Source organism: Brevibacillus formosus (genome assembly GCF_003013405.1).
Taxonomy (GTDB): Bacteria; Bacillota; Bacilli; order Brevibacillales; family Brevibacillaceae; genus Brevibacillus; species Brevibacillus formosus.
In genome coordinates this window covers 170,569-283,709 of the sequence record NZ_PXZL01000001.1, presented here as the reverse complement: position 1 = coordinate 283,709, position 113,141 = coordinate 170,569, and the positions used below count along the sequence as shown (strand labels likewise).

Annotated in this window: 116 protein-coding genes, 5 tRNA genes and 3 riboswitches (2 of these 124 only partly in view); of the genes, 41 read left to right on the top strand and 80 right to left on the bottom strand. The window is 47.1% G+C overall.

The window, feature by feature from the left end:
• Positions 1-1,268, bottom strand: the 5' portion of a protein-coding gene (locus C7R91_RS01285) for an acetyl-CoA carboxylase biotin carboxylase subunit (RefSeq protein ID WP_047068384.1). It extends 88 nt beyond the left edge of the window; only the first 1,268 of its 1,356 coding nucleotides appear in the window; it begins with the start codon at positions 1,266-1,268; its stop codon lies beyond the left edge, outside the window.
• A 276-nt stretch (positions 1,269-1,544) separates the two neighbouring features.
• Between C7R91_RS01285 and C7R91_RS01280 the strand changes: the two genes are divergently transcribed.
• Positions 1,545-2,012: an N-acetyltransferase gene (locus C7R91_RS01280; RefSeq protein ID WP_047068385.1), complete on the top strand. Its 468-nt coding sequence runs from the start codon at positions 1,545-1,547 to the stop codon at positions 2,010-2,012.
• A 64-nt stretch (positions 2,013-2,076) separates the two neighbouring features.
• Here C7R91_RS01280 and C7R91_RS01275 read toward each other — a convergent pair whose 3' ends face one another.
• The 3 genes from C7R91_RS01275 to C7R91_RS01265 all read right to left on the bottom strand — a co-directional run bounded on the left by C7R91_RS01275 (position 2,077) and on the right by C7R91_RS01265 (position 4,086).
• Positions 2,077-2,718 (bottom strand): RsfA family transcriptional regulator, encoded by a 642-nt coding sequence (locus tag C7R91_RS01275; RefSeq protein WP_047068386.1) that lies wholly within the window; start codon positions 2,716-2,718, stop codon positions 2,077-2,079.
• A gap of 134 nt (positions 2,719-2,852) precedes the next feature.
• Positions 2,853-3,620 carry an enoyl-CoA hydratase/isomerase family protein gene (locus tag C7R91_RS01270; protein WP_047068387.1) on the bottom strand — a complete coding sequence of 256 codons (768 nt, stop codon included), beginning with the start codon at positions 3,618-3,620 and terminating at the stop codon, positions 2,853-2,855.
• 88 nt (positions 3,621-3,708) lie between these two features.
• Positions 3,709-4,086, bottom strand: a complete 378-nt coding sequence (locus tag C7R91_RS01265) for a Spx/MgsR family RNA polymerase-binding regulatory protein (protein WP_016740704.1) — start codon at positions 4,084-4,086, stop codon at positions 3,709-3,711.
• Positions 4,087-4,549: 463 nt separating this feature from the next.
• Between C7R91_RS01265 and C7R91_RS01255 the strand changes: the two genes are divergently transcribed.
• Positions 4,550-5,248: a helix-turn-helix transcriptional regulator gene (locus C7R91_RS01255; protein ID WP_047068388.1), complete on the top strand. Its 699-nt coding sequence runs from the start codon at positions 4,550-4,552 to the stop codon at positions 5,246-5,248.
• Positions 5,249-5,385: 137 nt separating this feature from the next.
• Positions 5,386-5,652 (top strand): DUF2626 domain-containing protein, encoded by a 267-nt coding sequence (locus C7R91_RS01250; RefSeq protein WP_015892123.1) that lies wholly within the window; start codon positions 5,386-5,388, stop codon positions 5,650-5,652.
• A 48-nt stretch (positions 5,653-5,700) separates the two neighbouring features.
• On the opposite strand, the gene C7R91_RS01245 is transcribed toward C7R91_RS01250, so the two are convergent.
• Complete coding sequence (locus C7R91_RS01245) at positions 5,701-6,798, bottom strand: class I SAM-dependent methyltransferase (protein ID WP_047068389.1); 1,098 nt, start codon at positions 6,796-6,798, stop codon at positions 5,701-5,703.
• Between the two features lie 93 nt (positions 6,799-6,891).
• Here C7R91_RS01245 and C7R91_RS01240 point away from each other — a divergent pair, with 93 nt between their 5' ends.
• Positions 6,892-7,965: a hypothetical protein gene (locus tag C7R91_RS01240; protein WP_047068390.1), complete on the top strand. Its 1,074-nt coding sequence runs from the start codon at positions 6,892-6,894 to the stop codon at positions 7,963-7,965.
• 13 nt (positions 7,966-7,978) lie between these two features.
• Here the strand turns inward: C7R91_RS01240 and C7R91_RS01235 are convergent, their stop codons facing one another.
• Both C7R91_RS01235 and C7R91_RS01230 read right to left on the bottom strand, forming a co-directional pair.
• Positions 7,979-9,235 carry a CapA family protein gene (locus tag C7R91_RS01235; RefSeq protein WP_047068391.1) on the bottom strand — a complete coding sequence of 419 codons (1,257 nt, stop codon included), beginning with the start codon at positions 9,233-9,235 and terminating at the stop codon, positions 7,979-7,981.
• A gap of 93 nt (positions 9,236-9,328) precedes the next feature.
• On the bottom strand, positions 9,329-9,976 hold the full coding sequence (locus C7R91_RS01230) for an MBL fold metallo-hydrolase (RefSeq protein WP_047068392.1): 648 nt from the start codon (positions 9,974-9,976) through the stop codon (positions 9,329-9,331).
• A gap of 63 nt (positions 9,977-10,039) precedes the next feature.
• On the opposite strand from C7R91_RS01230, the gene C7R91_RS01225 reads away from it, so the two are divergent.
• The gene (locus C7R91_RS01225) at positions 10,040-10,540 is read left to right on the top strand and encodes a hypothetical protein (protein WP_047068393.1); all 501 of its coding nucleotides are present in this window, start codon (positions 10,040-10,042) and stop codon (positions 10,538-10,540) included.
• Positions 10,541-10,593: 53 nt separating this feature from the next.
• Here C7R91_RS01225 and C7R91_RS01220 read toward each other — a convergent pair whose 3' ends face one another.
• Both C7R91_RS01220 and C7R91_RS01215 read right to left on the bottom strand, forming a co-directional pair.
• Positions 10,594-11,133 (bottom strand): hypothetical protein, encoded by a 540-nt coding sequence (locus tag C7R91_RS01220; RefSeq protein WP_047068394.1) that lies wholly within the window; start codon positions 11,131-11,133, stop codon positions 10,594-10,596.
• A gap of 82 nt (positions 11,134-11,215) precedes the next feature.
• A complete protein-coding gene (locus tag C7R91_RS01215) occupies positions 11,216-11,662 on the bottom strand; it encodes a hypothetical protein (RefSeq protein ID WP_047068395.1) in 447 nt (148 codons plus the stop codon).
• A gap of 139 nt (positions 11,663-11,801) precedes the next feature.
• Here C7R91_RS01215 and C7R91_RS01210 point away from each other — a divergent pair, with 139 nt between their 5' ends.
• Positions 11,802-12,278 carry a DinB family protein gene (locus C7R91_RS01210; RefSeq protein ID WP_047068396.1) on the top strand — a complete coding sequence of 159 codons (477 nt, stop codon included), beginning with the start codon at positions 11,802-11,804 and terminating at the stop codon, positions 12,276-12,278.
• Between the two features lie 336 nt (positions 12,279-12,614).
• Here C7R91_RS01210 and C7R91_RS01205 read toward each other — a convergent pair whose 3' ends face one another.
• Entirely contained in the window at positions 12,615-13,949 is a 1,335-nt protein-coding gene (locus C7R91_RS01205) for a PhoH family protein (RefSeq protein WP_047068397.1), read from the bottom strand.
• Between the two features lie 202 nt (positions 13,950-14,151).
• On the opposite strand from C7R91_RS01205, the gene C7R91_RS01200 reads away from it, so the two are divergent.
• Positions 14,152-14,757, top strand: a complete 606-nt coding sequence (locus tag C7R91_RS01200; RefSeq protein WP_047068398.1) for a YhcN/YlaJ family sporulation lipoprotein — start codon at positions 14,152-14,154, stop codon at positions 14,755-14,757.
• A gap of 21 nt (positions 14,758-14,778) precedes the next feature.
• Here the strand turns inward: C7R91_RS01200 and C7R91_RS01195 are convergent, their stop codons facing one another.
• From C7R91_RS01195 to C7R91_RS01185, 3 genes are all read right to left on the bottom strand, one after another.
• A complete protein-coding gene (locus tag C7R91_RS01195) occupies positions 14,779-15,966 on the bottom strand; it encodes a trans-sulfuration enzyme family protein (protein ID WP_047068399.1) in 1,188 nt (395 codons plus the stop codon).
• Positions 15,963-17,126, bottom strand: coding sequence for an aminotransferase class I/II-fold pyridoxal phosphate-dependent enzyme (locus C7R91_RS01190; protein WP_047068400.1), 1,164 nt, complete (start codon positions 17,124-17,126; stop codon positions 15,963-15,965). Before C7R91_RS01190 ends, C7R91_RS01195 begins: the two co-directional genes overlap by 4 nt.
• A 94-nt stretch (positions 17,127-17,220) precedes the next feature.
• Positions 17,221-17,341, bottom strand: a riboswitch (SAM riboswitch).
• A 75-nt stretch (positions 17,342-17,416) separates the two neighbouring features.
• Complete coding sequence (locus tag C7R91_RS01185) at positions 17,417-17,875, bottom strand: pyridoxamine 5'-phosphate oxidase family protein (protein WP_047068401.1); 459 nt, start codon at positions 17,873-17,875, stop codon at positions 17,417-17,419.
• 168 nt (positions 17,876-18,043) lie between these two features.
• Between C7R91_RS01185 and C7R91_RS01180 the strand changes: the two genes are divergently transcribed.
• Positions 18,044-18,355 carry a DUF5665 domain-containing protein gene (locus C7R91_RS01180; protein WP_047068624.1) on the top strand — a complete coding sequence of 104 codons (312 nt, stop codon included), beginning with the start codon at positions 18,044-18,046 and terminating at the stop codon, positions 18,353-18,355.
• A gap of 9 nt (positions 18,356-18,364) precedes the next feature.
• On the opposite strand, the gene C7R91_RS01175 is transcribed toward C7R91_RS01180, so the two are convergent.
• The 3 genes from C7R91_RS01175 to C7R91_RS01165 form a co-directional block, all read right to left on the bottom strand.
• Positions 18,365-19,759, bottom strand: a complete 1,395-nt coding sequence (locus C7R91_RS01175) for a hypothetical protein (RefSeq protein ID WP_047068402.1) — start codon at positions 19,757-19,759, stop codon at positions 18,365-18,367.
• Between the two features lie 190 nt (positions 19,760-19,949).
• Positions 19,950-20,225: a hypothetical protein gene (locus C7R91_RS01170; protein WP_047068403.1), complete on the bottom strand. Its 276-nt coding sequence runs from the start codon at positions 20,223-20,225 to the stop codon at positions 19,950-19,952.
• A 10-nt stretch (positions 20,226-20,235) separates the two neighbouring features.
• A complete protein-coding gene (locus C7R91_RS01165) occupies positions 20,236-20,562 on the bottom strand; it encodes a YlaH-like family protein (protein WP_047068404.1) in 327 nt (108 codons plus the stop codon).
• A 230-nt stretch (positions 20,563-20,792) separates the two neighbouring features.
• Between C7R91_RS01165 and C7R91_RS01160 the strand changes: the two genes are divergently transcribed.
• Positions 20,793-21,266: a glutathione peroxidase gene (locus C7R91_RS01160; RefSeq protein WP_047068405.1), complete on the top strand. Its 474-nt coding sequence runs from the start codon at positions 20,793-20,795 to the stop codon at positions 21,264-21,266.
• A 68-nt stretch (positions 21,267-21,334) separates the two neighbouring features.
• On the opposite strand, the gene typA is transcribed toward C7R91_RS01160, so the two are convergent.
• Positions 21,335-23,176 (bottom strand): translational GTPase TypA, encoded by a 1,842-nt coding sequence (typA, locus tag C7R91_RS01155; RefSeq protein ID WP_047068406.1) that lies wholly within the window; start codon positions 23,174-23,176, stop codon positions 21,335-21,337.
• Between the two features lie 139 nt (positions 23,177-23,315).
• On the opposite strand from typA, the gene C7R91_RS01150 reads away from it, so the two are divergent.
• Positions 23,316-23,894, top strand: coding sequence for a YhcN/YlaJ family sporulation lipoprotein (locus C7R91_RS01150; protein WP_047068407.1), 579 nt, complete (start codon positions 23,316-23,318; stop codon positions 23,892-23,894).
• 79 nt (positions 23,895-23,973) lie between these two features.
• Here C7R91_RS01150 and speD read toward each other — a convergent pair whose 3' ends face one another.
• Positions 23,974-24,375 carry an adenosylmethionine decarboxylase gene (speD, locus tag C7R91_RS01145; RefSeq protein ID WP_007723244.1) on the bottom strand — a complete coding sequence of 134 codons (402 nt, stop codon included), beginning with the start codon at positions 24,373-24,375 and terminating at the stop codon, positions 23,974-23,976.
• A gap of 325 nt (positions 24,376-24,700) precedes the next feature.
• Here speD and C7R91_RS01140 point away from each other — a divergent pair, with 325 nt between their 5' ends.
• Positions 24,701-25,195: a GNAT family N-acetyltransferase gene (locus tag C7R91_RS01140; protein WP_047068408.1), complete on the top strand. Its 495-nt coding sequence runs from the start codon at positions 24,701-24,703 to the stop codon at positions 25,193-25,195.
• Positions 25,196-25,307: 112 nt separating this feature from the next.
• On the opposite strand, the gene C7R91_RS01135 is transcribed toward C7R91_RS01140, so the two are convergent.
• From C7R91_RS01135 to C7R91_RS01120, 3 genes are all read right to left on the bottom strand, one after another.
• A complete protein-coding gene (locus tag C7R91_RS01135; RefSeq protein ID WP_047068409.1) occupies positions 25,308-25,904 on the bottom strand; it encodes a hypothetical protein in 597 nt (198 codons plus the stop codon).
• A 346-nt stretch (positions 25,905-26,250) separates the two neighbouring features.
• Positions 26,251-26,757, bottom strand: a complete 507-nt coding sequence (locus tag C7R91_RS01125) for a DUF4446 family protein (RefSeq protein ID WP_047068411.1) — start codon at positions 26,755-26,757, stop codon at positions 26,251-26,253.
• A 228-nt stretch (positions 26,758-26,985) separates the two neighbouring features.
• Positions 26,986-27,585, bottom strand: coding sequence for a YkzI domain-containing protein (locus C7R91_RS01120; RefSeq protein ID WP_047068412.1), 600 nt, complete (start codon positions 27,583-27,585; stop codon positions 26,986-26,988).
• A gap of 231 nt (positions 27,586-27,816) precedes the next feature.
• Between C7R91_RS01120 and C7R91_RS01115 the strand changes: the two genes are divergently transcribed.
• Complete coding sequence (locus tag C7R91_RS01115; protein WP_047068413.1) at positions 27,817-28,452, top strand: YktB family protein; 636 nt, start codon at positions 27,817-27,819, stop codon at positions 28,450-28,452.
• Positions 28,453-28,536: 84 nt separating this feature from the next.
• Here the strand turns inward: C7R91_RS01115 and C7R91_RS01110 are convergent, their stop codons facing one another.
• Positions 28,537-29,541 carry an NAD(P)H-dependent flavin oxidoreductase gene (locus C7R91_RS01110; RefSeq protein ID WP_327957175.1) on the bottom strand — a complete coding sequence of 335 codons (1,005 nt, stop codon included), beginning with the start codon at positions 29,539-29,541 and terminating at the stop codon, positions 28,537-28,539.
• Positions 29,542-29,662: 121 nt separating this feature from the next.
• Between C7R91_RS01110 and C7R91_RS01105 the strand changes: the two genes are divergently transcribed.
• Together C7R91_RS01105 and C7R91_RS01100 are read left to right on the top strand one after the other, a co-directional pair.
• On the top strand, positions 29,663-31,135 hold the full coding sequence (locus tag C7R91_RS01105; protein WP_047068415.1) for an aminotransferase class I/II-fold pyridoxal phosphate-dependent enzyme: 1,473 nt from the start codon (positions 29,663-29,665) through the stop codon (positions 31,133-31,135).
• 119 nt (positions 31,136-31,254) lie between these two features.
• A complete protein-coding gene (locus tag C7R91_RS01100) occupies positions 31,255-33,192 on the top strand; it encodes a beta/alpha barrel domain-containing protein (protein ID WP_047068416.1) in 1,938 nt (645 codons plus the stop codon).
• Between the two features lie 69 nt (positions 33,193-33,261).
• Here C7R91_RS01100 and C7R91_RS01095 read toward each other — a convergent pair whose 3' ends face one another.
• The 5 genes from C7R91_RS01095 to C7R91_RS01075 all read right to left on the bottom strand — a co-directional run bounded on the left by C7R91_RS01095 (position 33,262) and on the right by C7R91_RS01075 (position 37,352).
• On the bottom strand, positions 33,262-35,166 hold the full coding sequence (locus C7R91_RS01095) for a hypothetical protein (protein WP_047068417.1): 1,905 nt from the start codon (positions 35,164-35,166) through the stop codon (positions 33,262-33,264).
• Between the two features lie 107 nt (positions 35,167-35,273).
• Positions 35,274-35,399 carry a GapA-binding peptide SR1P gene (locus C7R91_RS01090; protein WP_015892158.1) on the bottom strand — a complete coding sequence of 42 codons (126 nt, stop codon included), beginning with the start codon at positions 35,397-35,399 and terminating at the stop codon, positions 35,274-35,276.
• Between the two features lie 118 nt (positions 35,400-35,517).
• A complete protein-coding gene (locus C7R91_RS01085; protein WP_047068418.1) occupies positions 35,518-36,315 on the bottom strand; it encodes an alpha/beta hydrolase in 798 nt (265 codons plus the stop codon).
• A gap of 110 nt (positions 36,316-36,425) precedes the next feature.
• A complete protein-coding gene (locus C7R91_RS01080) occupies positions 36,426-36,725 on the bottom strand; it encodes a DUF3055 domain-containing protein (RefSeq protein WP_015892160.1) in 300 nt (99 codons plus the stop codon).
• A gap of 78 nt (positions 36,726-36,803) precedes the next feature.
• Complete coding sequence (locus C7R91_RS01075) at positions 36,804-37,352, bottom strand: MarR family winged helix-turn-helix transcriptional regulator (protein ID WP_007723208.1); 549 nt, start codon at positions 37,350-37,352, stop codon at positions 36,804-36,806.
• A gap of 181 nt (positions 37,353-37,533) precedes the next feature.
• On the opposite strand from C7R91_RS01075, the gene C7R91_RS01070 reads away from it, so the two are divergent.
• Together C7R91_RS01070 and C7R91_RS01065 are read left to right on the top strand one after the other, a co-directional pair.
• Positions 37,534-37,962, top strand: a complete 429-nt coding sequence (locus C7R91_RS01070) for a DUF1885 family protein (protein ID WP_047068419.1) — start codon at positions 37,534-37,536, stop codon at positions 37,960-37,962.
• 111 nt (positions 37,963-38,073) lie between these two features.
• On the top strand, positions 38,074-38,712 hold the full coding sequence (locus C7R91_RS01065) for a glycoside hydrolase family 73 protein (protein ID WP_047068420.1): 639 nt from the start codon (positions 38,074-38,076) through the stop codon (positions 38,710-38,712).
• 112 nt (positions 38,713-38,824) lie between these two features.
• On the opposite strand, the gene C7R91_RS01060 is transcribed toward C7R91_RS01065, so the two are convergent.
• The 5 genes from C7R91_RS01060 to dapD form a co-directional block, all read right to left on the bottom strand.
• On the bottom strand, positions 38,825-39,187 hold the full coding sequence (locus C7R91_RS01060) for a DUF4912 domain-containing protein (protein ID WP_007723202.1): 363 nt from the start codon (positions 39,185-39,187) through the stop codon (positions 38,825-38,827).
• A 112-nt stretch (positions 39,188-39,299) separates the two neighbouring features.
• Positions 39,300-39,899, bottom strand: a complete 600-nt coding sequence (locus C7R91_RS01055) for a hypothetical protein (protein ID WP_047068421.1) — start codon at positions 39,897-39,899, stop codon at positions 39,300-39,302.
• Between the two features lie 270 nt (positions 39,900-40,169).
• Positions 40,170-41,303, bottom strand: a complete 1,134-nt coding sequence (locus tag C7R91_RS01050) for an N-acetyldiaminopimelate deacetylase (protein WP_047068422.1) — start codon at positions 41,301-41,303, stop codon at positions 40,170-40,172.
• Positions 41,304-41,306: 3 nt separating this feature from the next.
• Positions 41,307-42,521, bottom strand: a complete 1,215-nt coding sequence (locus C7R91_RS01045) for an aspartate aminotransferase family protein (protein WP_047068423.1) — start codon at positions 42,519-42,521, stop codon at positions 41,307-41,309.
• A 14-nt stretch (positions 42,522-42,535) separates the two neighbouring features.
• Entirely contained in the window at positions 42,536-43,246 is a 711-nt protein-coding gene (dapD, locus tag C7R91_RS01040; RefSeq protein WP_007723196.1) for a 2,3,4,5-tetrahydropyridine-2,6-dicarboxylate N-acetyltransferase, read from the bottom strand.
• Positions 43,247-43,337: 91 nt separating this feature from the next.
• Positions 43,338-43,527, bottom strand: a riboswitch (Lysine riboswitch).
• A gap of 139 nt (positions 43,528-43,666) precedes the next feature.
• Between dapD and C7R91_RS01035 the strand changes: the two genes are divergently transcribed.
• A complete protein-coding gene (locus C7R91_RS01035; RefSeq protein WP_047068424.1) occupies positions 43,667-44,107 on the top strand; it encodes a flavodoxin in 441 nt (146 codons plus the stop codon).
• Between the two features lie 68 nt (positions 44,108-44,175).
• The gene (locus tag C7R91_RS01030; protein WP_047068425.1) at positions 44,176-44,724 is read left to right on the top strand and encodes a GNAT family N-acetyltransferase; all 549 of its coding nucleotides are present in this window, start codon (positions 44,176-44,178) and stop codon (positions 44,722-44,724) included.
• Here C7R91_RS01030 and C7R91_RS01025 read toward each other — a convergent pair.
• Genes C7R91_RS01025 through C7R91_RS01015 form a run of 3 tightly spaced genes read right to left on the bottom strand, consistent with a single transcriptional unit; the run spans position 44,699 to position 47,865 of the window.
• Positions 44,699-45,553, bottom strand: a complete 855-nt coding sequence (locus C7R91_RS01025) for an EcsC family protein (protein ID WP_047068625.1) — start codon at positions 45,551-45,553, stop codon at positions 44,699-44,701. The genes C7R91_RS01030 and C7R91_RS01025 overlap by 26 nt on opposite strands.
• A 14-nt stretch (positions 45,554-45,567) precedes the next feature.
• A complete protein-coding gene (locus C7R91_RS01020; protein ID WP_236697804.1) occupies positions 45,568-45,762 on the bottom strand; it encodes a hypothetical protein in 195 nt (64 codons plus the stop codon).
• A gap of 60 nt (positions 45,763-45,822) precedes the next feature.
• Positions 45,823-47,865: a hypothetical protein gene (locus C7R91_RS01015; RefSeq protein WP_047068427.1), complete on the bottom strand. Its 2,043-nt coding sequence runs from the start codon at positions 47,863-47,865 to the stop codon at positions 45,823-45,825.
• A 190-nt stretch (positions 47,866-48,055) separates the two neighbouring features.
• Here C7R91_RS01015 and C7R91_RS01010 point away from each other — a divergent pair, with 190 nt between their 5' ends.
• Both C7R91_RS01010 and C7R91_RS01005 read left to right on the top strand, forming a co-directional pair.
• Positions 48,056-48,856, top strand: coding sequence for a class I SAM-dependent methyltransferase (locus tag C7R91_RS01010; RefSeq protein ID WP_047068428.1), 801 nt, complete (start codon positions 48,056-48,058; stop codon positions 48,854-48,856).
• Positions 48,853-49,518: a hypothetical protein gene (locus tag C7R91_RS01005; protein WP_047068429.1), complete on the top strand. Its 666-nt coding sequence runs from the start codon at positions 48,853-48,855 to the stop codon at positions 49,516-49,518. Before C7R91_RS01010 ends, C7R91_RS01005 begins: the two co-directional genes overlap by 4 nt.
• A 95-nt stretch (positions 49,519-49,613) precedes the next feature.
• Here C7R91_RS01005 and C7R91_RS01000 read toward each other — a convergent pair whose 3' ends face one another.
• The 3 genes from C7R91_RS01000 to C7R91_RS00990 are packed head-to-tail and all read right to left on the bottom strand — an operon-like array spanning position 49,614 to position 53,342.
• Positions 49,614-51,131, bottom strand: a complete 1,518-nt coding sequence (locus tag C7R91_RS01000; RefSeq protein ID WP_047068430.1) for an efflux RND transporter periplasmic adaptor subunit — start codon at positions 51,129-51,131, stop codon at positions 49,614-49,616.
• A gap of 24 nt (positions 51,132-51,155) precedes the next feature.
• Positions 51,156-52,616 carry an ABC transporter permease gene (locus C7R91_RS00995; protein ID WP_047068431.1) on the bottom strand — a complete coding sequence of 487 codons (1,461 nt, stop codon included), beginning with the start codon at positions 52,614-52,616 and terminating at the stop codon, positions 51,156-51,158.
• 24 nt (positions 52,617-52,640) lie between these two features.
• The gene (locus C7R91_RS00990) at positions 52,641-53,342 is read right to left on the bottom strand and encodes an ABC transporter ATP-binding protein (RefSeq protein WP_047068432.1); all 702 of its coding nucleotides are present in this window, start codon (positions 53,340-53,342) and stop codon (positions 52,641-52,643) included.
• Between the two features lie 220 nt (positions 53,343-53,562).
• On the opposite strand from C7R91_RS00990, the gene C7R91_RS29210 reads away from it, so the two are divergent.
• Together C7R91_RS29210 and pdxK are read left to right on the top strand one after the other, a co-directional pair.
• Positions 53,563-53,736 (top strand): hypothetical protein, encoded by a 174-nt coding sequence (locus C7R91_RS29210; RefSeq protein WP_007723176.1) that lies wholly within the window; start codon positions 53,563-53,565, stop codon positions 53,734-53,736.
• Between the two features lie 170 nt (positions 53,737-53,906).
• On the top strand, positions 53,907-54,734 hold the full coding sequence (gene pdxK, locus C7R91_RS00985) for a pyridoxine/pyridoxal/pyridoxamine kinase (RefSeq protein WP_047068433.1): 828 nt from the start codon (positions 53,907-53,909) through the stop codon (positions 54,732-54,734).
• Between the two features lie 71 nt (positions 54,735-54,805).
• Here pdxK and rarD read toward each other — a convergent pair whose 3' ends face one another.
• Positions 54,806-55,714, bottom strand: coding sequence for an EamA family transporter RarD (gene rarD / locus C7R91_RS00980; protein ID WP_047068434.1), 909 nt, complete (start codon positions 55,712-55,714; stop codon positions 54,806-54,808).
• Positions 55,715-56,001: 287 nt separating this feature from the next.
• Here rarD and C7R91_RS00975 point away from each other — a divergent pair, with 287 nt between their 5' ends.
• The 3 genes from C7R91_RS00975 to C7R91_RS00965 all read left to right on the top strand — a co-directional run bounded on the left by C7R91_RS00975 (position 56,002) and on the right by C7R91_RS00965 (position 57,886).
• Positions 56,002-56,910, top strand: coding sequence for an EamA family transporter (locus C7R91_RS00975; protein ID WP_047068435.1), 909 nt, complete (start codon positions 56,002-56,004; stop codon positions 56,908-56,910).
• Positions 56,911-57,056: 146 nt separating this feature from the next.
• A complete protein-coding gene (locus tag C7R91_RS00970) occupies positions 57,057-57,521 on the top strand; it encodes a DinB family protein (RefSeq protein WP_047068436.1) in 465 nt (154 codons plus the stop codon).
• A complete protein-coding gene (locus C7R91_RS00965) occupies positions 57,518-57,886 on the top strand; it encodes a glyoxalase superfamily protein (RefSeq protein ID WP_047068437.1) in 369 nt (122 codons plus the stop codon). Before C7R91_RS00970 ends, C7R91_RS00965 begins: the two co-directional genes overlap by 4 nt.
• 84 nt (positions 57,887-57,970) lie before the next feature.
• On the opposite strand, the gene C7R91_RS00960 is transcribed toward C7R91_RS00965, so the two are convergent.
• From C7R91_RS00960 to C7R91_RS00915, 8 genes are all read right to left on the bottom strand, one after another.
• A tRNA-His gene (locus C7R91_RS00960) sits at positions 57,971-58,046 on the bottom strand.
• A 17-nt stretch (positions 58,047-58,063) separates the two neighbouring features.
• Positions 58,064-58,150 (bottom strand) — tRNA-Leu (locus C7R91_RS00955).
• Between the two features lie 9 nt (positions 58,151-58,159).
• Positions 58,160-58,235: transfer RNA gene (locus tag C7R91_RS00950), tRNA-Val, on the bottom strand.
• 87 nt (positions 58,236-58,322) lie between these two features.
• Positions 58,323-58,396 (bottom strand) — tRNA-Glu (locus C7R91_RS00945).
• Positions 58,397-58,404: 8 nt separating this feature from the next.
• Positions 58,405-58,497, bottom strand: a tRNA-Ser gene (locus C7R91_RS00940).
• 846 nt (positions 58,498-59,343) lie between these two features.
• Positions 59,344-60,153, bottom strand: a complete 810-nt coding sequence (gene thiM / locus C7R91_RS00925; RefSeq protein ID WP_047068626.1) for a hydroxyethylthiazole kinase — start codon at positions 60,151-60,153, stop codon at positions 59,344-59,346.
• Positions 60,119-60,661, bottom strand: a complete 543-nt coding sequence (locus C7R91_RS00920; RefSeq protein WP_236697805.1) for a hypothetical protein — start codon at positions 60,659-60,661, stop codon at positions 60,119-60,121. The genes thiM and C7R91_RS00920 overlap by 35 nt, the downstream gene beginning before the upstream one ends.
• Positions 60,662-60,941: 280 nt before the next feature.
• Positions 60,942-62,378 (bottom strand): RtcB family protein, encoded by a 1,437-nt coding sequence (locus C7R91_RS00915; RefSeq protein WP_047068439.1) that lies wholly within the window; start codon positions 62,376-62,378, stop codon positions 60,942-60,944.
• Positions 62,379-62,561: 183 nt separating this feature from the next.
• On the opposite strand from C7R91_RS00915, the gene C7R91_RS00910 reads away from it, so the two are divergent.
• The 3 genes from C7R91_RS00910 to C7R91_RS00900 all read left to right on the top strand — a co-directional run bounded on the left by C7R91_RS00910 (position 62,562) and on the right by C7R91_RS00900 (position 65,862).
• The gene (locus C7R91_RS00910) at positions 62,562-63,857 is read left to right on the top strand and encodes a helix-turn-helix transcriptional regulator (RefSeq protein ID WP_047068440.1); all 1,296 of its coding nucleotides are present in this window, start codon (positions 62,562-62,564) and stop codon (positions 63,855-63,857) included.
• Complete coding sequence (locus C7R91_RS00905; protein WP_047068441.1) at positions 63,844-64,653, top strand: WYL domain-containing protein; 810 nt, start codon at positions 63,844-63,846, stop codon at positions 64,651-64,653. Before C7R91_RS00910 ends, C7R91_RS00905 begins: the two co-directional genes overlap by 14 nt.
• Before the next feature lie 102 nt (positions 64,654-64,755).
• Positions 64,756-65,862, top strand: a complete 1,107-nt coding sequence (locus tag C7R91_RS00900; RefSeq protein WP_047068442.1) for an N-acetylmuramoyl-L-alanine amidase family protein — start codon at positions 64,756-64,758, stop codon at positions 65,860-65,862.
• On the opposite strand, the gene C7R91_RS00895 is transcribed toward C7R91_RS00900, so the two are convergent.
• The 7 genes from C7R91_RS00895 to C7R91_RS00865 all read right to left on the bottom strand — a co-directional run bounded on the left by C7R91_RS00895 (position 65,847) and on the right by C7R91_RS00865 (position 72,223).
• Positions 65,847-66,323: a hypothetical protein gene (locus C7R91_RS00895; RefSeq protein WP_047068443.1), complete on the bottom strand. Its 477-nt coding sequence runs from the start codon at positions 66,321-66,323 to the stop codon at positions 65,847-65,849. The genes C7R91_RS00900 and C7R91_RS00895 overlap by 16 nt on opposite strands.
• A gap of 170 nt (positions 66,324-66,493) precedes the next feature.
• The gene (locus C7R91_RS00890) at positions 66,494-67,150 is read right to left on the bottom strand and encodes a YitT family protein (protein WP_015892187.1); all 657 of its coding nucleotides are present in this window, start codon (positions 67,148-67,150) and stop codon (positions 66,494-66,496) included.
• 278 nt (positions 67,151-67,428) lie between these two features.
• Positions 67,429-67,995, bottom strand: a complete 567-nt coding sequence (gene cobU / locus C7R91_RS00885; protein WP_047068444.1) for a bifunctional adenosylcobinamide kinase/adenosylcobinamide-phosphate guanylyltransferase — start codon at positions 67,993-67,995, stop codon at positions 67,429-67,431.
• A gap of 12 nt (positions 67,996-68,007) precedes the next feature.
• The gene (locus tag C7R91_RS00880; protein ID WP_047068445.1) at positions 68,008-68,784 is read right to left on the bottom strand and encodes an ABC transporter ATP-binding protein; all 777 of its coding nucleotides are present in this window, start codon (positions 68,782-68,784) and stop codon (positions 68,008-68,010) included.
• Positions 68,785-68,792: 8 nt separating this feature from the next.
• Positions 68,793-69,830 (bottom strand): FecCD family ABC transporter permease, encoded by a 1,038-nt coding sequence (locus C7R91_RS00875; RefSeq protein WP_047068446.1) that lies wholly within the window; start codon positions 69,828-69,830, stop codon positions 68,793-68,795.
• A 1-nt stretch (position 69,831) separates the two neighbouring features.
• Positions 69,832-70,827 (bottom strand): ABC transporter substrate-binding protein, encoded by a 996-nt coding sequence (locus C7R91_RS00870; protein ID WP_047068447.1) that lies wholly within the window; start codon positions 70,825-70,827, stop codon positions 69,832-69,834.
• 155 nt (positions 70,828-70,982) lie between these two features.
• A riboswitch (cobalamin riboswitch) is annotated at positions 70,983-71,132 on the bottom strand.
• Between the two features lie 146 nt (positions 71,133-71,278).
• A complete protein-coding gene (locus tag C7R91_RS00865) occupies positions 71,279-72,223 on the bottom strand; it encodes an MBL fold metallo-hydrolase (protein WP_047068448.1) in 945 nt (314 codons plus the stop codon).
• Between the two features lie 155 nt (positions 72,224-72,378).
• Between C7R91_RS00865 and C7R91_RS00860 the strand changes: the two genes are divergently transcribed.
• Positions 72,379-72,942: a pyridoxamine 5'-phosphate oxidase family protein gene (locus C7R91_RS00860; protein ID WP_047068449.1), complete on the top strand. Its 564-nt coding sequence runs from the start codon at positions 72,379-72,381 to the stop codon at positions 72,940-72,942.
• A 68-nt stretch (positions 72,943-73,010) separates the two neighbouring features.
• Here C7R91_RS00860 and C7R91_RS00855 read toward each other — a convergent pair whose 3' ends face one another.
• Positions 73,011-73,769: a MerR family transcriptional regulator gene (locus tag C7R91_RS00855; RefSeq protein ID WP_047068450.1), complete on the bottom strand. Its 759-nt coding sequence runs from the start codon at positions 73,767-73,769 to the stop codon at positions 73,011-73,013.
• A 136-nt stretch (positions 73,770-73,905) separates the two neighbouring features.
• Here C7R91_RS00855 and C7R91_RS29205 point away from each other — a divergent pair, with 136 nt between their 5' ends.
• Positions 73,906-74,076: a hypothetical protein gene (locus tag C7R91_RS29205; protein ID WP_162837741.1), complete on the top strand. Its 171-nt coding sequence runs from the start codon at positions 73,906-73,908 to the stop codon at positions 74,074-74,076.
• A 50-nt stretch (positions 74,077-74,126) separates the two neighbouring features.
• On the opposite strand, the gene C7R91_RS00850 is transcribed toward C7R91_RS29205, so the two are convergent.
• Complete coding sequence (locus tag C7R91_RS00850; RefSeq protein ID WP_047068451.1) at positions 74,127-75,059, bottom strand: manganese-dependent inorganic pyrophosphatase; 933 nt, start codon at positions 75,057-75,059, stop codon at positions 74,127-74,129.
• 143 nt (positions 75,060-75,202) lie between these two features.
• Between C7R91_RS00850 and C7R91_RS00845 the strand changes: the two genes are divergently transcribed.
• Positions 75,203-75,976 (top strand): metallophosphoesterase family protein, encoded by a 774-nt coding sequence (locus C7R91_RS00845; protein ID WP_047068452.1) that lies wholly within the window; start codon positions 75,203-75,205, stop codon positions 75,974-75,976.
• 30 nt (positions 75,977-76,006) lie between these two features.
• On the opposite strand, the gene C7R91_RS00840 is transcribed toward C7R91_RS00845, so the two are convergent.
• Positions 76,007-76,603 carry a PepSY domain-containing protein gene (locus C7R91_RS00840; protein WP_047068453.1) on the bottom strand — a complete coding sequence of 199 codons (597 nt, stop codon included), beginning with the start codon at positions 76,601-76,603 and terminating at the stop codon, positions 76,007-76,009.
• A 652-nt stretch (positions 76,604-77,255) separates the two neighbouring features.
• On the opposite strand from C7R91_RS00840, the gene C7R91_RS00835 reads away from it, so the two are divergent.
• Positions 77,256-77,780 carry a GrpB family protein gene (locus C7R91_RS00835; RefSeq protein ID WP_047068454.1) on the top strand — a complete coding sequence of 175 codons (525 nt, stop codon included), beginning with the start codon at positions 77,256-77,258 and terminating at the stop codon, positions 77,778-77,780.
• Between the two features lie 7 nt (positions 77,781-77,787).
• Here C7R91_RS00835 and C7R91_RS00830 read toward each other — a convergent pair whose 3' ends face one another.
• The 5 genes from C7R91_RS00830 to C7R91_RS00810 are packed head-to-tail and all read right to left on the bottom strand — an operon-like array spanning position 77,788 to position 83,116.
• Entirely contained in the window at positions 77,788-78,789 is a 1,002-nt protein-coding gene (locus C7R91_RS00830) for an ABC transporter substrate-binding protein (protein ID WP_047068455.1), read from the bottom strand.
• A 44-nt stretch (positions 78,790-78,833) separates the two neighbouring features.
• Entirely contained in the window at positions 78,834-79,859 is a 1,026-nt protein-coding gene (locus tag C7R91_RS00825) for a FecCD family ABC transporter permease (protein ID WP_047068456.1), read from the bottom strand.
• The gene (locus C7R91_RS00820) at positions 79,859-80,896 is read right to left on the bottom strand and encodes a FecCD family ABC transporter permease (RefSeq protein WP_047068457.1); all 1,038 of its coding nucleotides are present in this window, start codon (positions 80,894-80,896) and stop codon (positions 79,859-79,861) included. Before C7R91_RS00820 ends, C7R91_RS00825 begins: the two co-directional genes overlap by 1 nt.
• Positions 80,871-81,464, bottom strand: coding sequence for a nitroreductase family protein (locus tag C7R91_RS00815; RefSeq protein ID WP_047068458.1), 594 nt, complete (start codon positions 81,462-81,464; stop codon positions 80,871-80,873). Before C7R91_RS00815 ends, C7R91_RS00820 begins: the two co-directional genes overlap by 26 nt.
• 32 nt (positions 81,465-81,496) lie before the next feature.
• Positions 81,497-83,116: an AraC family transcriptional regulator gene (locus C7R91_RS00810; RefSeq protein WP_047068459.1), complete on the bottom strand. Its 1,620-nt coding sequence runs from the start codon at positions 83,114-83,116 to the stop codon at positions 81,497-81,499.
• Positions 83,117-83,391: 275 nt separating this feature from the next.
• Between C7R91_RS00810 and C7R91_RS00805 the strand changes: the two genes are divergently transcribed.
• Positions 83,392-84,126 carry an SDR family NAD(P)-dependent oxidoreductase gene (locus tag C7R91_RS00805; protein ID WP_047068460.1) on the top strand — a complete coding sequence of 245 codons (735 nt, stop codon included), beginning with the start codon at positions 83,392-83,394 and terminating at the stop codon, positions 84,124-84,126.
• Between the two features lie 63 nt (positions 84,127-84,189).
• Here the strand turns inward: C7R91_RS00805 and C7R91_RS00800 are convergent, their stop codons facing one another.
• Entirely contained in the window at positions 84,190-84,501 is a 312-nt protein-coding gene (locus tag C7R91_RS00800) for an FmdB family zinc ribbon protein (RefSeq protein ID WP_047068461.1), read from the bottom strand.
• Between the two features lie 35 nt (positions 84,502-84,536).
• The gene (fmdA, locus tag C7R91_RS00795; RefSeq protein WP_047068462.1) at positions 84,537-85,718 is read right to left on the bottom strand and encodes a formamidase; all 1,182 of its coding nucleotides are present in this window, start codon (positions 85,716-85,718) and stop codon (positions 84,537-84,539) included.
• Positions 85,719-86,042: 324 nt separating this feature from the next.
• Between fmdA and C7R91_RS00785 the strand changes: the two genes are divergently transcribed.
• The gene (locus tag C7R91_RS00785; protein WP_236697806.1) at positions 86,043-87,521 is read left to right on the top strand and encodes a sigma-54 interaction domain-containing protein; all 1,479 of its coding nucleotides are present in this window, start codon (positions 86,043-86,045) and stop codon (positions 87,519-87,521) included.
• A gap of 54 nt (positions 87,522-87,575) precedes the next feature.
• On the opposite strand, the gene C7R91_RS00780 is transcribed toward C7R91_RS00785, so the two are convergent.
• Both C7R91_RS00780 and C7R91_RS00775 read right to left on the bottom strand, forming a co-directional pair.
• Entirely contained in the window at positions 87,576-88,493 is a 918-nt protein-coding gene (locus C7R91_RS00780; RefSeq protein WP_047068464.1) for a phosphotransferase, read from the bottom strand.
• 52 nt (positions 88,494-88,545) lie between these two features.
• Positions 88,546-89,181 carry a helix-turn-helix transcriptional regulator gene (locus C7R91_RS00775; protein ID WP_047068465.1) on the bottom strand — a complete coding sequence of 212 codons (636 nt, stop codon included), beginning with the start codon at positions 89,179-89,181 and terminating at the stop codon, positions 88,546-88,548.
• Between the two features lie 221 nt (positions 89,182-89,402).
• On the opposite strand from C7R91_RS00775, the gene murB reads away from it, so the two are divergent.
• The 3 genes from murB to C7R91_RS00760 all read left to right on the top strand — a co-directional run bounded on the left by murB (position 89,403) and on the right by C7R91_RS00760 (position 92,060).
• Entirely contained in the window at positions 89,403-90,305 is a 903-nt protein-coding gene (murB, locus tag C7R91_RS00770; protein ID WP_047068466.1) for a UDP-N-acetylmuramate dehydrogenase, read from the top strand.
• Between the two features lie 23 nt (positions 90,306-90,328).
• Positions 90,329-90,682: a HesB/IscA family protein gene (locus tag C7R91_RS00765; protein ID WP_047068467.1), complete on the top strand. Its 354-nt coding sequence runs from the start codon at positions 90,329-90,331 to the stop codon at positions 90,680-90,682.
• A 187-nt stretch (positions 90,683-90,869) separates the two neighbouring features.
• Positions 90,870-92,060: a multidrug effflux MFS transporter gene (locus tag C7R91_RS00760; protein ID WP_047068468.1), complete on the top strand. Its 1,191-nt coding sequence runs from the start codon at positions 90,870-90,872 to the stop codon at positions 92,058-92,060.
• A gap of 65 nt (positions 92,061-92,125) precedes the next feature.
• Here the strand turns inward: C7R91_RS00760 and C7R91_RS00755 are convergent, their stop codons facing one another.
• The 4 genes from C7R91_RS00755 to C7R91_RS00740 all read right to left on the bottom strand — a co-directional run bounded on the left by C7R91_RS00755 (position 92,126) and on the right by C7R91_RS00740 (position 95,971).
• Positions 92,126-94,147, bottom strand: a complete 2,022-nt coding sequence (locus C7R91_RS00755) for an endonuclease MutS2 (protein ID WP_047068469.1) — start codon at positions 94,145-94,147, stop codon at positions 92,126-92,128.
• Positions 94,148-94,508: 361 nt separating this feature from the next.
• Positions 94,509-94,979: a macro domain-containing protein gene (locus C7R91_RS00750; protein WP_047068470.1), complete on the bottom strand. Its 471-nt coding sequence runs from the start codon at positions 94,977-94,979 to the stop codon at positions 94,509-94,511.
• Between the two features lie 18 nt (positions 94,980-94,997).
• Positions 94,998-95,384, bottom strand: coding sequence for a hypothetical protein (locus C7R91_RS00745; RefSeq protein WP_047068471.1), 387 nt, complete (start codon positions 95,382-95,384; stop codon positions 94,998-95,000).
• 23 nt (positions 95,385-95,407) lie between these two features.
• Positions 95,408-95,971 carry a putative glycolipid-binding domain-containing protein gene (locus tag C7R91_RS00740; RefSeq protein ID WP_047068628.1) on the bottom strand — a complete coding sequence of 188 codons (564 nt, stop codon included), beginning with the start codon at positions 95,969-95,971 and terminating at the stop codon, positions 95,408-95,410.
• Between the two features lie 155 nt (positions 95,972-96,126).
• Between C7R91_RS00740 and C7R91_RS00735 the strand changes: the two genes are divergently transcribed.
• Complete coding sequence (locus tag C7R91_RS00735; RefSeq protein WP_047068472.1) at positions 96,127-97,587, top strand: flavin monoamine oxidase family protein; 1,461 nt, start codon at positions 96,127-96,129, stop codon at positions 97,585-97,587.
• Between the two features lie 62 nt (positions 97,588-97,649).
• Here C7R91_RS00735 and C7R91_RS00730 read toward each other — a convergent pair whose 3' ends face one another.
• A complete protein-coding gene (locus tag C7R91_RS00730; protein WP_047068473.1) occupies positions 97,650-98,219 on the bottom strand; it encodes a GNAT family N-acetyltransferase in 570 nt (189 codons plus the stop codon).
• A gap of 47 nt (positions 98,220-98,266) precedes the next feature.
• On the bottom strand, positions 98,267-98,854 hold the full coding sequence (locus tag C7R91_RS00725) for a DUF3238 domain-containing protein (RefSeq protein WP_047068474.1): 588 nt from the start codon (positions 98,852-98,854) through the stop codon (positions 98,267-98,269).
• A gap of 340 nt (positions 98,855-99,194) precedes the next feature.
• Between C7R91_RS00725 and C7R91_RS00715 the strand changes: the two genes are divergently transcribed.
• On the top strand, positions 99,195-99,788 hold the full coding sequence (locus C7R91_RS00715; protein WP_047068475.1) for an AAA family ATPase: 594 nt from the start codon (positions 99,195-99,197) through the stop codon (positions 99,786-99,788).
• Positions 99,789-99,792: 4 nt separating this feature from the next.
• On the opposite strand, the gene C7R91_RS00710 is transcribed toward C7R91_RS00715, so the two are convergent.
• The 3 genes from C7R91_RS00710 to hutG form a co-directional block, all read right to left on the bottom strand.
• Entirely contained in the window at positions 99,793-101,367 is a 1,575-nt protein-coding gene (locus C7R91_RS00710; RefSeq protein ID WP_047068476.1) for an FAD-dependent oxidoreductase, read from the bottom strand.
• Between the two features lie 458 nt (positions 101,368-101,825).
• The gene (gene gltS / locus C7R91_RS00700; protein ID WP_047068478.1) at positions 101,826-103,013 is read right to left on the bottom strand and encodes a sodium/glutamate symporter; all 1,188 of its coding nucleotides are present in this window, start codon (positions 103,011-103,013) and stop codon (positions 101,826-101,828) included.
• Positions 103,014-103,025: 12 nt separating this feature from the next.
• Positions 103,026-103,991: a formimidoylglutamase gene (gene hutG / locus C7R91_RS00695; RefSeq protein WP_047068479.1), complete on the bottom strand. Its 966-nt coding sequence runs from the start codon at positions 103,989-103,991 to the stop codon at positions 103,026-103,028.
• 110 nt (positions 103,992-104,101) lie between these two features.
• Here hutG and C7R91_RS00690 point away from each other — a divergent pair, with 110 nt between their 5' ends.
• A complete protein-coding gene (locus C7R91_RS00690) occupies positions 104,102-104,992 on the top strand; it encodes a LysR family transcriptional regulator (protein ID WP_047068480.1) in 891 nt (296 codons plus the stop codon).
• Positions 104,993-105,029: 37 nt separating this feature from the next.
• Here the strand turns inward: C7R91_RS00690 and C7R91_RS00685 are convergent, their stop codons facing one another.
• Positions 105,030-106,148, bottom strand: a complete 1,119-nt coding sequence (locus C7R91_RS00685; protein ID WP_047068481.1) for a hypothetical protein — start codon at positions 106,146-106,148, stop codon at positions 105,030-105,032.
• Positions 106,149-106,279: 131 nt separating this feature from the next.
• On the opposite strand from C7R91_RS00685, the gene C7R91_RS00680 reads away from it, so the two are divergent.
• Positions 106,280-106,504 (top strand): PLDc N-terminal domain-containing protein, encoded by a 225-nt coding sequence (locus C7R91_RS00680; RefSeq protein ID WP_047068482.1) that lies wholly within the window; start codon positions 106,280-106,282, stop codon positions 106,502-106,504.
• A gap of 116 nt (positions 106,505-106,620) precedes the next feature.
• Here the strand turns inward: C7R91_RS00680 and C7R91_RS00675 are convergent, their stop codons facing one another.
• The 4 genes in view from C7R91_RS00675 to C7R91_RS00660 are tightly spaced (at most 51 nt apart) and all read right to left on the bottom strand, a layout consistent with a single transcriptional unit that may run on beyond the window.
• Positions 106,621-107,787 carry a cytochrome P450 gene (locus C7R91_RS00675; protein WP_047068483.1) on the bottom strand — a complete coding sequence of 389 codons (1,167 nt, stop codon included), beginning with the start codon at positions 107,785-107,787 and terminating at the stop codon, positions 106,621-106,623.
• 45 nt (positions 107,788-107,832) lie between these two features.
• Positions 107,833-109,149, bottom strand: a complete 1,317-nt coding sequence (locus tag C7R91_RS00670; RefSeq protein ID WP_047068484.1) for a condensation domain-containing protein — start codon at positions 109,147-109,149, stop codon at positions 107,833-107,835.
• 51 nt (positions 109,150-109,200) lie between these two features.
• A complete protein-coding gene (gene asnB, locus C7R91_RS00665) occupies positions 109,201-111,018 on the bottom strand; it encodes an asparagine synthase (glutamine-hydrolyzing) (RefSeq protein ID WP_047068485.1) in 1,818 nt (605 codons plus the stop codon).
• A 26-nt stretch (positions 111,019-111,044) separates the two neighbouring features.
• Positions 111,045-113,141, bottom strand: the 3' portion of a protein-coding gene (locus C7R91_RS00660; protein WP_047068486.1) for a non-ribosomal peptide synthetase. Its footprint extends 3,921 nt past the window's final position; only the last 2,097 of its 6,018 coding nucleotides appear in the window; the start codon falls outside the window, past its right edge; it ends in the stop codon at positions 111,045-111,047.

Below are 113,141 nucleotides of genomic sequence, written 5' to 3'. Positions count from 1 at the left end.
ACTTCTTGCAAAAACGGAATGTTCGTTTTAATGCCAGTAATCAGAAAATGATCTATAGCCTTCTGTGCCTGTTGCACAGCCTCTTCTCTTGTCGCTCCAGAGACAATGACCTTTGCAATCATCGGGTCGTAAAAAGGAGTCACTTGTGTACCTGTCTCTACCCCATCGTCAATTCGTACATCTTCGAACGCAGGTGGCTGGTACAACGTAATCGTCCCTGGCGATGGCAGGAAGGTGACAGGGTCTTCCGCATAGACACGCAGCTCAATCGCGTGACGCAGAGCCTTGACGTCCTCTTGCTTGATTGAAAGCGGGTGATTATCGGCAATGTCCAGTTGGAGCGACACGAGGTCAATGCCCGTCATTTCTTCCGTCACAGGATGCTCTACTTGCAAGCGTGTATTCATTTCCAAGAAGTAAAAGTTTTTCTGCTCATCTACGATAAATTCAACCGTTCCTACACCCGAGTAGCCCACTGCTTTCGCTGCTGTAACCGCTGCATCGCACAAAAGTTCTCTCGTTGCTGTGTCCAAAAAGGGCGAAGGGCTTTCCTCGAGCACCTTTTGATGTCTGCGCTGTATGGAGCATTCCCGTTCTAATAAGTGGATGACGTTTCCATGCTGATCGGCGACGACCTGCACTTCGATGTGGTGCGGACGTTCTACGTATTTCTCCATGTACATCGCATCGTTTCCAAAATACGCTTTTGCACGGCCTTTTGCCGATTGATAGGCTTGACGCAGCTCGGCCTCGTCTCGGCAAATGTGCATCCCGATGCCTCCGCCGCCAGCACTTGCCTTGAGCATCACGGGATATCCGATAGACATCGCGATGACAGCTGCTTCATCTGGAGAATCGATAGCCTGTTCGCATCCTGGAACGACTGGCACTCCCGCAGCCTCCATCATACGGCGGGCAGTCAGCTTGTCACCCATTTGACCGATGACCTCGGGGGTAGGCCCAATGAATAGAAGACCTTCCTCCAGAACGCGGCGGGCAAAAGCTTCGTTTTCTGACAAAAGACCGTAGCCTGGATGAATAGCGTCGGCACCGGTGCTTTTCGCTGCTGCAAGTATGGCCTCTACGTTCAGGTAGCTGTGTGGAACGGGCGGTGGACCAATATGGACTGACTCATCTGCTTCACGTACAAACGGCAGATCCTTGTCTGCATCTGAATAGACAGCAACCGTAGCCACTCCTCTTGCCTTGCATGTACGGATAATTCGTCTGGCAATTTCACCACGGTTTGCGATTAATACCTTGTTCATGGCAACGCTCCCCTCTTTGACAAACCGACTACAACTGTAAGCGCTTCCGAATTGTTTGCCTGGTTTGTATCATGTGATGCTACTTTCTATTTTGCCACGAGAATGATCATAGTTCTAGGATGAAATTTTAAATTTTTCCAAGGAAGCGAAATCATTTCCTGACAATCCCTCCATATAAAAAAGAAAAACACTTCGGAAAAGCCAATCATCGTGTATAATAAAAGGGCGGGGCCAAAAGGTGGCCAAGGCAAAGAGCTGTGAGAGGAGTGGCTAACCATGTTTGAAGTAAGACGTTTGCAAATCAACTATAAGACACTGGAGGAATTCCAGAAGTTTCGCGAATTTGGCCTGGAGGAGCTTTCTATGAAGGAAGACCTGGAGGCGAACATCGTGGAAAACGATTCGGAATCTCCATTTTACGGTATTTATGACAACGATCTTCTGGTAGCACGTATGAGCCTCTATAAAATTGACGGGAAATACGACCGTTACTTCCAACCTGCGCAAGACTATTACGAGCTGTGGAAGCTCGAAGTCCTGCCTGACTACCGCGGCAAAGATTACGGAACTGCTTTGGTTAACCATGCGAAGAGCTTTGGAGCTCCTATTAAAACCAACTCACGCTGTCGTGCAGACGATTTTTGGTTGAAAATGGGCTTCACGCCTGTGAAGTACAACCTCATGCGTGATCGTGGTGAAAACCCGTACGTCTGGTTGCCAGAGAGCGTAGAGCTGCAAGACTAGCTCCTTCTGGATGCTCAAACAAAAGAAGCGGATCAATCTCCGCTTCTTTTTTCATGCCTTGCACTTATTTTTCCACGCGCTCTAAATTTCCATTTTCATCCATTTTGAAGATCGCTTTGTTGGAATCCTCTTCCTGTAAAAAAGCAAGCTTGCGTGCACGTTCCATGATCTGTACCAATGCACGGTAGTCATCATTGACACCCTGAACCTGATCCAGCTCTTTTCTAGCGCGTTCGTGAGCTTCTTTCAATTCTTTTAACTCCAACTCTTTTCCTTCCAACTCTTGTTCCAATTGTCGCAAGCGACGAGTCATTTCTTTTTGATTGACGAGCATGCGAATAACTGCTTCAATCTGCTGTTCCTCTACATCCGCGTACTTTTGCACCTCTGCTACTGGTGTCTCAGAACGCTTTGTATGCAACGTGACGACCTCTACCTCAGCCACCACAGGGGGCGGTGCTTGAATCCTCCCGAGCTTTTTCAACTGCTGCCTTTGGCTTTTCGCAATCGAAATGGCCGCGTCGTACCGTTTGCGTACGCAACTGTTCCAGCGGAAGCCGCACGCAGCTGCTGTCCTTCCCAACCTTTGACCCACTTCTTCAAATGCAGCAAGCTGTGTGCCGCCTTCGCGTATGTGGCGCAAGGTGACTTCCGCCAGCACTAGATCGTCATCTTCGGTCCATGCGTCTTGTCTGGAAGCTACCATATGAGTCCCTCCCGTTACCTTTAAAAAGGATGATGTAATTCATCCTATGCTTTTCCCTACTCTTGTAGAATCGCTTTCTACTAGAAAAAGTATGTCCAAGCAAATAAATGTTTAAACGGAAGAAACCCCATTGATCAGGATGTTGGGCGCTTTGTCAGGAAGCTTTCCACCACGGCGACGTGTTCAGGGCTACCCCATAGATGCGCACATTGACTCACTTCGCGCCGGATTCGTTCTTCTTGCGGAAGACCCATTCGCTTCCACTGCAAAACCTTCATGTACGCCTCAATGCCAGCTAGCGGCTGGCCAGCGATTTTTCGAGCGAAACGATATACTTCCTCATGCAGCTTCTCTTCTGTATATACCTCGTCAACAAAACCGTAGGACTTGGCTTCCTCTGCACGCAATCTGTCACCAGTCAGCAGGAGAGCGAGGGCTTTTGACTCTGGCAGCAAGTCCAACAGCCGACTTCCTCCACCCCACCCTGTCGTAATATGCATGCTGATTTGTACAAACCCGAAGGTCGCCCTGTCACTGGCAAAACGAAAATGACACGCACCCGCAAACTCACAGCCACCTCCGACCGCCGCACCGTTTATCATGGCAATCACCGGTTTGGAAAACTGATCAATGGCCGACAAAAGCCCCGTCACTTTGCTGAGCAAAGGATGCGCCTGTTCAAAGCCGCGCGCTGCAATAAACTGATTCAAATCGCCGCCAGAAACAAAGCTTCTGCCCGTCCCCGTCACAATCAGAACCTTCACCTCAGGATCGGCTTGGCAGTCTTGCAAGACCTGATTCAGTTCTTCAACCAGCTCCACACTGATGGCATTATGTACATGCGGCCGATTTAATGTGATTGTGGCAATACCGTCCTGTTTTTGTAAAAGCAAGGTCTCCATAAGAACTCACACCTTTTTATCAGCTTGTGGCTTTATTTTACCTTTCGATAGACAAACAAAAAAGAGGAGGTATTTCCCCCCCTCTTCATTAGGACAACAAATTTTTCATGGCGGAAGAATTGAACCCGACGATCAGGTTTTCACCATCAGTCAGGATCGGACGCTTCAAAAGCTGAGGCTCTTCGCTAAGCATTTCGAGCAGTTCCTTCACCGACATATCATTAATATCAACATCCAGGTTTTTAAAGCGCTGACTTCTCGTTGACAAGATTTCATCCAAGCCATTTGAAGTCATTTTGATAATATCCAGCAGTTCTTCTGCTGTCGGTGGATTTTTGAACAAGTGACGCTCTTCGTAATTTACTCCGTTTTCTGCCAGCCATGCCTTCGCTTTGCGACAGGATGTGCAGCTCGGATAAGTGAAAAACGTTAATTTTTGTGTTTGTGTACGTTCAGCAACGGCCATTGGTTACCCCTCCATCTCAACTATCACGAATAATTTCATCTATAAAAGTCTTGCCATTTGCAGTTCTTGATGTTTCGTTCAAGCTCTTACGAAAAGTTAGCTGATAAAATTTCTTTCCTTACTTTGGATTTTACTGCTTCATTAACACTATGTCAATAGTAGTTAATTTAAAAACTAGATGAAAATTCGTATGATCTGCTGTTGTAGCACACTGCTACCTTAACAAGTAACACAAAATGGGATACACTTATGAAGATTGTTCAAAAAGTCGTCTTTTGATCACGACGAAGTCCTGAAGGCTTGAGCAACATTGAAAGAGGCGTTCACCTTCAAAGTCCGGTGCTCATGTAGGTCCCCTACACTCCGCTCCTCCTTTTTCAGGTTCTCACCACTTTCTCGGTGCTGAAAAGACGACTTTTTGAATTTGATCTTATGGAGATTGTTTTGAGAAAGGGGTATCGGCATGGACCACGATGCGCAAAAGTTAACCAGTGCTTTAGCTGACCCCACCCGTTTTTCCATTTACCAATTTGTCGCCTACAGTAAAGATCCCATCACGGTTCAGGATATAGCTGATCACTTCTCTATCCACCCTAATGTGGCACGCTTGCACTTGACGAAGTTGGAGGACGTGAATTTACTCACTGCTGTTACAGACAAAAGCGGTAAGGGAGGACGTCCCAGTCGGTTGTACTCACTGTCTGAACAGGTTGTGAGTCTGCAATTCCCACCTCGTGACTATCAGCTGTTGGCCGATATCGCGATTGAAAGCCTGCTCTCGCTCGGCGAAGCTGGCGAAGCCGCTCTCATTAAAATGGGACATCGCATTGGAACAGAGATGGCAAAACGGGCGGTTGTCCAAAGCGGAATCAATTTAGAAACAGCCTCTATGGAAGAAAAATTGGACCTGGTCCATCGGATTGTCGTGGCTCAGGGATTGAAACCAGACATCGAAGCAATGGATGAAGGGAAGCTGCGTTTTCGCGTGAATAATTGCACCTTCTCTGACAGCGCAAAAAAATATCCGAATGCCGTATGCCAGATGCACAACGCTCTGTTGATGGGAATATTCGAAACGTACTTGGGGAACATTGAGTTACGTGAGGATGATTCCAAAATTCGCGGTTGCCAATCCTGCAACTATACGGTGATTCAGTATTAGCACCGAAGTCCAGTCTCTCCTTTTAGGGTGACAATAATCCGTCATACCTTTATCGTTTACACGTGTTCGCCTGTCCTATATAATGGGGGAGGAATCTTGTAAATCTTACCGTTCGAGGCAAAAAGGGGGGACAAAAAATGGATCGTATGTATCGCGTTCTTGGTTTCTGGACCATTGTGATCGCGTTGATGGCGTTTTGGGGAGAATTGTACCCGATGGCGCTCATCTTCTTCAGTTTGACTGCTTTCTTCGTAGCGTTGAGCTACATGAACCTGACTGAACGAGTATACCTAAACATTTTCTTCGGCTTCATGTTCCTGTCTTTTGTTGGATTTACGTATTACACGTTCTTCGTGATGCCAGTAGGCCCACAAGAACACGCTTTGCTACAATTGATTATGTAAGAAAAAAGATGCTCGCCATGAGCATCTTTTTTGTGTTCACTTCTTCTTTTACTCCCGGATGCCTTTTCCTTGGATCATGACCCAAAAACGCCCACCCAAGCCAGCAGGATCAATCAGCTGCTGAATAGCCCGATTACGTTTCATCGCAACGCTTGTGAAAGGGTCTGTATCCATATGCGCGACCGCTTTATGAAGCAAGCCATTCCGCATCAAAAACCGATCCTGCCTCATATAGTCCCTTTCCCATAGACCAGCTTTTTCTCCATACTGCTTCCACGCAGAAAAATTCACATGTGTCGTCAAGTCTTGTTCGCCTATGTGGATATACGGATTGGTATGAGCCTGATGACGATGATAGCACATCAGTGTTCCGTTTTTTCGACTGGGATGGTAGAGCTCCTCTTGCAGGTCTCCATAATCAATCGTGATGACAAATCCTTTTTTCAATAGGCAGGAAACTTCTTGTGCGGCTTGCTCCATCGCCAAATTTATCTCGATCCGCATGCCGATTGGCAGCTTCAGGTTCAGCCCGCGCACATATTCTCCTAGGGCTGGTGTCATCTCCCCCAAGAACTCTTCCAACCCCTCCTCGCCAACACGTACCCACACTTCCTGCCAGCCGGATTTGGTTTTTTCCACCATATGTACCGGAGATGCGTCCAGCCATTCATTCGAGAAAATAACTCCTTCTATTTTTTCGTGCTTGGCAGCTTCATTCACGGAAGAATACCAGCGCTTCGGACCCTCATGCCACTGGAGTGTCTCCTGCTGCATTTTCCGGTGATACGGACTCGCCTCTATCAAAATGACCGTCAACTCTTTATATACCTCTGGGTTGCACTCACGGATGCGCTCCAGCATGTGACGGCAGACAGCCCCGGTTCCACCACCAATCTCCACGAGAACAGGCGAAGTGATATCCGCCTCCTCCCATAATGCCATAACAGCATCTGCGATTGTTTCCGCAAAGACGGGATGCACCGATGCGCTCGTATAAAAATCTCCCGCTTTGCCTACTTTGGGTCGCTCGACCATATAATATCCATACGTGTCATGATAGAGGGCCAACTCCATAAAGCGCGCGAACGTGATGGCTTTCCCAGGTTGGCTTTCTATTTCCTCGCGAATCAATTCGATCATCGTCATAAGCTCTTCTCCTGCTATCCAAATTCAACTAGATAAGGCTATAATACGAAAAGAAGCATACAATATGGAAAGGCAAAAGCAAAAGGTGAAATCATGCGCAAATTTCTTCTCGTCTTGTTCCTGCTTGTATGTCCACTGACGGTATTCGCCCAGGAAGAGCCCGCTACTCCTTTGGAGCAGCTCATCCTGCAACAGCATTTTACACAAAAAGAGCTGGAGCGAACCCTCACCTTACTCAAGGAAGAAGAGACGCGGACATACGGGGAAATCGCTCAAATGGATCTCGATTTGCAACGGCAAAAGCTAGTGATGGAAGCGACACAACGTCGTGCCGGTGAAGTAGCGCGAGCCTATTACATGGGCGAGCGTACTAATCTTCTGACGTTACTATTAAATGCGGAAAATTTCAATCAGTTCTTATTGATGTACGACTTCTACGAGATCTTGTACGAGCGTGACATGTCTCGATTAGAGTCCTATCATACTGAGCGCACCAAGCTCACCGCGATGCAAACCGACAAAAAGAATCGATTGGAACAACTTCAAACGCTGCGAAAAAAATACGAGCTTCAATTGGCAGAGATGCTCGCTGTTGCCGCTGAAAAAGAAAAGAATGTACAAAAACTGGATGACCCGACCGTTGTGGAATCCATGATGAATCACTTGATTTTAGACTGGGAAAAACGTGGTTTGCCCGCTTTCCAGACCTTCTTCGGAATGCTCGCGCAGGTCATGGTTCAAGTTCCCGAGTTGGCGACGCCGGATCGAATTCAGTCGGAAGGTCTCCTCAAGCACACGCTAACCATCAACCAGACTGACTTCAACAATTTTTTGATAGAGAAAGACGCCTTGTTTAAACAATCCCATTTCTCCTTTGAGGATAACAAGCTGACCGTGGAAGGCACCTATGATCAGATGGAACTCAAGCTCGTTGGTAACTATGAGCTCGTCTCTCCTACGCATCTTAAATTCCACATTACCGAGCTGTACTTTGACGGCTTTGCCTTGCCTCAATCGACCGTGGAGGAAATGGAGGAAGCGTACGATCTCGGTTTTTATCCGGAGCTGATCTCCCCCAATATTCAAGTGCAGGGCATCACGCTGATGGACGAAGAATTAAAGCTCCAGCTACAATTTAATCTGCCATTTGGATTCGGAAAGAAGTAAAGCCAGCTATTCGTTAGCTGGCTTTTTTCTTAGAGACAACCTTATTGATATGAGCCGGCATTTCCTGCTGCAATTGTGTCATGTACTGGATCGCTTCTTTCGTCAGCGTAGGGTATTTATGCCCTTGCTTCAGCTTCTCCAATGTTTCTGACACCGGGTAAATGACATAGTTGCGCTTGTTGTTTTTCCGATAAAAATGAACGTAGGTCGGAATCATTTCAGCACTTTCGATGCTGGCCTCTCCTGACTCATTCTTGTACAGCACGAGCTTCAGGATTGCGCCAACATCCTTGTAGTCCCATCGCTGCGCAGAGATGAAATTGCCTAACGAATAAGTGATCAATCCTTTGTGTTGACGTCCATCTTCGAGGGTAACCGTCTTCCATTCATAAGGTTGTACCACATGTGGATGCGCACCCAAAATCAAATCCGCTCCAAATGTTAGAGCTTGTTCCGCGGTCTTGATTTGTTCAGGACTTGGCATACGCTGATACTCATTTCCGAAATGAAGCGCCACTGCAACCAGATCGGCTCCCTTTTCTCTCGCCCGTGCGATGTCTTTTTTCATCAGCGCAGGCGAGATCAAATTGACCAAATACGGCTTGCCCTCTGGAATGGCGATTCCATTCGTTCCGTACGTATACGATAGCAAGGCTAGTGTGAATCCGTCCTTACTCAACAACAAGGGCTCATCTCGATCTTCGGGACTTGCAAAGGTTCCCGTGTGCGGTAGACCGGCTTCATCGAGATATTTGATAGTTTGCAGAACCCCTTGTTCTTTGCGGTCCATCGAATGGTTATTCGCTGTCGATACCGCAGTAAATCCAATTTCCTTCAACGTGTGCGCAAGCGACTCAGGAGAATTAAACATCGGATAGCCTGAGTATTTTGCCTTGCTGCCGCTCATCGTTGTCTCAAGATTGCCGATGACCCAGTCTGCCTCGCGGAACATCGGGATGACATTCGGGAAGAAACGTTTAAAATCATAGCTCTTCGTCGCTGGGTCCCAGACGGCATCCAACTGCTCTTGATGCATCATGATATCCCCAACGGCAAGAAGAGAGATACGCTGTTCCGGAAATCTTGATGGCAGAGTCGGAGGTTGTGTCTCCTGATGATTGGGCGCTGTCTGCGGTGGTGTTTCGGGATCAGGCACTTTCACGTTGGGAGCTTGGTTCGTCTTATCTGCTTGGGCGATGGGTGCCGCACACCCAACCAGACTCGTGCAGGCGATAACGAGAATGAGTGCCCATTTCCATGTTCGCTTCATAATGAATAGCTCCTTTGGTAAATGGTAACCCCTTCCTATTCTCTATCACCTGACAAAATCCTCTCCCAACCTTTATAAAGAATGATGAAGTGACTAACGAAGCATGCCTGTTACAAACGGATTGTACGTTTTCTCGTAGTCGATCGTCGTCTTCGGTCCATGTCCTGGATAAACAATCGTTTCATCATCGAGCTCAAACAGTTTGTCCTGGATGCTGATCATCAGTGTCTCATAATCTCCTCCGAAGAGATCCGTACGCCCGATGCTCTGGTTAAACAGAACGTCGCCACCGAAGCAGTGCTGACCAATTACGAATGAACAACTGCCTGGTGAATGACCTGGCGTATGCAACACCTGAATGTGAAATCCTGCCAGTTCCAGAGTCTGACCATCCTCCAGTTCGTGTTCAGCCCGCTCACATACGATGAGTTCAGGCAGATTCCAGCGTCTAGATCCGTTGAGATCAGGGTTGGTGAGCCATTCCTGCTCCAGTGGATGAATGTAAACCGGTGCTTTTGTCAATTCTCGTACTTGGTTGAGACCACCAATATGATCCAAGTGGGCATGTGTCAAAAGAATAGCAACGACGTTTTTATTCGCGAGGGCGCGGAGCAACTGATCTGGCTCCATTCCCGGGTCAATCACAATGGTTTGGTTAGTAGCAGTGTTTGTCACCACATACGCATTGGTTTGAAATGCTCCCAACGCATAGGATTCGATGGCAAGATTTTGATTCGTCATAGGAAACCTCCTTGATTTTTTGATACGATAGAAAAAACACGATTGTAAACATGGGGGTATGACATGCGCCATATGTACGGAATTGAACTGAATGTACCAGCCGGGAAGCTCCCTGGCTTCTATGCTCAAGTCATACATAAAATCGGAGATCATGTCAATGTCTTTGATCGAGACAAACTGCTTTTTATTGTAGAGAATCAAGCCGAACAGGAGAAGCTGGAGTCCATTTTGGAGAAGTCCAACATGTTAGGCGATGCCTTTTCTCTATTGCCGCTCCCGTCAGCAACCACAATCGATCAACTCGATGATATCGGTTTTGTCTCCCAAAATGAACATTTGTATGTATATGCAGATCAAATTGCCATCGTAACGCTCGGAGCTCCATCGCAATCTGAAGATCAGTGGGCTGCCATGGAGCAACTCCGTGAGCATGTTCTAGGCGTGATACCCGAAAATACGCAACAACCCGAAGCCTACCTGATCGATCAGAGCTTGATTCCACTCGCAGAAGGAATCGCGAAGGCTTATCAAGTAAAGCTCGTTTGGCTCCACCCGACGAACTGAAGCCTTTCTATACAAAAAAGGGAGTTCATGATAAGCGAACTCCCTTCTCCTTATTACGATGATTTACGATCAAATCGGAACCACGCCACTTGATTGTCCACAAGACCAAAATTGGCGATGTAGTTGCTGCCTTCATACACCACTTCTTGTTCGCCTTTTCCTTTGCCGTACAGCTTCTCTAGCTGCCGAGCACTGTCAAACATGGCGAGGCCTCGATATGTTTTGAATTTTTGCGCGTCCTCACTGGGAACTCCTCCCAGCATAATCGATGTCAATTCACCTTTATGGACTTTAATCATCATCTGGGTCTGATCAACCAGCAGCATCCCCATCACTGCATCTCCCGCACCCTGCGCCATCTGCTCCACCGTGTAGCTTTGTCTTGTCACCATATCCATAAAATCAGCTTTTGTCGGCTTCAAAATATCCATTGCTTCTTTTATGTTCTGCCCGAGATAAATGCCATTTACTCCGTATTCCTTTTGATTTTCGGGGTCAAATGTAGCCGTTGGTTCCGACTGGGCCGAACACGCCACCAAGACAACGACTGTCAACACCCAAAACGCAGTCATTCGCAAGCATCTCCACATCATTCACCTGTGCCCACCTTTGCTACCGCTCTTTTGGTTATCTTAGCCTATTCGGCAAGCATCGGGCAACTCTAGGGAGAAGTGCTTATTCTCGCGTTCCGCTGACTTTGCGGCGCGGTCGATTAGGAGGCAGATTGCTGTCCACCGATTGTTTGAAGCTCTCTAGTATTTTGAGGAGTGATGCGAAAAAAGGCGAGCCAAACACCGCAACAATTCCCCACATCCATGTTCCTAGCTGCCATGAATTTTTTACATAAGCGGATTCAGCACCCGTTAAAATAAGTGCCGGGTCTAAACCAAGCATGCCAAAAATGACACCAGCAGCCAGTACGGAAATTAGCAAATTGAAAAAACGCTTGTAGTGCATCAATCGAGCAGCGCGATACTGATCCTCCCAGCAATTCTCTTTTGCCTCATAGTCCGTAGCCAAAAAGGGAATGACTGATTTAAAAGCTTCCGTAACACCTGATGCCGCGCTGGACACCGCTGTTATATAGATCAAAAAAGAAATAGATGAATCCAACGTAACCATCATGCTTCCCTCCTTTGTACATATGTATGGAGTTGGAGGGACAACTTGCAGATTTTTTTGCAGTTTGGATATTTCCCCTTTGTTGTTTATACGGTAAGATGTGAAGTGCATGTAAATATGAGGAAGGGCAGGGATTGCTATGCAGGACTTTTCTTTTGTATGGAATCAGTACGACTTGATTCGCGGAATGTTTTTGGCGAGATTGACGGAAATAACCGAGGAAGAAGCAGAGGTGGTTCCAGTTGGCTTTAAAAACAACATTCGCTGGAATATTGGTCATATTCTTCTGACACAAGATTTCTTGCTCTTCGGACCAGAAGGAATGAAATGTCCTCCGCATTACGCAGCCATGTTCGCTCCAGGAACCAAACCTGCTGATTGGCAAAAAGAAGGACCTTCCCTCGAAACCTTAGCTGCCGAGCTAAAAGAACAGCATGTGCGTATCAAAGAAGAATTGCATTCCCGCTTGAATGATCCATTGCCAAAACCGTTTGAGCTAGGAGACAAAGGTACTATGCATACTTATGGGGAAATGATGGTCTTCACTCTTTTCCATGAAGGAATGCACATTGGATGTATTTCGTCATTGCGAAAAGCGATCGCGGCTGCTAAATAAGGAAAATTGGACAAAAACGCGGGATCGTTTATCCGCGTTTTTCTTTTTGCTTGCCAAATCCTCTAAAAAATGAAAACCGCTCCAATGAGGAGCGGTTCTTGTCGAGCCCGAATTGCTTATGGGGTTCTACCGGTTATTCTCTTTGGCTCTTCAACCTCCATCGTAGAGAAAAGTAGCTAAAGGAATCGGTGTATCTCCATACGACTTTCGTCGATTGCGTGATCATGATTATCCACGGATCTTCGCCTCCTGCAAGGCATTTCGCCGTTTACTTACATGAATCATCGGGCTCGACAAAAATAGTATGACCTCCTCGCAGTTTTTCATACATCCTCTTTACAATAAATCTGCAGCCAGCTGTGCGAGCACACTCCGTTCGCCTTTTTCCAAGCGGATATGTCCAGCCAGCTTTTGGTCTTTAAATACTTCTACCACGTAGGTTAAACCGTTGTTGCTTTCATCCAAATACGGATGATCAATCTGCTCAGGATCACCCATGAGCACAATTTTCGAGCCGTCCCCCACCCTCGTCAGGATCGTTTTCACTTCATGCTTTGTCAAGTTTTGGGCTTCATCAATGATAATAAATTGTTCTGGGATGGAACGCCCCCGAATATATGTCAAAGCTTCCACCTGCAAACTGCCCATGCCTGCCAAAATTTTATCCAGATCACCTGGGCGCTTTGTGTTGAATAAATATTCCAAATTATCATAAATCGGTTGCATCCACGGTCGAAGCTTTTCTTCCTTTTCGCCGGGCAAATAACCGATGTCTTTTCCAAGCGGAACGATAGGTCTTGCCACTAACAGTTTTTTATATTTTTGCTGGTCCTCAATTTGCAGCAGGCCCGCTGCTAATGCCAGCAAGGTTTTTCCTGTACCGGCCTTACCGGTCATGGTTACTAAAGGGATATCATCTCGCAGCAGCAATTCGGTTGCCATCCGTTGCTGCACGTTACGGGCTCGGATGCCCCAAATCGGATCATCATCTGACACAAGCATTTCTAACATTTTTCCGTCCGGGTCGACTTTTCCAATCGCTGAAATAGATGGGTTGCATTCGTCCTTCAGCACTAAAAATTGATGAGGGTAAAAGCGATAGCGTGGAAAACAGGAGGCTAGCTGCAACTTTCTTGTCGCATAGTAATTCTTGATGATGTCGGACGCTACCATCATCTTCTGATACCCCGGGTAAATACTGGAGAACTCTCCCACAACTCGATCCGAAAGAAAATCCTCTGCGGAAATATTTAATGCATCAGCCTTGACTCTCATGAGAGCATCCTTACTTACCAAAATGACTGGTCTTGGCTGTGGTTTTCCATTTTCCTCCTCTTGTAAGTTTAGTGCAACCGCCAAAATGCGGTTGTCATTACTCATTTCCGTGAATTGTTTTTGAAGGCGGTGGAAAGAGGAATGATTCAGTTCTACCCGAAACAACCCACCCGTTTCAAGGGTAATGCCAGTGTGCAATTGCCCGAGCTCACGAAAACTGTCAAAGAGCCGAGATACGTACCGAGCATTGCGGCCAATTTCATCCATGTACCGCTTTTTGGAATCGATTTCTTCCAATACGACAGCTGGTATGACGATTTCGTTGTCAGCGAAAGAAAACATCGCCCTAGGATCTTGCAGGAGTACGTTGGTGTCCAGTACGTAGATTTTCTTCAAAATCTCGCCTCCTATTACCCTTCTTATATACCCTATGCAATTTTTGGAGGGATGCTCAAGTGCGGCGACGTGATGTACTACAGTCTATGTTCAGGTTGACAGAGATAGACGACCCATTGGCAGAATGAAAATGGGCAGCCCAGAACAAAATACTTGTAGCCCTGCCCTCCTCATGAAGGAAGGCAATACTGGGAAAGGGAGAATGCCTGTGAAACGGATCATGATCTACTGCCTCGGTTTTAGCTTGTTGCTTACAGCATGTATGTCGGGCAATAATCCACCGGCGAATCAGGCTGGACAACAGCCCAAGCATGCCACTCATACTCAGCGCGTTCAGCAAACAGCTCCTGAGCCTGCTTATAATCAATCTTCTCAAGCCACTGCCGATCGTCTCGTTCAATTGGCAACACGTGTGAAAAGGGTACAGAACGCGACTGCTGTGGTCTTAGGCAAATATGCTGTTGTCGGTATTACAGTAGACCCGAATCTGGATCGCCCAGAGGTTGGCGTCATTAAGTATACAGTTGCGGAAGCACTGAAGGAAGATCCTCAAGGAGCGAATGCCGTCGTAACCGCTGACCCTGCCATCGTACAGCGATTACGGGAAATGGGAGATGATATTCGTCGCGGTCATCCTGTCTTAGGAATTACCGAAGAGCTCGCGGATATCGTAGGCCGGATCATACCGCAGCTGCCACGCAGTGTGCAGCCTCCCGAAGAAACACCTGCTCAAGTAAAAGAAAAACGCATGCACAAAGAGCCGCAAGGACAAAACAAAATCAACGCAAATCGTGCAGGAACACCTTAAAAAAAGAGGTATTCCCCGGATTTAAGCCCGGGAGAATACCTCCTTTTCTTTATGGACTGGTACCTCAGATGGCAATTGATCCAGTGCTTGCTTCAAATCTGCCACCAAGTCATCGAAATCCTCTAAACCAGCTGACAATCTGATCAAACCATCTGTGATTCCCCTTGCAGCTCTTTCCTCAGCAGGCATCGCAGCATGTGACATCGTAGCCGGGTACGAGAGAATTGTTTCTACTGCCCCGAGACTGACAGCCACAATCGGCAATTTCACGCGATCAAACAGCGCTTTTGCTCGCTCGCGGCTTCCTACATCAAAGGAAAGAACAGCCCCATGACCAGTCGCTTGTTGTGTTTGAATCAGGTGACCGGGGTGATCCGTCAGTCCCGTATAGTAAACTCGGCTTACTTGTGGATGCGCAGACAACCAGTCAGCCAAGCTCGCGGCTGTCTTCGTGCTCACATCCAGCCGGGCTTTCAATGTTTTAAGCCCACGCATCACGAGCCAGCAGTCCTGCACACCCAAAATCGCTCCCATGCCGTTCTGGATAAAGTAGAGCTGCTCCCCTAACGCAGCCTCTCTGGTCACGGCCAGACCAGCCACGACATCGCTATGCCCTCCGATAAACTTCGTTGCACTATGAATGACCACATCTGCGCCAAGTTCCAATGGACGCTGGTAATACGGGGTAAGGAACGTATTATCGACAATGACGAGCAAGCCGTGTTTCTTCGCGATACGAGAAACCGCCGCAATATCTGTCACCTTTAAGGTGGGATTGGAGGGGGTCTCTAGGTAAACCCCTTTCGTTACCGGTGTAATGGCTGCACGAACAGCTTCTGTATCTGTTGCATCCACGAACGTAACGGATATGCCCATTCTCGACAATACCTTGGTCAAAAACCGAAACGTGCCACCGTAGACATCTTCTGCCACCACAACATGGTCTCCGGCTGAAAACAGCATGAACACGCTGGAAATGGCAGCCATGCCAGATGAGAACGCGAAACCGCGTGCGCCTCCTTCCAGAGACGCAATGGCTTCCTCCAAAGCCTGCCTGGTCGGATTGCCTGATCTGGCATAATCAAAAGTACCTGGCTGATCGATATCAGCCTGATGAAACGTGGAAGCTTGATAAATCGGAACCGACGACGCACCTGTGAACGGGTCAATGCAAGTGGAGCCGTGGAGGATCTTGGTTGCAAAATTCATCGTACACTCCCTCCTACGACCAAACTAGCATTCAAGGCTTGAAACAAATCGGCTACGACATCATCTGGATGCTCGATGCCAACCGACAGTCGCAACAATCGATCACAAACACCGACATGCTCTCTCACTTCTTGGGGGATATCGGCGTGAGTCTGCGTCGCCGGATACGTACACAATGACTCGACACCCCCCAGACTTTCCGCAAAGGACACGATTTGCAGATTTTGCAGGAACAATCCCACCTGCTCCACATCGCGTACGCGGAACGATACCATCCCACTATGACCAGTCGCTTGATTCACCTGGATCTCATGTCCCGGATGCTCTGCCAGACCTGGATAAAATACCTCCGCTACTGCCGGATGCTCACGCAGCTTTTCCGCTACAATCAAGGCATTGGATTGATGGCGCTCCATCCGCAATGCCAATGTTTTCATCCCGCGAATGAGAAGCCAGCAATCCTGCGGTCCGAGCACAGCACCGATTGAATTGTGCAAAAACCGGATTTTTTCCGACAACTCTTCCCCTTTTGTTACGATGAGTCCAGCCAGCACATCGTTATGTCCTGCCAAATACTTGGTTGCACTATGTAAGACGATATCTGCACCAAGCTCCAGCGGGCGTTGACAATATGGGGTTAAGAATGTGTTGTCTACAATCGTCAGTAGCCCGTGCTGTTTTGCCAATTGCGTTACTGCTCGAATATCGGTAATCTGCATGAGCGGATTGGTTGGTGTCTCGACGAAGATGGCCTTTGTATCTGGGCGAATCGCATCTTGGAGTGCACCTATGTTACGCAAATCCACGTACGAAAACGTCAGACCATAGCGAGAGAGTACTTGCTCGAACAATCGATAGGTTCCCCCGTACAGATCGAGTGAAACGATTAAATGATCCCCTTGGGAAAACAAGCCCATTACGGTATGAACAGCAGCCATTCCAGAGGCGCAAGCGAATCCTGCATCTCCTGTTTCCGCTTCAGCGATGGTCTCCTCCAAAATGGTGCGAGTAGGATTAGCTGTGCGCGTATAATCATATCCAGTGCTCTGGCCCAAGGCAGGATGACGATAAGCCGTTGCATAGTAAACAGGAAAGCTCACCGCCCCTGTTTTTTCGTCTCTGCCTACTCCCGCCTGAATCAATTTCGTTTCCAATTTCATGTCTATTTCTCTCCCTCCAATAGTGTACGAGGGCATCAAAAAAGCCCTCTTTCCTCTGAAAGAAGGCTTTGTTTACGTCACCGTAAGCAAATCCTTCTCATCTTTCAGAGTTTGATAACTCTGCAGGAATTAGCACCATTATCTCCCTGTTAAAAATACAGGTGATTGGTTGCCGGGCATCATCGGGCCAGTCCCTCCGCCGCTCTGGATAAGAAGATTGCTATTCAATTCGATTGACCCTAATACTAAAGGATCGGCAGGATTCCTGTCAACAATTTATTTCCACCCGATTAATTTGCATCTTTCAAGGCGGTCATAACTTGATTGTCCAGCTTCGCTGCTGCGTTTTTGTCATACGTCTTTTCATACTGAGGTTCTACGGAAATACGGGAACCGTAAAACATAATATCACGAACAGCCTCAATTTTGATCTCTGCCATGGCCAGCTTGAGTGGAACACCTTCCAGGCGGTCAGTTTTGACAACAGCACGACCATTAATGGCGAAAGACGAGCCGGCACCGATCAAATGCAGGACAACCTGCGGTTCCTTCTCAATATTTGCCAAAATACGTGAGCGATTATCCACGGCAAAACGAATCGTATCGGCGCTGACAGCATACGTCCAGGACAAGGAGCTGAGCGATGGTGCCCCTGACTCATGGTCTACTGTGCCCAAGGTAACAAAACGCTCCTTTTGCAAGAGCTTAAATAAATCTTCGGAAAGAGATTGGGAAACAGTTTCAGCCATTTCAAAGCCTCCTAACAAACGTTTTGTACGTTCATTGTACCCTTCGCCTAGCTGATAGGCAAACGTTTCCTCTCCACCTTGATTCTGGTTGTCTTTTTCCCTAGACTGGTAGGTAATCATACCGAATTATGAAAGGGGTTGAACAGCTTGTCGCCTACAGACCGCCTCATGCAGCAAATTGATCAAGTTCTTGAAGAGCTTCAGGAAGTTCGGAAGGTAAATGAGCGAATGCATAAAATTGCGATGTTCTTAGAAGATATCCGACTAGCAGATGTGATCCAAAATTACACAGCCCCGCGCAAGCTGCTCTGGATCAATTTCCTAGCAGGTCTTGCCCGGGGTCTGGGATTGACGATTGGTACTGCTATCGTTTTGGCTTTCCTCGGCTCTCTTTTGACGCAATTTCTTTCGATCCCCATTTTGGGGGATTACATCAGACAATTGGTGGAGTACGTCGAGACTTACAAGCAGCAGCCTTAATGATAGAGACTAGTCTCTGTCCTCGTCACGATCGTCATCGTCGTCATTGTCATCGTCGTGATCGTCATTCCATTCCTTACCGTGCTTTTTCCAATAACCGTACGCGTTGCCGTTGGGATGCTTATCTTTCTGCTTCCCTTTTTCTTTTTTCTTTTTGTCATCATTGTCTTCATCGTCGTCTGTTGGCTTCACAGGCTCGACAATGACTTTAGTGCTTAATGCAACGTCAGCTTTCTTAACCAGCTTATCGTCTTCATATAGTGCGAATTGAATGGATTTGGCGCTAAAGGAACGATCCTTGTAAGACAACGTCAAAGAAAACTCACCTTTGTCATTCGGTTCAATCTCTTTTTTCTTCCCGTCAGGAGCGATCACAAACAGCTCAGTATCGTCCTCTTTGTTCCAGCCGCTTACTGTCCCCTTCACCTGAATGGACTTGGCGGCAGGATTGTTTACAGCAGTCGCCTTGATGGCATATTCGGTCGCTTGATCCTTGTCAGGAGCGTTAACAATTTCTACCTGAACGGATTCGGAATCAACTTTCTTGCCATCCTCGTAAACCTCGATCAAGGCTTTTTGATCTTTTGCTGCTTGTACATCCTTTACTGAAACAGTAAAGCTGCCTACGCCATCCCACAGCTTCTTCACGTTCGCGTCTTTTTTCACACCATTATAGGTGACAGTTACTTTGTCTGCCCCCTGCTTGACAATTCCTTTTACTTTTAATTCCTTCTTCTTCGCATCCAATACAGACATCGTATGGATGATCATTTCTTTATCTTCTTCTACTTTTGGAACGATCTTTACCTTTTCGCTATCGACCAGCTTGCTGCCTTCGTAGGCACTCACGGTTACATATGGCTCATAGGATGCATCCGGAGCTTCAAAGCTGACCGTAAAAGAGTGCTCGTTGGTTGGAACGACTTCAATGATGTCAGAATTCGGCTTTTTCACAACCACCTTGGTGACATCCGAAGTCACAATCCCCTTTATGTACACCTTGTTATTTTCCGTCTTGGCATTTACGCTCACGATTTCTTCAGCGTTCTCTGTCAGGCGCACTTCCAGCCAAATATCGCTGTAGTACTCGTTGTAGATACGCTCCCACTCCGTTTTGTTTTCTTCCATATACGTTTGGAGCTTTGTATTCAAGTTGATTTCTTCTACAATGATGTACAAGTGATCCGCTTGATTTTTCAAGAGCATGTTCAGTGTGGTTGGATCATTTTGGGCAAGTTCTTTTAGATTGTAGCGTGTGACCTGCTTCCCCTCGTCATTCATGACAACCTTTGTGGCACTTGGGCTAGCAATCGAGCTTGCATTGGCAAAAATCGGCGTCAAACACCCAAGAATACCTGCCGCTGTCACCACTGCTAATACGGGCTTGGTCATGTACTTTTTCAATGGTAGTTCCCCCTTCTCGTCTGTCAAAATCCCCCTGTTTGCTTGGGGCAAGAATATTGACGGGAAATCATTATCAAAAGTTGCATCATCCAAGAAACCACGTCTTATTACCTACGAAAAGCACTTGAAACAAAAAAACTCCACCCAACTTCCGAATCATTTCGGCAAGTGGAGGGGAGTCTTTGTCCCGTTAGTTGCAGTTGTACTTGGGTTCGCTTTCAATCGCGACCAACAAAGCTTCGACTGATTCAGCAGGATATCGCACTTCCACGGACTGTGAATCAGCGCTCCCAAATAGCACGTACCAGCTACCTTCCTGACGATAGCCGATATCGCTCATTTGATGATCCTCATGCAGCAATTGCAAGAAAAAAGCAGCAGTATCCAAAGCAGAGCGGTCCTCTGGTCTCGCATCGGCAACCACTTGAATTTGGAGCCAATTAAAAAGTGCATCTTCACGCTTCACGCGGTTCTCCTCACTTTCGCCCAGTTTGCTCCGGTTTGATCCGTACCTTTACAATCACGAGAATCGCGATCGCCACCAGCATTGCACTTTTCACAGGTAGCTGCACATCCAAAATAGCGAAAATGAGAGCCCCAACAAATAAAAGGATGTACAAGAGCACGTTTTTCAAAATAGGCATACGGATACGGGTAGCAAAACCAAGGTAATAGACAATAATTAATTCCACAAACAAAATCCAAGCCCGATATTTATCAGCCCATATGCGAAAGCTGTCATATGCTGTGAGCTGATCTGGATTCGTTGCCACATAGGTTGATGCGATTTGTATCCAGTCCATCACTTATCTCTCCTGTCTTCAAGCGGTGAAACTCCTAGTGCCTCACATGCCACCTCATAGGCGGAATGAAACGAATAGTCACTCTTTTTTCTTAGGAAAACGCTATCTTTCTTACTTTATCAGGTGGTGGATTCTGTGTCAAAAAACGGTAGGCCCTTCCATGTTGCTGGCATGATTTTCGCCGTACATGCTATGATGAGGATATGTCAGTAGAAAAAGGTGGGAATAAGATGAGCTTGTATGATATTGCTGTCAAAACGATTTCCGGTGAAGAAAAGACATTAGCCGCCTTCAAAGGGCATGTCCTGCTAATCGTGAACGTCGCCAGCCAATGCGGCCTTACCCCTCAATACAAAGGTCTACAGGAGCTGTATGAGCGTTATCAAGATAAGGGTTTGGTCGTTCTCGGCTTTCCTTGCAACCAGTTCGCTGGGCAAGAGCCAGGAACAGAAGAAGAAATCGCAACGTTCTGCGATCGTAATTACGGCGTGACGTTCCCTCTATTTGCGAAGATCGATGTCAATGGTCCTGGTACTCACCCATTGTACCAGTACTTGAAGGAACATGCTCCTAGCGAAGAAAATCCAGATATCGAATGGAACTTCGCCAAATTCCTCGTGGATAAAGACGGTCATGTCGTAAAACGCATCAGTGCTCGTACTCAACCTGAGGAGCTCATCTCAGATATCGAGAGTCTGTTGTAAGGACAAGTCCAAACAAAAACGCCACTTCATCCCCAAACAGGATCAAGTGGCGTTCTTTACTTTTAATCTTACGCTTGCGGTTGTGCTTCCCAGCGTTTTTGCTTCTCATAGCGCTCACGATCTGATTTGTTCAGATATTTTTTGCGCAAACGAACGGATTGAGGTGTTACTTCGCACAGCTCATCGTCGTTCAGATATTCCAGTGCCTCTTCCAACGACAACATGCGAGGAGCCTTCATTTTGACAGTCTCATCCTTGGTCGCAGAACGTACGTTGGTCGCATGCTTTTCTTTACATACGTTAACAGTCAGATCGTTGTCGCGGTTATGCTCACCCACGATCATTCCTTCGTAAACTTCTGTACCTGGTTGAATGAACATCGTTCCGCGATCTTCTACGGACATCAAGCCGTACGTGGTAGCTGTTCCTGTCTCGTGGGAAATGAGTACCCCTGCGTGACGTCCTCCTACCGCTCCTTGTACAAGCGGACGATAGCTGTCAAAGGAGTGGTTAAGAATACCGTAACCGCGTGTAATCGTCAAGAACTCTGTACGATATCCGATCAAACCGCGGGATGGAATAATGAATTCCAGACGAACTTGTCCGAAGCCGTTGTTGATCATGTTAACCATCTCGGCCTTACGTTGACCCAATGTCTCCATAACCGCCCCTGTGTATTCCTCAGGCACATCAATGATCAGCAGCTCAGCCGGTTCCATTTTTTGTCCATCGATCATACGAATAATAACCTCAGGCTTGGACACACCCAGCTCAAAGCCTTCACGACGCATGTTCTCTACCAAGATGGACAGGTGCAATTCCCCGCGTCCAGAAACTACATACGCATCTGGCGAATCTGTTTCATCTACACGCAGAGATACATCTGTCTCCAGCTCCGCCATCAGACGATCACGCAGCTTGCGGGAAGTCACGTGCTTACCTTCGCGACCAGCAAACGGGCTGTTATTCACGAGGAACGTCATTTGCAGAGTAGGCTCGTCAATTTTCAAGAGTGGCAATGCCTCTGGATGATCAACGTGGCAAACCGTTTCCCCTACGTTGATATCGTCAATACCAGAAATCGCTACGATATCTCCCGCTCTTGCTGTTTTTTGCTCAACACGTTGCAGACCGGAGAAACCGAACAGCTTTTGAATCCGCGCTTTTTTCACTTCGCCTTCGCGAGTAGTAACGGATACCATTTCATTCACACTCATAGTTCCGCGATAGATGCGGCCAATCCCGATACGACCCAAAAAGTCGTTGTAGTCCAGCATGGTTACTTGCATTTGGAGCGGAGCAGATTCGTCTGCGTCAGGAGCAGGCATATGCTCTATGATGGTGTCAAACAGTGGGCGAAGGTCGCCTTCCAGCTTATCTGGCTCAAGTCCTGCAATCCCTTGCAGACCGGAAGCATATACGATTGGGAATTCCAGTTGGTCTTCCGTCGCATCCAGATCAATGAACAGGTCGTACACTTCGTTGATAACTTCTTGAGGACGTGCATTGTCGCGGTCTACTTTGTTCACGACAACGATAGGGGTAACTTTTGCTTCCAGCGCTTTTTTCAATACAAAGCGCGTTTGTGGCATACAGCCTTCGAAGGCGTCGACGATCAACAGAACGCCATCCACCATGCTCATGATACGCTCAACCTCGCCACCAAAGTCAGCATGGCCTGGTGTATCCAAGATGTTAATCGTGAAATCTTTGTATGTGACAGATGTGGTTTTCGCCAGGATCGTAATTCCACGCTCGCGCTCCAGGTCGTTAGAGTCCATCATTCTCTCTTCTACCTGTTGGTTCGAGCGGAATGTGCCCGATTGGATCAAAAGTTTGTCAACCAGCGTGGTTTTTCCGTGGTCAACGTGGGCAATAATTGCAATGTTGCGTATGTCAAGACGCTTCATGTGAACCTCCTCTATTATGCATACCTTCCATATTAACAGGTAGTGAAACGCGGCACAATGGGCAGTTTTTTACGGGAGCCACTTCCTGAGTAAGGGACTTTATTTTCGTCATACTAAGGAAAATGGAGGTGGCAGATGTATGAAACGGTACGGCCCGAAGTGTTTGGCTGGCTTGCTTATGCTAGCAACCATGATGACCGGATGTGCAAGCTCGAGCAGCCATCCAAAAAATCAAGCACACACACAAAGTACCACCTATCAGCAGGCCCCAGGTGCCAGGACAAGCCTCGCTCATGATTATCATGCCTACACTGGCGGAATCAATGCCCGCAATTATCACAAAGGCTATACGGTCAATGGTTTCAATCAGGATTTGGCTGAACAGCTCACCTTGGCCGCAGATGAGGTGCCAGGTGTGGAACGTGCTACTGTTCTCGTAAGTGGTACAGATGCTGTCATCGGAATTCGTGTTCGGAAAAATTTTGGCCCAGAGGAAACGCGCATAATCGAACAGCAAGTCCACTCAGCCGTTCGTTCACGTGTTCCGAACTTCTCGATCCAAGTAGCCTCCGACGCAGCCACCTTTGACCGGATTCGTGCCATCCATGCAGATATTTACGAAGAAGGGACGCATCGGACGAATCAAGTTAATACATCTACGGAATTTCGTTCTCTGCTCCAAGATATTGGCCGCAGAATTCCTACTGTCACTCCATGATGACAAATATGAATCGACGCTCCATATAAAAGAGGTGCGGAATCAGCCCGCACCTCTTGAAAACTTTTCCATTTGTTACTTACTTTGCCGCTTCAACCAGTTTCATTTCTGGCTCAACAACTTGCAGTTCACCCAAACCACGAACTAATTTCTTCGCGTAAGTTTTTTCCGGCTTCAGCACGGATACCAAGTAGTCGATGGCGATTTGCGGATCAACGGTTTCCCCACACGTGTAGCAATCCAGAGCAGCAAAGCCACGCTCAGGATACGTATGAATGGACAGGTGGCTTTCCGAGAGAAGAACCAGTACGGTAGCACCCTGAGGAGAAAACTGCTTCGCTTGCACACTCAGTACCGTAGCACCGCATGCCTCAGCAGCCTCAATCATTTCCTTTTTCAAAAATTCTGCGTCGTTCAACAAATCAAACTGAACTCCCCATGTGTCAACAGCAACGTGTCTTCCGAAAGTCGAATATTCCATCTTTCGGTTCCCCCTTCCTAACGAGTGTAATGTTAAACATCGCTAGGACCTGCGTCATTCACTAACGGGGGCGGTTTCCGTTGTTATCCACCCTTTAAAGTGAATCCTGGTTCCTAATCCTGTTTCCAACGAAAACAACAATACCATGCATCGGCCTAGTTTGACAATACCCTTTTTCAATAATCCATAATAACATTACAAATAGGCTGCCGGCTGTCTCTACAAAAATGGCGAGCAGACGTTGCTGTAAGTGGCTTTCACCTATTATGAAATATGCTAAACTTTTAGAAATGCACCAGAATGGAGAGGGAGAGGATCGCCACACATGATTACTATCCGTAATGCCAAAGCAGAAGATTTGCCAGAACTAATTGCCATCGAGCGTCTTTGCTTCTCACCAGAAGAGGCTGCAACACAGGAAGCATTTGAGAAGCGTATCCGCTTGATTCCTGATAGTTTTTTTGTAGCGGAAGCCGATGGGGTCATTGCGGGTTTGATCAATGGACCCGTCATCGAATCCCCCTTCATTACCGATGATCTTTTTCAAACGATTAAAGAAAACCCGGCATCTGGCGGACATCAAACCATTTTAGGCTTAGCGGTTTCTCCTGCTTTTCAAAATCGCGGCATCGCCTCCATGCTCCTAGCACACTTGGAGGCATCCGCAGAAGAGGCCGGTCGTGAGACGATCACGCTTACGTGTAAGGAAAATTTGATTGGCTACTATAAAAGTCATGGATACCTGAACAACGGTGTTTCCAGCTCAGATCATGCTGGAGCAATTTGGTACAATATGAGCAAGCCTTTACAACTGCGCTAAGTGAAGGGTACAAAGTAAAAGCGGGCACCTCTTGATTGAAGGAAACCCGCTTTTTGTTTTTTGCTGCCTGATCATATAAATAAAAAAGGGCGCCCCAGGCACCCTTCTTTCACTAAACTTCTAATTCAAATAGACGTCGCGATAACGTTACTAATCGAACATCAATTGCTGGAAGTTTTTCTGGGGCAGTTCTCTTTGCCCAATTACGCAAATCCAGCCATCTGTCCGTTTCTTGACGTAAGGACTCAATCTCCTGCTCGCTGCCATCCTGCTGGAACAAAGCCTCCAGCTCATTGACCATGTGCAGAGAGTTATTTTCAAAGATGGACACTTCTTCGTTTCCGGTTAGCTCCTGAATGCTCACAACCGATCCTTGATCGTAGTGATACACCATTGTGAAGCCGTCGTAAATCCGGTGGACAATTCCATAGCCTCGGAACGCTTTCATTGCTTTTCTCATAGCATTTGCCAGCTGCCGATCTCGGATCAGATATGAGCTGTCGCATGAGTAGCGGCTGCCAACCCGACAGAAATTCAATTGAATTTCGCCGTTCTTGTCATTCAAAATTACGTCACGATCGCCATTGTCACACACTTTGACTTGGACTGAAATGTGTTCATTGGTGAAAAGCGAAACGAACTGGTTCAGCTCTTCTTCATTCACCGTAAAATAGGCCTTGGCGTAATTAGTTGCTAAACGCTGTGCCATAAATATCTCCTCAATTCTTTTGGTTTGCATGGGCCGAGTACGACCGAACAGTTATCCAAATCAGAGGAGATACGCTAAGTGTCAACAAAAGAACGCTGTAGAACCTGGCCTTGCCCCGCGAATCGAAAATCGATTTGGGTAATGAAGGCGGATCACCTACTTTTTGTTTTTCGCAAAAAAGCCATTTTTGACATCTTTATTATACCTCAGATGCCCTCAAAAGTCTTGAGCAAAATAACGATGAATTTTAGCAAAAAACAGGAATATCCGCAATCAGCCGCAGGGAAATGAAAAGAACTCCCTGATTCATTCAAATTCTTGCTGTTTCATTGAAATTCAGAGGGACTTATATCCCTGTGGTTGAGGTCATCGCTTTTTTGATCGCAGCCTGTTCTTCTTCAGACAAATGGTAGCTCGATGTCCCTTGCTCAAGCGGCTTGGCGTACACGCGAGATTCTTCTCGTCCAAAAATGCTGGTGATCACGACGCCGTTCCCAGCGTCATCTGTTACCGCCAACGAAAAGCTAAGATCACTGCCGACATCCCCGAAGGCATTGTAACGGATAATCGCTACTTTGCCGCATTGCGCTGCCATTCGTTGTGACAGACGATTGATGGCAAACTGCTGATCGCTATGCTGCTTTTTCATTTCCTCTACCTGATCCAGCAGTCTGTGCAAGCCTTCCTCGAGATTGGCTCCTCCCGTCCCTGTCATAATCCGGTTGATCGATTTCCTCAATCGACTGATCCGGACAGACTGCATAATCACGATCCATAACAGGATCAGTGTCAATGCGATGACGGCTAAAAGCAGGATCGCTACATTGGGGATTTGTGATAGGAATGCTTCCAAAACTTTTCTTCCTTTCCGGCGCGTGCGTAAATATGCTGTCAAAAACCTTCTTTATTGTACAACCGTCGGGCCTCCCATTCAAACAAGTCTTTTCACAAAAACAACAAATACGAAATAAACGACTTTCCCACCAAAAAAAGCGACACCCTCATTTGTTTGAGATGTCGCTTTTTCATTCCGTATTGGTTTGTGTCAAACTCATCGTCCTTTGGCTATCCTCCAGTCTGCCTACGCTTCCAAAAGCAACATTTCCCGACGGAGCTGTTTTAATCGCTCTGTGGACTGCTTCATTTGACTTTGGTCTTTGGCTTGCATCGCGTCATACAACGTCGCCAGTTCATAATCCAGCTCCAGACGCAGCACCGGGATGCGTTCTTCCGAGTCACGTCGCTTCATCGCAGCAATTACCTGATCCATCGTTACGTTGCAAAATTTTTCATAGATCACTTTTTTCTCAGCTCCTTTTAATTCCACTATTCTGACAACTTCTCCGTACTGGATTTGCTTCAGCAAGACGCACTCTTCAAAAGTGACCTTGATCATGGCATGCCCTTTAGCCCGCTCTACGAAGTGGTACAGTACGAGTGCCACCCGAGAATCATTGACAGGAATGCCTGCAATGTGCAGCTTATAGGACCCGTTTAAACGCCGCATTTTCCAGTCGGATCGGCCATCTGTGGTGTTCACGAGGAGGTGAAACTGCTCGGGAGATTCTTTCCACGTGACGCTCACCCCTGCTTCCACCAGGGCCTGCACCATCGCGTGCAATGTTTTGCGGTCAAACCAAACTGCCAAATGAAAATACTCCAACTCCATGCCGAGATTCATCTTCTACAGGCCCCTCCCGTTGACAGAATACTCAGATATCATTTTCGCCTCAAGGGAGTGAGTGGTATATCATATTATTCAGGCTTTGGTTTTGCTATTCATAAATCTCGGCATGTATTTTTTTCCTGGATGGTATGATATCATATGGAGGATTCCAAGCTCCCTTGACAGGGACGATCGCCCTTTTCTTTCCTGTGGGGTTCGATGATGCTTAAAAGAGGTGTTTGTTACATGCCAACGTTTCCAGGCTTTCGTCAAGAAGATTTTGATGTTTTTGCCATTGATGGACTGGATGCTCGGATGGACGCGATCAAAACGAATATCCGTCCCAAATTCGAAGTACTCAGCCAACACTTTGCGCCTTTTCTCTCCGTAGCAACCGGGGATGAAATGTTTACGCACATAGCAAAACATGCACGCCGCACAGTGAACCCACCAGCTGATACGTGGGTTGCCTGGGCTAATGATAAACGCGGTTACAAAAAACATCCGCACTTTCAAATCGGCTTGTGGGGAACACATCTGTTCGTTTGGTACGCGGTAATCTACGAGTCTCCTTCCAAAGAGATCATCAGCCATGCATTTAACAAGCGTCTAGATGAGGTTATCGCGATGGTTCCGGAGCATTTTCACTGGTCCCCAGATCATATGCAACCAGCAAGCACGTCTCAAAAAGAGCTGGGCACCGCTGGCGTGAAAAAGCTGGTGGACAGGCTTGCACAGGTAAAAAAAGCGGAGTTGCTCTGTGGAATTACCATTGACCGTCATGATCCCATCCTGGCAGACGGAGAAGCATTGGTGGGTCGTCTCGAAGAAACATTTGGCGTGTTGAGCAAGCTCTATGCATTAGGAAATTCCCGTGCATAGAACGCCTATCGCTTTCTTTAGTTAAGTTATATGCAAAAGAACAGGTCCGCTTTCATTTGAAAAACGCAGGCCTGTTCTTTTGTTTTAGGAAAAAGACCGCAGTCGATTCAACGATTTGTTCACATCGGCAAACATGCGGTCAAACAATTGCTGGACACTTGGTACATCTTCAATCAATCCGATAACCTGACCAGCCCAACCAAAGCCACGTTGGCTGTCGCCCTCATAAATAAATGTGCAATTGTTCTCTCCACTGATGAAGCTCTTTAACTGCTCGTAGCCTGCCCCTTCTTTTTCCAATTGGAGAATATGATCAGAGCCTGGTGTGCGAACGACCCTCGCAGGTGCCCCCAGTGTGCGCTTGATAACTGCGGTATCGTGTTCGGTTCCAGCAACCAACGCCTCTTTGTAGGCAGAATGCGCATGGACACATTCTTGCGTAGCAATAAATCGCGTCCCCATCTCCACACCTTCTGCACCAAGTGCAAGCGCTGCCAAAATTCCCCGACCATCACCTATCCCACCACTAGCCAATACCGGAATTTTCACGGAATCCACCACACGCGGAATCAAAACAAACGTCCCGATATCATCTCGTCCCAAGTGACCCCCGCCTTCTTGGCCAACAGCCATTACAGCATCCGCGCCAATCGATTCGGCTTTTTGTGCTTGGCGGGCAGATGCAACCAAGACGAGCTTTTTGATGGGATGACCATCGAGTCTGCGCAGCAGCGGCTCTGGATTGCCTCCTGTTACCGATACAGCTGCCACTCCTTCTTCAATCGCCACATCCAGCATTTCTTCATACGGCCGACCATGTTGACCAATCGCATAATTCACACCAAATGGTTTATCCGTCAATGTACGAACCTTGCGAATCTCCTCCCGCAGTGCATCCGCCGATGGCAAGGACATAGCCGTAATTTGACCGAGTCCCCCCGCATTTGACACAGCCGCAGCCAAGTCTGCGTAAGCCAAATAAGCCAAGCCACCTTGAACGACTGGGTATACTATTTCAAGTAGCTCCGTTACTCTCGTTTTCATCCTTTTATCACCCCGTGTAAATGACCTTCTCGGCTTACAGGCCAATCTCCTGCCACCACGCGTAAACCTGAATAAAAATTCGCTTGCTTTCCCCCCCTATTTTGCTATACTCAATTTGTTTGTTTTTCCCCTTATTATTCTTGATTAGTAAAGTGAGGCGATCGTAGTGAGACAAATGAAAACTCCTTTGTTCAGCGGGTTGTTGGAGCACGCCAACCGGAACCCGATTCAATTTCACATTCCGGGCCATAAGAAGGGGATGGGTATGCATCCGGCATTTCGCGAGTTCATCGGGGACAACGCTCTTTCGATAGACCTCATCAACATTGCGCCATTGGATGATTTGCATCACCCGAAGGCAATGATTAAAGAAGCACAAGATTTGGCAGCCGAGGCATTCGGCGCTGACCATACATTCTTTTCCGTGCAAGGTACAAGCGGTGCCATCATGGCAATGATTATGGCGACCTGCAGTCCTGGCGACAAAATTATCGTACCGCGTAACGTACACAAATCGATTATGTCGGCGATTATTTTCGCTGGAGCAATCCCAATCTTTATTCACCCTGCCATGGACGAGCGTCTGGGTATTTCTCACGGAATCACAGTGAAGGCCGTGCAAAAAGCACTGGATGCTCATCCTGATGCTGCTGCCCTGTTGGTGATTAACCCAACGTACTTCGGTATTGCAGGTGACCTGCGCGAGATCGTGCGGGCTGCCCATAACTATGAAATTCCTGTATTGGTCGACGAAGCTCATGGTGTGCATATTCATTTTCACGAGGAACTGCCTATTTCGGCCATGCAAGCGGGTGCCGACATGGCAGCGACCAGCGTACACAAGCTGGGTGGCTCTTTGACCCAAACGTCGATCCTGAATGTACGGGAAGGACTTGTTGATGTCGATCGAGTGAAAACGGTCATGAGTATGCTTACGACGACCTCGACTTCTTACATCTTACTCGCGTCATTGGACATGGCGCGCCAGCATCTTGCCCTCAACGGGAAAATGCTCGCGGATCAAGCAATGGAACTGGCAGCAAAAGCACGCGATATGATTAACGAAATCCCGCGCATCTACTGCGTTGGCAAGGAGATCCTTGGAAAGCCTGCGACTTTTGCGATGGACCCAACCAAGCTCCTCATCCATGTACGCGATCTCGGAATCACTGGATGGGAAGTCGAAAACTGGTTGCGTGACAAGTACAACATTGAGGTAGAGATGAGCGATCTGTACAACATCCTCTGCTTCGTTACTGCCGGAGATACGGAAGAATCCATCCGTGCGCTGGTAAATGGCTTGCGTGATTTGTCCGTTGAATTTTCGCACGTACAAGCAGAAGACAAGCCGACGATCTCACTGCCGAATATCCCTGTGCTGTCCACCACCCCTCGAGAAGCTTTCTATGCAGAAACAGAGACGATTCCATTGGCGGAAGCAGCAGGTCGAGTCATCACTGAGTTCATCATGGTTTATCCTCCAGGCATCCCGATCTTCCTTCCTGGTGAGGTAATCACAGAGGAAAATATCGCATACATCCAGGAAAACATTCGAGTCGGGTTACCCGTACAAGGTCCTGAAGATGAGACACTGAAAACGATTAAAGTCGTAAAAAGACAAACGGCCATTTCTGGCTAAGCGACCGAACCGAAAAACGGCTGCCTCTTTCACGAGAGAGCAGCTTTTTTTATTTTTTATGCAAACATTTTGAGATAAGATGGAATTGGGAAAAATCAGGAAAGGTAGGCGATCCTGCCATGCCAGACTGGTCGTATCAAACGATGTTTCGGCCACTTCTCTTTCTCATGCCACCCGAACGGGCCAGGTCGATTACCTTGCAGTCAATCGGCACTTTGGCAAAAATTCCGGGTGGTCCGTTGATCATCGAATGGATGGGACATATGGAGCCTCCCTCGCAGCTCTCCAAAACCATTGGCCCAGTCACGTTCCCTACTCCAGTCGGTTTGGGTGCCGGATTGGACCCGGAATGCATCGCCATTCAGGCGCTGTCCAAATTCGGCTTCGGGTTTCTAGAACTGGGACCGGTGTCCAAAGAACCGATCGATTCGCACGGCACTGTCCAACGTGACATTGCCGCGATGAATATCCACTACTCCAGTCCACTGGTAAATAATGGTATTCATACCCTTCAGAGGCGCCTGGAGGGGGCTTCTGGCATCAAAATTCCTGTCGGAGTCAGATTGGCCCCCCAACCAAAAGCCAGCCTGAGAGAAGCCACAGAAGAGCTTCAGGAGCTGATCGGCAAATTGGAGCGTTTTTGTTCGTTTTTCACTATTGATACGCGGGCGAATATTGGACTGCCAGAATGGAACCATACAACGTGGGCAGAACATTTTTCCTGTTTGCGTCACCAAACGGATCTACCACTCATGCTGGCGATCCCTCCGAGCCTTGCAGAAGCGGAAGCACTCCCGATTCTTACCTCGGCAAAAGAAGCAGGACTCAACGGTCTCGTTGTCGCTGGAGGCATCATTCAGGAAGATTCACCAAGCATGAACAACACTGTTTATATCACGGGGAGAAGTACACACGAGCAAGCGGTCAAATTTGTCTCCTGGGCACGGGAACAGTGGCCAGAGGCCCTTATCATTGGATCAGGCGGGATTCTGGAGCCACAAGAAGCTCTGTCCTTTCTTGCAGCGGGTGCCAATCTTGTGCAGTTGCACAGTGGCTTGGTCTATTCTGGCCCCGGCTTGCCAAAACGAATTAACGAAGCCATCTTGCAAACACAACCAGCCACTGACCCTCCTCAAGAAAAGCGATCTGCTTTTTTATTTCCTTCATGGGTATGGGGAATCTTGTTGGGCGTGGGCATGATGATCGGTGGGGCACTTGCATGGCTGATCGCCGCAACAACCGTCGTCCTTCCCTACGACGAACGCTTTCTCGGGATGTCAGCCGACCAGCTTGCGCTCTTCAATGTGCAAATCCTCTCTTTTATGTCTCACGATCGGATTAGCCTGGCGGGAACGATGATCTCGATAGGAATTTTGTATAGCCAACTGGCTTACCATGGCCTGCGCAAAGACATTCACTGGACACGGACCATCTTGCTCGTCTCCGGTGCTGTTGGATTTTCCAGCTTCTTTTTATTTATTGGATACGGGTACTTCGATTACTTACACGCGATTTTAGCACTCGTGTTGTTTCCCTTGTTTCTGCTCGCATTTCAAACGCCTGCAAAGGTTCATTTGACTCGCTTACCACCTCAGCTTCACAACGATCGGGATTGGCAAATGGCTCTATGGGGACAATTGCTCTTTGTCATCATCGGATTTGGTTTGACAGGGGCTGGTCTTATTATTTCGATCATCGGCGTCACTGGTGTCTTCGTTCCATCTGACCTCGTCTTTCTCTGTGTGTCTGCCGATACCTTGCAGTCTTACAATGAGCGATTAATTCCGGTCATTGCTCATGACCGTGCTGGCTTTGGCGGGGCATTAGTTTCGAATGGGCTGGCAGTCTTGCTGATTAGCCTTTGGGGGATCAGGCGAGGAGAAGCGTGGATTTGGTGGACCTTGTTTTTAGCAGGCATTCCAGGCTTTGTTTCTGGCATCGGCATACATTTTACTGTAGGCTACGTTGATTTTATTCATCTCTTGCCTGCTTATGTCGCCGTCATTTTATTTCTCGTAGCACTCGTACTTTTGAAGCCGTATTTATGCCGGACGTAAAAGAAAACAGACGAAAGAAATCCTTTCGTCTGTTTTTCTGTTAGGGAGCCTGACTCGATTTATTCAGAATCAGTCCTCGTCTTTTTCATCATCTTCATCATCGTCTTCGTCGTCATCACCCGGAGCGAATGCCAACGTGTAAACGTAAGGATCTTTGTCGCGATCGTCTACCCAAACAATGCGATTTCCACCCATACGCGGGCTTTCTATCTCCGCATCATCATCCCACTCGATATCGCTAAATGATCCCTCTTCGAAATCATACAGCTCGAAGTAGAACTGCTTGGCTTTCCCGGACAGACGATTGTCTTCGAATAAAATCATGTTTCGTGAAGCCTGTGGATTTTTCTGGTCACCTTCTGTATAGCGCAGCAGCGGATTGACTTTTTGACGGTCGATGTTGTAATAATACAAATCCCAACCCGTTTTGGAATTGCCAGTATCTTCGCTCCAAACCACGAAATCATCGCCAATCTCTGCTTTCTCTACTTTTACGTTTTTACGAATTTCTCTTTCTCTCTCTCCCTCGATATCGTAGAGAACGATCGTTGCATTCTTTTTGCCCTCTTCGACTACCCAGGCTGCATAGTCCTGATAAATATCAACGCTTAACGGTTCACTTTTCAGCCTTGCTACCTCAGTATGCTTTCCAGTGGACAGATTTGTGATGAACACTTCTGCTCTGCGATCGACATTGACCCACAATAGACGCTCTCCGTCGATTTCATAGAACTTCTCACTTGGCTGTTGATCATCATCTTCGTTTGTAATCTGCGTTTGGACGCCTTTACGAATATCGTAGGAGAAGAGTGCGTCTTCACGCTGATCATACCAAACAACATAGCGAGAACTTACGACAGGGCGAGTAGCATCGTGATCTGGGTCACTGATGGCTTTGCTCGTTCCGTTTACCATATCATAAAGTACGATGGCATTGTTTTTCTTAGACTTGGATACATAAGCGACATAACGATCGTGACCAGCTGGATCACTAGGATCGCCGCCTACATTGCCCAGCGGAACTTGCTCTTTTTCGTCCAGATCATACAGGTGAAGCTGGAGCTTTTTATTACTGTCCTTTTTGGCATACAAAACATAGTCACCATAAATTCTCGGTCCTACATTTCCATAAAGGTTGGAGTCAATCTTCTTTTTGGACGATTTATCGACGGTACGGTAGATCAGATCATTGCCGTCAGCATACACATAATCGTCTTTGTACGTATGTACAAATTCTTTGTCGTTTGAACCGTTCGTCAATTCTTTGTTTCTGCCGTTGCTAATGGTATGCACGTAGATTTGATTATAGGAGCGATTCTCATACAAAATTTTATTTGTGGAAAGAGTAGGACGCCCCTGCTCGCCTTTTTGGACGACAGCCGCCTTTTCTTCTTTGGCTTTGATATCGTAATAGTAAATATCGCCGTTGCCATCACGTTCATCTTCCCATGCGACATACGCATCGCTTACCACTGGGTTGCTTGCTTTTCCGCTCGCAGATACGACCTCGGTATCTCCTGTAGAAATTTTGTACAGATAAACATCCCCGTTATCTGTCCAGACAACGTTTTTATCCCCGATCTCTACTCCATCGACAGAAGCCGCCCCGTCTGACAAGCGGGTTTCTTTTTGTTTTGCAATGTCATACAAGTAGACGTCCGAACCTCCGTCACGGGAGTCGATCCACACGACATACTCACCATCTACTTTTGGATTCGTCTTTTCAGATCCCTTGTCGCCAATTTGCGTTTGCGTACCTTTATCGAGATTGTAAAGGGTTACGGTTTCTTCCCCTTCCACCATCCACACGGCATATTTTTTGGAAATGTCATAACCGGCTCCCGAAATTTCAGGCTTGCTTGCGTCAATTTTTTCTTCATCACCAATACTGTAAGCAAGCGCCGGTGTCCCGCTCCACAGAGATGTGACCAAAAGTGCAGCGGCCAGCATTCCCTGTATCGGTCTTCGCTTCATGAAACAATTCCTCCTTTTACAACGATTTTCACACTTCTCCATTATCCTCCATACGGAAAAGGTTGTCAAAAAAAACAGGCCTCAACATAGGCCTGTCGACTATTATTTTATTCTTTTTCCTGTCTTTCACCAGGTCGGCAGTCACAGTTGCACACCGCATAAAGCGTTTTCACTGAGTTACTTTCAAAATGCTCGATGATGGTTCCGCAAGTCTGACATACGATAGTTCCCATCTATGTCCCCTCCGCATTCAATTGATTCACATATTCCTATAAATATTATGTTACATTCATATTAATATGCTACATCATTCGGAGTCAAGATGCATTTGTTGATAATTAGTATGTCACATTAAATCGAAGGATTGTCATTTAACCAGGTCACGATTTTTTGCAAGACTTCTTCCTTTTCAGGCTCATTTAAAATTTCGTGCCGCAAGCCTGCGTATCGTTCGAACGTTTGTCTGCCTGAAAGGCCCGCTGTAAACTGCTCCACAGCATCCGCATCAACCAAAGAATCAGCACCAGCCTGCAAAACAAGGACAGGATGCTTGATTCGATTTCTTTCTTCCCACGCTTTCTCCATAGAGCGGTTCAATTCCGTGAACCATCTGACACTTACCTTGGAATAATTGAGCGGATCGTTCTGATAAGCAGCCTGAACAGCTTCGTCACGCGAAACCATGTCGGGAGTGATTCCATTCGGCATGACAAGTGTTGGCCAGACCCGATCGAGAAATTGTGCCAATTGCTCCTTCCATGCCGGTACAGTCAGTTTCAATTTTAAGCATGGAGATGTGAGAATGACCCCTGCTAACTCTTTACTCCGCTCATCCGTTTGAATAAAGCGAGTCGCAATGAGCCCCCCCAGGCTATGCCCCATTAAAAATACGGGCTTCTCTCCGGACGCATCGGCAAGAGCGGTACTCGTCCACTCACGTACGCGGGACAAATAATCTTCGAATGATTGAATGTGCCCCCGTCTCCCAGGAGAACGCCCCCATCCCGGCAAATCTTCCGCATATACGTCCCAGCCTGCCTGATTGAAATAAGCCGCTACATGCTCATAACGCCCATGATGCTCTCCCGTTCCATGGACGAGAACAATCGCTCCCCGTGAATCTTTGACCGACCATTTATGTATACCCATTCTCCTTTGTTCCTCCTACTGCCTGATTTCTTTCGATTATACTAAAAAACGGCAGACCCTATTTTACAAAAAAAACCAAAACGAGCAGAAGATAAACTTCTGCTCGTTACTTAATACTGATTTTCTTCAAATGGAATGGATGGTAAATGCTCCTGGAAAAACTCAGCAAGCGCGACTGCCTCGTTCTCTGAATCCAGCCTGAAAATTTTTTGCAGGTATCCTGGATTCACCGCATCTTCAGAACTGAGAAGAGTCGATTGCCCTGTCTGCATACAGATCACCAACGGCTTTCCATAAAACTTGTGTGTAAATACCATGCCAAAGTCGTATCGTGTTCCCTCAGAAATAAAACCGAGGAAACGTACATTAGCATTCTCCGAAACGTCGTATAAGTGGTCGTAGTGCTCCATCAGCAATCCCTCCTCAACAGTGTTTTGGCCTCCGAATTTCATGAAATATTCGGATTATTCATTAGTATAAGCGAAAAATCACGTTTTTGCCACCCAAACAGCATCATTTACCAAACGTGTTGGGTTAATGACCCTGTCTTCCCCTTCTTGAATCCATCTTACTTTTTCTGCACCATGCAGCGATTGCGCGACAAAGGAGAGACATTCAAAGAACAGTTCGACTACTGCTGTACTGTATCGTTCCTCCATTTTCTCCAATGCATACGTCAATCTAAAAATATCTGGTACACTTCTTCGACTGGCTTCCAATACTTCTTTTCCTTTTTCAGTCGGGTATACGTGAACCACCCGCCCATCCAACTCCGACTTTTCGATCGTCACCATGCCTTTCTCCATTAATTTCTTGATATGAATGACAATCGATGAGGGATGCCAGAAGGTCCAATCTGCAATTTGCGTGACGCGTACACCTTCATAACAATAGATGATCCAGAGAATGTTTAACTGTACGGAGGAATCCAATTCGGCTTCCTTCGCTGCCCGCTCCCAGTCTTCTTTGTTCACCACATCGATGGCGCGCATGGTGTTTAAAGCTTCGAATACGTGTCTAATTGAGGCCTCCTGCATGCGTATATTCCTCCATGATCCTTTATCGTTCATCTAACGGCTATATAAATATGATATATATTTTACACTTTTCAGAAAAAACGCGCAATTGTTTTCGGTCGCCAACTGCTCCATTGCCAAAGAGTGGAAGACAATGCTACACTTAACGCACAGAATACCGGTACTAGGAGTGAGTGCAGTCGTGAAACTTCAATCGGCCTACATCTATTTCGTTGATGGTTCTACCGCAGCATCTGCAAGTATTGACGACGTGAAAGCCAAGTTTACGCGATACGTTGACATGACCTCAAAAACAGGAAAGCAGTTGGGCTGGACCTATGCTGACGCCGCTTTCCCTTACACCCTAGAAGAACGCCCTGAAGGAAAGGACTCGTGGTTCCTTCTCAAAGGAAAAGACCCAAACATGTACAAAGCCATCGTTGTTGGAGTCGGGAGCAAAAATGAAAACGGTTCCGAAAAGCACTACATACAAGTGTCCCTCCCTGAATCAGCGACACACGGCGATAAAAACAAGGCAAATGAGTACTGTCGATACTTGGCACGAGATTATAAAGCGGAGCTCCACCTCTTCAACAAGCGCATTCAATATTTCCAACCTCGAAAGCCATAAAGAAAAAATAGGAAAACAGTCGAGAAAATCGACTGTTTTTTCATGTTCAGGCCTATTTCCCCCGACCTCTTTTTTTCATACGCATAACAAAGAGAAAAAAGGGGTGTGCTTATGGATGCGCAAGCTTTTATTCAGTTGATTGCTGACCACGCCAGAAAGTCTTATCCGAACCATCGTATATTCCCCTCCATCATCATAGCGCAGGCGATACTTGAGTCAGGTTGGGGTAATAAAGTACCTGTTCACCCTGCCACTGGGACATCCTCTTACAACCTCTTTGGAATAAAGGGAACGGGACCTGCCGGCTCTGTCACCATCGAAAGCAAAGAGGTGGAAAACGGAAAGACAGTCACGCGTACTTCCCAGTTCCGCGCTTATGAAAGTTACCAGCAATCCATGGAAGACCATGCCCAATTTTTACGCAAGCCCGCTTACAAAAACGTGCTGGCAGCCACTACTCCCGCACAGGCCGCTCAGGCTTTAGAAGAAGCCGGGTACGCTACCGATCCTGCGTACGCTGAAAAGCTAACGCGCCTCATTCAGGCGTACAACTTGACCCAGTACGATCAATTCGTCCCAGAAGATCCACAATCGATTCCTCCCTGGAAATTGGAGCTGGGCAATCGTGCGTTACAGGAGGGTTTGCTGACCTCGCCTGAATGGCTAAATAAGTTAGATGAGCCAATGCCAGTATGGGCTGTTTTAGCGGTGGCCCTGCGACTGTTGGACAAACAACGAGAGAAGCCATGAGCCATCAATAAAAATCAAAAGCCCCATTGCCACAAGCAGATCTCGTGGGTAATGGGGCTGTTTCGTATAAAAATTGCAGTTGCCTCAGTCGTACGTTGCTTGAGCACGTTGATCAAATCATTTGAGACCTGGACAGCGAATAAAACCTTCCGTCCACCATCCGAATTCCCAGATCGACGCAATATTCCAATCCTTGCGTCACTCCGTACAAAATCCATTCGGAAGAACGGTGGTTGATATCAAAATCAGTGTAAAGGTCAGTGCCATCATTTCGGATCTCTTTGCGGTACGTCACATCAAAAAGGCGTAGGACAAAAGGCAATTCAGCAAATGGAATAGCAAACTTTCGCTCTATTTCTTGCTCGAACTCCTTCGTCATGCTCCACTCTGCCTGAATGGATTGCTCATCTTTCCAGGCAATGCGTATACTCGGGCCTTCTACATCCGTGGACGATCGCGGGGGATTTGTCTCCATTCGCTCCCATCGTTCCTTTCTTTCATGTACTTGCTATTACCAAGTATATTGGCTTTTCCGTATATTATAGCATGAGGACATGCAAAGTGGAAACGCATCCAAGCCATAATTTTTAACGCCCAACTGTAAATGTATTTTCACCGACGGTTACATAAGAAGTGAATTTCTCTGATTTCATTTGAACTTGAACTTTATAAGTGCCGTATGCTTCGAGTTTCGTAGATACAAAAGGCTCAGAAAAATAGAAGCTGTTTGCATTTTGTGTAGAGTATTTCCATTCTTTCCCTTTAGATACTTCTTTGCCGTCCGGTCCGATCAACACGAGTTGCATGCGCAAGTCTTTGGCTACAGGCGCGTCATCAACCTCTACGAATACGTTAAACGTACGAGGTACATTTTTATCGCTGTATCCTTTGACAGGGTTGCTGAAAACGACATTTTTATTGCGGGTCTGCTGAATCCCTTCGACCACAATAATATTTACATTTGGCTTAATCACTTGCAATTTGCCAGATTGCTGATCGTAATCGGCGAAACCGCCGAGCTTGTTCACTATTGATTCTACCGATTCAGCCTTGGATGCTGGCATTTCACTCGCTACGGTTTCCGCACCGAAAAATACGCGCATCGCACCCTCTCCCAGCGCAGTAGTGCTCCCCACCCCTGCTGCTACAGTCAACGCCAACAAGGCCGATAACCATGCTTTTTTCATGTCAATAATCCTCCTGTATGTGTGCGCGGCAGCGCTTGTTTTTCCGGAATTTCTTCTCTCTAGTTTATACGTTTGGAAAAGGAAATAGTTGTGCTGCCCTGATAAGTTTTTTCAACACTATCCACATTATCCACAAGCACAAATACCTTAGGAAGAAAGACTTATGCACAGAGATGTTAGTAACTACTTCTTACTCTTGACGAGAATATTGTGAATGACACAGAAAAAAGAGCGGCTATCCAGCCACTCTCTTTTTGCTCCTGACACCTGCTACTCCTGTTGCGAAAGCCATGTAAAATACCGGGAGACCAGTCGAATGGCAACCTCTATCGCGTCTTCGTTCGGTTCAATTTTGGAATGGTGCAAGCCGTATGGCGTTTGCACACCCAGCCAGAACAAAAAGCCGGGAATTTCTTTCAAAAAGTAACCGAAGTCTTCTCCGGTCATGGCTTCCTTGCAGGTGATGAGAGTTACCTCTTCACATTGTTCCTGTACCCATTGCATGAAATCTGTCGTTAGCTGCTCCTCGTTGTAAACCTGGCAGTAGCCAACCCCGTAGTCAATTGTTGCCTGGCAATCAAAGCCTATTTCCACTCCCTTTACGAGAGATTCAATGCGGCTCTTGACGAGTGCCATCGATTCCATCGAAAAAGTTCGGATGGTCCCTTCTAGCCTGGATTTCTCCGCGATGATGTTCTGCTTCGTCCCGCTCTCCAGCTTGCCAATCGTTACGACGGCTGAATCCAATGGATCCATATTGCGTGAAATAATCGATTGAAGCTGTGTCACAAGATGGCTTCCTGCAACCACCATGTCATTCGCCTTGTGGGGGAAGGCTGCATGCCCCCCTTTGCCAACCAAATCAATGTACAACTCAGAAGTATTGGCGAACAAAATTCCTGGCTTCGTCGCAATATGACCAACTGGATATTCGGGCGCGATATGCAAGGCAAAAATGCAGTCCGGTCGCCACCCTGCAAACTCTTCACTTTCCATCATCGGCTCAGCACCGCCAGGACCTTCTTCTGCCGGCTGGAAGAGGAACAGCAAATCATCTGCAATTGGATGCTCGGTAAAATGCGTCAGGAGGCCAAGAGCGATTGCCATATGCATGTCATGCCCGCAAGCATGCATGTATCCTTCATGAAGCGAGCGAAACGGATAGGACGTTTCCTCTACGATCGGCAGGCCATCCATATCCGTCCGCCAGGCAATTAATCGTTTTGGCTTTGTTCCTGTCAGCTTGACCAAAATGCCTGTCCGCCACGTTTTGATCTCAATTCGCTCCTGAGGCAGCTTTTTCAAATAATCGAGCAAGTATTGCTGCGTTTTAACTTCAGCGAAGCCTGGCTCCGGTATTTGGTGCAGGTCTCGGCGAATTTGGGTAAACAAGGAAGTCGTCATGGTCTACGCCTCCTTTATCGTACCTGTTCTTGCTGTTAATTGCTCCTCAAACACAGCAAGGAAACGGTCCACATCGTCTTTTGTCAACGTTAGTGGCGGAAGCAGACGAACAATCGTTTTCTGCGTCACGTCAACGAGAATTCCTTCGTCAAGCAATGCTTGCTGCAAGCGGCTAACCTCTTCCGGGGTGGAAGAGAGCGGAATTCCAACCATCAAGCCTTTTCCGCGAAGGGATTGCAGCTGATCTGGGAGATGCGTTCGCAACGCTTCCAAGCCCGACCAGAGGTACGCAATCACTTCTTCTACGTGAGCGATGAAGGCTGGATCAAGCAGTTCGTCTAACACGACATTCCCCAGGGCAGCAGACAGTGGCGATGGTGCGAATGTCGTTCCGTGATCCCCTGGCTTGAACTGGTTCATCAGCTTTGGACCAGCGATGACACCGCCGAGTGGAAGCCCTCCCCCTATGCCTTTTGCGAAAAGGATAAGGTCTGGCGTTACGCCTGCATGCTCATAAGCAAACAGCTTTCCTGTTCTGCCCATTCCTGTCTGGATCTCGTCCATGACAAAGAGCATGCCTTCTTGTTCACAGATCGCAGCTACCTCTCGCAAGAACGCTTCCGTTAGCGGCACGACACCGCCGGAACCCAGGACTGGCTCCATCAGGACCGCAGCAGGTCTTGCTTCCTGGCAAATCGCTCGCAATCCTTCCGTATCCTCCACATCCAGTTCATAAACAGGAAAAGCCGGCTGAGGAAAGTCCTGATAGACGTGAGCCTGCCTCGTCAGACGCACTGCTCCGAGTGTTCGCCCATGAAAGCTGTTGCGTAATACAACGATGCCTTCACGACCTGCTCCCTCGTTTTTCGTCCATTTGTGAATCAGCTTGATCGCAGACTCAGTGGCCTCAGCACCAGAGTTAGTGAAAAACACCTTACCATTAATGCTGTTCGCAACCAAACGCTCGGCTAAACGAATAGCCGGCTTGTTTAAAAATACATTGGAAATATGCAAGAAGCGCTCTCCCTGCTCACGAAGAGCCTGTACAATGCGCGGATGAGAATGCCCCAGAACGTTTACCGCTAGTCCAGTAAACAAGTCGAGATAACTCTTCCCGTTCGTATCGTACAAGTAATTTCCTTCGCCTTTTTCTATGGCAATTGGAAGTCTTTTGTAAGAGGAGACGATATATTGTTCATCGAGCGAACGCCAGTCCATTTGCACTCTCTCCCTTACAGCTGACGTAGCTCCTGCTTGATCTCTGTCTTGGAACGAGTTTTTTCATCAATTTGCTTGATTACGCGTGCAGGCGTTCCCGCAACTACCACGTAAGGAGGCACATCTTCAATGACGACAGCACCTGCTGCAACGACAGCACCTTTTCCTACACGTACACCTTCCAGAATGACAGCATTTGCTCCGATGACAACATCGTCCTCAACAACAACTGGCTGTGCAGATGGCGGCTCGATAACGCCCGCGATAACTGATCCCGCGCCGATGTGGCAGTTTTTCCCGATGGTTCCACGTCCACCTACGACAACATTCATATCGATCATCGTACCTTCACCGATAACTGCACCAATGTTAATGGAAGCACCCATCATGATGACCGCGTTGTTACCGATTGTCACTTGGTCACGAATAATTGCGCCTGGCTCAATACGGGCTTGAATCCCTTTTGTATCCAGCAATGGAATGGCAGAGTTGCGGCGGTCGCTTTCTACTACATAATCTTCAATTTTGTCTGCGTTAGCAGCGAGCACTGGCTCAATCTCTTTCCACTCACCAAAAACAACACCAGTAGGACCCGTAATGAAGGCTTTGGAGCTCGCACCGAAGTCGATTCCCTCCAGGTTCCCTTTCACATATACCTTCACCGGTGTTTTCTTTTCGCTTTTTTGAATAAACGCGATAATTTCGTTAGCATCCATCATGTTCACAGTTACATCCTCCTCAAAATAACAGCATGGTAAATCAAAAAAAGCAATGAGTGCATTCGCTATCTCATTGCTCTTGATACTACGTAAGCAAATCATAAATAGCGCTCCACAAAAAGACGTACGGTCCATTGTGACAGGATGTTCATTTTTCATGAGACACCCCAGCTTGTGCTACGTAGGGGCATAGCATAAGCTTCGGCGCTTTAGCCTTTCTTCCTTCTCCTGCCCCCTGGCAGATTGCGAAAAGACTTACTCTTCTTCGGCGCACCTCTATTTAGTGTACATTATTATAATTTTATTTAACTCTACCAAAATCAATGAAACGTGGCAATAAGAAAAAAGTTATTGACAACGATTCTCATTTTCATTATTTTATTATTGAGAATGATACTCATTATCTAATTGGAGGGTTTACGTTTTATGAGCATTTTGATGGTTTACGCGAGCATGACAGGGAATACACAGGAAATTGCTGAAGCAATTGCAGAAGGTATTCGTTCTACTGGTGCTGAGCTGGAGATAAAAGAAGTGATGGATGCAAGCGCAAAAGAACTCGAAGCTTACGACGGAATCTTGCTTGGCGCCTACACATGGGGCGATGGCGAACTGCCAGACGAATGCCTGGATTTTTATGAGGAAATGGACGATATTGACCTCAGCGGGAAAAAGGTCGTTGCTTTTGGCTCTTGCGACTCCGCTTACGAGCATGTCGGTGCAGCTGTTGATATTTTGCTGAAAAAGGCGAGCGAGCGCGGCGCGGAAACTCCTCTGGAAGGCTTGAAAATCGAGCTTTCTCCTACTGCAAAAGAAGTGGAAACTTGCAAAGCATTTGGAGTATCGTTTGCTGAATTGCTCGGCTAATTGATGTTTCCCAAATACTCTGGCACATGCTATACTATCAATCCAGCTTTTTAAGGAGGATTGATCTCATGGCACTACATACGGACGAGATTCTCTTACGGCCTCTCCACCAACAAGACGCAGCCGAGCTCCTAGAGCTTCGGCTGCGTAATCATGACTTTCTCCAACCCTTTGAACCGATACGCCCCGCTTCATTTCTGACCCTCCCAGCACAGCAAGAGCAGATTTTGCAAGCGCAGAATGATTTTGAACGTGGCACCGCCTATGCTTTCGGCGTATTCTCCCGAGAATCCGGAAAGATGGTTGGACGTGTAGCGTTGTCGAATGTCGCACGCGGCGCATGGCAAAATGCAACGATTGGCTACTTCATGGATCAGGCCTGCAATGGCAAAGGCTATACGACATCAGCCGTAAATCTTGCCCTTCGCTTTGCTTTAACGGAGGCTGGACTGCATAGGGTGCAAGCTGCTGTTATGCCTCGCAACCAAGCTTCCATTCGCGTCTTGGAAAAAAACCGTTTTCGCCAGGAAGGGCTTTCGTTACGCTATTTGCAAATTAACGGTGTATGGGAGGACCATCTCATTTATGCTCTTACGGCTGAGGAGTGGTCTTTGTAATCTCCTCGCTCTTTTCGCACTCGCGAAGCCGCTCCAGGATGCGTCGTTTGCGGTACAGCATCATCCCCGCTTCGGCGACATCCTGTACGGTTGAGCGGTTCAAATACGCCCCGAACAAAATACCTGCAATCGGCACCATTTGAAATAATTTTTTCCACCCATAGTTTTCTGTGTACGTTACCACAACTTCACGCCATCCCTGCAATTGCGCCATGACTTCTCGCTGCGCACTTGGATCATCAAAGCGGGAGAGTTCCGCGAGTATCGCTTTTTTCCCTACAATGTCTGATGAAGCAAACTGCAAGCATTTGACGACAAACAGCCGCTCCCTCTTCTCTTCAGGTCGATAGCCATAGGCAAGTGCCATCTCTTGTAATACTTTTAGGGATGTCCCCATCAAAAGCGGAATATCGATCGCGAGGGTAAAAATCCCTCCGAAGCCAGTCGTCGCACCCTGGACCGTGGCAAAATTTGCACGTGAATCCTTTAACTCCATTGCGACATCATTCATGATCGTAAGCGGTACAGCAGTAATCTCCTCTTTCCCAACATCAGAAGTGCCCTGTCCCTCTAACCGTTTGCCAAACCGCTTGTATATCGGTTCATCCTGCACCAAATAGGTTCCACCTGTCTCAAGAAAGGCTGCCATTTCATCTACGGCTTTTCCCAGCTTCTCCTGAACGAATGCAGGCGTAATCCGATCCAGCAGAACAAAAGGAAGTCTGCCAAGCTTTTCCCAGAACCATAAATCGTTCTGGTCCTTCTCCCAAGCCTCCACTTCACGTAATGCCGTAACCAATGTCTCCCTAGACTCCCTCAAACCCAACAACCTCCCTGGTGCTCTCACTCAGATTCTCCTCGCTTCCACTGACATTGGTTGCGTAACATGGACTTGATATAGTCCTGCAACTCTTCTGACGTGGCATGACAGACGAATTCTTTTTTATTTCTTACGATTCCCAGCTTCAAATGTTTCACTTGCTCTCCTTCGATCCGAAAGCCGAACTTTTCCAAGATCGCCTTCTGCTCATTAGTCACAGGACTTCCTCCCCTTGTAGTCGAAAACCCCCATGCCAAAATGCAAGGGGGTTTTCCTATCTACTTCACTTCAATTGTAAGCGTCAATGTTTCATTGCGCTCATTTACATCGGTTTTCTTCGTGGACTTTCTTTTGGAGTTGATAACCGTGCAGGTCTTATTGCTGAGCGTATTCGTTACCTTGATCTTGTATTCCCCAGGCTTATCCGTATCGATGTACCTTTTCAGATCCAGTGATTCAAGCCCCTCGCCATCGTCGCCATCATCTTTGCTAGGCTTGATGCTGGCTATCTCTTCTTCCCCGAAAAAGATCTCGATCCGATTTTCTGAGGAAATGGTACCGTTACTGTGCTTCCGACTGGCACCCATACCAATTTCTCCATGTTTCCATTCAAATTTCGGCATATAATAGGATTTCTTTTCGCTCTTATCCCTGATCTTTTTGGAACCGACAAGCTCAGCATGAGTAGCGATCAGCCTTAAGTCTTCCCATTCTTCGAGATCATCGCCTGCGTTCACGGTAATCTTTTGTCCGTCCCGGTATTCCTTGCCGCTCTCGCTTCGAAGAAGAAGTGGCGAGCTTGGCGGAGCTACACCTGTATCATCCGGCTCACATGTCGGATACGTCTTGATTGGAGACGAATCTTCTATCACCTGAACGTAGCCGCACCATACTTGCGCCGGGTCTCTTTTGCTATAGTAGTTGACTTTGTAGCGACCTGGCTTGTAGCCGGACAACAGCAATGCCGTGTGATCCCAACTCAATTTGCTCTCGTCGGCAATGACGTTATCGATTGCCCATACACCCGGCCCCTCATCATCATCCACTTCACTTCCATATTTGATGTGATCGGCAGCAGTTGCCAGCCAGATCACATGAACAGGATTCTGATACAGCTTGATTGTATTATCAGAGGAATACAGGTTCATCTTTTCTACCATCGGTGTTGATTGTTCGTTCTGCTTCATCAACACATCCATCGTGACATTTCCATTAGCAGGGCCGCAGGCATTTGGTGCACCTGGTATTTGTATTTGAACCGTTGTCGCCGAAGTATCGCCCCACAAAGACGATGTCTCTTTTTGCCCCGAAACAGGCTCAAAGGTAACAGCGATTGTGATTCCGGCCAGTCTCTCAGGAATGTCCACCTCAAAATGTTGCGCGTCTGTCAAGGTTTGTCCTGTTCCGTTCACCGACCATCTTCCTGGGATTGGCGAAAACAATGGAACCTTCCCTGGTGCTGATGGAGCGGTTATTTTCTGATCTTGCGTCAGCTTTTGACCGCTTGCATCCGTTCCCATATACAGCTCTGCAACGCCTACTTGAATCGTCGTCATCCAAGATGACATGGCTGAATCGTCTGGAACAAAGAGGAGCTCATACTGCCCCGTCAACAATGTCCCCGTCGAAAATACGGTTGCAGGAACAGACCTCATCTCTGCACTCGTGGACTTATTTGTTAATTTCCATGTGCCCGGTACAGAACTGGCAAAGTCGTGTGAACCCATCATTCCAAAAATCGCGGTTTGCCCGCCACTTGGCACTGGTTCTCCCTCTGCCTTTTCCCCATTGAATATGCTCGGGTAATTTTTGGCCTCTACGATAAATCGGACATGCAATGTGCTGCTTTTTCCTATGGCATCCGTCACAATAAAGGTCAAGGTATGCGAGCCAGCAGACAGCTTTTGTGCTGGAATGGTAAACCGAGGTACCTGCCATTTGAAAGAAGTCTGTGACGAGGTATTTTCGGCTTGATACTCCGATAACTCTACGCCATCCAATAAAACTTGCTTCCGATTGAGGTTAGTGCCAGTTCCATAAGTGGTCTGTATCATATCAATATCAAGTGGTGTCTCGGGAGGAAGAATAAACTCATCGTTCTTCACCCAGTTCCAACCATTTGAATCCAGTCCGGCAACCTGATAATCGTTAAAGATAACCATATCGTGAACAGGCTGCTGCCGGAGTGGCTTAGATACTTGGCTGTTTTTTTTCATGGATGCTGTTGCCCCGGCCCCCATGGCTGGCGGTACTGAAACACCTGATAAAAAGGTGCCCGTTGCCAAACACACTAGAAGTGCTTTTACAACCCATTTTTTCACGAATTGTCCTCCTATTTCTTCCTTACAATTTTTCAACTGTGATCATTCGACAAAAACAGCGAAATATCCTTTGCGATCGTAAAGCTTTTTCACACCCTGAATATAGTTAAAAACTATCCGGTTTATAATTTATATAGATTTGACTTATATCTCCCCAGTCGGTAAAAATGGACAAAGGGAGGCGATTCAAATGGTTCAAACCAATCAATGGAATGCCGGGCTATACGACGCCAAAATGAATTTCGTTTCTGAATACGGCAAAGGGTTAGTGGACTGGCTACAGCCGGCTCCTGGAGAAAGCATTCTTGACTTAGGCTGTGGAACAGGTGACCTGTGTGCTCAACTATCTCATTCAGGAGCAAATGTGACAGGAATCGACTTTTCTGCCGCCATGATTGAAGCTGCTCGCCAAAAATATCCGCAGTTTGCCTTTGAAGTAGCCGATGCACATACGTATCGTACAGATGTCAGATACGACGCTGTCTTTTCCAATGCCGCACTCCACTGGATGAATCGTCCTGCGGAAGTCATTGAAACCATTTGGCTGGCTCTTGCGCCTGGAGGACGCTTTGTCGCAGAATTTGGAGGACAAGGCAATTGCGGACAAATCACAAAGGCATTACAGACTGTATTGGCACGAAAAGGAATATCTGCTGATGAACGCTCGCCTTGGTATTTTCCCAGCATTGGAGAGTACACGATTCTTTTGGAAAAGCAAGGCTTCCACGTCGTCCTTGCCTCCCATTTTGATCGCCCGACCGTCATGGCTGATGGGGATCTGGGGCTTTCGCATTGGCTGAATTCTTTTTGCAGTCCATTTTTTGCGGGACTGTCCTCAGATGAAATTCAGCAAGTATGTAGGGAAGTCGCTGACATACTGCGTCCTGCTCTGTATCAAGAGGGGCACTGGGTGCTCGATTACAAGCGTATTCGCGTCCTTGCCCATAAGAAATCAGAAAAGGATACTCTGCATGGGGGAGCTGCACGATGACCCGTATTGCCTGTCTCCATGGACATCATTCGAATATTCCCCTTTTTTCAGATGCGTTCGCAGCCTTTGACGTAGAGCTCATACATTTTGTGGACCCAGGTTTACTCCTGCAAAACGCGGGAGCCTCTGTCCATACCAAGGAACATTCGCATGCCAAATTACGTGAGCAACTAAGCTGGATGCAGAGCTGCGCGGTCGATGCAATCGTGATCACTTGCACGCAGTATGCCGCACTGGTAACACCAGAGGATGAGGCAACTGCCACTGTCCCACTCTTTACAATCGATGGACCTTTTTTTCAAGAGCTAGCACGGCATACTAAGCCACAAGTTCTGCTGTTCTCCAATCCCGCTACTGTCCAACCTACGATGGAGCGTCTCGTGAAATACGCCCATTCCCACAACCTTCATCCAGAGATACAAGTATCTCTCGTCGAAAATGCTTTTGACCTGCTCATGGAAAACAAGCAAGAAGCCTACAGAGAAGCGATAAAAGAAGCCCTGTATCAGCTCCACCAAACGTTTCCAGACCAACCTATTGCAGTAGCCCAGCTCTCTATGGCACCTGTTGCTGATCAGTTTGCAAAAGAAAACGGCTGTACAATTTCCCATCCTTTACATAGTTTGACGTCGCAAATATCCGTAACGTTACCATTGCTTTGAAACTGTTGAAAAGCGTATGAAAAAACAGCCCCGTTTGCTCAGGTCTTTGGCCAGTGGCAACGGGGCTGTCGCTATAAAACGAATTCGATTGGCTGTTACATGCCTTCGGAGTTGGTCACCAGAACCTCTTCTCCCTCATTCAAGCCGCCTTTGATTTCAATAAAATCATATCCTTCAATCCCGATTTCTACGTCTTTCGGCATTGGATCTCCGGTGCTCGGATCTTTCACCATTACCGTTCCCTGACCCGGTCCCAGAATTTCAACCGCATTGCTTGGCAAGCGCAGGACATTCTGTGCTTGGGCGACGATAATATCGCTGTCTCCCGTCATCCCATGCTTAAACTCAGCCTTGTCCAGCAGTTCCACTTTTACCGCGAAACGAACTTCCTTGTCTTCTTTTTTCCCTTCTTTCGGGAGCTCTACGACTTTGCCTTTAAACGGCTCGGTACCGAATGCATACACGTAAACATCGACATTTTGTCCGATTTTAATCGCGGGAATATCAAGCTCTCCGACGGCTGCCACAAAGTAAACAGAAGTCGTGTCCATAATAATGGCTGCAGGCTCTGATCCTGGCGCTTCGCCTTCTTTTACGCCTAGCTTGGTGATTACACCGCTAATGGGCGCTGTTACTTGATTTTTTGCAATTTCACGCTTTTTCTGCTCCATGTTCAATAAGGAACTTTTTAGCGCTAGCTCTTTTTCCATCAGCTCCATACCGGATGCTTCCATATCCATTTTGAACAGTTGCTGCCCTACTTTGACTACATCGTCCTTTTTCACGTCGACCTTGCCGATTTTCCCGTACGTACCGGCCAAGATTTCCATTTCATCCGGCAGCTGGAATTCTTGCTGATTTCGGCTTACATATAAGAGGCCCTTATCATCCGTGAACTGAACCTCACCCATGTCCCCAACATAAATGGCCCCAGGCTTCTTGACCAAAACCTCAACATCGTGAATTCCGCCAATACCTTCTACTTTTTGACCTATTCTATCCACTTTCGTGACAACACCATCCACAAAATACATGGAAGTTGGAATGAATACCTTCACTTTTTGACCTACACTGAACCGTTCAGACTCGTAGGCGGTAAACTGCCCGACAATTTTCAAATAGTCGGTGTTAGCCAGCTTGACTACTACCTGGTCCGGTCTTACATCTTGCCCTTCTTCCACAAGGACCTCAACCACTTTTCCTTCTTTTGTAGACGTGATCTTGTCTTTCTTTTGTTTAATTTCACTTAGCTCTTTTTTCGCCTTAACAATGTCCAACTCCAGCTTTTGAATTTCCAGCTGCGCATCCGAGCTGTCTATCGTGAACAAGACATCGCCTTTTTTTACAGACTGGCCTTCCTTAACTAGCACACGTTGCACCTTGCCGCTGAGCTCTGGCTTGACCTCCTCACGCGCCTTTGCTTCCACTGTACCTGCTGAGTTGATCGTCTTCTTAACGTCACCACGTTCCACGATCGCTGTCGGGAAGGTCGGTTTTTCTTCTGGCTTTTCTTCTGTAACCTCTTCGCCCTTGAAGTACGAGTAGCCGTAATAGCTGCCCCCTCCAAGTACGGCCACAACCGTGGCGATAATGATCCATTTTTTCTTGTTCATCTTACGTTCCTCACATTTCATCACTTATTCAGATCGAATCGCTTGCAGCGCACTTAAACGAGACGCGCGGATCGCCGGGAAGATTCCCGCCAATACCCCAATAATAAAGGAGAAGCCAATCGCAAACAGTGCCAGCCAGCTCGGAATGACCGCTAGCTTTGTCGGCTCAGCCTCAGGATCTCCTCCACCCCCATAGCCCATGTTCAGACTATCCAATAGACCGCCAGACGCTCCGAAGTAATTCACGAGCTCAACCGCTCCCCACGCCATGCCGAGACCAGCTAGTCCACCAATTAAGCCAATAAAGCCTGACTCCATTAAGAACAGCCAACGAATATTCAGCACAGTCGCTCCGATTACTTTCATGATGCCAATCTCTTTGGTTCGCTCTAAAATCGACATGATCATCGTATTGACGATTCCAATGGTTGCGACGAGCAAGGAGATTGCTGCAATTCCTCCGAGGACCATCTGAATCACGAAGAAGAAGTTATTGATGGTTTCCAGCTCACGTGCAGGCGACCATACTTCAAAGCCTTTTTCCTTCAACGCTTGGACTACACCCTCGACTTTTTCACGAGATTCTACCTTGACTGTAATTCTGTCAAATTCAAATGTTTCCTTTTTGGCTTTATCGCGTGAGCGGCGCGATGCACCCTCTTCGACTTCGTCACCTCGACTGCGCGTAACCCACTCGTTCAGCTCTTTCACAACGTTAATCGGTACATAAACCGCGGCTGACGAGTTACGTTCTTCAGATTTCTTTAATTGACCAACAACCTTCACACGCAGTTCTTTTTTCTCGTATTTAGGTTCATCGTCGATGCGATATTCGCGTGACAAGATGAGAGTCCCTGCTCTGTCTACGAGATTGAAGGCCAGTGCTTCTCCCCCCCCTATATCAGGAGGAGGCATCTGAGACATTTCGTGCCGTCCAGCTCCGGCTTTTCTTCGCCGTTCCTCGCGCTTTTCCTTTTCTACATCTCGCAATTCTCTGGATACATCGAAAGCAACGACTATCTCTTGTGGCGCCCCTGTCAGGTAGTTTCCTTTTTCAATGTCATTTTTGCGATAGGCAGCCGACTCATTCACATCCACCCCAATAAGCTGTACGTAACCTTCTCGTCTACCTACCTTAAGCTTCGCTTGCTCTCGTAATTCTTTTATCGGCATAACTGCCTGAATGCCAGGAATCTTTTTTAATTCCTGTACCGCTTGCATATTCAGCTTCTTGACTTTATCCTCTGGAACATCAATCCATTCGCCATTTTCCTCGTACCAACGCAATGGCTCGACGTCCATCTCTGTCAAGTTCCCGAAGTTCTCCAAGCTTTTTACTGCACTTTCTTTAAGTCCTAAACTAAGCGCCATCATCGCGACGATTGCAGCCGTCCCGATCATGACACCAACCGACGTGAGGGCTGTCCGCAGCTTCATTCGCCACAGGTTCCTCCAGACTATGCGAAAAGAATCCATTACCTTCACTGTTTGTTCACCTCATACCCTCGCCTACGCTGGTCTTGTCCTTTTTTGTACAACCCGTCCGTCCTGGAGATAAATGACGCGGTCGGACTGTTCCGCTACTTCCTGCTCATGGGTAACGATGATGAACGTAGTCCCATTTTCCTTGTTCATTTCTCTCATTAATAGGAGAATCTCTTGTTCTGTCTTCGAGTCCAGGTTCCCCGTCGGCTCATCCGCCAAGATGATGCCAGGCTGATTGACGAGCGCTCTCGCGATACTGACACGCTGCTGCTGTCCACCACTAAGCTCATTGGGTCTGTGATCGATACGACCTTCCAGCCCTACGCGGTGTAGGATTTCCGTTGCTTTAGCCCTACGTTTTTTCTTGCTTTCGCCTGCAAAAATCAAGGGAAGCTCTACGTTTTCCAACGCTGTCAGATTTGGGAGCAGATTGTATGACTGGAAGATAAAGCCCATGTTTTTCCGGCGAAACATGCATAGTTCGTTTTCGTTGTAGCTGGAAATCTCCGCTCCGCTGACCATGACACTCCCTTCCTCTGGCTTGGTCAAACCTGCAAGCAAATTCAAGAGCGTAGACTTGCCAGAACCCGACGAGCCGCACAGAGCGACGAATTCTCCCTTGTTGATATGAAGGTTGATATCATACAGTACGGGCACTTTGATTTTTCCCGTTCCGTAGCTGTGATTGACCCCTGTCACCGTCAGCTCTCCTGTTGAATTGACCATCTTTTGTCGCACCTCATTCGTTCTTTCAAAATGGAAGCTTTCGTAAACATCACATACTAAAGACGTAACATTTCGCAAAACGTAACGCTTCTTTCGGAAACAATTTACGTTTTACAAAGTAACCATATTTTCTTCAAAAATATGTAACAGCTATGTAACCTTTTGCAGCCCGCTGCGTATTACAATGTAGATGTCAACAAACCATGGAGGGGCGAAGAAGATGACTATCTATCGCTTTTTATTTGAAACAGCAACACGCAGATGGGTTGAAATCATCAAGGCACCTAGTATGTTTGAGGCAGCAAAGCAAGCGAAGCAGCTTGCAACCAAGCGTTCCAAGTCTATGTCCACTACCATCAGCTTCTCTTTTCACCACGCTGCTTCTCAAGCATAAATGCACACATACATAAACCGCTTGCCCGCTAAGGGAGGCGGTTTTTATATTTTGGGGATATTATTGACAGCACTGATTTCTTCCTCTTTAATATAGAGAGAGGCATTACAGCGCATGACAGTATAGATCCGCTTCGATTGTGCAGCGGTATACAAAGGGAGATAATCACAATGACCATGAAGAAAGCACTCACCATTGCAGGTTCCGACACCAGCGGCGGAGCTGGTCAGCAAGCAGACCTCAAAACGTTTCAGGAGCTTGGTGTTTTCGGGATGACCGCCCTCACCGTTATCGTAGCCCAAGATCCACATAACGAATGGTTTCACGAAGTGTTTCCGATCGATGTTTCGATCCTGGAAAAACAAATCGAAACCGTACTCGCAGGAATTGGCGTAGATGCTGTAAAAACAGGGATGCTCGGAACCACTGAACTGGTCGACCTCGCTACCCGTAAAATAAAACAATACGATTTGAAAAATGTTGTCGTTGACCCAGTGATGATCTGTAAGGGTGCAGACGAAGCACTCCATCCAGAAATTGCAGTCAGCCTGCGCGAGGTATTGCTCCCACATGCGACAGTTGCGACTCCTAACCTGTTCGAAGCTGGTATTCTTAGCCAAATGGGCGCACTGAAAAGTGTTGATGACATGAAGGAAGCGGCGAAGCGCATCCATGACTTCGGCACCTCTTATGTCGTTGTAAAAGGTGGCAGCAAGCTTCAAAGCGGCAATGCCGTAGATGTCTTCTATGACGGGAACACGATTGAGGTATTGGAATCAGAACGCTTTGAGACCAGCTTTACTCACGGTGCCGGCTGCACATTCTCAGCTGCAATCTGTGCTGAATTGGCAAAAGGAAGCTCTGTACACAACGCAGTAGCTGTTGCCAAAGAATTTATTACCGAAGCGATTCGCCACTCGTTTGCGCTCAATAAATATGTGGGCCCTACTAATCACGGCGCATACCGCATGAAAAAGCACGGCGAAGCGATTTGCTAATTACGTCCTTGTAAGCAAAAACTCCTGACCATATCCGAGTCTTTCTCGGAGGATCAGGAGTTTTCTTATGTTTACGCTTGTTTTTTGATAGCGACCTCAGGATTGATTGGGGCAGCTCTTCGTTTCATCCGTACAGAAGACACCGTAAATACGATGAGCGCAGACCAGATGAATCCAAAGCTGATGAGATGCGTTTGGGTGAAAGGCTCTCCAAACAAGAAAACAGCTGATAAGAGCGATATCGTAGGCGCCAAGTATTGAATGAAGCCCACAACGGAAAGTGGGAGTCTAGTCGTTGCTTGGGCAAACCAGTAGAGCGGCATGGCAGTAGCCACCCCCGCCAGCGTCAGCAATACAAGCTGCCACCACGTTAAGGATGACATCGTCTCCGTCCCATTGACCTGTAGCATCAACAGATAACCGAAAGCAATAGGGGCCACAAACAGCGTCTCCCACGCCAGTCCGATCATCGCTTCCATTCGGACGATTTTTTTCGCCAGGCTATAAAAAGCAAAGGTCAGGGCAAGTGATAGAGAAACCCATGGAATCTCACCGTACTGAAAGGTGATAAACATGACTCCGAAAGCCGCGAGTATAAGCGCGAGCCATTGCCCAGCATGCATTTTTTCTTTTAAGAAAAGGACTCCGAGCAGTACGGTGATGAGAGGATTCATGTAGTAACCAAGACTCGTTTGCATGACTTGATCGTTATTCACTGCCCAGATAAAAATGAGCCAGTTTGCGCTGATTAGCAGTGAACACATCGCTAATGCTCCGAACATTTTAAAACCAGTAACTGCTTTCCACATACTGCGCCAACGTTTCGTTACCTGGATAATGATTGCGACAAAAATAATCGACCAAACGATTCGATGCGCGAGTATCTCCCATGCCCCCATTGTCTGAAACAGCTTCCAATAGAGCGGGAGTAACCCCCAAGCCAAATACGCCACACTTGCATAAATAATCCCCTGTCTCATCCTTGCTCCTCCGTGTGTTTCGCCTTCTCTTTTTCTATAGACGACTTTTAAACTTCTTCTCTATGAAGTAGTGTAACGGAAATACGAAAAAACAGCTATGTATTCTCACGTAAAATAAGGTGTCCCCTACACTTTCATCCGTTACCATATTACCAATGCATGCAGCTAGCTAATCACCTCAGTAGCACAATAAAGCATGTACAAAAAATTTATTGTACCACTTTTAGACCTGTAGTACAATAGTCATTATTCTTCCGAGTTTAGTCATACGAAAGGAACTTTTACTTATGACATACTGGCGATCTATCTTTTTAGTTTTACTCGGCGCGTGCAGCTACGGTGTTCTCTCGATCTTCATGAAGCATGCTTTTCAACTCGGCTTTACGCCATTTGAAATGAGCGGAAGCCAATTGATTTTTGGCGGCTTGATCATGACGGTCATGGCCATCTTTTTCTCCAAGCAACGGTTTTCCTTCAAGTATTTGTTGCTTTTGGCACCAGCCAGCCTCATGATGGCGTCAACCAGTCTTTTTTACCACCAGGCTGTTAGTCGGGTCTCTGCTTCGCTCGCAATCGTTCTCCTCTTTCAGTTTACTTGGATCGGTGTCTTGCTGGAGACGATTGTGGATCGCAAATGGCCGAGCGCTGAAAAATGGGTATCTCTGGTTATGCTTGGCGCAGGGACCGTTCTTGCAAGTGGACTTGGCGAAAGCGGCATTCAGAGCGTAGACATGGTCGGATTGATCTTCGGTTTGATGTCTGGCGCGACCTTTGCCCTGGTCATTTTCTTCAGCGGGCGAATTCTCCCTGGAATGGATCCATACTTGCGAAGCGCGATTTCGATTAGTATGGCAGCCCTGATGCTCTCGATTGTTTATCCACCGACCTTCTTGGTAAATGGTCAGCTTCTGCAAGGTTTGCTGCCGCTCGGTCTTTTGGTTGCGATCTTTGGTTCGGTCATCCCGATCTTCTGTTTGGCTGTCGGTGTGCCGCGGATCGGCAATGGACTGGCTACCATTTTAAGTGCAGTCGAGCTGCCCACAGTCGTGCTTCTGTCGAGTTTTGTGCTTCAAGAGACTGTCTCTCTCCCTCAATGGGGTGGCGTATTCATGATCCTCGCTGCCATTTGTGTACCGCAAGTAAACTGGCGAAGACTATTCTCTCCTTCTCACGCCCTCGAGCAGGAAAGAATGTAGCGCCGTTTCCTATACCCAGCATAGAAGAAGCGTGCAGACGAGTTGTTCTGCACGCTTTTTTGGTGGTACCCCCCTTCCAACTAGAAGGAAGGTAGATTCTCTCCCTCGAATTTATTTGCGAAGACTTCCACTAAAGGGGGAAAAGCATGGAAAAACGGCATAAGGTGTTATTCCAGCAGCTAGAGGATTATCGACAGGAGACGTTAAAAGCAATCGATGGCTTGACGGATGAAGATGCGAACATCATTCCCGAAGGTTTCTCCAACAATATCTTGTGGAATCTGGGGCACATCTATCTCGATCAGTATTTATGGATCGCTCACCTTACAAAAGAAACGATCCCAATCCCCCCTGGCTTCAACGAATGGTTTAACTTCGGGACAAAGCCTGCTGACTGGGATACACCGCCACCAAATCTCGAAGTGCTCGTCACCTTATTACGAGAACAACCTCAGAAGATACAAGCCGCTTACAAGGATCGTTTAGAAGAAGAGTTTCCCGCAACGGAATCCGGCATGCATACGATTGCACAAGTGCTTGTCCGAACGATTTTTCACGAAGGGGTGCACCTCGCCTCCCTCAATACAATCAGGAGGTTTCTGGGCAAATGAATCAGATCATAACGCCGATTTTTCGAATGTTTGATGTTGAGAAGGCAAGAGAGTTTTATGTGGAGTTTCTAGGTTTTCGGATTGATTGGGAGCATCGTTACGAGGATCATTTTCCTTTGTACATGCAAATTTCCTCTCCATCGTGTACGCTTCATCTGTCTGAGCATCACGGGGATGCTTGCCCTGGCTCAGCGATTCGCGTACAGGTAGAGAACATTGAGCTTTTTCATCAGTCCCTGTTGCGTCAAGGATACAAGTATGCTTGCCCTGATATAGAGGAGACGCCGTGGGAAACGCGTGAAGTGAGCGTGACCGATCCTTTTGGCAATCGCCTTCACTTTTATCAACCTGTCGATCACTCGTAAACAAATACAAAGAAAGCCCAGCGACAGTTCCTTTACAGGAGCCACCGCTGGGCTATTTCATTTTACATTTTGAACAAAAATAGATGGGGCGATCGATGGGACTTGAACCCACGAGTGCCGGAGCCACAATCCGGTGCGTTAACCCCTTCGCCACGACCGCCATATATAGGGTTTGCTTGGTGCGGTCGAGAGGACTTGAACCTCCACGGTGTTGCCACCACTAGAACCTGAATCTAGCGCGTCTGCCAATTCCGCCACGACCGCATATAAATATGGTGGAGGCTGACGGGATCGAACCGCCGACCCTCTGCTTGTAAGGCAGATGCTCTCCCAGCTGAGCTAAGCCTCCAAATTTCCCCACAAAGTGACGTCCATGCAATGAAGCATATTTTCGAGTGCTTTGCGGGGGCCCCGGATTACTATACGGGGGTGTAAGTGACCCGTAGGGGATTCGAACCCCTGTATGACAGCGTGAAAGGCTGCTGTGTTAAACCGCTTCACCAACGGGCCAAGTATGATGGCGGATGGAGTGGGATTTGAACCCACGAGACGGTTCGACACCGCCTACACGATTTCCAATCGTGCTCCTTCGGCCGCTCGGACATCCATCCATCGAGCCTGCAAGCGTTCGCTTCGGCAAGAATTAATCTATCATATTCATAGCATGATTTCAAGTGATATTTTGAAAGTTTTTCCCTCGTTCGTCCGAAAAAAGGGAGATTGCCTAAAGCAACCTCACTTCCTCTTCAATATGATACAAGTAGTATTCCTTTACAAGACGGAGTGATTCAGTTGTCAAAAAGAAAACGCCGTGCAGTTGGCTTCCCCTGTTTGTACGGAAACTGGTGTGGGCCTGGATGCTCCGGGCCGGGTGCGCCAATTGATGGTGTCGACAGATGCTGCAAGAGGCATGATTATTGCTATCAAAAGCACGGCTATTTTTCTTGTCACTGCGATCAGGAGCTCGTACGCTGCCTTCGAAATAAAGTAAACAACTCAACGGAAAAAGGGAGAATGGCCGGACTCATCTCGAATTTTTTCTCTCGGACAGGGTGCTTTCCCAGCAATCCCCGCTAGCTTTTTCTGAATCGTTCTCCTTGTCAGTTTTCATCCAAAAAACGGTAACAACTTGGACATGAATCAGACATAATTCCCTTGTTTTTCCTTGTATTTTTTTGGTACTCTATTGAATGTCCAAGGAGGGTACGAGCGTGGAATTGCACATACGAACAGACGCCAGTGTGGCGCTGACGTTAAAGAGAGAAATTATTTGTCATGGTATTTCCCGTTTTTATGTCCGTCCATCCGATGATGATCACGTAGAATTTATATTCCTATCACTCTCAGAGCACCAGAAGAAGCTGCTGTCTTATTCACTACGAAATTACAGCTATTGTCTAACATATCTAGCTTAATCGTTCTACGGCCATTTTCTCCCCTTTTTTAAAGGGGAATTTTTATTCCTTTTTTTCGATGTATCCAAAACGGCGAACATCGTCTGCGGTTACGTTATGCAAGGCATTCAAAAATTCGATTTGGAAACTGCCTGGACCTACTCCCGCTGCTTTCTCTGCTGCCAGCTGAGCAGCAACACCGTAGCATACCAATGCCGCAGCTCCTGCGATCAGCTTGTCATTTGCAATGGCTGCAAACGCTCCCATAACAGACGTTAACAAACAGCCTGTTCCGGTCACCTTCGTTAAGATTGGATGACCATTATGGATCGAGTAAGTCGTTTCTCCGTCCGAAATCACGTCGACCTTGCCCGTAATCGCAACGATTGTCCTTAGCTTTTTCGCTGCTGCTCTCGCCAGGTCCTCTACATCTCCGCCTGCTTCCTTCGCATCTACACCTTTAATCTCCCAGCGCTCCCCGATGACATTGGCGATCTCGGCAGCATTTCCTCTAATGAAGGCAAGGTCGAGTTCCTGCGCAAGACGTTGACTTGTCTCGGTTCGATACGATGTCGCTCCCGCTCCCACCGGATCAAACAAAACAGGCACGCCATGCTGGTTCGCGGATTTTCCTGCGATCAACATCGCTTCGATCTCATGCTCATTCAATGTCCCTATATTCAATACAAGAGCTCCGGCGATTTTTGCCATGTCTGCCACCTCTTGTTTGGCGTACGCCATGACAGGTGATGCACCAAGAGCTAACAAGCCGTTCGCTGTAAAGTTCGTAACAACTACGTTCGTTATGTTATGAACGAGTGGATTTTCCTCGCGCACTTTAATTAGTAATTGCCCGATTGTCTCCAGAATCATGATCATTGCCCCTTTCCTCTTGAACAGCGACTCGTGGAATCATCTTGTACACCTCGATGACTTCTCCTAATGTAGAATGCTCTTGCATGACGCCAATGATGATATACGCCTGTTTTAAGATGGGTAATTCGCCCATATTAGCTACGATTTTCCACACTTTCCCATCATCATCCGTCACGCTAGCACTGAAGGAGACTCTTCCCGCCCCTTCTTTCAAGATGTCCACGGAATCAAGCACTCCGCATATTTTCATCCGATCATCTGGATGCATGATCCGGTTTTCCTCGACCCATTTTAACTTCATTTCTTCTACTTTTAGTGTTTTCCATCGATCAAGGAACTCCCAATCCTTGGAATGCGGAAATATATGCTTCGTTTGCTCAAGGAAGGTGTTGTATTCTCCGTGCAGCTGATCTACATAATCATCTACATCCTCAGAAATCACGCGAATCGAATCTTCTCCGCATGTACGGATGTGGTGAGCCAGGTATTTGAAGGACTCGATCATGTCAAAATTTCCCCAGCCCCAGGCCTGTTCGCCGAAAACTCCCCCCCGGGTTCGGCATTTTAGGCAGGTGAAGTAATAGTATGTAGGCATATCTGTTCCCCTATCTCCCCTATTTTGTCTCTCTTTTGGTATCGGTTGAGGAAGCGAAGCAATTTATGTTACATTCGAACCTATTTTTTGAAACTTCTCACGCATTTTGTTCACAATTTAACTTCTGTAATTTAGTGTAAGTTAAATCGCAAAAGGTGGCTCCCCAAAATTTTCAGGAAGCCACTCTTCATTATACTCCTTTTATGGCAATAAGAGGGTTACATTTTGCTACGACAGAGGCTAGATTTGCTCCCACAACTGAATCGATGATTTGATCCACATCTTTATAGGCTTGCGGGCATTCATCAAGGATGGAAGCGAGCGAACGGTGATTCACCATGATTTCATCTTCCTGCCCCACGCGCATTGCCTGCTCGAATTGATCAATAGTTACGAGCTCCTTGGTTGCTTTGCGGGAACGAACACGCCCAGCACCATGACAGATCGAATAAAAGTTTTTGGCCCCGGCCTCCGATCCAACCATGATATAGGACGATGTTCCCATAGAACCTGGAATCAATGCTGGATGTCCCGTTTCACGGTAAGCCTTCGGATTTTGGAAATGGCCTGCTGGCAGCGCCTTCGTCGCTCCTTTGCGGTGGACGAGCATCGGTGTGTTGCGATGGAATTCCTTCAAGGCGTAATTATGCATCAGATCATACAGGACTGGTGTACGCATCTCACTACCAAAAATATCCCGAAACGCCTGCTCTACTGAAAATCCAATCATATGCCGATTCGTTACCGCAAAGTTCAGCGCGGAGTACATCAAATTCAAATACTGTTGCCCTTCCTCGCTTTGGATCGGGGCATATACCAAGCTCGGCTCGGGATTATGAATCCCCCATTTGTACATGGCTTCCTTGAAGCTTTTCGTATAATCCCGTCCTAGCATAGCCCCCCACGCACGAGAACCGGAATGAATCATGATGACAACCTGACCGTCGAACAGTCCCCACGCTTTCGCAATCTCCCTGTTTCCCTCCGCGATGTCGAGATGCTGGATTTCAATAAAGTGGTTACCGCCTCCCAATGTTCCCAACTGGCCCCATGCACGGCTCCAAGATTTTTGCGGTATTTGCTCGAGGAAGGAATGGTCGAACTCAAATGTGTACTTTTCCACATGCGAGAAAGAGCGACGCAAGGTGTCAGGCGCTTCTTCTGTTTCCGGAATGTAGTTGCCAGGCAGTCCTTTTAAGCCATGCTTCACAACTTCCTCCAAGCGAATATCCGTAAAATGCGTATTTCCTCGTTCGTTTGTTGGAACGTACGCTTCGATCGCTTCGATCAATGCACGTTTTAGGCTCTTGTCTTTAAGGTCGTCTCGATGCAACGGAGTCAGATGCACACGCATTCCACATCCAATGTCTGAGCCGACAATGGAAGGTGAGACAAATCCATCAGCAAGATTCCAAACCGCTGTCGTCCCAATACAAGTTCCAACGCCCACATGCGCATCAGGGGTATACGAAAAATACACATTTCGCGGAATACGCAAATTATTGTCTGCCATTTGATATACGCGTTCACCGAAGCTCGCAAAAACTTCGTCATTCGCAAAAACGTGCACATCTCCATGCTCCAGCTTCACTTCACGATGGTTGTTTCCGTGCAAAATTGTTTTCATGATCCATTTCTCCTGTCTCCCACAGCCTGTGCTGTTTCTCATACCCTTATTTTCCATCCGCGCATCTGATTTGAACATGGTAAAAGTATTACGAACCTCTTTTTCTCATTGACTTCTCTTCAGCCTCTTCGTAATATGAGGACTAATTTGGAAATAAATGACGAATGAATAAGGATGAATGTAATGGCACGCGAAAGCTTTGATAAGGAGCTGCAATTGCTCCGTCTCCTGTTTTTGACCGCTGGTGCCTACAATCGGCAGCAGCTAGCCGAGCGGCTCGGGATCTCCGTCCATACGCTTGATAAAACGATAAAAAAGCTGAAGGACATCCAATCGACCTTTTATCAGCATGTCGGCGATGAGGAGAAAAAAGAGTATTACACGCAGCTTCGTTACAACTATTTTGAGGTGACGGACAATTTCTTGATGTTTTTGTACCATGCGAAATCATTGAAGGATTCGGAAGTAGAGCGACTGTCTCACATCTTGGAAAAACTCAAACAACAGCCTCTTTCCATTAAAGACTTGCTGGATACGTTTGTGGATTCAGAGCCCGATGAAAAAACGATTCGTCAGGACATGAAATACCTCGAAGAAATTGGCGTGATAAAAAATGTGAGTGAGATCAGGCCGTACATCTATCAATTCGACGGTGAGCTACTGAACTCGCTGACGGACGACGAGCTATTGGATCTGTATGATTTCATCGACTTCATGGCCAATACACAACTGCCGGCTGTCCCTGGTTATCTTCTGCAAGAAAAAGTGAAGCGTTATCTCAAACATCGCTTGAAGCTAACCGATGCATCTGCGTTTTTGTACAAATATCATTTCGTCTCACGTATTCTCGATGAATATCAAGCTTTGATTCTCACGGAAGCCATTCGTCAGCGAAAGATCGTGGAATTTCACTACTACACGCCCAAACGCCGGAAGTTTTACGATTCCCAAAATACGAATCCGACTTTCCAACGGGATACATCGGGGCGACATCAAAAAGTGATTCCACTCCGGGTTATTTATGATCACCAATACGGCAGATGGTACTTGCTGGCACAAGGCTGCGGCAATGGTCCGCTGCGCAAATACCGAGTGGAAGGTATGACCAAGCTCGTAACAGGCAAATCCGTTACGCCGGAAATCTTCTCTTCCTTGCAAGCAAGTGCGGATGAGCGCATTGCCCACAGTTGGCTGATTGATACCGGAAAACTCGTAACCGTACGCCTTCGCTTTTTTCAGCCTCGCGACACGCCTCATTCCTTTATCCAAGAGCGAGTGGAGGCACAGGGGCAATGGGGGATTGTGACAGAAGAATCTCGGGAGAGCTTTGTGTACGAGATAAACGTGAACAGCACGATGGAAATTACACCGTGGATTCGCAGCTTCGGTTCAAGCGTCGAAGTTCTTGAACCGCTGTTTCTTCGCAAGCAATTCCAAAAAGAATGGGAGGAGCTGCTCGCTTACTATGAATCTGTTTGATAAGATACATAATTACCAACTAATGACACGGCTAGATGAAGCAGGTGTTTATCCGGTAACCTCACACGAGAAAGCGTGGCTCGCCTTGATGCTGGCGAATCCGTCTGCAGCAGAAATTTTCGAGCCCACTACACTCGATAAGCTTCGCCGTTTGACACACATGCCAGAAAGTGAATCGACCGAACAAGAACAATTCGTAGAAAAAGCGCAAACACAGGCCAAACAGCTCTGGAGCCCACTCGTGCGCAAACTGCGACGAATCATTCTCGGCAAGAATCACATAAAAATAACCGCAGCCACGAACAAAGGCCCGGTTTTTCGCAATCAACGAGGGGTTCCCTACAAGCTGGAATATTCACTTGCTAAGAAGGCCTGGTACTTGATCTGGCTGAACATGTCTTCCAATCGCCTGATCACGACTCCCCTGCATCTCATTCGCTCCGTCGATGAGCTTTACATAGAAGATGTATGGTACGACAGTTTTTTGCCGACTATTTCGGAACAGATCCAACAGCGCAAGCAGATGGCAAAAATCGTGATCATCCGTCGTTACAACGCTGAGCTCCAGCGCATTTTGTACGCCTTTTCCTGCTTTGACAAAGAGGTCGCTTTTGACCCGGAATCACAGGTGTATACGATCACCCTGCACTTTCTATCCGACGAGCAGGAGTTTATTTTATCGCGTATTCGTTTTCTCGGCCTGCGGGTAAAAGTAGTAGAAAACGATCACCTCAAACAGCGAATGACAGAGTCGGCAATGAACGCCTTGGCAAGATATACCGAAACTTCACTTTGATTGTCCCAAAAAATCAGGAAATCATACCCTATTCGATTTCCTGCATTTCCCTTATCATAGTTCAGGTGAGATAGTAGCTAATCCAAGTCAGAGGTAGAAATGATGAAAACAACATGTAAAAAAGCGTCTCTCATATGTGGACTATGGCTTAGTCTGTCATGGCCGTTTATTATGGAGCCGACGCAAGCAGCAAGTGTCATCCCGGCAAAGGTGGTCGCAACCTCACTGAACGTTCGCAGTGAACCTGCCCTCAATGCTTCCATTGTCGCCACCTTGCCGCAAGGAGCCGTCGTGACAATTACGGATGAAGCATACGGTTGGGCAAAAATTAAATACAATCAAAAGGTAGGCTGGGTCGCGGGGTATTACTTGCAAAAAGGAGCGGTTACAAGTGCGGGTTCAGCTTCTTCACCAGCCACAACAGCCTCTGTCAAAGGCAAGCAGGGCACGGTTTTGGCTGACTCGCTTCGAATGCGGAAAGGGCCAAGCACGAGCCATGAGATTGTCCTTTCACTGCCCAGAGGAACCCGTGTAGATATTTTGAAAAAGCAAGGAGACTGGCTCCAAGCGAGAACTTCCAATGGACAGACAGGCTGGGTGTCTGCGACATATATTGGCGATGCCAAGGCCAACGCTCCGGTGTCCAAAAGCACCAAATCGCCAGGCTTAAAAGGGAAAGTCATCGTCATCGACCCAGGACATGGTGGTTCCGATGTCGGGACACAGGGAACGAAGTGGAATAGCATGGAAAAAACGTTGAATTACAAAACATCCATGCTGCTGGCTAGCAAACTGCGACAACGGGGAGCGCAAGTCTTCATGACGAGGACAAGTGACTCACAAAAGCCTTCGCTAGCGCAGCGTGTCGCTTTTAGTGAATCAAAGGGAGCAGATGCCTTCATTAGCATCCATTACAATTCTTCTGTGAAGCCGAATAGCGGTACGCTCACGTTTTATTATTCGCAAGACAAGGATGAGCCATTAGCTCGAGCGATTGAGTCCCGCTTGGCAGGTGGCATTGGTTTACGAAGCAACGGCATTTCATTCGGCAATTATCACGTCCTGCGGGAAAACAATGATCCGTCCGTCTTAATTGAGCTTGGCTTCTTATCGAATCCAAAGGATGAAGGCATCGTCCGTACATCGTCCTATCAGGACAAAGCTGGGCAGGCGATTACGGAAGCTCTGGCAGATTACTTCGGTCGATAATCGTACGGCTGGACACTGTAGGAGAACAGCTTCCGCTCGAATTTCCCTTTGGCACCAATGATCTGATACCAAGTCTCTCCGATCAACAAGTCGGTAGCGAAATCTTTGTCCAGCAGATTGGTGATCGTCTCCATGACCGCTTTCTCATTGTCTTTTTGGACTTTCAACGACAAGGCCAGGACGAAATATGCCTGGTCTTCTTCCATTTCCAACAAATGCAGACGGGCTGTACCACGGCGTTTGGCGTTGAAACCATCAATCACATTCAACAGCCCCTTTTTTGCCTGCACTTTATACTTTGTCGCTTCCCTCCAAGAGGAAATTACCGCATCGTACAGCGAAAACGTCAGGATGAAATGGCTGGCGTAATCCTTCGGGTCAAAAGGCTCCGGTCCCATTTGCTTCTCATCCGCTGGTATGACGACGAATGCTTTGTAGTTGCTAAAAAACGGATCGCTCATGGCAGGTCCTTTCCATCGATAGTATCTGTGTTGGTTAGTATCCACTAGGAAACCAGGATATTATGTACAAAAACCGTCATAACGTTCAAAAGGCCAAGTCGACATGAAAACCGACTTGGCCCTTTTGCTTGCTTTTGTATAGGCATGTTTTTCAACTGAATATCTACTCATTACCGGTGGGTCATCGAGACGCTTCCATGCCCGTGCTCCTCTTCCATGACCTCCACTCCTGCACCATGATTGACGGTCCAGGTGATGACTTGGCTGGAAATGACAACGGCCAAAATGGTATACATCATCTCTTTCATCGGTACGAACCAGAACGACATGCAAAGCACAATGACGTCCAGTAAAAGAAAGACCGTACCAATGGACAATCCCGTGTACTTACTGATCAACAGGGAAAAAATATCGTCTCCACCTGTCGCAGCTCCATAGCGCAGAACCAATCCGGTACCCAGCCCGGTCAATACACCGGCCAAGACAGACGCCAGCGGCATCATTCTGCTCATATCCATGACAATGGGTGAGAATCGTTCAAACAAATCGTAAAATACGGTAAAAGCAAGTGATGCAAAAATGGTGTCCCAAATGAATTGGCGGCCTCTTACTAACCAAGCAACCAAAAACAGTGGAATATCCAGCAAAAGCATCACCATCGCTGGCGACAAGTCAAAGGCGTATTTCGCCAGTAACCCCAAGCCAACAAACCCACCTTCAGACAAATGGTTCTGAAAGTTAATGTGATAATACGCAAAAGCAAGTAAACAAGCTCCAAACAAAATCATACTGTAACGCTTAGATAACTGCAGCGCTCTCCTCATCATGGTTTCCTCGCATTTTTGTCGGTTTAGGCACAGACGACCAACCGACTACCGAGGAACATCGCAAGCATAAGTCGCTACTCATACAAAGGGCCTCGCTTTCGTAGTAGGTTAGTCGTCTTCAGTGACGATCGACTACTACGAAGCTAGATGTAGGAGAGGTCAAAACGTTTCCAGATCGTCCTATGGGGACGCATGGTATCCTGATCCCTTCCATGGCTTTTCTTGTATTATATCATAAAAAAGGTGAAAAGACGACTCGAAACCGTCTTTTCACCGAGTTAAAATCGGAAAGCTTGTCCTTTTAGCTCCACCGGAATCCCTGCTGTGACAAGAAAAACTTGATCGGCAACAGCTGCCACTCGTTGATTCATCAACCCCGCCAAGTCTCGGAACATACGGCCCAACGGATGTTGCGGGACGAGTCCGTCGCCTACTTCGTTTGTCACCAGCAAAACGGTCCCTGGGTAATCTTTTAGCTTGTTTACCAGCATATCTACCTGCTGGAGCACTTTTTCAAACGGCTGCTCCTCTCCAAAATGCAACAGCCAATTGGACAGCCAAAGGATCAAGCAATCAACCAAAATCACGGTCTGCTGTTCTTGTATGTTCTTTTGTGCTCCCAGCTTCGCAAGCCGTTCTGTCAATGCGTACGGCTCCTCAATCGTTTGCCAAGGAAAGTTGGACTTCAAACGGCGGTCGCGATGGTGCAAGATCCGCTCTTCCATTTCCTCATCAGTGATTTGTGCAGTCGCGATGTAAACACCCGAGGAGCCCAAATGAGCCGCGTATTTTTCGGCAAACGTGCTTTTTCCGCTGCGTGCTCCGCCTGTAAACAGTACAATCATGCTTCCGTCTCCTTACACCTGCGATTGCAAAATAATTTGCGGCAAATGATGAATAGGATGCTCCATGACAATCGGTCTGGTTCCATATACAGCCTCTATTCTGTCACTTTGCAAGATGTCTTTTGGTGTACCCACGCTTATCTGCTTTCCTTTATGCAGCATCAAGATACGATCGCAGTATAAGGAGGCCAGATTCAGATCGTGCAGCACTGCAATGACCGTCACCTGCGTCGTCTTTTGCCATTTTCGCACGATGTCCATAAGTTGAATCTGGTACCCGATATCGAGGTAAGTCGTGGGTTCATCGAGCAAGAGCACCTGAGGTCGTTGGATCAAAGCCTTCCCCAAAGCTACGCGCTGTTTTTCCCCACCACTCAACTGATCCAGTGTGCGCTCTTCCAAATGTTCAAGGCCAAGCATTTGTACGATTTCATCAATGAGCGATGCGACATCCTGCTTTTCTTCGCCCAGCCAATTTTGGTAAGGAAAGCGCCCCATCTCCAACACTTCTCGAACACGAAAGCCGACTGGCGGGAGACCCTCTTGCTCCAATACAGCCAGTATTTTGGCAAGCTCTTTGCGAGGATACGAGTGAAGCTTTTTCTCCTGAAGCAAAATGTCTCCTGCATCTGCCTTGATGACTCCTGAAATCATTTTCAGCAAGGTGGATTTACCGCTTCCATTTGGTCCGATGATGCCAAAAAATTCTCCCTTGTCCACGCAAAAATCGATTCCGTGCAAAACTGACGTATCCTGATATGATTTTTGCAAGCCGCGCACATTGATCATTGCTTACGTTACCTCTTCCTAAAGCGTTTATTTTGCTTCAATAAATAAGCGAAAAACGGTGCTCCGAGAAATGCAGTCACGACACCAAGCGGGATTTCTGTGGGACTCAGCAGCATTCTGGCGAGAGTGTCAGCCCAAAGCACATAGATACCACCGCAGATCGCGGCCATCGGCAGTAAAATACGGTGATCAGGACCAACCAGCAATCGTACGAGATGCGGTACCACCAAGCCAACGAAACCGATAATTCCCGCGATAGAAACCGCCGCAGCAGTCAGGAGAGTCGAGACGACCAGAACCACCAGCTTCGTTCGATCCACATGGACGCCGAGATGCGCAGCCTGCCGCTCGCCTAACGCAAATAAGTTCAAGGAACGCGCATAGCTCACCAGCACCATTCCCCCTATGACGAAGTACGGAATCAAGAAGTACGTAAAGGCCCAGCCCCGAAATGACAGGCTGCCCATCAGCCAGAACACGATCTCATTCACGGTCTGGTCGGATAGTGACACCATAAAGGAAACGAGCGAGCCGAGAAAAGCCTGCACCACGACACCCGACAAAATCAGGGTCTCGGTTTGCAGCTTTCCTTGCGTGTTCGCGAGTCCGAGTACGATCCATAAACTGAGCAGTCCTGTGAGAAAAGCGACAACAGGCGTACTCCATGCACCCAAAAAGCTGATTTGGAAGCCAAAAAGGATCAAGAAGGCTGCTCCGACCGCAGAACCCGATGCCACGCCCATCGTAAACGGATCTGCGAGCGGATTGCGCAAAACTCCCTGAAAGCCCGCTCCCGCAAGCGACAAGCAGGCGCCAATCAAGACAGCCAATACAACACGTGGAAAACGAACCTTCATGACAATTTGCTCAGAAGACTCCGGCCACGTTACGGTGATCCACTCAGACAAGCCCGGGATTTGATGGAGCAGGATGAGCCATACTTGCGAAATGGGGAGTTGTGCCGCCCCCATCGAGATACTGATGACTATTGATGCCAGAAGGACGAGACAACTTACTACTCCCCATATGAACAATCGTCTCTTCATTTTATTTCACCAAGTCAGGGTAAATTGCCTTGGCTACTTCGATCAAGCCTTGTGTAATACGTGGACCAGGACGGGACAAAATATTTTGGTCCATGCCAAAGATTTGTTTTTCACGGATCGCCTTCATTTTATTCCAGCCATTGCGATTCGCGATCAAATCCTCCAGCTTGGCGCCAGTCTTTTCATCGGTAATTCCGCTCGCATACAAAATGATGTCCGGGTCGTTTTGCAAAATCTTTTCTTCACTGATCGGATTCCAGCCCTGGGTGTCAGAAGCAATGTTTGTCGCTCCAACCAGTGTGATGAGTTCGTCCATGAATTCGCCTTTTCCGACTGTCCACCCTGGGGAGAATTCCAGGTATACCTTTTTCTTCTCTTCCGGTTTTATATTTTTCACTGCTTCTTGAACGTACGCGATATCCTTCTTCATTTGCGCGACGACTTTTTCAGCTTGTTCCTGTGTATTCGTGATAACTCCCATCGTTAAAATATTGTTAAGGATGTCGTCCATCTTTGTCGGATGGGTAATATAGACGGGCATTCCGAGAGATTTGAGCTTGTCAGACACTGGCTTTTCCAGCGAAATCCCACCGACGATCATATCCGGCGTTTGAGCGAGAATGGCTTCTTCATTTGGTTTGACGACACCGCCAATTTTCGGTTTTGCCTTCGCCGCTTCTGGATAATCGTCATAGTCTGAGACAGCTACGATCCGATCTTCCAAGCCTAATGCGAACAAAATCTCTGTCTCGGCGGGTGATGTTGAGACGATTCGCTCAGGAGCTTTTGCAAAGGTTACTTCTTTTCCTGTCGCATCCGTAACTGTCAATGGATACGTTGTTTGTTTTACAGGCTGCTTGGCCGCGCTTTCCTGCGGTGCTGTCTGCGGTGCGCTTGTTTGTCCACCTGGTGCTGGTTGGCTGTTATCGTTACCCGCACAACCTGCGAGGCTCGCCGCAACTAGTAGTGGGATCATGAATCGCAATGAACGTTTCATATGTAGAACTTCCTTTCTGCATATCTGATTGACTGTACCTTCCAATAAAAAAGCGACCCTTGCTTCCATTCGGAAATCAAAGGGTCGGCACCTCAGTGCAAACAGACAGGATGGTCTGCTTCCTGAAATAGGCCAATCCTTTCCGCGAAGGCACCAGGCACGAAAACAAACAGGCAGGTCTCCTGGCTTACGGCTGAGGAACGAGCCGATTTACAGTGGCGGGACCGCGTCGGATTTTCACCGACTTCCCTTTTCACCCGATCTTTTTGTTAAAAAGACGAGGCACCTATTTGCTGTTTGAAATTGTCACAGTCCATGATTCATCCTACATCATAGCATTCCTTGGATGAAAAAAGAATGACCAACACGCAAGCCAATACTTTCTTGCCTGCTAAAAATGAAAGACGCCTGAACAAAAGGTTCAGGCAACTGGAATGCTTTTGGCAGGCTATTACCCCCGTTTGTGCAAATAATCTAGAATGCCCATGGAGCATACCTGTAAATCGAGCTTGAGTATTTCCAAAACTTCGTGGTCATCACTGATTCCTTGTGACTGAAGATGATCCGAGACTCGTTCAAATAGCGTACGAGACAGTTCTTCATAGGTTTGTCCAGCATCAAGCGCTGACTCTCCTTCCGCCACAAACACAGGGAGCCACTCACGTATTTGGCGGTACACATCGTCTACCTGCTCAGACATCCCAAAATGACCAAAGTAAATGCGATTCAGCTTGCGCGCTTCAAAACGGCTTAGAGACGCTAACATGGCATCGGGGTCAAACTGATTCGGGGAAGTAGATGGCAGCACGAGGTGTATGCCATCCTTTTTAAGCTGTGGATAAAGTACACCGGCCGTATCACCTGTGAACATGCCGCGGCTTACGGGATCGTAGATGCTGAAGTGATGATTGGCATGCCCCGGCGAATCCAGAAACTCCAATACGCAATTCTCTCCGATCTTTAGTGTATCCCCGTCCCCGCGAATCAAAATCCGCTCCTCGGAAACTGCCGCAATCGGATCGAACAATCGATCAAAATCATCATGATACACTGCTCTCGCCCCTGCGATCAGTCGGCTCGGATCAACGAGATGACGTACACCTTTCGGGTGGACAACGACCTTTGCGTTCGGGCAATCCTTTAGAAAAAGTCCGGCTCCTCCTGCATGATCCAAGTGTATGTGTGTGACGATGATGTATTTTACTTGTTCTGTCGTATAACCGAGCTTGGCGAGACCGGCCTTGATATACGGGACAGAGGGGCTTGGTCCTGTTTCGACCAAAGTGAGCTCCTCTTCTGCGATCACATATGTCCCCGTACGTTCTGCCCAGCCCATATCGAAACCGTCTATTAAATGGATGCGTTCTCCTAAGTAAATTGGCTGTGATGCTTGCATGTAAATGCTCCTCCTTTTCAAAACAATATATTGACCGAATATTTATACTTTACCACCTAATTTAGACGCATTGAGGATAAACACACAAAATCTTCATATTTTTATCGTAATATGAGGACAGCAAAAACAATTCCATTACCTGGAGGGGTGCAAAAATGGGTAAGCTTTTTTCTCAATTACGACCTGAGCATGAGGCGTTTATCAAGAAGCAACAGATGTTCTTTGTTGCCTCTGCTCCTATGGACACAGATGGTCACGTGAATCTTTCACCGAAAGGGTACGATTCTTTTCGCATTATATCGCCTACAGAGGTCGCCTATTTGGACCTGACTGGAAGCGGAAACGAAACCAGTGCTCATCTACAGGAAAATGGCAGGATTACTCTCATGTTCTGCGCATTTGAAGGCCCCCCTCTCATCATGCGCCTCTACGGCAAAGGAACGGTTATTCTCCCAGATACACCTCGATGGGATGAGCTCGTGAAAGACTTCCCGCTTCTGCCCGGGGCTCGTCAAATCATCACCGTGAACATACAAGAAGTAAAGACTTCTTGCGGTTGGGCCATTCCCTTCTACACCTTTTCAAAGGAACGCGACACCCTTCAAAAATGGACCTTGGCTAAAGACGAGCAGGAGCTACTTGCTTATCAACAAGAAAACAACGTACGAAGCATGGATGGATTGCCAACACCATTGGGACAAAAGCTTTTCCCGCAGTAGAAGGGGATAACGAAACGTAAAACGCGAAAGAAGCTGCCTTGCTCGCAGCTTCTTTGTTTGAAACCTCTTTACTTGCTGGTATAAATGGCCACTGCATCGCGGAGAAACTCGGCTACACCTGGCTGCTCCTTGTCATAGTAAGCGGTAAAACGCGGGTCATCGACGTACATCTGGGCAACACCTGCGTGCGCTTCTTTGCTGTAGCTGTCCCAATAAAAGCTGAGCCATTGACGGTGAAGATCTGCTGCTTTTTGCGCAAGCTCATGAGCAGGATCCCCCGTCGCAAAAGCCTGTGCCAACGTCTCATGCAGTTCTTCATTCAACTGCTCAAGTGCGGCGTACTCCTGCTCGGTCATTCCTTTGATTTTTTGATTGGATTTGTCAACCAGGTCACTTCCATATTTTGCACGAATTTCTTCTCCGTATTGCGCCTCGTTGTCGTCAATCAACTTCTGCTTGAAGCCTTCAAATTTTTGTTTGTCACTCATCGTTTTGGTCCCCTCTCTTTGTGCTAATGTCAAATCGACATTGGCGATTAACGCATCCAATTGCGCTCGCCTTTCCAGGAGCTTCTCGCGGTGCTCCCGCAGTGCCCGGTCAGCATCAAAGGTTGGTGAATCCAGGATCTCCTTGATCTCCTCCAAGCTCACACCCAGCTCGCGGTAAAAAAGGATTTGCTGCAATCGATCAACCTCTTGCTGTCCGTAAATGCGATACCCTGACGAATTGATTCTCGCCGGCTTGAGAAGATCAATTTCATCGTAGTATCGGAGCGTCCGGGTGCTGACACCCGCCAGGAGTCCTAGCTTTTGCACCGTATATTCCATGTTCATTCCTCCTGACAAATTGATCGTACACATTTACGGACCGTCAATGTCAAACACATTTTCATAAAAAAATTGGCGTTACTCTTTATCCATAATTTGCTAAAATATAGAGAAAGACATACAAGGGGGGACTTCGATGCTCTATATAGTCGGCTTCATTGTAGCCATAGTCGGTGCTGGATGGGGATTAACAGGGCTGCTCAGTCTTAAAGCGAGAGATAAATATGCCATCACCCATTACAGTGACGATGCTTATGCCCAGCAAACCTTGTCCCATATGCATAACAACCCTACCCAAGGAATGTAAACATAAAAAATGGCTGCCCGCATCCTGTGCATGGCAGCCACCTTTCTTTTTTACAGTGCTTGGAATGTATCGGTCAATACCGGTACGATTTGCTTCTTGCGGGAGACAACGCCCTTCAGAACAGCTTTGTTGTCCACCAATGTTACTTGGTACGCTTTTTCTACTGCTTGTGTTGCGCTGCCGAGTGCGATCGCAACAGAGTCGTTGTTCAAGATATCGGTTACGACAAATACGAACAGGTCCAAACCTTTTTCAGCGATATTTGCATTCATGGCCGCTTCCAGTTCGCCTTGGCGTGCAAGTACATCATTTACATCTACTGCATTTACTTGCGCGATTTCTACTTTCGCATTGCCCATTTGGAACTCTTTAGCATCCAATGTGAGCAATTGAGCGATTGTTTTGTCGCTCAGGTCTGCACCCGCTTTGAGCATTTCCAGACCATATGCTTCCAGATCGACACCCGCGATTTTAGCCAGCTCATGAGCAGCCGCTACATCTTGCTCCGTGCAAGTTGGAGATTTCAACAGCAGCGTATCCGAAATGATAGCAGAAAGCATCAAGCCCGCCATCTCTTTTGGAATGTCTACGCCGTTTTCTTTGTACATTTTCTTCAAAATGGTAGTCGTGCAACCAACCGGCTCGGCACGGAAGTAGAGAGGATTGCTCGTCTCAAAGTTTGCAATACGGTGATGGTCGATCACTTCTACCACTTGCACTTGCTCAATGTCATTCGCGCTTTGTTGGCGCTCATTGTGGTCTACAAGGATGACTTCATTTACTTCATTCGCCACTGTTTCTACGAGGCGCGGCTCTTTTACTTGGAAGTAATTCAACACAAATGCTGTTTCGCTGCTGATTACACCGAGGCGTACAGGCTCTACATTCGCGCCCAATTTTGTTTTCAAGTCAGCGTACACAAGTGCTGAACAAATGGAATCTGTGTCTGGATTTTTATGACCGAAGATTAGTTTTTTTTCCATCATCCATACTCCTTAATCGTAATTTGGCTTCCAAATTATACCACAGCTTAGCGGATATGCCCAAGATACATTATAGGTTCAAACTCGATCGTTGGAAATAAGGTTTTGAAGATCAATCCGTAATGAATGGGAGGCGAAATAAAATGAGAGTGGCAGCTTTGTATGACATTCACGGGAATGCACCTGCACTACATGCAACATTGGCAGAACTCGAAGTTGTGAAGCCTGATCTTATTATCATCGGGGGGGATACCATATCAGGTCCAATGCCCGTCCAAACACTTGAGATGCTCTTCCAATTGGATACACCTGTGCAATTCATCCGTGGTAATGGCGATCGTGAAGTACTCCTCACTTTTGACGGTGAGGCTCAGGCCTTGAAAATGTCCGATTCTGTGCGGGAAATCACGTCATGGGTTGCGGAGCAATTAAGCCGCTCTAATCGTGACTTTTTGTCGCAGCTCCCTCTTACCTACACGTTAACACGTGAGAATTATGAGGACGTACTCTTCTGCCATGCCATTCCCACCAATGATGAAGCTATTTTCACCCCACTCACTCCTGATGCAGTTATGGCCGCTTACTTTGAGAGGACGCTGCAACGAATAGTCATCTGCGGTCATACGCATATCCAATTTGAACGTCGCCTTGGCGATATTCGTATCCTCAATGCTGGAAGTGTGGGTATGCCGTTTGCCAACAAACCAGGGGCATATTGGTTACTTCTTGATGGTGACAGCTATGAGCATCGCTTTACCCCTTATGACGTAGAGGCTGCTGCAAAACAAATCGCTTCCACGAACTATCCGCAAGCTCAGAAGTTTGCCGAAGAGAATGTCCGAGAGATACCTACGGCTCAAGAAGCAATGGAATTTTTAGAAGCCCTGGCACAAAAAAACCGACCCTCTGCTTATTAAAGGGTCGGTTGAGAAAGAGAGCTGCCTAGATTAATCGTCCCAGTCTACATCCAGTACAGCACCTGTTGTAGCGGAAATCTCCAAATCGACTTCCTGTCCTTTAGCCGTTTTCACTTCTACCTCATACACATAGTGGTTATCGTCTTCATCCAGCTTAATGGATTTGATGTTGCCGTTCACTTTAGCCAACGCGATTTTTTTCGCTTGCTCTACACTGATTTTTACTTGTCGGTTTTTCCACTGACCGTCGTTGTCGTCGTCATGATCATCGTCGTCATCGTGGTCAACTGTTCGCCACACATCGCCGGTCATCGCATCGACGTACACCTCAATCTCTTGCTGCTTGTTTCTGATCTCTGCTTTGTATACAAGGAAACCGTCCTCTTCATCCAGCTTCCATTCGGTAATGGTACCAGACTGTGCATCCCGAACTTTTTTCAGTGCTTTTTCAGGCGTGATGCGCACGAGCTTCGCCCAGTTGTGTTTCACATCATCGTCGATTTGCAGGTACACGGTAGAAGTATTCATTTGCTGTACGCTGTAAGATTGGTTGCTATGTGCAAAGGCTGTTACGCCAAGGCTCCCTACAATCAGTGCACCTACCATGGTCATGACTACTTTTTTCATATCATCTCGCTCCTTTTTTTCGACCGGTTTTGTTTGATCTCCTTTATCTTAAAAAGGGCAGATGAAGGAATAGAAAGAGAAAGATTAGAAATTGATGAGAAAATAGAAGAGACCCCTTACAGATTCATGATTGCCGGTGAGCCACAGCGATTAACAAAAAGAGCGAGTGTTTTCTACTGGCAAAAACGATCCATTCCAGCTGTAAATCGACGCAAATGAAACATCCGCGCTTTTGCGTGCCCTCCGCTTTTATCCGTATAATAAAAGCAATCGAGAGGACAACAGTCAACTCGATGACATACGAAAGAGAGCGTGAATGGCAGTGTAATACATATCGTTTCTAGCTACTTTCTAATTTTTCGTAAATGAGAAGGAGAAACGATTTTTCCGTGGAATCACCACTTTTGAAAAATATCTTTTTTTGAATCTATTTTCTCGTCACCATGCAAACGGTCATCATGTCCGTAATGACCTTGGAAGTGAAAAATCCAGCACGTATTCAATTGACAGCACAAGCAACACAAGCTATCTCCTCAGCCTATACGGAATCAGGCAATCGGAAATGAACAAAGGCACTCTACTAATCGTGTAGAGTGCTTCTTATATGTTCACGATAAACCAACCATTCATGTGAAAAAGGAGTGACAGCAGGATGCGAAAAATGGAAGTACGTCCTTACGAAGCACAATGGGCCACATTGTTTAGAGACGAAGCGCAGTTGTTGCAAAGGATTTGCGGTGACGAAATCGTCGAGATCCATCACATCGGCAGCACTGCCGTACCTGGACTCTTGGCAAAGCCTATAATCGACATCTTGCCAGTGGTTCGAGATATCACCCGCGTGGATGATTACAACAGCGAAATGCTGGCACATGGCTACGAACCTCGGGGAGAGCGCGGACATGCAGGAAGACGGTATTTTTCAAAGGGCGGTGACGAACGTACCCATCATGTCCACATGTATCAGGCAGGGCATCCAGCTATTGACCGTCATTTGGCTTTTCGCGACTACTTGCGTGTTCATCCTGATGAAGCCAAGCATTACGGCGATGTGAAGGCAGAGCTGGCCAAACGATTCCCCTATGATTCTGGCGGTTATGTAAAAGGGAAGGATCCACTTGCAAAAGCACTGGAGCAAAAGGCGCTTGTATGGAAATGTTCTCAGAATGAGCAGTAGTAAATTTCTATTTTCCGAGATTGTTCTTAATGGCTTCCAATCCAGCGATTTCCCCCAGGAAGAATGTATCACCCGCGAGTGTATCCATCGTGTAAACTTGGTTGTTTTTCACTGCTTTGAGGTTTTTCCAGACAGGATGATCCTTCCAGATATGAATCAACCCTTCTGGCTCCTCTGCTTTTGCTGAACGGCGATTCTCCGCAATAAAGATATGATCGGGAGCAAGCTCACTCAACGCCTCGATTCCGATACGCCCCCCAATCTCGCCATCCCCGGGCAATCCTGCTATCGGTGTTAATCCCACTTCCTCATAGTAAATCGGGAAGTTTTTGGGATGCATCACCGTAAAATCCTTACCATTGGAAACGAGGAATAGGGCCGTTTCTCCTTTATGCTTGTCTGCTGCTGCTTTTGCTTCGCTTTTCAGCTTATTAAAATCGGCCAAAACTTGCTTCGCCTTTTCTTCTTTACCAATTACTTCAGCGATTTTCATGAGGCGAGTGGGGGCATCCACTGAGAAATCAATGACAATGGAACTAGCCATTTTGTTGAATTCCTCAAATCTGGAGCCTTTTCCGGTGCTTGTCATGACAATAACCTCTGGGTCCATCTCCAGCAAAGTCTCCAAATTCGTTTTTCCACCCAGATCCTTTACCGTTTTCCCTTCCGCATACTTCGCAAAAATGGGCGACTTGCTTTTCGTCGACTCAAAGCCTTCCGATACAATCGGAGCAAAATCTAGCACGAGGAAGTAATCTGTTCCCATGATATCGACAGAGGCGACACGCTCCGGCTTTTTCTCCAATGTGACTTCCCCCATCGTATGCTTGATGGTGCGAGGATATACAGGCTCCCCTGTCCCTTTTGTATCGGGTTGTGATGCTCCTGCCTCAACCGTTTGCGCTTTATTGGCAGTGTTTGTGTCTGTAGTCGTCTGTCCTGCTCCGCACCCCGCCACGACGGCTGTGGCTAAGATTACGAACAGAATGCCTGATAATTTCTTTTTCATATGGATTGAACTCCTTTTATTCATCTCCTGATTTCAACCATGTTTTACCCTTTTGTTCGGATCAGCAAATACAGAAAATAAGGCCCCCCAATGAGGGAAATCACAATACCCGCCGGTACTTCTGTAGCCGGCATAATGCTTCGCCCTATCGTATCTCCGGTCAACACGAGCAATGAGCCGACGAGCGCCGTAATGGGCAGCATGTATTGATGCTGGGGTCCGACCAATCTGCGCGCGATATGCGGGCCAAGCAAACCGATAAAGCCTATGCCTCCACCTGTCGCTACACTCGACGCAGCCAAGCCAACCGCACCCGCCAGCAAGGCCAGTCGCTCCCGTTGAAGAGATACGCCCAGACTTGCTGCAATTTGTTCATTCATACTGAGCAGGTTCAGTACATTTGCTTTCCGATACACGTACGGCAGCAGGATCACCATCCACGGCATAAGCGCCAGCACGAACTTCCAATTGGAACCCCACAACGATCCCATTTGCCAAGTGACGACAAACTCGAGGTTTCGCGGATTCAACTGAAGTGTCAAAATAATGCTGATGGCGCTAAGTCCCGCCCCTACTGCAATCCCTGTAAGCAAGAGACGGGCAGGAGATATGCCGTGCCCTTTCTTGTATGCCAGCATATAGATTATGGCTGCTGTGGCAGTGGCACCGATAAGTGCGAGAAACGGCATCAAAAAAGGCGGAGCCATGTTCGTCGCGGGATATAAGGAGACGAACAACAATACGGCCAGTCCAGCACCTGAACTGATTCCAAGAATGCCAGGATCAGACAGGCCATTGCGAGAGATTCCTTGCAGGATCGCTCCCGATACAGCAAGCCCCGCTCCAATCATGACCGCAATCACCATCCGGGGAAGCCGCAGCTCAAACAACACGAGACTCTGCTTTTTCGAACCCTCCCCCAGCAACGTCTGCAACACCTCGAAGGGCCCAATACTATACGGTCCCGTGTTCAAGCTCAGGACAAAACCGACAAGTAAAAGCACTGCGAAAAGAAGAATCAGTCGGACACTGCGGCTTTTTCTTTTTTGGGAAAATAGATCGATGTCCACTACCACTCCCTCCTTTCCTTACGAGCAAGGTACAGGAAGAAAGGGACGCCGATCACGGCGATAATGGCGCCTAGCGGTGTCTCGTAGGGCATCGCTATCATTTTGGCTCCGATGTCTGCAAAAACTACCAGAACTCCTCCCATGACAGCTGAGCAAGGAATAATCCAGCGGTAATCAACCCCGACCAGAAAACGGACGATGTGTGGGACAACGAGACCGACAAACCCAACTCCGCCAACTGTTGAGACCGAAGCACCCGCCAGCACCATGACGACAACCGCCGCCACCCCCTTCACCAGCCTGGTCTTCTGTCCGAGTCCCGCTGCGATCTCTTCTCCCAGACTTAAAATGGTAATGGAGCGAGATAGGATCATGGCCACAACGATTCCTCCGACAATCCATGGCATCATGACGGATACTTGAAACCACTCCGCTGTAGAGATCCCCCCTGCTGACCAGAATGCCAGATCGTAATTGATCTGAAAAAGGAGGGAAATCGCCTGACTAATCCCTGATAGGATTGAGCTGACGACTGCCCCTGCCAACGCGAGCCGCAAGGGGGTCAAACCGTTTTTGGAAAAATAGGCCAGTCCATACACAAGCCCTACCCCCAGACCCGCTCCGATAAAAGAATAGAGAATAATAGACTCAAAAGGGAGTCCTGGCGCAAAAGCAAAAACGAGTACAAGTACGAATCCGGCCCCTGCATTAATGCCCATCAAGCCCGTATCCGCAATCGGATTTTTCGTAACCCCTTGCATGATGGCTCCCGCTACGGCAAAAGCAGCTCCCACCAGCGCTCCTGCCAAGGCACGCGGCATTCGCAGCGTTTGAATAATGACGTGGTGCTCGTTGCTGGAATCATAATGAAAAATCGAGTTCCAAACGGTGGCAAACGAGATATTCGCCACTCCAGTGATAATGGATGAACCTAGCCCGAAAAGGATGGCGAAAATCCCTACAACAATCAACACCGTCGCCATCCACGGCCTGGTTCGAAGCGAAGCATTTTTAGTGATCGGCTGTGACAGTGACATTTCCCTTCTTTTCCTCCAGAGCAACGTTCGAATCAATCACGGTCAGCTTGTCAATTGCAGCCGTTCTCGCTCGTGCTTCCGGAATGACCTCCGGAAAGCCAAGCTGAAGCATTCCTACGAGTTTTTCCTCCGCACGTACCCCTACCGCTTGCAAAAATCCTGCTTGATACGTGAACGGTTCTGTTTTCCAAACGACGCCCAATCCCCGCTCCCACGCCGCGAGCTGAAAGTTTTGAATCAGCGTGCAGGCTGCCGCATAGTCCTCTTCCCGTTCTCTTTGCCGCGAGTCTTCATTTACGATAACCAAAAGATATGCCGGGACGCGTAAAAGCAATTCCGGATCTCTTTTTTTCAGGGCGTTTTGAAGAATGGCATCGACGACAACCCGCTTCCCTTCTTCCATATAAAGCACGAATCGCCAAGGCTCACGCAGTCCGTGGTTAGGCGCCCAGACAGCTACATCCAGCAACTCACGAATCAATTCCAGTGGAATCGGGTCTGGCTTGAATTTCTTTATGGTTCTGCGGTCACGGATCGCTTGTGCAATCGGATACAATGATGACTCCATCTCGTTCCCTCCAACAATAGTGATACTCATTCTCAATCATTATCACAAACTTGTGGACGCAAGAAAATTGAAGAACCTGATTCCTTTTTTGTACATTCCTGTGACTCTGCAAGATGCGTGAGCGCCTCTGATATGGCCTGCTCATGGCCGAGTGCGGAATAATGCAGCCAAGGATATACCCCAGCTCGATGTACATTCCCTTTCAAACGATGCTTGCGTACATCTGTTCGAATTTTCCTTTCGTCGAAAAGCAGAATATGATCAGCCTGAAAATCTTGAAGCTCATCCAGGCTCGCGACATCCAGAAAGGCAAAATGATCTGTTCCCACTGGAGGTCTTACCTGGAGGTCTCCGTACAAAATATCGGAAATTTTCCGCCTTTTCGCACCAAATATACGGGCTCCACCATCCCACGCCCTTACTGCCATAACAGTTTCATTCCCAATTTTTTTGCGGATACGCTCGCGAGCTGCAGCTGCTTTCAGATCATAATAATAGAGCCAACTGGTCGCCACCTCTGTAATCCCCAGCATGGCAGCTACCTGCTGCAAATGATCTCGCCAAGTCGTTGTTTTAAAGGGAATGAGCCAGGTCGGTGCAATAGTTTCTAATTGTTCAAGCCAAGGTGCAACCTGATCTGTTCCGACAATCAAATCTGGCTCCATCTGATGCAGACGGTACAAGTCAAATTCCAGAGTGGCTGCTTCCATCTGGGAGTACGGCCTCTTTTGCCGATGCTTTTCCCAAACAGGGATCAGATGCTGGATCGAAACCCCCAATGCGAGCAGATCACCGATGATTGCTGGATGGAGTACGGCGATTTTCTTTTGTAACGATTTCTTGAAGCGATAAGGGGGAACGCCAACGATCTTTTTAAACATCCGACTGAAATAGTACACATCCCGATAGCCCACTTCACTAGCTACCTCAGGAATCATCACGTCCTGCGTCACCAGAAGCTGACAGGCCTTTTCCATTCGTTTCCGATTGATGAATTGCAAGGGAGTGAGCGAGGTGTACTCCTTAAACTGCTGATAGAAAAGTGTCGGCGTCATTCCTGAGTAGCGAGCAATCTCCTCGATCTGAAAAGTCTCCTCACAATGCTGCTCCATATGCTCAGCGATCCCTTGAAGAATTTGTTGACGATCTGTTTTTTTCTCTTGCAGCGTGATTCCAGCCATAATAGCTTGCCATAGCTTCAGAAAAAGAATCTGCATGGTTGCCTGATCGAAGTGATCTTTTCGCCATGCAAGATGCAATTGTTCGATGTGATGATGAATTAAGGATATAGCTTCGATATGGTGCTTCCCCTGGATCGGTAGCATCACTTCGTTTATGAGCCATCCATCCCTTTCTTTTCTGGCATAAGCAGCAAAAAGCGCCACGTAACAAATATAGATGTTCTCCGTAATGGGCAAAAGGGCGAGCCCTTCCTGCATATCCTCTGGAGATATAACCATGCAATCTCCCTGGTTAAGCACCCCTCCTGTCTTATCCACCCGAAACGATGCCCTGCCCTCTATTACCAAAATGATGATTTGTTCGCTTCTATCTCTCGCTTCTACAAGCTTCCATTCTTTTGAAATGGACAAAACTTGCACATCATTAACAGTGATGACATTCGGATCACTATATTTGTCTTTTTTTCTCATAAATAGCTCCTCTTGAATCATGATGCAGCAATTGATAACAATTCTCAACAATTGTACGAGAGACTTGGCAAAACTGCAATTGCACTCGGGTGAGAAAAAGCAAAAAACGCCAAACGATCATCAAGATGACCACTCGACGTTTTCTCTTTCCACTTAAGCTATTCTCATGACACTCTTTGTAGACAAATATTTCTAAATGATCTTATATTTTAACAAAGCATCTCATATTTTCTACCTATGGTTCTACTAAAACACAGACAGAAAGAGGTACAGGTATGCTGAGCAATCAAAAAGTAATCGTAACAGGAGCAGCTTCTGGGATCGGGAAAGCTGTAGTGACGCAATGCTTGCAAGAAGGGGCCGCTGTCATCGCATGTGACCTCAATCAGGAAGCTTTGCTTGCACTGAAAGAAGAGATGAATCGAGCAGAAAGACTACATACGTATTGTGTGGATGTTAGCAAATATGAGGAGGTTGCGGCTTTTTTTGCGCATATCGAGGCAGAGCATGCGGATTGTACTAGTCTCGTCAATAACGCAGGCATTTACCTGGCGAAAAACATTCTGGACTACGACCTCGACACAATTGAAAAAGTGCTCGCGATTAACGTAAAAGGTTGCATTTATTTCTCACAGATGTTCGGAAAGCTCCTTTTTCCTGCCCAAAAACGAGGGACGATCGTCAACCTGTCCTCTGTATCCGGAATCGAGGGCAGCTCGGATGCAGTCTATGGAACCACGAAGGCGGCAATTCTCGGCTTGACGAAAAGCTGTGCAATGAACTTCGCTCCCTACATCCGGGTCAATGCGGTAGCACCCACTATGGTTGCTACACCGATGATGGACACCATTCCAGAGTGGCGTCGGGCAGAATATCTCGCTCACGGCCTCATCGACAGCCCTGTAATGCCAGCGGACGTGGCAGATACCGTCGTTTTCCTGTTATCGGAGAAGTCCAAACACTACACCGGAGCGACTTTTGACATCAACAACGGCGGGTATCTGCGGTAATAGCAAAGGGGCGTTTATTCAGACCGCTGGAGACTGAATGAACGCCCTTTTCATCCATTTCGTTTAGTGCCCTACCATCCAAGGGCGTTTGCCCCCACGGCTGTGGGTATGTCCCCGATGTGCCTGACTGCCATGGCTGTGGCTGCACCCTGCTCCTTCATGGGAATGCGCTTGCTTCCGCACCACTTTTGGTTCCACACCACGCTCAATACGTTGGCGCAGCGCTTGCGGTGTCATGATCAATCCTGGTGCAGCATATAAACGCTTTGACGGTAGCTGGCAATCGGGGCAAGCAACGTTCTCTGTCAGCTGGCTCATCTTCAGCCATAGTACAAATGGACCACATTCCTCGCACATGTAATCGTATCTCGGCATCGTATTTGGCTCCTCTTTCACGGTCTTTTTCTTGGCTACTTCGGCAAGATATCTCGATCAAAAATGCTTGTCGGGATCGACAAGGTGCAGCACGCGTTCGGAATATCGACGATTCCTGCAATTCTTCCCTCCACCGGTGCCGTTCCCAGCAGCATGTACGCCTGCTCACCCGTAAAGCCCATCGCTGTTTTCAAATACTCGATGGCATTCAGGCATGCATTGCGGTAAGCGACATGTGCATCCATATACAGCTGCTGCCCTGTCGTCTCGTGAACTGAAATTCCTTCGAAAACGAGGTATTCCGTATAGCGAGGCTCTACCGGACCCGGCTTGAATACAGGGTTGTTCACGATGTTATACTTCGCCATCCCGCCCTTAATGACATCCACATGAAGATCCAGCCAACCAGCCATTTCAATTCCGCCGCAGAAGGTCACTTCCCCGTCTCCTTGAGAAAAATGCAAATCGCCCATGGACAGCTTCGCTCCATTTACATACACCGGAAAGTAAATGCGAGTGCCTTTGGACAAGTTTTTAATATCACAGTTTCCGCCATGCTCGCGAGGTGGGACAGTGCGAGCCGCTTCTCTGGCAATCCGATCGAACTCAGCGCCTTTCAGACTGCCCAACACAGCACTGTGCGGGGTCGGCAAATTCGCGAGTGGCGGCATTCGTTCAGGATTTGTCGCTACGAGGTCGCTCTCTCTTCGGTTCCAGCGATCCAATAGCTGGTGAGAAGGTGCCGTACCAATCAAGCCTGGATGAAGAATGCCAGCAAATTTGACTCCCGGCAAATGGCGAGAGGTCGTGTAAATGCCGTGGAAGTCCCAGATTGACTTGGCCGCTTGTGAATAATGATCGACGAGGAAGCTCCCGCCGTTTTCTTTGGCGAAAATTCCGTTAAAGCCCCATTCCGATTGGGGGAGTGCCCCGATATCGAGAATATCGACAACCAAGAGGTCTCCTGGTTCTGCTCCATTCACCCAGACAGGTCCACTGAGCACATGGACGCGATTGAGGTTGACATCGCGAATGTCGGAAGGGTCATCGTTGTTAGCGACCTGCCCGTCCGTCCAGTCCTTACATTCCATGCGAAAAACAGCTCCTGGGTTCACGGAAACTGTTGCCGGAATGTCTGGATGCCATCTGTTGTGACCAGGTGTATCTTGCTCCTCCATTGGTTTGTTCAAGTCAACTCGAAATAAAACTTCTGGCATGCTGCTTCCCCCTCACTTGTTCAAAATGGCGTATGCCGTACATTCACAAAAAGAAGCAAATGACATGCCAATACTTGCTGGTCCCATAAAAATTTGATAATACCGATTCTTTTGTCTATTTTCTCCTGTATACTTAATACAAAGAGCTTGTCGCAAAATAGGTCATGCAGTTGATCTGCCTTTGACCAGAAATGTCGTTTCCTCTCTTGTAGCGCTTTCTTCATTGTGTGTCGTTTGTTTCCCCTGCTTCCTTGTCGGACACCTGTCCCACAATCGAACAAACTATAACCAGGAAAGGGTGCGAGAACGATTTTTGAAGCCGGCATGCTGCTCTCGTCTTTCGATTCTTTCTCCGTAATCGAGCGTTCCCATCATCGCGCGATCTCTCATGCTGTCTTTCATTCTCTCTATCAGCAATTACAGGCCTCTGCGAAGCTTTCACCCTACGAATTTTCTCTGATCAGGGATGCGCTAATCCATTTGCTACAAAATGGCTCTTTGCCATTTTTCCCGCTATCCCTTTCTACTACGCGACGCTCTTTCGCACTCCAAACGGATTATGTGATTCCAGCTCTCAGGCCTCCCTCTCATTCTGTTCCTAATTGGAAGAGTCTTCTTTTCGCATGGGCTGAAAACAGCCAAGAATATCTAATCGTACTCAGTGACGAGCGCGTCGTACTTTTTGCTAACAAGCGGGCACAAGAACGATTTTCTTTATTTGAAGGCCTTGTTCTCGAGGCGGATTGGGAACAAGAACGCTTAACCGACTGGTATTTAGAGGAACTCGATCTAGGGGAAAAGACGTGGTATCGCCTCTTTCTTATTCGCCCATGCACGGCAACCTTGTCAAAGGCTACTAGCAGCTATTCGTTTTCAGAGATTCATACGAATAGCCCCCTCTATCAAGCTCAACTGCATACAGCACGTATTGCTGCACAATCGCTATCGAATACGTTGTTGCTCGGAGAAACAGGCTGTGGCAAAGAAGTCCTAGCGCGTGCCATCCACTCCTCTAGTTCGCGAAAAGACGGCCCTTTTCTTGCAGTCAATATCGCAGCACTTCCACGCGAACTGATCGCCAGTGAGCTATTTGGATACACAGAAGGAGCTTTTACTGGAGCAAAAAAAGGAGGACAACCAGGAAAATTTGAAGCAGCAAATGGAGGAACGCTATTTCTCGATGAAATCGGGGAAATGAGCATGGAGCTTCAAGTGCTTTTATTGCGGGTACTCGAAGAACGCAAAGTGACGAGATTGGGCTCTCACGAAGAAAAGCCATTAGACATTCGTGTTATCGCTGCCACCAATCGTTCTATTGAAGATGACGTACGGAATGGCCTGTTTCGTGCCGACCTTTACTATCGGCTAAATATCCTGCAAATACGCATCCCTCCCCTGCGCGAACGCAAAGAAGACATTGCAGCCTTGGCTGACGAGTTCCTCCAGCAGCTTCATACCCAATACGCTGGCGGTCCGACTGGTATCTGTGAATCTGCCATGTCGATCTTGCAGCAGCACTCATGGCCCGGAAATATTCGTGAGCTGCGCAATATCGTGGAGCGAGCATTTTTACATGCGTTCGGTGAATCGTGGGTCACCTCTCACCATCTTCCGAGCGAATGGCAGCAGCAGTATGGATTGCAAGAAACATCCGGAGAACCTTTGCCATTATTGCGCGAATTAGAGCGACAGACGATCCAGCAAGCCATCACGCAAGCTCCATCCATCAGCGCCGCAGCAAAAAAGCTAGGAATTGCGCGAAGCACGCTGTACCGGAAAATGGAAGAGTTGGGAATTGGTTAAAAAATCGGGGGATGAGCCTTAGCAGCTTGTCCCCCGAAACATTTTACCGATGCCCTATTCGTCAGCGAGTGCTCGCCTTATCGTCATCCTTGCCTCCTCTGCCACTTCTTCGTCCTTGTGATCAATGGCTTGCATCCAGAGCAGCATCGGAATGTACACCGCCATCATTCTGGCCAATATTTTTGTCTCTTCATCCACTTCTCCATACGCATGGAAAAAAGACTGGCGGGCTTGTGGCGGTAAAAAACTGTAAGCCACACTTACATCCGCTCCTGGGTGACCCACATTGAGATCTCCCCAGTCAATGATGCCTGATATCTGCCCGGCTTCATCTACCAGCATGTTTTTAACATGCAAGTCTCCGTGCAGCAGCACTTCACGCGGTCTTATCCGGTCTCTCACGACTTGTCCTAAATAATTCGCAATCGCATCCCGATCCTCTTCGGAAATATGTACAGCTAAGGTAGACAAAAACGTCTGCATCTTTTCTTTTCTCTGCGCAATGTCCAGGAGGTTCCTGTGATCATGCTCGATCCCGTGCTCGCGTGCACGCTGAAGCGGAAACGCGTGCAATCCTTTTAAAAACGTTGCAAGTGCCACTGCCGATGACGCACGCTGCTCGTCGGTCAAGCCTTTTGGAAGCGTTCCTGGTACATACGTGTACCCCAGAAAAGGGAATGGATAGTCGTTGGTTGGTTCCCCATAAAAAAACGGCTTCGGATACGGGATCGTCAGGAATGCCGCAAGCATTGGCAGCAGCACCCCTTCCTTTTTGATCAATTCAACAGCGACATTCCGCCTGGGAAAACGGAAAACATATTCGTCCCCCACTCGAAAGACCACGTTATCCCAACCACAGCCAATCAGCTTGATGGGCATAGAAGATAGCCGCGGAAACTGACGGAAGATGAGTGAGCTTGCCAATGGTGCAGATACTTCCCAGTCAGCATCCCAAGGATTCGAGTTAGTCATCGTTTTCGTTCCCTCCCATTTGTCGTTTCATCTTCCGTGATGATGCTTGCAGCTACGATTGCGCATAGCGGATCTGGTAGACACATTTCTTACCGCCGATTGCCACGCATTCCGTCCGCTCAACGCTTGTCTGCAGTAACGCTCGGTAACAATTAAGCTCTCTTGCACAGATCATCTGATACCGATCTGCTATTTTAAAATAGGGACAATTGTGCTGTGTGATCACATATTCCTTATCACTGACCTGTTCCCAGCTCGCCATAAATCCGTTGTCATCTTGGATGCGTGCCATCTCTGCCACCTTTTCAGATAGCGCTTTTCCTTCCATTTGTCCCTCGTATTTCTGAATAATCTTCTCTTGCTGTCTTGCGAAAAATTGATCTATTCGGTCTTCCCCGTCTGCCAGCACGATATGCTCCATCAAATCCACGGCCAATTGCCCGTAATCATTCGGAAATTGTTCGTTACCTAGCTGTGTCAACGAGTAGTAGTGCATCGGTCTTCCGGCTTTTTGACGACCTACTCTGCACACAACAAAACCGTCTTTTTCCAAGTAGATCATTTGCCTGCTGACAGCTACCTTTGTGAGCTCCAGCCTGTTTTGCAAATCCTTTGTGCTGAGCTCCCCTTCCCTCTTCAGCAACAACAGAATGTATTCACGTGTTGATAGGTGTCTATATCTCTCCATTTTCTCTTCGCCCCTTTATTGGAAAAGAACGATACGCTCACAGTATATGTCCTTTATATAACTAATTCAACAAACATGTTTATAAAGTGACCCTCTTTATTCATCGCGAAGCCCTCGCAACTGCAACTTATTAAACATCTTAGTTGAATATATATAAATTTGTGCCTATACTGTGATTGTAGTGCAAAGGTGCTATTTTCCAAGAAGGATAGGTGAAACGAATGAAACCTGTATTCTCCCTTCTCCGTGAACGGCAGGTCGAAGCTGCTTATCAGGAGCCTTTGGCGGCACATACAACCTGGAAAATTGGCGGACCTGCGGATTTACTGATTACACCGAGCAGTAAATCCCAACTGATGATGGTTCTGCAAATACTGAATGAACATCATGTCCCATGGATGGTGATGGGAAAGGGCTCCAACCTTTTAGTCAGTGACAAAGGGTATCGCGGGGCGGTCATTTTAGTAAACAAGGCTTTGGACTATGCCCGAATCGTGGGCAATCATATTTACGCAGGGGCCGGCTACTCCTTGATTAAACTTGCAGCGTTGGCAAACAAGCACAGACTCAGTGGCTTGGAATTCGCAGGTGGAATACCCGGGTCTATCGGCGGCGCTGTGTATATGAATGCAGGCGCCAACGGATCAGAGATATCGAACATTTTCCATTCAGCTGAAGTGATCACACAAACGGGAGCCATTCGCTCCTTGCATGCTGTAGACATGGATTTTTCTTATCGCCACTCTTCCTTGCAAGAGACTCATGTCATTATCACGGAAGCGATTTTTGAGTTGACTCTACGCGACAGCGAAAGCATTAAGCTCCAGTGGAACCAATATAAAGAAAAACGGTTAAAAACACAGCCTCTGCCGTTTGACTGTGCAGGCAGTGTATTCAGAAATCCTCCAGGCTATTTTGCTGCAAAGCTCATTGAAGATGCTGGCCTAAAGGGCATGCGGTACGGTGGCGCGGAAGTATCGAGCAAACATGCCAATTTTATTATGAATACCGGAAATGCCACCGCACTTGATGTATGGACACTCATGAGGCAGATTCAGGAAAAAGTTCACAGCCAATCAGGTATTCACCTTGTACCTGAGGTTGTGATCGTAGGTGAACAGTAAGCATAAAAAAGGGAGGTCTCACGATGATTCAAATCAGCGAAGCTGCCGTCACTCGCATTCAACATATGCTCGAACAAGAAAGCTCTTCTTTCTTCATTCGTTTTGGCGTGAAGGACGGAGGGTGCTCCGGAATGACCTATGGACTCGGTTTTGATGATACTTATCAAGAAGGCGACACCACCATCGATATGGATGGTGTGAAGCTGGTCGTCAATCCAGAAAGCTATCCGTATGTCGATGGCGTCGAAATCGATTACAAAGAGAGTGGAATGATGGGCGGATTTACGATCCAAAACCCGAATGCAATCGCAACCTGCGGCTGTGGAAGCAGCTTCCGTACAGCTTTACATCGAGGGAAAAGAGAAAAGTGTAAGTAAATCATCAGACGAAAATGACTTGTCACCGATTACTTAGGAGTGCTATTCTATTGAAAAATTTCCCCCTATTACTTATGTAAGGTGACAATATGCTTTCATTTTCTAGGCTAATCAAATGTAAACCCCCAATCCCGTAATCTCCCGCCTGCATTGTTTGAGATTTTCGGAATGTAGGGGGAATGAATAAGTGAATAGAAAAATCTCAACACCATCTTTGCTACTGTTGATCATCCTGGTGGGTTTTCCGCAAATTAGTGAAACGATCTACACACCTTCGTTACCTGATATCGCCAATAGCCTCCATGCCAGTAACAATACGATCCAACTGACACTCAGTATTTACTTCCTCGGTTTTGCCTTTGGCGTATTTTGTTGGGGAAGACTCTCTGACGCTATCGGTCGACGCCCTGCCATGCTCTGGGGAATTTTCGTTTACGGCCTGGGCAGCTTGGGTTGCTACCTCTCCGATTCGGCTGACTGGTTGTTATGGAGCCGGTTCATTCAAGCTTTCGGTGCGAGTGCAGGATCGGTGGTAACCCAAACCATCTTACGCGAGAGTACCGATGCCACCAGGCGTCATGCTGTTTTTGCTCAGATTTCAGCTGCTCTGGCTTTTACACCAGCAATTGGCCCCTTAATCGGTGGTTGGGTGGATCAATCGTTCGGCTATCAGGCTGTTTTCTTCACACTAATTGCGATGAGCGTAGCGATTTTTGCTTACGCGTTTGTATCGTTACCTGAGACCAAAACACCTACAGCTTCAAAGATAAACACGCTAGCTGTAGCCAAACGACTTTTTACGGACAAAAGAATTTGGGCTTTTGGTTTCTTAATTGGGGCGACAAATGGCATGTTGTTCAGTTATTATGCCGAAGCGCCATTTATTTTCATTGCGTTTTTCGGCATGACACCTGGTGTGTTTGGGTTCTTGGGTATTTTCGTAGCTTTGGCTTCTGTGATCGGGGCAATGCTCTCGAAAAAACTGCTAACCAAATACCCCGCTGAGAACATAATTCTAATCGGCTCGCTGGTAACGACGTTAGGGGCAGTATGCCTCACAAGCTTCACTTTGTATGGCGCGAGTCCGTCCGTTGTCTCGATAGCGATCATGGTAATCTCTATCTTTATCCTTTTGCTGGGGATCGGGATCGCGATTCCAAACTGCCTGAGTTTAGCTCTCGTCCACTACAGCGATGTCCTCGGAACTGCTGGGGCTATTTTTGGTTTGATTTACTACCTCATCGTCAGTCTCATCACGAGTGGCATGAGCTATGTTCATAACGGCTCGCTTACCACCATGCCGATCTACTTCTTTCTATTGGCGATCATGATGGTGCTTGTTAGTAAACAAATGGCGGCTTGCCATACAAACAAATAGCCTATTCACATCAACATCAAAAAGCCGATTCTCTCTTAGAGAAAATCGGCTTTTTGCCATACTCGTCACTCCTCCCGCTTCGTTTCGATCGATAATCCTTCGACATGCTTGCGACTCATCATTTTACGCTTCTTCCGGTTCTCTTTCGTCTCGAATACGATGTCCATGTCATAGTCGGCCGGATACAGTTCTTTGCCCTCAATATGCAAGACAAGGCGCTTTTTGTTGATTTTATATTTCTGATTTTGAATCATGACGCCAACGATACCTTTGGAGTCCTCCGCAGCAAACACGATGCCGGTTCTCCCCAGATAGGAGATGAACACACTATCACCAACAGCAAATGGTTTGTCGCGCTCAGGCTTGGATGGTGTGCCTACGGCTTTCTCTGAAATCTCCTGTGGAAGCTGCTCTCGTAGTTCCTCTTCCACTTTTACTTCCACTTCTTCTGGCTTTTCTATTACTCGTGTCTCCACATAACTTGAAGCCTCATCCTCTTCCTGCTCGACATCATGGTATTGATCCAGCCTTTCCAAGGTGGTAGTTGTAGCGGTAGTCGTAAAGCCATTCCGAGTAATTTCCCGAGAACGCTGAATCATCTCAGACGGGATACCCAGCTTCAGTGCGATCAGGAATGCGTAGCTCTGGCCTGCTTCTCCGATTCGCAAGCGATACAGTGGCTGCAAGGTCTCCTCATCAAATTCCATTCGTGCGTTTTGGAACCCGGCAGTTGCGGAGGCAAAGTTTTTGATTTCGTTAAAATGTGTATTCACAATCACCGTCGCACCTCTTCGATGCAGCTCCTCCAAAATAGCAATCGACAAGGCGACCCCTTCTCCTGGATCTGTACCCGTAGCCATCTCATCTATTAGAACGAGGGTCGAGGCGTCGGTAATCTTCAAGATTTCTAGGACATTATGAATATGCGCCGAAAACGTGCTTAACGCTTGCTCGATGCTCTGCCCATCCCCAATATCTACGGCGATGTTGCGGAAAATGGAGAAACGACTGCCTTCCTGTACAGGTACGAGCAAACCTGACTGCACCATCATGGTTAACAACCCAATGGTTTTTAACGTCAATGTTTTCCCGCCTGTATTGGGTCCTGTAATAATAAGCGATTTGTACTCTCGACCAATTTTCAAATGCAGCGGCACCATTTTCGGTCCGAGCAACGGATGCCGTGCTTCCTTGACATCGATGATCCCTTTGTCATTTAGTTCTACATTCGCGCCTCCGATTGCCAATGCGTACTTCGCTTTTGCGAAAAGGAAGTCATACATTCCAACGGTCTCGACATTCACGGTGAGTTCATGGGTGTATTCTTCAGCGAATGCGGACAATTGCATCAGTACTTTTGTTACTTCGCGTTCTTCCTCTGCCTTGAGTGCTGTGAGCTCAAACTGTACGGTGCTGATCTCCGTCGGTTCCATATAGACGGTTTGACCGCTCGCCGACTCATCTAAGACACTGCCAGCCACTTGCTTGCGATGTTCCTTTTTGATGGGGATAACATAGCGTCCATTGCGTGTGCTAATGACATTTTCTTGCATGATCGAACGATATTTGTTCATGATCGAATCCAGTTGTCTTTTCAGCCGCTCTTCAAATACGACAATGCGTTTGCGCACCTTCAACAAGTCTTTGCTGGCGGAATCGACAACTTGCCCATGACGGATGCATTGTTCGATTTCATTTTTCAATTTTTGGACGTCGTACATCGATGCTGCATACGTGCTTACGCGTGGCGCCCATTGTTCTTTTGTCGCCATGTACTTCATGAGCTGTGAGCAACTCGTTAGGAACAAGTACAGATTCGTAAAATCATGTACGCCAAATACATATCCTGTCCCCAGAAGAGAAAGAATCTTCTCCATCCCTTCCAGCGCGGGAATCGGTACACTGGCTCCATTTTGCAGGATATTCTTGGCTTCTGCTGTTTCGTCCAACTTACTACGCACTACTTTGACAGAGTCCATCGGCATCATTTGTTCTACATGCTTTTTCCCTGCGTACGATAAGGCGTATTCCATTACCTTTTCTTTGATTTTGTCGTATTCGAGACGCTGTAATGCTTTTTCATTCATGACTGATTTCTCCTTTTTTATGAAAAATAAAAAGGGCGAAGAATGAACAAATGTCATTCTCCGCCCTTTTTTGGGATACCCAAACAAAACGCAACCAAATAAAAAACCGCGCTGAACACAGCACGGATTTTGGGCGCAATGATAGGGTTTTCACCTAAGGCATTGTATGATATCCGTTGTTCTTAACTAATTCCAAGGCCGATTATCACTCAACACAAATAAACTTTGCTACATGGCAAAATTTCGAATGATAAATCAAGACCTTTTGTATGGAATTGCTTTAGTTAAGAACGACCGCCGACATCAACATCTCTCCCTAGATATGGTTACTATTCACTTTAACGCATGTGATCCTCTACCGTCAAGCCGCTTCCCATTTGTACACCTTCACACTAAAGCCCACAAAAATATCGTCAAGCTGCTTACTCACCACATCCCAATCCCCGCCTGCTAATCCGCAGCCGATCCCGTATGGAATGGCGATGGTCAGATTTTCTTTTTTCGCTAGGGAGAGAACTTCTTCCAACCCTTTTTGCAGCATGTCATATTTCGTGTAGACTCCTTTTTTTCCATAACCAAGCTGTGCGAAAAGGTTGGCAATGTACCTCCCTTCTCCGACCTGGCATAGCAGCACTTGTCCAAGGAGCTCGCCACGTGCATCCGCATACTGCTCGCAAAGCCGCTTGTACTCCGTATAAACACTTGGATATTTGGCTCTTATTTGCTTGGCAAGACCTGCTCCCATCACCCCCATGCAGTTCACCTGCTGCACGATGATATTTTCCGTGGCTTCCAATATATTGCCTGACACGACTTGTACCGATTCATTCATAGCACTCACTCCTTTTCCTTACGCTACATGCAGGGCTTTCTTTTTCCGTCTTAAGAAACGCAAGCTAACAAAATAAAGCAAAGATGCCGCTACGCCCAGCACGTAAAACTTGAGAAGCAGTGTAAAGGTATGCATAACGATTAAGAAAAGCATCATGGTTGCGATGATTCCAGCCACGATGTACAGCATTGCTTCCAGTAGGAAAAGGAGACTTCCCTTGTTCCATGGTAATCGCTTCATGACCCAATCAATGACGATAGATTGCGGAATCCCTAACAGAAATACCGTCGGGAACGTAAACATCGCAACGAAAAGAACCGAGGACCGATCCTGGAAATACAGAAGCGCAGCCCCAAACGCAAATAAAAAACTGGCCAGTATACCCGCGATAAACCTCTCAGCCATGTGGAACAATCACTCCTTGCTTCCTACACCTGCTCACGTATAAACAGGTCTGGATAGTTCAGAACCAACCCATTTGTATCGACGGTGATGTTCTCCACGAATGTTCCTGCTTGGTATCGATAGACGGAAGAGTCCTCTTTGCTTTCTAGCAGCGTATATTGCTGTTGCACTTGTCTGTACGTCAGCTCATGGGCTGAGAAATAGACTACTTGGATAGGCTGCGGTTCCCATGGAGAATACGACAAACGGCGGATTGGCAGTGTATTTGTAAAAGGTGTACAAGAAATATCAATATCGATACAGCCAACGAGCTCAGGAATGGGCTCACCCACCTCGTTTGTCCAATTTCCCTTGCCATCCGATGAAAGATGCAAAGCTCCCTCTTCGCCCATAATTGCCAGTGAAACCTCTCGCGTGACCCAATTTGAATCCAGGACCATTTCATATTGAATTCTGGTTAGGGTTGCGTCATCCAGCCTCCCGATCACCATGCTATTTACGTGGATTCTATTCGAGCCCTCCCGTATTCTCAAGTGCTCATATCCGACACCTGTCGTTGGTTTCCAGATAACATTCGTTGGTAACATGCGAATCCCCCCGATCATTTGTTCCCCTTTTCTCCATCCTATCACTTCTTGGATGAAAATGGTAGAGTCCTGTATGATCGGCTTCCCCAACGCATACCTAAGTACTCCATGGAATAGGATCATAGTACCGGAAAAGAATGGAAAGGGGAAAATCAATGGATAATCCCTCCTTCGCCTTCACACAACCTGACATGCTGTCCATTATTCGCAATGGTCTCCCACAAACCCACTCTCCCCTCAATATCATCATCGTCGGGGCGGGAATGGCTGGTCTTGTTTCTGCCTCGTTGCTAAAAGCAGCGGGACACAGCGTAACGATTTTGGAAGCAGCAGACCGGATAGGCGGCAGAGTTTTCACACTGCGCTCTCCTTTTACCCATGGCCAGTATCTGGAAGCTGGGGCAATGCGTATTCCCCACACACACGAACTTACCCTCGCATACGTGACGAAATTCGCTCTTCCCCTTCATCCGTTTATCAACACCTCTCCAAACGACATCATCTCAGTAAACGGCATTAAAACAAGACGTTGGATCTACCAACGCAATCCCGACATCCTCCGCTTCCCTGTAGCTCCCCATGAAAAAGGCCGTACTTTCAATGAATTAGCCGGGCAAGCCATTAAGCCTGTCATCGACTTCATCAATCTCGATCCAGCGAAGAATTGGCCCATCGTTGTCAAAAAATACGATCGTTTCTCCATGGAGCAATTCTTGCGATTCAATCCAGTTGGCCCTTCCTTATCCGCCCCCGCTATCGATATGATCAAGGTCATGACTGGCTTCGAAGGATTCCCTGAGCTCGCCTTTCCCGAAATTTTACGAGACTTCATCCTGTTCGATCCTTCGACACGCTTTTACGAAATAGCAGGGGGATTTGATCAGCTACCACAGGCATTTCTCCCACAATTACAGGACAATATTTACTTCCGGCATAAAATGACGCGAATCGGCCAGACGGGAAATCAAATGACCATTTCTGGCGTGCGTACCGACACAGACGAACTGTTTCAGATGACCGGTGATATCGCGATTATTACCATCCCTTTTACCGTCTTGCAGTTTGTTCAGGTCGAACCGTATGGCCTGTTCTCCTATAAAAAATGGAAAGCCATTCGTCAACTTCACTATGTTTCCTCATCCAAAATAGGCGTCCAGTTTTCTCAGCGCTTCTGGGAAGCTCAAGGAATAAGGAGCGGACAAACAGTAACAGATTCTCCTATTCGTCTCTCCTACTTTCCCAATCACGGGTTTGATCAGCCCGGCGGCGTCGTATTGGTTAGTTACACCTGGGAGGATGACGACCTTCCATGGCTCAGCATGTCAAAGGAAGAACAAGTTATGCAAGCGGTAAAGCATCTGGCTGACATTCATGGGGAGCAGGTGTACGATACCTTCGTTACGGGGGTCACACATAATTGGGCACTACAACCTCATGCTGCTGGTGCCTTTGCCTTGTTCAAACCGTTGCAGGAGACGGAATTTGCTTCCCACGTTGGTACGCCTGAAGGAAGAATTTATTTTGCGGGGGAGCATATCTCGAATGAATATCACGGCTGGATTCAAGGAGCGATTGAGTCTGCTGTGCGCGTAGCTGTAGAAATAGGGAGAAAATGAGCGGGGGTCTGTACGATGAAAAATTCCGTACATTCCCCCGCCGTTTGTCGACTACGATTTTTTTACGAATTCAACTCATACTCTTTTCGAAGCAGTGCCAGCTTGACAAGATCAATGTACATCCCATTTTCAAATTCCGTTTCTCGATGGATTCCTTCCACTTGAAAGCCAAATTTTTGGAGCAAATGGATGGATGCGGTATTTCGCGTATCTGCGTCAGCTTCTATTCTGTTTAAATGCATATGCGTAAATCCGTACGCGATGATGGGGCGCAGTGCTTCCGACATGATCCCTTTATTCCACCACGAAAAATTCAGATCATACCCAATCTCCGCTTTGTTATGTGCAGCATGATAATGTTTGTAGCCGCAGCTGCCAAGAAATTTTCCAGTGGAACGGTCCGTGACCGCCCACCTGAGTCCCTGTTGTTGTTCAAATAAGTCTCGATACCATCGAAGTTCATTTTCAGCATCTGTTCTCGATTGAAACCTCGCTATCCCTACATATCTCGCCACCTCTTCATGTGACAACACTTCAAAAATATCTTCTATGTCTTGCTGATCAGGTTGTCGAAGGATCAATCTGTCTGTTTCGAAGACAGGGAATTGATCGAACATCGTTGAATTACTCATGAGTAAAACCTCCTCGCAAACGTAGGATGGGAGTTTTTTGGTGCCTACTAGAGTATCTTACGAAAATGATATTCCATCTCTCCAGCCAAGGCTGCCGGAGTATCACCTGTTTCGCGGAAATCATGGGTATAAATCGTTTCAAACGGCTCAAAATCCGCTTGCTTATAAAACTCAAAGCAAGGGAACCCATCATGCGCTCCTTCGATCTGTACAAGACCATCCCTTTTCGCCGTAACTGATAATAAGTAGTCAACCGGAGGCGTATGCTCATTCAGGGGATTGCTCGCACTTGCGCTCATTTCAAAGCTCACTTCTTCATCTGATTTCCATATCATATTCCTGCACATAATGCCCTCTGTACTCGCTTTTCCTTTTCGCAGCTGCATCGAGCCATCCGGATTCGTGATTTTCTCCGTTGTGATTCCCGTGTTCTGATAAGTAAAAATTTCTTTTTTCATAAAGTCTACGACAACCTCTTGCTCCACTCTGGAACGCATGGTGTTAACGGCATACGGTGTAAATTCACGTGAATCGCCTTCGAATTGAATGACTTTTCCTGTTTGTACATCGATGTTAGGCTCTGTCCATGACAAGGGGATAAATACACTCGCTCTGATTTTGATCAGGTTCACCATAGCTTGCACCTCCATGAGTGATTGTTACTTCTAACTTCAAATTTTTTGCAATCAGCCAAATTGGACAGATTCATAGAGACGAGATGATAAACCCAAAATGGTAGAGTGCTTTTACTCCTAGCAGAACAAACAATAGGGAAAAGAGCGTGTACAAATTGATTGATAATCTCATTTACAGCATCAGGCACATCCACTAGATGCTCCCTAAACCTCTCTATGAATTTCCTTCATTTTCTTAATCGCGTTACAGTGACCGCCATGATATGATTTAAAAATACGAGAATTATCCAAGGATTACCACATAAGAATTCACATAACATCGTATGAGTAAGGTGGGATGATGATGTTGCAAGAGAATGCCAATGTTCATGCTCCAGACAGATGTATTTTTCTCGTTACGGGGATTATGGCTTCTGGAAAATCGACAGTAGCTCAGCTACTAGCTGAAAAACTGAATCGAAGCGTTCATCTGCGAGGTGATTCGTTCCGACGAATGATTGTAAATGGCAGAGAGGAATTTATGCCTGAGCCGTCAGAAGAAGCCATTCGTCAGTTGCAGTTGCGCTACAAAATAACAGCCTCTACAGCAGACACTTTTTTTGAGGAAGGATTTAATGTCGTTGTACAGGATGTTGTGATCGGCCCCTTATTGGGCGAATTTGTTAAAATGATTCGGAACCGTCCGTTGTATATTGTAGTACTCACACCAAGCGAAAAAGCGGTTGAAGAGCGAGAAGCTTCCCGTACCAAAACAGGATATGGTGCTTGGACGATTCCCCACCTCAATAAAATCTTGCAGACCGAAACACCAAAGCTCGGCATGTGGATCGATTCTTCCGAGCAGACACCTCAGGAAACTGTCGAGGAAATCTTACTCTCCATGAAAAAACCTGAGTTCGGTGAAATTCCGAACCCAGGCAACCAGATCGTCTAACTGCTTACACTGCGTACATCGTTGGCCAGAAGTACTCTACGCCTTCCGCGTACAAGAACGCTTGGAATTTTTTCAGCTCATCAGGCGTGTTTCGGACAGCGCGAGGAGTCAGGCCATATTGCAAGCAATAAGCTGTCAAATATCCTGCAACTTCACCGACGTTCCACTCTACTGGGTGGAGACGGAAGCATCCATTTGTAATATGTGTAACCCCAAGATTTTTGCCCGCTGGCAGCAGGTTATTTACGCGCACAGGGATTAGGCTGCCCAACGGAATTTGGAACGGATAGGTAGACACATCGACGTAATTGCGGTTTGCTGTGCTCGGATGCAAATCGATTCGGTAGCTACCGACTCCAACGGAATCTTCGAAGGCTTCTGCTTTGCCTGTTTTGCGGACAAATGCACTCACATGTTGCTCCAATACGGTGAACTCCGCTTTGATCCGGCGGGATTCACGAATATACGGATACATCGCCAGTCCATCCTCTGTTCCCACTACATCCTTGCGCAGTCGCAGTCCTGGATACCCTTGACCACCATCTGGGCGAGGGGCCTCTGTTTGCATCCAATACAGAAGGGAGAGACTCAGCTGTTTACCACCGTAAAGGTGACGCTGACGCTCTTCCTCTGGCACATCGATGATCGAGCCCAGCCAGTAATCATTTTGCGGCCAGTTAACGAGCGATACACCACTCTTGTACAAACCGGTTTGGAAGTTTTTCGGATCAGCAACCTGACGATACGTGAAGAGCGGAAAGTATTTAGTACCCGGGAACAGCTCATATCGTACAGATTCAGCAGTATTTCGCGGGTTGGAGCCTGTCCAGCTGAGCAGCTTGTCCGGCCAAAAATCTGCTTTGTAGTTTCTCCAGAAGTCATACGTTTCCGGTTTGGCAATTGTATGATCTTCTCCCTCCAAATAGTCCATGGCAAAGACATACGTAAACGCCTGAATATCATTTGGCTGCGGCGGTCCGACAACAGCATTTGGCTCTCCCGTTTGATCAACTGATTCAGCGCCAAGCACATATTCGACGCCGGCTTGCGGGAGAACATCTCCACATTCTGTCGCGTCCAAGAAATATGGTGCTACCAACTCATGAAAATCATGATGCTTCCTATCTTCGACCGTGATCGACAAGACATTATCGCCATCCATGCGAACGGCATGCAGCTTATGATTAGTCAGAATAGTAAGTCTACCACTGTTAATGTACGGAGCAAGCATCTGATAAAAAACAGCCAGTGCTACTTTTGGTTCGTGGCAAAGGCGACTTACGGAACCGTTACCAGGGTCAAGATTCGGGATGACGCGTGCTTCTGCCGTCATTGGGTAATGGTTGCGATAATAGTCACGCACGCTGTCACGGAATGTGCGATAGCTGCGCGTGCAACCAAACTGTTCGATCCATGGATGCTCATCTGGCGGTACCGCTTGGCTCGTAAATTGACCACCAATCCAATCGGTTTCTTCTGTCATAATGACTGATTTTCCTGATTTCGCTGCGGCCAGTGCTGCTGCGCAGCCACCAGTACCTCCCCCAATGATTACCACATCAGCATGAAGTTCTCTCATTCTATTTACCTCCACATTCTCTAATTTTTGGTTGTTTCTACCAGTTAATACGCAAAAAACGACAATAGGTTACAAGTTTCGCAAAAAAACTAAATATTTTTTCCATTAGCTACTACTTGTGCAAACTTTGACTCTGCATCAGTGACTCAAATTTGCCTAGGAGTTGCTCCCCCTTTTCATCCCCTTCCTGCTGTCTCTTGCCAAGCCAGCATTCCACATTTCCCCCCTGAAACTTAGTGTTTTTGGGTGAGATTGTCTTTGCAAAGTTAATAAAAATAAGAACACATGTTCCTATATAAATATATGAGAACAAGATGCGAACGGTCAAGAAAATTTTTCCTTTTATTTCTGTTATTTGTAAAACCATAGACGGTAGAGAGTAAACCAAAAGTGAATGTAAGCACAAAAAATCCCTTCAGCTCGACTTTCTCCAGCATGAAGGGACTTTTAAATCGTCTTTATTTAAACAAATTGATCGTGGTAATAATGATTGGCATCGCGAACACGTCAATCAGGAAGGCACCGACGATCGGAACGACCAAGTACGCTTTACGTGAAGGACCAAATCTTCCCGTTACTGCCGCCATATTCGCCATTGCGTTTGGTGTAGCGCCCAGACCATGTCCTGTAAAGCCAGCGACCATGACTGCGGCGTCGTAGTTTTTGCCAAGCAAACGGAACAGGACGAAAATCCCAAACAAAACGATGAATACTACTTGAACAAATACGATCACGAGCATTGGAAGCGCAAGATCTGCAACTTCCCACAGCTTGATGCTCATCAGAGCCATGGACAGGAAGATTCCGAGCGTCACGTCACTGATCAGGTTGATGCTCTTCATGTCGATTGCCTTTGGATTGAGCTTGTCTACGATGTTACGCACAATCACCGCTACAAACATCGCTCCCACATAACCTGGCAAAACAAATCCGGTGGCGGTCGAGAACAGCTCTCCCAAATACGTTCCCAATGCCATACAGAATGTAATCAACAGGACTTGGATGAAGAAGGTATTCGAGTGAATCGGTTGTCCTTTTTCTTCTACTGTCTCTACTACTTCTTCCGTTTCGGTCGGCTTCAGATCGTATTTGGCAATTAAATATTTCACAGTCGGTCCGCCAACCAAGCCCCCTGCTACGAGACCAAAGGTAGCTGCTGCGATCCCAATCGCCAACGCAGATTGAATACCCATATCCTCAAGCGTTTGTCCAAAAGCGCCAGCAGCCCCATGTCCACCTTCCATGGAAACAGCTCCTGCCATCATCCCGATCAAAGGATGAATGCCGAATACGGAAGCCAAAGACACACCGATTACGTTTTGTGCCAAAGCCAGAAATCCACAGGCGATCCAGTAAATAACGAGCAGTTTACCGCCAAGCTTGATCAGCTTAAAGCTCGCTCCCAATCCAACAGTAGTAAAAAACGTAAGCATGAACAAGCTTTGCAAGGAAGTATCCAATGTAATTTGTAAAATTCCGGTCGCTTTCAAAGCCGTTGCAATGATAGCGAACAACAAGCCCCCAACCACTGGTGCCGGGATACAAAACTTTTGCAAGAAACTAGCCTTTTTTACGAGGAATGTACCTAATACGAGAAGTGCTACTGCGAGAAAAATCGTCGTTACTTGATTAAGTGCTAACGTCATAGTTGTCTCCCCTTAATTCTCTAGTAATCCCATGATGGCTTCATTCGTCAAGTAAGCACCTAACTTTACTGTTCGTCCGTTTTCATCTAAAACCGGATTCACTTCACAAATATCAAAAGAAAGCGTTTTCTTATGAGCGGCAACGGTACGGATCAAAGTGCGAACAACCATTGGTGTTAAACCAAAAGGAGATGGAGCACTTACTCCCGGTGCAAAAGCTGCGTTTAAAACATCTGTACATAGCGTCAGCATGATATGATCGTGTTTTTCGATGAATTCGCTTACAGATAAACCAATTTCATCCATTCGTGCGTCTATCATCTCTTCTTCATACACATACTGCACACCAAGCTCATCTGCTTTATCAAATAGCTCTTGCGTATTTCCGAAGCGCTGAATCCCCAACACAAAATAGCTGCTTTTTTTGTCATGCTCCAGTATTTGCCGAAACATCGTCCCAGATGAAGGCTGAACTTCATAGGAACGCAAATCGAAATGAGCGTCAATATTGATAATGCCCAGAGAAGCCTCTTTTCCAATATGCTTTCGGACACCGATGTAATGTCCATACAATGTCTCATGGCCTCCGCCTAAAATAATGGGCGTCATGGATTTAGAAAAGATGGCAGAAACGGCATTCCCCAATTCTTCCTGGGCAGCTTCTAGCTCTTCGTTTGGACAAGCAACATTCCCCACATCGACAAGCCGTTTTCCCTCCTCCGCTTTCCAAGGAAGGCTTGCAAGCGCTTGCCGAATTGCGTTTGGAGCTTTGGCTGCACCTAATCGTCCTTGATTGCGCCTCACTCCCTCTTCACATTCAAACCCAATGATAGCGACTGTGCGATCCTTGGCAGCTTGCAATGTATCCAAGTCCGTTATTTCTACAATCTGATGGTAGCGAAAACTGCTTCTTCTCTCCGTATGGTCAGTCCGGCCGGTCCACAAATCTGCTGATACATTCTTTGGCAAGCTATTCATCCTTTCTGAACCTTTTGTTTATTGATTATATAATGACAAACTTATTATTTCTAATATATAATTCAAATAAATTGATAGCTTGAAGCTATAAATGAGGGCAGGCGATCCAGTTGGACATCAAACATTTGCACTATTTTGTGACAGTTTGCGATCAGTTGAGCTACTCCAAAGCCGCACAAAAACTGCACATTTCACAGCCTTCCTTAAGTAACGCGATCAAAAATCTGGAGCAAGAAGTCGGCTCTCCACTGCTCGAGAGAAATACGAGAAAAATGGAATTGACGGATGCTGGTAAAATTTTGTATCAGAAATCGTTGGTGCTTCTTTCCCAAATGAACATACTGAAAAAAGAAATGGAAGAAGTAAAGCTGACTGGCAGCGGCGATCTCATTATCGGCATCATTGAGTCCGTGAAGCATTGGATTCCAAAAGTCATTCGCGGATATCAGGGGCGTTTTCCCTCTATTAACATCAAGCTAATCGAGGTGCTGAGCGGGAAAGCTGTAAAGGAGTCATTGCGGAAGTATCATACGCACTTGCTCATCACCAACCAATTCATCGATGAAGAAGATATCGAATCCTTTCCTCTGTATGATGAGCGCTTAATGCTGGTGCTGCACAAGGATCATCCGCTGGCGGAAAAGGAATCCGTTCGATTGAAAGACTTGGCTAGTGAGCCATTCATCATTAGTACAGAGGGATTTCAGACGAGGGAGGATATTTTAACGGCCTTTTCGTTTGAACTAGTGAACCCGCAAATCAAATTTGAGATTGAGCGCTTTGAAACCGCGTTAACGTTAGTGAGGGAGAATCTGGGGGTTACGATTATTCCGGAGAACTATTTGTCTGGATCAACAGATGCTTCGCTTGTTCGGAAAACGATTGATTCTCCTGCGTTAGAGCGGACGGTTTATTTGGCGTATATGAAAAATCGTTATTTGGCCCCAGCGGTGCAGGCTTTTCTAGAGGAAGTTCGGGGGAAGTTTCCCTCCAAAACATAGCCAATACCCTCTACATCACATAGAGGGTATTGGGTTGCTACTTCTGAGGAATCGTCACCGTTAACTCTTCTTCCGTATCCTTCTGATAATCTTTCTTCCAGTAGAGGAGCTCGGTTTCACTCATCCATTCGAGTGGGAAGTAGTCCGTGTGATCATCGGCTTGAAGCAGCTTTTCCTGCTTCATGGTAGACAAATCATACAGCCATATGTCTTCTGTCTCTTCGTCTTCCATCCCGTATTTTTCTTTAGCAACTCTCCCACTTAATAAAGAAAATGCTGCCCATTTCGAATCTGGTGAGAAATGGAATTGGGAAATATACGAAAAAGGCTCACTCATTTTATCGTTTGCTACCTGATAAATTTGTCCGCCGCGATGTCTGCTCGTTCCCGTATCCAATAAGAGATACTCAGAATCGGGAGACCATGTAAAGAAATAGCGGTCGATGACAGCCTCTTTTACTGGGGAGGGTGAATCGTTGCCAACCTTCCAAATGTATGCCTGACCATCTTCAGTAGTCCCCTTATAATAGGCAACTGCTTGAAAGTTCGGCGACCATTTGGCGTGAAATGTATCCTCGTTTGTATACAGCTTCTGCTCGATCTTGTCCATTTGCTGCCATGTTTCCGGATTCACCTGTATACTTTCGGCCTCCAAGGTTGCCTGTGGATAAGTAGCGGGATCAAAAAGATGATAGTAATACTTGAAGCCGTCTTTTCCAAATACTTTTACATGGTGAGTCGAACGTTCATAGTAGCGGGCGGCTCGGCGATCCTCGTCCTTGTCCGGTAGGTGAAACGTGTATTCATCCTCTTTCCACTCCCCCTGATATGTTCCCCCTTTCACTTTTTCTATTTCACGGATTTTATTGAGTACTTGATAAGGAGACAGAGGTTCTTTTTGTTGTTCTTCCACTGGTTGCTTGGCAGGTGCTGTTGTGTTTGGGCTAGAGAGTGGAATTGGTTCAGATGTTGGTTCTTTCTCCGTTTCTTGATTTGGTACGACGGATGGAGTAGGGCTTAGTTTTGCTGCGGCCTCTGTTGTTTTGTCGGTATTCTCCGATGCTATCGGCTGAGGCGGTTCCTGCTGACACCCGGCTATCAAGGCGAACATGCAGACCATCGACAGCCATTTTATTTTGTTCGAAGCTTTCCTCAATGGTTACACGCCTCCAAGTATGGTAAAAAGTAGATTGGACGCATTCCGATTATACCAAAAGCATTACACAATTCCCTCTTCTTTATATATAATTGGGAAAGTCTTGTAAATATTTAAAAGCAGGTGATCCTTTGGTTAATGTAGGCGATGCTCCCTCTACCTTTTTTGTGTTCCTCCCGGTCCTTCTCATCTTATTATTGAACGTGATTAATATTGTCATCAGTATTTGGGCATACCGTGATGCGAGGAGACGAGGGAATAGCAAGGAGTTCTCCATCATTGTGCTTATTGCTTTATTGTTTTTTCCGATCATTGGGTTGATTGTCTATTTGGTGATTCGGAAAGATAAGTATTGAAAAGTAAGGAATTCTATTTTCCTTACTTTTTTATTTTCTAGGAAAACCAAACTCCATAAAAAAAGCAGTCGAACAGGATAAGCTTCCTGCTCAACTGCTTTCTAAGAAAAGAATAGTTAGTCTCTCGTCACATTGAGGATCAGATCGTTATCAAATCCACCGATCGAGATATCAGAGTAGCATTTGATCATTTCTGTTAGCATCACCTTTGCTTCCAGCCTGGATAATGGTGCACCCAAGCAGAAGTGGCAGCCTTTACCAAAGGTTAAATGCTTGTTGCTATTAGGTCGGTGGATATCGAATTGATCTCCCTGTGCAAAGGTATTTTCATCACGATTGGCAGAACCGAGCCATGCCATGACGATTTCGCCTTTTTTCATCAAACTTCCGAACATATCCGTATCCTCTTGAACCTTGCGCATCAAAACCTGTGCTGGCGGACGGAAGCGCAACACTTCCTCGATCGCTTGATCTACCAGCTGCGGATTCTCTCGTAATTCACGATATACGCCTGGTCGATCCAGTAAAAAGCAGTAGAAAACACTGAACAAGAGCGTACTTGTCGTTACATTTCCAGCGAGCAGCAAGCTGATTGCAATATCAATAATCTCGGGGTCAGATAGTTTTTGGCCTTTATATTCTGTTTGCGTTAAGTCGGATAGGAAATCTTTTGCCGGGTTCTCTCTTTTTTCTTGAATGATCGGAGAGAGATAAACGGCCATTTCCTTCATAACTTCTTCCTTTTTGAGGTTAATATCCTCATACGTTTCGCGGGTCCCGGAAGCAATGAGAACATCGGACCATTGCTTGAACAGCATCCAATCACTAGAAGGTACACCGAGCAAATCGGCAATGACAATCACCGGCATCGGGGTTGCAAGATCACCTAAAATTCTGATGCTTTGCTTTTCTTTTACTTCCTCTAGCAAATGACGTGAAATTTCTTGAATACGCGGCTCCCACTCCTGAAGTGTTCTGGTTGAAAAGGCCTTTGTATAGAGAGCTCTTCTTTTTCCATGATCAGGCGGGTCCATCTCTGTGATGCCCTTTTCTTTCAATGCGAGGGAACCAGCGATTCGTTTGCCTGTATCACTTGAAAAGAGGTGATAATCGGTTAGAACACGCTCTACATCCGAATACAGAAATACATTCCAAACCTGTTGCTTTTCATCATAATAGACCGGGCTATTTTTTCTCATTTCTGCATACCAACCGTACGGTTCAAACTGTTGTTGCAGATTCTCGGCACCTGATATTTCATTAGGGAATACTACTTTATTCATTTCATTCACTCCTTATTTAAATAAGTAGGTAATGGCTGCAAACTGCTATTCTCGGTAGGACTTGATTTCCTCTATCATGGTATCCAGGAGTTTTTCTATTTGCCCAACGTCTGTATTCGATTCAAAGAAGGAAATATTGAGGGTTATGCAATCTCGATACGTACTGACTCCAAGCATCAGTCCTGGTGCGTAATAGGCTGGCGAGACGATATACGCCCCTGCGACTTTCACATCATCGAATGTTATCTGACTTGTACTAATCATACCAAAATTTGATAATATTGGCGTGCTTTTTCCATCTGCTAAAATTTGTTTTCTTACATCCTGAATGATCTTCAAGGTGTGATCGAACTCGAAATTTTCCACAAAGGCAAACGTATTTACCGCATCATGCAGAATCTCTTTATTATCGCGTTGATTCTTCATGAATTCGGCCACTTCTTTCACCTGATCTGCAAATGTCCCTGTTGCTTGATTCATGGTGGCGTGAACTACGCCAGACAGATTGTAAATCGCATCTGCCTTGCCCTTGGGTAAGAATTTTCTTACATTAACTGTCACCATGACTTTGACTTGCTCAGCTGGAACATTCTCCATCTGTTGATATAAAGCCCGCATGTAGGCAGCCAATAACACATCATTTACCGTGAAGCCTTTTCGTTTAAATCCTTGCGCCAGCTCCAGCCACTCTTCGCGCGGTATTCTGCGAATGGCTTGTCTCCTTATAGCTGGTTCTCCGGGCGTAAAAGGAAGTGTTGGTCCCTGCGGTTCTGGAGCTTGCGGCATCCCGCCATTTGGGATACCCATCTCCTTGAACAAACGGCTCTGATCCCTGCCCTCAGGGTTTGACTCGGGAACGTAGCGAGGGTTTTTGGCAAGCTCACTATATAGCGAAGCTAACAAGTGAACATACTCGATCAACCCTGCACCATCACTGCATAGATGATTCAGTTTGATGCAAATGATATCTCTGGCCGAGGTCCGCAGAATACGAACTTTGACCATCGCATCAGCATCGATGTCCATCGGGCTCGACAGCCACTCCTGAATGGCTTTCTCTTCAGAATCGGATTCACTGAGAAGTTGCAAGGAACACCAACCGCTTGACGCCAAATCGCTGCGTCGCTCCCAATAGGGGCGGACTGAATCTTTTATAAAGCGGCAACCAATAATAGGTTCAGCAACGGTGCTTGCCTCCATCGCTTGAAGCAAACGCTGTTGATTCACATGTCCGTCCATTTCCAGCACCATTTGAAGCTGGCAATCGGAAAGATAACTGACCATGTAATTAAACCTGTCACTTCCATTAGCAGGCAGTCGTTGTGGGATTGCCATGTTCTGATTGACCTCACTGACATTCATTTCTTACACACCCCTTCAACAACAATTTTTAAAAGAAAAACATAAGGGATTCTATCGAATGGAAATCTTGTATTCTTCTAACCACATATTTATCTGGACGAGGTATTCGATCAGCTTTGTTGATTGAGCGAGATTCATAGGTGCTTTGCCATCCAGTACGAATTGGATCACAGACTTATTAATCAAAGGTAATAGAGGGGAATTAGGATTCGCTAAAATCTGTTTCATATGGTCCAAAATTGCATGGTAATACTCTGGATGATAGGTCATCGGATATGCGCTTTTGTTGCGGTACAATACTTCATGCGGCAAATATCCTTTGTACGCTCTGCGAAGCAGGCCTTTTTCGATTTGATCAATATTTTTTACTTTCCATGGAACATTCCATAAATATTCAACCAGACGGTAATCACAATAAGGAACACGCACTTCAAACCCCGTATACATGCTCATTCGATCCTTGCGATCCAAGAGCAGTGGAAGAAAACGTGTGATAAAGAGGTACGACATTTTGCGCTGTTGAGCTTCCAGAGCTGTCTCCCCTTCCAAAGGATGTACCTCTGCAATCCCTTCTTCATACCGCCTGCGAAGATATTCTTGTGGGCGAATCTTTTCGATGGCATCTTCATTTAAAAATGAACTCCACCCGTCATGCTCCATCCAAGGGAATTTGCCTGAATTCAAGAATTTCTCCTTCTGAAACCACGGATACCCGTTAAACACTTCGTCTGCCGATTCACCTGATAGCGAGACCGTCGCTTTTTTCTTCATTTCCCGGCAGAACAAATAGAGCGAGGTATCCGTCTCCCCTAATCCCGGAAGATCACGCGCTCTCAGCGGCATATGAAAATGAGTAATCAGATCTTGAGCGTTGAAGGTAATCTCTTGATGCTTCGTTTGTACATGCTCTGAAACTGATTTCGCCCATGGCGCATCCAAGCTAATGTGGAGCAGGCCCTCTTCAAAATGCTGATCATTGTCAACAAAATCAACCGAATAGGTTTGCAACGTCTTCCCTTTTTTACGAAGCTCTTCAGCGGCTAAAGCCACTAAGCCACTAGAGTCCAAGCCGCCAGACAGCATACTAACTAGTGGCAGGTCTGAGATTAACTGGCGTTGTACCGTGTCTTTCAGCAGATAGCGTATCCTTTCTGTCGTTGTATCCATATCATCCGTGTGCACCTTGCTCTCCAATTTCCAGTATGGTCTTGTCCTGATTTGATCCTTCGTGACTGTTACACAATGTCCAGCTCGAACCTCATTTACATTGCGGAATATGCCAAATCCAGGCGTTCTCGCCGGACCAAGTCCGATAATATCTGCTAACCCATCCGCCTCAACTTCTGGCTTCACTTTTGGATGGGCGAGTAAGGCTTTCAGTTCAGAGCCGAACAAGAACGAGCTCCCTCGTTGACAATAAAACAATGGTTTTACACCCAAGTGGTCACGCGCTAAAAACAAGCGATGATTTTTTTCATCCCAAATGGCGAATGCAAAAATTCCATTGAGATGACGGACGCATTCCTCTCTCCATTCCAAAAAAGCGCGCAGTAATACTTCCGTGTCGGAATTGGTTTGAAAGGAGTGTCCGAGCAGCTCTAACTGGCGGCGCAGTTCCAAATAATTGTAGATCTCGCCATTAAACGATAAGACACACGTCTGATCTCCTTCTCGGTAGACCATTGGCTGCTTGCCGCCTTCTGGGTCGATCACGATCAGGCGCCGATGCGCAATCGCTGCTCGAGGAGACAACCAATATCCCTCTTCGTCTGGCCCGCGATGCTGAATCGCTTGAGCCATTTTCTGCAAAATAGCATGCTGGGATGACAAATCGTCATCCCAATCAAGCCATCCCACAATTCCACACATAGTAACCTCTCCTCTTGTTTGCAAATTTAGTGTTGGGGATGATACGTTATTACATTGACTAGCTCGCTTACCTTTTGCTCCGGGTTTGCTACCAATCCTTCTAAAAGAGTATTCAAGTGTTGCAGCATACTGCTAATCTCCTGATCGTTGAAGAAGCGTCGATAGTAGTTGATATGCAGGACTAGCACTTGTTCATAGAAAAGGATTTCCACTCGCAATGGATGCTCCGTTTGAGCGATAGAATCATAGATGGTAGCGCCAAGGACATCATTAAATCCTCTAAACACGGAAGAGAAATCTGGGAGCTGTTCGCTTACCAGATAACTGTCAAACAAAAGCTGATCTCGTGGGATATCGCACCACTCGTATATTTTTTTCAGCGGCGTGTACTCGTACTGACTCGTCTCTACTACTTTGGACTGCATGTTTTGGAGCCAAGACAAGAACCTCATGTTTTGCTCGATATTCACGCGAATGGGCAGAATATTGAAGAAAAGCCCGACAGAATGTTCGACCTCCATCATCGCTATGCTGCGGCCGGAGAAGATCGTCCCAAATACAACGTCTTCCTTGCCGCTGTAATGATGGAGCAGCAATGCCCAAGCCCCTTGTACCAATGTATATGGCGTCAGATGATACTTCTTGGACAAGGATAACAGCGCCGAGGAGACTTCTGGCGATACGATGAACCTTTCTTGAGAATAAGGAGGCTCGTCGGCAGAAATATTCTTGCTGCTCGCTTGCGCCCACTTAAGAGTGGAGCTGGTCATTCCTTTCAGATTTTTCTTCCAAAACAGCTCGGCATCCGTTAAGTTCTGCTGTCTTTGCAGTGCAACATAATCCCGGTAAGGATATACAGGCACAATATCAATCGCCTTCCCTTGGGAAAACGCTTGATAATATTCAAATAGTCTTTTAACGATTAACGTATAGCTCCAGCCATCCTGCAACATCAGGTTGAAGACATAAATAAAGTAGTAGACATCCTCTCCTACTTGAATAAGAGCAAGATGCGCATGCGGTGCTTGGACCATCTCAAATCCTTGTTTTCTTAGCTTTTGAATATAAGATTGCAATAGTTCTTGCTGATTTTCTTCCGGAATGCCACGCCAATCTTCCTGCTTGATGTGGATATCCACTTTCTCATGCACGATCTGCATCGGTTCATCCAGCTCTTCCCAGACGAAGGAGGTTCGCAAGGCAGGGAATTGTTGGATGAGATGCTGCCATGCTTGCTCAAAAGCAGCTACATGGAAAGGACCACCCTCTATCCGAAAAGCATGATGAACCACATTCAAACCAGGTTCTGGATGATGTTTGTATCGATAAAGCATATTCTCTTGCATGATCGTCAGCGGATAAACATCCTCCATGTATGGATTGTCTGTTTTTATCCGATCCAGCTGATGCTTATCAAGAGTTGGTAACTCTACTGCTGTTACCGTTTGCTTCGCACTTTGAGTGGAAGCCTCACCTACAACCTCTGCCAGTTCAGCTATGGTCTGGAATTGGAAAATTTGCTGTGGAGTCATTTCCAACCCGAGTTGTTTTGCTCTCGCAACCACTCGAATGGTATGAATGGAGTCGCCACCCAATCCGAAGAAGTTATTATGTATGCCAACCTTATCCAAGCCCAATATTTCAGCCCAGACATTGGCAAGAATGTTTTCCGTCTCCGTCGTTGGTGGTACAAAATCTCCTTCCATTTCCGGCACTTCCATAAGCGGCGCAGGAAGCGCTTTGCGATCCAATTTTCCATTCATGTTCACTGGCATTTCCTTGATAAACTCAAAGATAGACGGAACCATGTAATCTGGCAGCTTATCCCGCAAATAACTGCGCAGCTCTGGAATGAACTGGCGAGCAATTCTGTCTGTCAAAGGATCGTTCGCATACGTTTCGATCGACTGGTAGTTTTTCGCTGGACGGCGCCACGCGGTGACCACTGTGTTACGCTGTCTTTTTTCTAGTAAATGCTCAGGTCGGAGCACAGCTTCATAGCTGCCATCCTCGCTATCACCCATCCAAGCGATATCCACACTGTATCGAAGCTCAGCGCCCAACCTCCAAAGCTCCTCTGGGTCTATTCCAGTGCCAGGGTGGTTCTGATCCGTTCTCAGCTC

Excerpts from the sequence above, each read along its gene's own strand:
- C7R91_RS01000 (WP_047068430.1), bottom strand. The coding sequence starts at position 51,131 with ATGAACAAGAAAAAATGGATCATTATCGCCACGGTTGTGGCCGTACTT.
- C7R91_RS29210 (WP_007723176.1), top strand. The coding sequence starts at position 53,563 with ATGACTATCTATCGCTTTTTATTTGAAACAGCAACACGCAGATGGGTT.
- C7R91_RS01045 (WP_047068423.1), bottom strand. The coding sequence starts at position 42,521 with ATGGACTGGCGTTCGCTCGATGAACAATATATCGTCTCCTCTTACAAA.
- C7R91_RS01005 (WP_047068429.1), top strand. The coding sequence starts at position 48,853 with ATGACCCGTATTGCCTGTCTCCATGGACATCATTCGAATATTCCCCTT.
- C7R91_RS01220 (WP_047068394.1), bottom strand. The coding sequence starts at position 11,133 with ATGATGTGGAGATGCTTGCGAATGACTGCGTTTTGGGTGTTGACAGTC.
- C7R91_RS00835 (WP_047068454.1), top strand. The coding sequence starts at position 77,256 with ATGCGAAAAATGGAAGTACGTCCTTACGAAGCACAATGGGCCACATTG.
- fmdA (WP_047068462.1), bottom strand. The coding sequence starts at position 85,718 with ATGCCAGAAGTTTTATTTCGAGTTGACTTGAACAAACCAATGGAGGAG.
- C7R91_RS01120 (WP_047068412.1), bottom strand. The coding sequence starts at position 27,585 with ATGAATCTCGGCATGGAGTTGGAGTATTTTCATTTGGCAGTTTGGTTT.
- C7R91_RS00765 (WP_047068467.1), top strand. The coding sequence starts at position 90,329 with ATGATTCAAATCAGCGAAGCTGCCGTCACTCGCATTCAACATATGCTC.
- C7R91_RS00725 (WP_047068474.1), bottom strand. The coding sequence starts at position 98,854 with ATGGTGAACCTGATCAAAATCAGAGCGAGTGTATTTATCCCCTTGTCA.
- C7R91_RS01140 (WP_047068408.1), top strand. The coding sequence starts at position 24,701 with ATGATTACTATCCGTAATGCCAAAGCAGAAGATTTGCCAGAACTAATT.
- gltS (WP_047068478.1), bottom strand. The coding sequence starts at position 103,013 with ATGACGTTAGCACTTAATCAAGTAACGACGATTTTTCTCGCAGTAGCA.
- C7R91_RS01245 (WP_047068389.1), bottom strand. The coding sequence starts at position 6,798 with ATGACGATGATCGAATTGATTCGCGAGGAAATAGAAAGCCAACCTGGG.
- C7R91_RS00850 (WP_047068451.1), bottom strand. The coding sequence starts at position 75,059 with ATGGAAAAAAAACTAATCTTCGGTCATAAAAATCCAGACACAGATTCC.
- C7R91_RS00745 (WP_047068471.1), bottom strand. The coding sequence starts at position 95,384 with ATGGCTGAGAGGTTTATCGCGGGTATACTGGCCAGTTTTTTATTTGCG.
- C7R91_RS01200 (WP_047068398.1), top strand. The coding sequence starts at position 14,152 with ATGCCTGTGAAACGGATCATGATCTACTGCCTCGGTTTTAGCTTGTTG.
- C7R91_RS01225 (WP_047068393.1), top strand. The coding sequence starts at position 10,040 with ATGCGCCATATGTACGGAATTGAACTGAATGTACCAGCCGGGAAGCTC.
- C7R91_RS00805 (WP_047068460.1), top strand. The coding sequence starts at position 83,392 with ATGCTGAGCAATCAAAAAGTAATCGTAACAGGAGCAGCTTCTGGGATC.
- C7R91_RS01180 (WP_047068624.1), top strand. The coding sequence starts at position 18,044 with ATGCAGCAAATTGATCAAGTTCTTGAAGAGCTTCAGGAAGTTCGGAAG.
- C7R91_RS00975 (WP_047068435.1), top strand. The coding sequence starts at position 56,002 with ATGACATACTGGCGATCTATCTTTTTAGTTTTACTCGGCGCGTGCAGC.
- C7R91_RS01095 (WP_047068417.1), bottom strand. The coding sequence starts at position 35,166 with ATGAAGCGAAGACCGATACAGGGAATGCTGGCCGCTGCACTTTTGGTC.
- speD (WP_007723244.1), bottom strand. The coding sequence starts at position 24,375 with ATGGAATATTCGACTTTCGGAAGACACGTTGCTGTTGACACATGGGGA.
- murB (WP_047068466.1), top strand. The coding sequence starts at position 89,403 with ATGAAACCTGTATTCTCCCTTCTCCGTGAACGGCAGGTCGAAGCTGCT.
- C7R91_RS01135 (WP_047068409.1), bottom strand. The coding sequence starts at position 25,904 with ATGGCACAGCGTTTAGCAACTAATTACGCCAAGGCCTATTTTACGGTG.
- C7R91_RS01035 (WP_047068424.1), top strand. The coding sequence starts at position 43,667 with ATGAGCATTTTGATGGTTTACGCGAGCATGACAGGGAATACACAGGAA.
- C7R91_RS00890 (WP_015892187.1), bottom strand. The coding sequence starts at position 67,150 with ATGATGAGGAGAGCGCTGCAGTTATCTAAGCGTTACAGTATGATTTTG.
- C7R91_RS00970 (WP_047068436.1), top strand. The coding sequence starts at position 57,057 with ATGGAAAAACGGCATAAGGTGTTATTCCAGCAGCTAGAGGATTATCGA.
- C7R91_RS00990 (WP_047068432.1), bottom strand. The coding sequence starts at position 53,342 with ATGGTCAATTCAACAGGAGAGCTGACGGTGACAGGGGTCAATCACAGC.
- C7R91_RS00785 (WP_236697806.1), top strand. The coding sequence starts at position 86,043 with ATGCTGCTCTCGTCTTTCGATTCTTTCTCCGTAATCGAGCGTTCCCAT.
- C7R91_RS00750 (WP_047068470.1), bottom strand. The coding sequence starts at position 94,979 with ATGAATGAATCGGTACAAGTCGTGTCAGGCAATATATTGGAAGCCACG.
- C7R91_RS01250 (WP_015892123.1), top strand. The coding sequence starts at position 5,386 with ATGGATCGTATGTATCGCGTTCTTGGTTTCTGGACCATTGTGATCGCG.
- C7R91_RS01100 (WP_047068416.1), top strand. The coding sequence starts at position 31,255 with ATGCCAGACTGGTCGTATCAAACGATGTTTCGGCCACTTCTCTTTCTC.
- thiM (WP_047068626.1), bottom strand. The coding sequence starts at position 60,153 with ATGATTCTGGAGACAATCGGGCAATTACTAATTAAAGTGCGCGAGGAA.
- C7R91_RS00920 (WP_236697805.1), bottom strand. The coding sequence starts at position 60,661 with ATGATCGAGTCCTTCAAATACCTGGCTCACCACATCCGTACATGCGGA.
- C7R91_RS00855 (WP_047068450.1), bottom strand. The coding sequence starts at position 73,769 with ATGGAATATACGGTGCAAAAGCTAGGACTCCTGGCGGGTGTCAGCACC.
- C7R91_RS01280 (WP_047068385.1), top strand. The coding sequence starts at position 1,545 with ATGTTTGAAGTAAGACGTTTGCAAATCAACTATAAGACACTGGAGGAA.
- C7R91_RS01080 (WP_015892160.1), bottom strand. The coding sequence starts at position 36,725 with ATGGAGCACTACGACCACTTATACGACGTTTCGGAGAATGCTAATGTA.
- C7R91_RS00780 (WP_047068464.1), bottom strand. The coding sequence starts at position 88,493 with ATGACTAACTCGAATCCTTGGGATGCTGACTGGGAAGTATCTGCACCA.
- C7R91_RS01265 (WP_016740704.1), bottom strand. The coding sequence starts at position 4,086 with ATGGCCGTTGCTGAACGTACACAAACACAAAAATTAACGTTTTTCACT.
- C7R91_RS01055 (WP_047068421.1), bottom strand. The coding sequence starts at position 39,899 with ATGAAAAAAGCATGGTTATCGGCCTTGTTGGCGTTGACTGTAGCAGCA.
- C7R91_RS01160 (WP_047068405.1), top strand. The coding sequence starts at position 20,793 with ATGAGCTTGTATGATATTGCTGTCAAAACGATTTCCGGTGAAGAAAAG.
- C7R91_RS01090 (WP_015892158.1), bottom strand. The coding sequence starts at position 35,399 with ATGGGAACTATCGTATGTCAGACTTGCGGAACCATCATCGAGCATTTT.
- C7R91_RS00830 (WP_047068455.1), bottom strand. The coding sequence starts at position 78,789 with ATGAAAAAGAAATTATCAGGCATTCTGTTCGTAATCTTAGCCACAGCC.
- C7R91_RS00730 (WP_047068473.1), bottom strand. The coding sequence starts at position 98,219 with ATGAGTAATTCAACGATGTTCGATCAATTCCCTGTCTTCGAAACAGAC.
- C7R91_RS00735 (WP_047068472.1), top strand. The coding sequence starts at position 96,127 with ATGGATAATCCCTCCTTCGCCTTCACACAACCTGACATGCTGTCCATT.
- C7R91_RS01270 (WP_047068387.1), bottom strand. The coding sequence starts at position 3,620 with ATGGAGACCTTGCTTTTACAAAAACAGGACGGTATTGCCACAATCACA.
- cobU (WP_047068444.1), bottom strand. The coding sequence starts at position 67,995 with ATGATTGTACTGTTTACAGGCGGAGCACGCAGCGGAAAAAGCACGTTT.
- C7R91_RS00675 (WP_047068483.1), bottom strand. The coding sequence starts at position 107,787 with ATGAATAAAGTAGTATTCCCTAATGAAATATCAGGTGCCGAGAATCTG.
- C7R91_RS01115 (WP_047068413.1), top strand. The coding sequence starts at position 27,817 with ATGCCAACGTTTCCAGGCTTTCGTCAAGAAGATTTTGATGTTTTTGCC.
- C7R91_RS00965 (WP_047068437.1), top strand. The coding sequence starts at position 57,518 with ATGAATCAGATCATAACGCCGATTTTTCGAATGTTTGATGTTGAGAAG.
- typA (WP_047068406.1), bottom strand. The coding sequence starts at position 23,176 with ATGAAGCGTCTTGACATACGCAACATTGCAATTATTGCCCACGTTGAC.
- C7R91_RS01065 (WP_047068420.1), top strand. The coding sequence starts at position 38,074 with ATGGATGCGCAAGCTTTTATTCAGTTGATTGCTGACCACGCCAGAAAG.
- C7R91_RS00710 (WP_047068476.1), bottom strand. The coding sequence starts at position 101,367 with ATGAGAGAACTTCATGCTGATGTGGTAATCATTGGGGGAGGTACTGGT.
- C7R91_RS00670 (WP_047068484.1), bottom strand. The coding sequence starts at position 109,149 with ATGAATGTCAGTGAGGTCAATCAGAACATGGCAATCCCACAACGACTG.
- C7R91_RS00900 (WP_047068442.1), top strand. The coding sequence starts at position 64,756 with ATGAAAACAACATGTAAAAAAGCGTCTCTCATATGTGGACTATGGCTT.
- C7R91_RS00860 (WP_047068449.1), top strand. The coding sequence starts at position 72,379 with ATGGGTAAGCTTTTTTCTCAATTACGACCTGAGCATGAGGCGTTTATC.
- C7R91_RS01240 (WP_047068390.1), top strand. The coding sequence starts at position 6,892 with ATGCGCAAATTTCTTCTCGTCTTGTTCCTGCTTGTATGTCCACTGACG.
- rarD (WP_047068434.1), bottom strand. The coding sequence starts at position 55,714 with ATGAGACAGGGGATTATTTATGCAAGTGTGGCGTATTTGGCTTGGGGG.
- C7R91_RS00775 (WP_047068465.1), bottom strand. The coding sequence starts at position 89,181 with ATGGAGAGATATAGACACCTATCAACACGTGAATACATTCTGTTGTTG.
- C7R91_RS01050 (WP_047068422.1), bottom strand. The coding sequence starts at position 41,303 with ATGACGACTTCCTTGTTTACCCAAATTCGCCGAGACCTGCACCAAATA.
- C7R91_RS01230 (WP_047068392.1), bottom strand. The coding sequence starts at position 9,976 with ATGACGAATCAAAATCTTGCCATCGAATCCTATGCGTTGGGAGCATTT.
- C7R91_RS00895 (WP_047068443.1), bottom strand. The coding sequence starts at position 66,323 with ATGAGCGATCCGTTTTTTAGCAACTACAAAGCATTCGTCGTCATACCA.
- C7R91_RS01010 (WP_047068428.1), top strand. The coding sequence starts at position 48,056 with ATGGTTCAAACCAATCAATGGAATGCCGGGCTATACGACGCCAAAATG.
- C7R91_RS01190 (WP_047068400.1), bottom strand. The coding sequence starts at position 17,126 with ATGAAATTGGAAACGAAATTGATTCAGGCGGGAGTAGGCAGAGACGAA.
- C7R91_RS00905 (WP_047068441.1), top strand. The coding sequence starts at position 63,844 with ATGAATCTGTTTGATAAGATACATAATTACCAACTAATGACACGGCTA.
- C7R91_RS00910 (WP_047068440.1), top strand. The coding sequence starts at position 62,562 with ATGGCACGCGAAAGCTTTGATAAGGAGCTGCAATTGCTCCGTCTCCTG.
- C7R91_RS00815 (WP_047068458.1), bottom strand. The coding sequence starts at position 81,464 with ATGGAGTCATCATTGTATCCGATTGCACAAGCGATCCGTGACCGCAGA.
- asnB (WP_047068485.1), bottom strand. The coding sequence starts at position 111,018 with ATGTGTGGAATTGTGGGATGGCTTGATTGGGATGACGATTTGTCATCC.
- pdxK (WP_047068433.1), top strand. The coding sequence starts at position 53,907 with ATGACCATGAAGAAAGCACTCACCATTGCAGGTTCCGACACCAGCGGC.
- C7R91_RS01210 (WP_047068396.1), top strand. The coding sequence starts at position 11,802 with ATGCAGGACTTTTCTTTTGTATGGAATCAGTACGACTTGATTCGCGGA.
- C7R91_RS01235 (WP_047068391.1), bottom strand. The coding sequence starts at position 9,235 with ATGAAGCGAACATGGAAATGGGCACTCATTCTCGTTATCGCCTGCACG.
- C7R91_RS00820 (WP_047068457.1), bottom strand. The coding sequence starts at position 80,896 with ATGTCACTGTCACAGCCGATCACTAAAAATGCTTCGCTTCGAACCAGG.
- C7R91_RS00755 (WP_047068469.1), bottom strand. The coding sequence starts at position 94,147 with ATGAATGAAAAAGCATTACAGCGTCTCGAATACGACAAAATCAAAGAA.
- C7R91_RS01060 (WP_007723202.1), bottom strand. The coding sequence starts at position 39,187 with ATGGAGACAAATCCCCCGCGATCGTCCACGGATGTAGAAGGCCCGAGT.
- C7R91_RS00740 (WP_047068628.1), bottom strand. The coding sequence starts at position 95,971 with ATGTTACCAACGAATGTTATCTGGAAACCAACGACAGGTGTCGGATAT.
- C7R91_RS00915 (WP_047068439.1), bottom strand. The coding sequence starts at position 62,378 with ATGAAAACAATTTTGCACGGAAACAACCATCGTGAAGTGAAGCTGGAG.
- C7R91_RS00880 (WP_047068445.1), bottom strand. The coding sequence starts at position 68,784 with ATGATCAATGTGCGCGGCTTGCAAAAATCATATCAGGATACGTCAGTT.
- C7R91_RS01195 (WP_047068399.1), bottom strand. The coding sequence starts at position 15,966 with ATGAATTTTGCAACCAAGATCCTCCACGGCTCCACTTGCATTGACCCG.
- C7R91_RS01150 (WP_047068407.1), top strand. The coding sequence starts at position 23,316 with ATGAAACGGTACGGCCCGAAGTGTTTGGCTGGCTTGCTTATGCTAGCA.
- C7R91_RS00875 (WP_047068446.1), bottom strand. The coding sequence starts at position 69,830 with ATGAAGAGACGATTGTTCATATGGGGAGTAGTAAGTTGTCTCGTCCTT.
- C7R91_RS01165 (WP_047068404.1), bottom strand. The coding sequence starts at position 20,562 with ATGGACTGGATACAAATCGCATCAACCTATGTGGCAACGAATCCAGAT.
- C7R91_RS00840 (WP_047068453.1), bottom strand. The coding sequence starts at position 76,603 with ATGAAAAAAGTAGTCATGACCATGGTAGGTGCACTGATTGTAGGGAGC.
- C7R91_RS00845 (WP_047068452.1), top strand. The coding sequence starts at position 75,203 with ATGAGAGTGGCAGCTTTGTATGACATTCACGGGAATGCACCTGCACTA.
- C7R91_RS01085 (WP_047068418.1), bottom strand. The coding sequence starts at position 36,315 with ATGGGTATACATAAATGGTCGGTCAAAGATTCACGGGGAGCGATTGTT.
- C7R91_RS01215 (WP_047068395.1), bottom strand. The coding sequence starts at position 11,662 with ATGGTTACGTTGGATTCATCTATTTCTTTTTTGATCTATATAACAGCG.
- C7R91_RS00800 (WP_047068461.1), bottom strand. The coding sequence starts at position 84,501 with ATGCCGAGATACGATTACATGTGCGAGGAATGTGGTCCATTTGTACTA.
- C7R91_RS01185 (WP_047068401.1), bottom strand. The coding sequence starts at position 17,875 with ATGGCTGAAACTGTTTCCCAATCTCTTTCCGAAGATTTATTTAAGCTC.
- C7R91_RS00810 (WP_047068459.1), bottom strand. The coding sequence starts at position 83,116 with ATGAGAAAAAAAGACAAATATAGTGATCCGAATGTCATCACTGTTAAT.
- C7R91_RS01255 (WP_047068388.1), top strand. The coding sequence starts at position 4,550 with ATGGACCACGATGCGCAAAAGTTAACCAGTGCTTTAGCTGACCCCACC.
- C7R91_RS01275 (WP_047068386.1), bottom strand. The coding sequence starts at position 2,718 with ATGGTAGCTTCCAGACAAGACGCATGGACCGAAGATGACGATCTAGTG.
- hutG (WP_047068479.1), bottom strand. The coding sequence starts at position 103,991 with ATGAATAGCTTGCCAAAGAATGTATCAGCAGATTTGTGGACCGGCCGG.
- C7R91_RS00870 (WP_047068447.1), bottom strand. The coding sequence starts at position 70,827 with ATGAAACGTTCATTGCGATTCATGATCCCACTACTAGTTGCGGCGAGC.
- C7R91_RS00715 (WP_047068475.1), top strand. The coding sequence starts at position 99,195 with ATGATGTTGCAAGAGAATGCCAATGTTCATGCTCCAGACAGATGTATT.
- C7R91_RS01075 (WP_007723208.1), bottom strand. The coding sequence starts at position 37,352 with ATGCAGGAGGCCTCAATTAGACACGTATTCGAAGCTTTAAACACCATG.
- C7R91_RS01030 (WP_047068425.1), top strand. The coding sequence starts at position 44,176 with ATGGCACTACATACGGACGAGATTCTCTTACGGCCTCTCCACCAACAA.
- C7R91_RS00865 (WP_047068448.1), bottom strand. The coding sequence starts at position 72,223 with ATGCAAGCATCACAGCCAATTTACTTAGGAGAACGCATCCATTTAATA.
- C7R91_RS29205 (WP_162837741.1), top strand. The coding sequence starts at position 73,906 with ATGCTCTATATAGTCGGCTTCATTGTAGCCATAGTCGGTGCTGGATGG.